Origin of the sequence: Tsukamurella sp. DT100, from assembly GCF_049844855.1 — a bacterium.
Classification (GTDB): Bacteria; Actinomycetota; Actinomycetes; order Mycobacteriales; family Mycobacteriaceae; genus Tsukamurella.
Genome location: NZ_JBNCLV010000004.1, coordinates 380666 through 489393 on the forward strand (window position 1 = coordinate 380666; position 108728 = coordinate 489393).

The following is a 108728-nucleotide window of genomic DNA, read 5'->3' on the forward strand; positions in this document are numbered from 1 at the left end:
GCCGCCTCGACGCCCTTCGCCCGCAGCGCCGCGACCTCCGCCTCGACGTCGTCGCACATCAGGTACAGCTCCAGCTTCGGCGGGCCGTCGGTGGGATGGACGGCGATCTCCGACGCGGGCAGCGGCAGGATCAGCCAGCCCTGGCCGGCGTCGACTCCCTCGACACCGAGGACGTCGCGCAGGAAGGCGCGGTCGGCGTCCGCGTCGGCGGAGTAGTGGATGATGTGCGCCCCGTTGATCATCCGCCCACGGTAGCGCCGAATCTTCGGTGCGTGTCGGCGACGACACGCCGATGTCCGATCGCAGAATCGCACCGAGGAAGCGGGCGACTACCTGGCATCGACGTCAGCGCGCGGCGAGCTACTCCTCGATCACGCGGAAGACGTAGGTCGTCCTGCCCAGGGTGAGCTCGTCACCGTCGGACAGGGGGAGCTGGCCGGCGACGCGACGTTCCCCGACGTAGGTGCCGTTGGAGGACTGCAGGTCGCGGACGGCGAAGCCGCTGACGGAGCCGGTGATGACGGCGTGCTCGCGGGAGACCTTGGTGTCGTCGATGCTGATGTCGTTGTCGGGGAGGCGGCCGAGGCGGACCTCGCCGCGCACCGGGTACTCGGTCCCGTCCTCGGCGGTGAGCGTGCCGCGCGGGCCGGCGCCGTCGATGGTCACGTCGGTCTCGGTCTTCTCGAAGGCGCGCCCGTCCCCCGGCTGCGCGGCGGGCCGCGCGACAGTGAAGGCCAGCTGCTCCTGGCGCAGCACCTTGCCCTCCAGCTCGACGAGCGCCGGCGTCGGATCCGCGCCCAGCTCGTCGGCGAGGGTGCGGCGCAGGTCGCGGGCGGCCTCCAGGGCGTCGGCCTGGCGACCCGTGACGTACAGCGCGGTGATGAGCTGGCCCCACAGCGGCTCCTGCAGCGGGTGCTCGGAGACGAGGCGGCGCAGCTCGCCGATGACCGACGCGGCCCGGCCGGCGGCGATCTCCGCGTCGTACATCGCGGACTGCACGGCGGCGCGCTCCTCGGCCATGCCGATCGCGAAGTTGTCGGCGAACTGCAGGCCCCGCAGGTCGGCGACCGCATCGCCGCGGAACTCCGAGAGCGCGGAGGCGAAGGCCAGCGACGCCCGGTCGTAGCGGCCGGCGGCGGCGAGCTCGGCGCCGCGGCGCCGCGCCGAGTCGAAACGGCCGATGTCGGACTGCTCCGGCTCGAGGTCGAGGCGGTACGTCGAGCCGGAGGTGACCAGCAGGCCGTCGAGGCCCGAACCGGCCCCCGGACCGCGGAGCGCCTTGCGCAGCCCGCTGACGAAGACCTGGAGGCTGGCGCGGGCGGAGGCCGGCGGGTTGCCATCCCACACCTGCTCGCTCAGGGAGTCGACGGTGACGGCGCGGCCGCGATTCATCACGAGCAGCGCGAGCACCGAACGCGGCTTCACGCCCGACACCTCGTTCGGCGCGCCGTCCACGGAGAGCGAAACCTGGCCCAACACGCGGATATCCAAAGACGCCATGCGCAAATAGTAGTCACGGCCCGTCAATCGCCCCGCGGTAGACCGCAAGATCCGCGCAAAACGGACATGCCCGGAGGATTCTGAGAGCGTGCTGAATGAACATCTGGTGAACGCTCGCCGGACGAACACGAACCTGCAGGTCAGAAGGATGTCGGGCCCGTCTCACCCGTTTGGTGGAACGGGCCTCTCGGCCTCACTATTTTCACCATGAACAGCGAACTCATCATCCTGCTGTTGGTGATCGTGACGGCCCTCGCCTTCGACTTCACCAACGGCTTCCATGACACGGGAAATGCGATGGCCACATCCATCGCGACCGGCGCCCTGAAGCCAAAGACGGCCGTCAGCCTCTCGGCGATCCTCAACCTGGTGGGCGCCTTCCTGTCCGTCGAGGTCGCTCTCACCGTGACCAACGCGGTGATCAAGATCCAGAACAAGGACGGCTCGCCGAAGCCCGAGCTCATCGAGAACGGCGGCCGCGCGCTGCTGATCATCGTGCTCGCCGGCCTCATCGGCGGCATCATCTGGAACCTGCTGACCTGGCTGCTCGGCCTGCCCAGCTCCAGCTCGCACGCGCTGTTCGGCGGCATGATCGGCGCCGCGATCGCCGCCCTCGGCGTCAGTGGCGTGGTCTGGAACGGCACCGCCAAGCTCGACGGTGTCATCGGCAAGGTCGTCCTGCCGGCTCTGTTCGCCCCCGTCGTCGCGGGCGTCGTCGCCGCGGTCGGCACGTACCTGGTGTTCAAGATCGTCGCCGGCGTCGCGGAGCGGTTCACCGAGGAGGGCTTCCGCTGGGGCCAGATCGGTACCGCCTCGCTCGTCTCGCTGGCGCACGGCACCAACGACGCGCAGAAGACCATGGGCGTCATCACCCTCGCGCTCATCGGCTACAGCCAGGGCAACCCCGGCAGCAGCGACAGCCTCCTGTTCTGGGACGACACGCACGGCGTCCCGCTGTGGGTGAAGTTCTCCGCCGCCGCCGCGATCGCCCTGGGCACCTTCCTCGGCGGCTGGCGCATCATCCGCACCCTCGGCAAGGGCCTGATCGAGATCAGCTCCCCGCAGGGCATGGCGGCCGAGGCCTCGTCGGCCACGATCATCCTCGTGTCGAGCCACCTCGGCTTCGCCCTCTCGACCACGCACGTCGCCACGGGCTCGATCCTCGGCTCGGGTGTCGGCAAGCCGGGCGCGACGGTCCGCTGGAACGTCGCGCTCCGCATGGTCGCCGCCTGGGTGATCACGCTGCCCGCCGCCGCCCTCGTCGGCGCGGTGATGTACTTCGTGGCCGCGAAGATCCCGACCCTGGCCGGTCCGATCGTCGCCTTCGCCATCCTCTGCGTGCTGTCGGGCTACATGTACTGGCGCGCCCAGCAGCAGAAGGTCGACTCCAACAACGTCAACGCCGAGTGGGACGACGAGACCAACGCGGTCGCGCCCACCGAGGCCAAGGTCTAAGGGGACCAGAGCATGCATACGATTTCCCTCGCCCTCGACGCGGTGTGGAAGGTCCTCCTCGTGGGCCTCATCCTCGGCGCCGGTCTGCCCGCCCTCTTCGCTGTGGGTGTCCGCGGTCTCGCGATCGGCAACGGCCACGAGCGGGAGGACGGCAGCGTCCACAAGCCCAATCCGATGGGCAACGCGCTCGCCGCGATCGCCTTCCTCATCGTCATCGTCGCGGTCGTGCTCGGCGTCTCGATGATCGTGGCCTCGGGCTTCAAGTACGAGCTCACGTTCGACAACATCTACCCGTGGTTCGAGAAGAAGAAGTAGGGGCGACCGCATGACCACCGAGAACTCCCAGGACAGCGTCCTCCAGCAGGTCCTCGACTGGCTCCGCGCCGGTTACCCTGAGGGCGTGCCGCCGAAGGACTACTTCCCGCTGCTCGCGCTGCTCACCAAGCAGCTGTCGGAGACCGAGGTCGACGCGGTGATCGGCCGCATCCTGGCCCAGCGCCCCGACGAGGTCCACAAGGACGAGATCGAGGCCGCGATCACCAAGGTGACGCAGGCCGAGCCCAGCGACGAGGACCTGCGCCACGTCGCGAGCAAGCTGGCCGCCGGCGGCTGGCCGCTCACCGGTTTCGCCAGCTGAAACACGTTCTCTTCGCTGTCGCTCACCCGAGCCGCGAGCGGCCCCCTATTCTGGAGTTCAGATAGGGGGCCGTTCCCGTATCGGTATCCGTATCGGCAGCACAACCGCGCCCCAGGGCGCACCCTCGCACCGGAGGTGGGGTCTTCATGAGTTCGAGTCAGAGTCCGGGCTTCCTGGCCAGGATCGTCGACTGGCTGCGCGCCGGCTATCCCGACGGCGTGCCCAACACCGACTACCAGCCGCTCCTCGCGCTGCTCGACCGGCAGCTCACCAAGGAGGAGCTGCGCGAGGTCACGCGCGAGCTGATCGACGACGCGCACCTCACCCCCGACGGCGTCGAACCCATCACGCGCGTCGACGCCGGCGTCGCCATCAGCGGGCACACGCACGAGATGCCGCTCGAGAAGGACATCACCCGCGTCCGCGAGCGCCTCGAGCGCAAGGGCTGGCCCTTCGACGACGCCCCGCTCAACCCCGACGGCTGCCCCAAATCGCACGGCGAGTGAACCTCGAGCCGCTGCGGATCGACACCGTCGAATCCGCCCTGCCGCAGCTGACCGCCCTGCTGGAGGGCACGGCGCCCGCCTGGCTGCCCGTGCCCGCGCACGATCCCCGCGAGGCCGAGCGGCTCACCGGGGCGCTCGCCGCCGGCGCCCCGATCGACGAGCGCGCGGCCCTCGTGGTCGCGACGTCCGGCACGACGGGCACGCCCAAGGGCGCCATGCTCACCCGCGAGGCCCTCGCCGCGAGCGCCGCGGGCACGCACGCGCGGCTCGGCGGGCCCGGGCAGTGGCTGCTCGCGATGCCGCCGCACCACGTCGCGGGCGTGCAGGTGATGCTGCGCTCCCTCGCCGCGGGCCACGCGCCCGCCCAGCTCGACGTGCGCGCGGGCTTCGACCCCGCCGCCCTCGCCGGCGCCCACGCCACGATGACGGCGGACCGTCGGTACGTCTCCCTGGTCCCGACCCAGCTGGTCAAGGTCCTCGCCGACCCCGCCGCGACGGAGGCCCTGACCCGGTTCGACGGGGTGCTCATCGGCGGCGCCGCCTGCCCCGTCCCGGTCCGCGAGGCGGCGCTCGCCGCCGGCATCCGGATGGTCCGCACGTACGGGATGAGCGAGACGGCCGGGGGCTGCGTGTACGACGGTGCGCCCCTGCCGGGCGTCGAGATCCGCCTGGACGGCCCGGAATCGCGCGTCGTGCTCGGCGGCCCGACGGTGGCCCTCGGCTACCGGAACCTGCCCGAGCACCCCGCCTTCGCCGATCCCGGCTGGTTCCGCACGGACGACGCCGGGACGCTCACGGACGGCGTCCTCGCCGTCACGGGCCGGCTCGACGAGGCCATCTCCACCGGCGGCCTGACGGTCCTCCCCCAGGTCGTCGAGGCCGTCCTGGCGCGGGTGCCCGGCGTCGCCGAGGTCGCCGTCTTCGCGCAGCCCGATCCGCGGCTCGGCCAGCGGGTGGCCGCGGCGGTCGTGCCGGGACCGGGCGCGGAGGTCACCGTCGAGCTGCTGCGCGCGGCCGTCGAGGCCGAGCTGGACCGGACCGCGGCGCCGCGGGCGCTGTACCTCGTCGACGAGCTGCCCCGTCGCGGGCCGGGCAAGGTCGACCGGCGCGCGCTCGTCGACCGATTCTCGAAATACTGAGAGAATTTCAAAACTCTCGGTATATGGTCTGCGCATGATCCTTCGGCGCGCCCTCCGGCGACTGGCAGCGATATCGGCGACCCTCGCGCTCGGCGCGGGCCTGGCGGCTGGCGCGGCCCAGGGCGCACCGTCGACGACGTGGATGTGCCGGCCCGGCACCGCGAACCCGTGCACCCTCCCCACCGACACCACCGACCTCGGCACGGGAAAGACCACCCCGGCCCGGAAGGTGACCGACGCCGAGAAGGCGGTCGACTGCTTCTACGTCTATCCGACGGTGACGAACCAGGTCGCGCTCACCGCGAACCCGGTGCGCATGCCCGAGGTCGACTCGATCGCCCGGTTCCAGGCGGCGCGGTTCGGGTCGATGTGCCGCGTCTTCGCGCCGGTCTACCCGCAGATCACCCTCACGGGCCTCGCACCCACGATGTTGATGCACCTGAAGCCGGTCGTCGACACCGCGTACGAGTCCGTGCGGACGGCCTGGCGCGAGTACCTGGCGCGCGACAACGGCGGCCGCGGCGTGGTCCTCATCGGGCATTCGCAGGGAACGATGATGCTGCGCAAGCTGATCCGCGAGGAGATCGACGGCAACGCCGCCGTCCGGAACCGCCTCGTCGGCGCCTTCCTCATGGGCGGCAACGTGACCACCGCCGAGGGCCGCACCACCGGCGGCGACTTCCAGAACATCCCGTTGTGCACCCGCCGCGGCGAGTTCGGTTGCGCGGTCGCCTACTCCACGGACACCGCCGCGCCCGTGATCTCGATGTTCGGCAACACCGACCTCGACCTCCTCTCCCAGACGATGGAACTCCCGGTCGGCGCGGGCAAGCACATCGCCTGCACCGACCCCGGCCCACTCTCCGGCGACTGGAGCCCCGTCGGCGTGACGGTGCCGAGCGAGCGCTACGCCTTCGGGATCATCTCCGTGCTCATGGACTACACGACCTTCCCCGAGGCGCTGCCCACGTCGGCCAGCACCTGGACGGTGAGCAGGAGCCGCGGCGTGGGGAGCTGCTCGGAGGTCAACCGGCACAGCATGTACCGGATCCGGCTGACGGTGCCGCAGCCGCTCAACGAGCTGCTGCTGATGGGCACGCACCTGTTGGACGTGAACTTCGGCCTCGACCGGCTGGTCTCGATCGCGGCGCAGCAGTCGGCCGCGTGGCGCGCCCGGTGAGCGCGGGTTGACGGACGTCACAAATATTCATGGTTGAAGGAATCTCGGGTAAGGTTACCGCCGAGTAAGATAGCTCCGCAGTAACAGCCCGGATCGGAGAACCGTGAAGCAGAACATCGCAGCGCAGACCCCGCTGCTCAACCCCCGCGACGTCGACTTCCTGCTCTACGAGTGGTTGAACGCGGAGGAGCTGACCAAGCGCGACGCCTTCGCGGAGCACTCGAAGGAGACCTTCGACGCCGCGCTCGACCTAGCCGCCGACATCGCCGTGCAGAAGCTGTCCAACCACTACAAGGACGCGGACGCCAACGAGCCGACGATCCAGCCCGACGGCACCGCGAAGACGCTGCCCGCGACCAAGGCCGGGATCGATGCGATCAACGAGGCCGGCTTCACGTTCGCCGAGCTGCCCGCCGAGGAGGGTGGCATCGGCCTCCCCTCGCTGATCAGCAAGGCCGCGTTCGCGTGGATGCAGGCCGCGAACGTCTCCACCACCGTCTACTCGGGCCTGACCCTGGGCAACGGCAACGTGATCCGCTCCTTCGGCACCGACGAGCAGAAGCGGCTCTACCTCGAGCCCATGATCGAGGGCCGGTTCACCGGCACCATGTGCCTCTCGGAGCCCGACGCCGGTTCCGCGCTCGCCGACATCAGCGCCAAGGCCGAGCCCCGCGAGGACGGCAGCTACGCCATCACCGGCACCAAGATGTGGATCACCGGCGGCGACCACGAGATGACCGAGAACATCGTGCACCTCGTGCTCGCGAAGGTCCCCGGCGCGCCGGACGGCGTCAAGGGCATCTCGCTGTTCATCGTGCCGAAGTACCTTGTCAACGACGACGCGTCCGTCGGCGACCGCAACGCCGTGAACCTGGTGAGCCTGAACCACAAGATGGGCAACAAGGGCACCACCAACTGCCTGCTCTCGCTCGACGGGGCCACCGGCTACCTGGTGGGCACGGAGAACCGCGGCCTGGTGCAGATGTTCCAGATGATGAACGAGGCGCGCGTCGCCGTCGGGCTGGCGTCCTCGTCGATCGGTTACACCGGTTACCTGCAGTCGCTCGAGTACGCCAAGACCCGCGTCCAGGGCCGGCCCGTGACCGCCCCGACGGGGCCGCAGGTCCCGATCATCGAGCACCCCGACGTGCGCCGCATGCTGCTCGCGCAGAAGAGCTACGTCGAGGGCGGGCTGGCGCTCGCGCTGTTCGGGGCGCGCCTCGTCGACGACGAGAACACCGGGCAGACGGAGGAGGAGCGGAAGGCCGCCGGGCAGCTGCTCGACTTCCTCACCCCGATCATCAAGAGCTGGCCCAGCGAGTGGGCCACGAAGGCCAACGACTACGCCATCCAGATCCACGGCGGCTACGGCTACACGCGCGAGTTCAACGTCGAGCAGCTGTACCGGGACAACCGGCTCAACGCGATCCACGAGGGCGCCAAGGCCATCCACGGCCTCGACCTGCTCGGCCGCAAGGTGCCGCAGCACGGCGGCGCCGCCTTCGGCGCGCTGCTGGGCCGGTTCGAGGCGACGGCCGCCCGCGCCGACAAGGTCGAGGAGCTGGCGCCGCACGCGGCCGCGCTGCGGGCCGCCGCGCAGCGCGCGGTCGAGGTCACCATGGCGCTCGGCGGCACGGGCGACCCCGCGCTGTCGCTGGCGAACGCGACCTCCTACCTCGACGGCCTCGGGCACGTCGTGGTGGCGTGGCTGTGGCTGGACCAGGCGCTCGCGACGTACGCCGAGGACGGCACGGCCAAGGACGAGGCCTTCTACCGCGGCAAGCGGGCGGCCACGCAGTACTTCTTCGTGTACGAGCTGCCCAAGGCGTACACCGAGTTCGACCTGCTGGCGAAGCTCGACCGCACGACGCTCGACCTGGACACCTCGGTCCTGTAGCGACTGCATAGGCTGGGCGCATGGCAACCGCAGCGCAGTGGCTCGAAGGGGCCCGCCCCCGCACGCTCCCGAACGCGATCGCCCCGGTGATCGCGGGTACGGGGGCGGCGGGCTTCCTCGGCGAGGCGGTCTGGTGGAAGGCGCTCCTCGCGCTGGTGGTGTCGCTGTCGCTGATCCTGGGCGTGAACTTCGCCAACGACTACTCCGACGGCATCCGCGGCACCGACGACGAGCGCGTCGGCCCGCTGCGGCTCGTCGGGTCCGGGCTGGCCTCCCCCGCCGCGGTGAAGCGCGCGGCGTTCGCGTGCTTCGGCGTCGGCGGGGTCGCCGGCGTGGTGCTGTCGCTGACCTCGGCGCCCTGGCTGATCCTCGTGGGCCTGGCCTGCGTGGCCGGGGCGTGGTTCTACACCGGCGGGAAGAAGCCCTACGGCTACCTCGGCTTCGGCGAGATCGCGGTGTTCGTGTTCTTCGGCCTGGTCGCGGTACTGGGCACGGAGTTCGTGCAGGCCGGGCGGGTGGATGCGTCCGGTGTGCTCGCCGCGTGCGCGGTGGGCTCGTACAGCTCGGCGGTGCTCGTCGCCAACAACCTGCGCGACATCCCCACCGACCGCGAGTCCGGCAAGATCACCCTCGCCGTCCGCCTCGGCGACTCCCGCACCCGCGTCCTGTTCTCGGTCCTCGTCGCCGTCCCGACGGTGCTGGGCCTCGCCCTCGCCGCCGTCGCCACCCCGTGGGCACTCCTCTCCCTCGCCTCCGCTCCGCTCGCCGTCCGCGCCGCGCTGCCCGTGACCCGCGGCGGCCAGGGCCCCGCGCTCATTCCCGCGCTCGCCCAGACCGGCCTGGCGATGCTCGTCTGGTCCATCGGCGCCGCGGTCGGGCTGTTCCTGGGCGCGTGAGCCGCACGCCCGACTGCGCGCCCGGCTCACCCTCGTCCGACCGCCGGCACCTCCCCGAGGCGGGCCGGTAGTCGATCCGGAGCGCCATGCGCGCCACGCATGGGTTGGATACGTGCAGTTCAGAGGCATGTTTTTCAGTCCCGGGTCATGCGTGGCACGCATGACCTGACGTCCCTGACGTCCCGCCTCGCGACCGTCGCGCCCGCCCGCGCCGTTCCGTCGACCGGGCTCGGGCGAGAGAAACTCGTCAGTGACCGGCGGTACCGTCCCGGCATGTCGGACATCGAACGGTTGCGGGTGGTGGCGACAGTGGCCCGCACGCACAGCATCAGCGAGGCGGCCCGGGTGCACGGCGTCGCACAGTCCACGGTCACGCGGTCGGTCGCGGTCGCGGAGGAGCTCGTGGGCTTCCCGCTGTTCCGGCGCACCGCGGAGGGCGCGCAAACGACCACTGGCGCGCGGTCGGCCATCACCCTGATCGAGCGCATCGTGAGCGGCTTCGACGAGCTCCGCGCGCTCGGCGACGACCGCCCCGCGTCGCTCCGCCTGGCCCACCGCGCGGACCTCCCGATCCCCACCCGCCTCGAGGACACGATCATCCTGTGGAACCGCGAGAACACTCCCACCGTCGACCCGGTGATCCTGGACGATCCGGTGGCGGCGGTCCACGCAGGCGAGGCCGCGTTCGCCGTGGTCCGCAACAGCGGCTCTCTGCTACCGGACCTCGAGACGGTGATGGTGCGGGTCACCCGCCTCGAGCGGATCGAGCTGCTGCACCTGCCGGACCCGCCCGCCGAGGCGGAGCCCTTCCTCCTGCGCGTCTGACCGCGCGGCGCGACCCGCGCGGCCCGCGCCCCGGCCATGCGTCCGACGCATGCCCCGCCTCAGAAAAACAGCCTCTGAACTGCGAAGATCGTAGCCATGCGTGGCACGCATGGCTTCCCGGACCGACTACACGGCCCGTCCGCGCCGCCCGGGACCCGCCATCCCGGGCCTACTCCCGCCAGGACCCGTCGGTGAGGAAGCGCTCGACGGTGAGCGTGGGCGGGATGAGATCGAAGCCCCGCGACTGCACCCAGGCGTCGTCGAAGTAGGTGTCGAGGTAGCGGTCACCGTCGTCGGCGAGGAGGGTGACGACGCTGCCGGACCGGCCGGCCTGCAGCATCTCGGCGATCACCCCGAAGGCGCCCCAGAGGTTCGTGCCGGTGGAACCGCCCACGCGGCGGCCGAGCATCGACGAGGCGATCCGCGCCGCGGCGATCGAGCCGGCGTCGGGCACGCCCACCATGCGATCGACGATCTCCGGGATGAACGAGGGTTCCACGCGCGGGCGGCCGATGCCCTCGATGCGGGAGGACTGCCCCGTCTGCACCGTGCAGTCGCCGGCGACGTAGCCGGGCAGGAAGCTGGAGTTCTCCGGGTCCACGACGCAGAGGCGGGTCGCGTGCCGGCGGTAGCGGATGTAGCGGCCGATGGTCGCCGACGTGCCGCCGGTGCCCGCGCCGACCACGATCCACGCCGGCTCCGGGTGATCCTCGAGGGAGAGCTGCGAGAAGATCGACTCGGCGATGTTGTTGTTGCCCCGCCAGTCCGTCGCGCACTCGGCGTGGGTGAACTGGTCCATGTAGTGCCCGCCGCGCTCGTGCGCGAGCCGCGCGGCCTCGGTGTACACCTCGTCGGCGCGGTCCACGAAGTGGCACGTGCCGCCCTCGCGCTCGATCAGCGCCACCTTCGCCGGCGACGTCGACTTCGTCATCACGGCGATGAACGGCAGGCCCAGCAGCTTCGCGAAGTACGCCTCGGACACCGCCGTCGAGCCCGACGAGGCCTCGATCACCGTCGTGCCCTCGCGCACCCACCCGTTGCACAGGGAGTACAGGAACAGGGATCGGGCCAGACGGTGCTTCAGGCTGCCCGTGATGTGCGTGGTCTCGTCCTTGAGGTACAGGTCGATCCCCGCGCCCCGCGCCCACTCCTCCAGCGGGAAGCGCAGCAGGTGGGTGTCGGCGCTGCGGCGCGCGTCGGCCTCGATCAGCCGGACGGCGTTGTCGACCCAGGACCGGTCCGCGGACCGGTCGTGAACGACGGTCGTCACTCGTCCACGCCCTGCAGCCGCCGCCGGAAGTCGTCGCGATTCTCCTTGCGCGCCTCGTCGATCACGGCGGCGCTCTCGTTCACCCGGGTACGCAGCTTCTTGCCGAGCACCATCGACAGCGGCAGGGACACCACGAGCGCGAACAGGAACACGGGAACGGGCGGCACCTCGTCGAGGAACAGCATGCCGAGCCCGTAGAGCACCGCGAAGACGACGACGACGAGCCCCAGGCGGAACAGCGTATAGAAAAAGATGTCGCGTGCCAGCGCCCGCTTGGCCGTACCCGTATCGGTCATGACCAAGAGCTTACTCCCCGTCCGAAATACGACTTTACCAATTCTTGGCACTCGGATAGAGGTTCGAGTACTCGGGCAAATCGCTGCATACTGGGCATCATGACCACGGCACACCCGAACCTCGCCCAGCGCGCAGCGGACCCCCGGGCCGCTGCTCCCCGTCAGCCCGAGCGACTCATGACCCCAGGCCAGGTGGCCGCGCTGTTCAACGTGAACCCCAAAACGGTCACCCGATGGGCCGGTGCGGGCCTTCTCGGCTCCGTCCGCACGCCCGGCGGGCACCGTCGCTTCCGCGCATCGGAAGTCTTTGCTCTGTTGAACCAAAACACCACGGCGTAGCCCCCGCACACGACGAAGGGCGCCGCTCCACCGAGATCCTCGGCGGGGCGGCGCCCTTGTCGTACGCGGGTACCCGGCGCGGACTCAGCCGGCGTAGGAGTGCAGGCTGCCCGTCGCGAAGTAGTTGATGATGAACAGGTTGAAGACGATCACGGCGAAGCCGAGGATGTTCAGGTAGGGCGCGGCCTTGCGCCACACCGACGTCGCCCGCGCGTGCAGGTACGCCGCGTAGAGGACCCACGCGATGAACGAGGTGGTCTCCTTCGGGTCCCACCCCCACGGTCGGCCCCACGCCGCCTCGGCCCAGACAGCGCCGCAGATCACGCCCGCGCTGAACAGCGGGAAGGCGACGATCACGGTGCCGTACGCCACGCGGTCGAGCACCTGCGTGGACGGGATGGCCTGCAGCAGCCGGCCGCCGACGCCGGAGGTGACGGAGACGGAACCGTCGGGCAGCTCGTACCGGCGGCGGATCAGGTACAGCAGGCTGGCGACGCCGGAGACCAGGAAGATGCCGGCGCCGATCGACACGATCGAGACGTGGATCGCGAGCCAGTACGACTTCAGCGAGGGCACCACGGGGCCGGCGGTCGTGTACAGCACGCCCTCCGCGACGAACATGAAGATCAGGATCGGGACCAGCACGAAGCCGAGGATCGGACGGGCCTCGGGCTTGCGCAGCAGCACCAGCGAGGCCAGGACCGCGCCCGCGCACATGATGGACATGAACTCGTACATGTTGCCCCAGGGCATGCGGCCCGTGGCGACGCCGCGCAGCACGATCGAGGAGACGTGCACGAGCAGGCCCGCGACCACCAGGGCGTAGCCCATCCGGCCGATCCGCTCGGACTTCGTGCGACGCGGACCGTCGTCGACGACCCGCCCGGGGGTGGAGTCGGTGGCGATCGGGCCGCCGCCCGCGGCGACGAGTTCGCGCTCGCGGTCGCGCGCGGCCGTCGCGTCCACGCGCGACGTGGCGAGCTCGATGACCATCAGGACCAGCGCGAGCGCGTAGATCCCGGTCGCGCTGGTGAACAGCACGTCGGCGAAGTTCGCCAGGTCGACGTTCGTCTCGGTTCCCATGGTCACGCCACTTTCTCACCGTCGGGACCGACCAGGCGGTCGGCCAGTGCTTCGAAGTCCTCGGTCCATCCGGCCTCGTCGGTGCGGGCCAGTCCGGCGATCTCCATCACGGTACCGCCGCCCTCGCGCGGGGTCAGCCGCACGAACACCCGCCGGCGCCGCACGGTGAGCGAGACGATGAGCCCGCCCAGCATCCCGATCGCGAAGACCAGCGTCCAGTTCTGCGCCGGGTTGTGGCTGACCTGCAGGGCCGCGAAGTTCGTGACCCCGTCGAACCGCACCTGGGTGCCGTCCTCGATCGTGGTCGACTGCCCGACGGTCAGGTTCACGCGCGCCTTCTTCGACAGCCGGCCGGAGTCGATCTGATCGCGGCTGAGCGAGAAGATGTTCTGCGGCTTGCCGGTGTCGAGGCCGGTGTCGCCCTGGTAGATGTCGATCGCGACGGCCGGATCGTTCGGCGCGGGGAACCGCGAGGTGAGCAGCGTCCCGTCGAGCTGCTTGGTGGGGGCGAGCAGCCCCTCGATCCCGATCTGCTTGGTGCGCCGCTCGTCCTCGGTGGGGTACAGCGCGGCCGGCGGGTCGAAGCGCAGGGCGCCGGAGGAGAGGAAGTTGATCTTGTCCTGCGGCGCGAACTGCATGGTCTGCGTGCGGACGGCGCCGTTCGGGTAGGTCACGGTGAAGGTGCCGGCGTAGCCGTGGCCCAGCATGTAGACCCGCACGCCGTCCATCCGGAGCGGCTTGTTCACCTCGATGTCGTACTTCTTCCAGGTTTCGGTCTGCAGCGCCTCGCCGTCCTGGTAGGAGGCGATCGTGCGGAACATGTCGGGCTGCGCGTTCGGCAGGAAGGTGGCCTGCACCTCGTCGGCCTTGAGGCAGAAGGGCGCGAGCCCGGTCCCGTCGACGAGGTTGCCGGCGCGGAAGTTGTCGTAGTTCGACGAGGTGTTGCAGAAGCCGTCGTCGCCCGCGATCACGATGCGCGAGCCCTCGTAGGAGAACTGCTGGCCGACGCCGATCGCGATGAGGATGCCCACCAGCGAGATGTGGAAGACCAGGTTGCCGGCCTCGCGGAGGTAGCCCTTCTCGGCGGAGACGGTGACGGTGCCCTCGGCCTCGTTCGCACCGCCGGGGCGGGAGATCTTGCGCCAGCCGCGCAGGCCGGCGAGCACCGTCTGCGCGGCGGCCTCCGGGTCCTGGTCGCTCTCGCGGGTGGTGTGTCGCGGCAGCCGGGACAGGTTGCGCGGCGTCGCGACGGGCGGGGTGCGCAGGGCGCGGAAGTGCTCGAAGCAGCGCGGCACGATGCAGCCGACGAGCGAGACGAACAGCAGCGCGTAGATCGACGTGAACCACACCGACTTGAAGACGCCGAAGAACTGCAGCTTGTCCATGATCTCGCCGAGCGTCCCGTGGTCGTCGATCCACTTCGCGGTGGCGGCGGAGTCGACGTCGCGCTGGGGCAGCAGCGCGCCGGGCATGGCGGCGACGGCCAGCAGGAACAGCAGGACCAGCGCGGTCTTCATCGACGTGAGCGAGCGCCACGTGTTGCGGACCGCGGCGAGGGCGCGGCGGGGCGGGGACTGCTTGACGGGGGTACTCATCAGATCGGCATCACTGTGTTCGAGACGAAGAGGCGGCGGACGAGGTCGATGAACTCGGCCCAGTAGCCGGTGACCAGCGCGACGCCGACGGCGATCATCAGCACGCCGCCGAAGATCTGGATGCGGCGCGAGTTGCGGCGCAGCCACCCGACGGCGCGGACGGCCACCGTCGACCCGAGGGCCAGGACGATGAAGGGCAGGCCGAGCCCCGCGCAGTAGGCCACGATGAGGATCGCGCCGCGGGCGGGCTCGGCGTCGGTGCCGACGACGATGGACAGGATCCCCGCCAGCGTCGGGCCGATGCACGGCGTCCAGCCGAGCGCGAAGACGCCGCCGAGCAGCGGCGCGCCCGCGAGGGTGGTCCACTGCCGCGGCGCGAACCGGACGTCGCGCTCGAGCATCGGGACCAGGCCGATGAAGGCGAGGCCCATGACGATGGTGACGACGCCGCCGATCCGCATCAGGGTGTCGGCGTTGAGCCGGATCGACGTGGCGAGCCCGAAGACCGACATCGTCATCAGCAGGAAGACGGCGGTGAAGCCGGCGACGAACAGGATCGCGGCGCCCATGACGCGCCACCGGCCCGCCCGCACGCCCGCCTTCGCCTCGTCGACGGTGGCGGCCGGGGCCTCGGCCCCGACGAGCCCGGCCAGGTACGACAGGTAGCCCGGCACGAGCGGGACGATGCACGGCGAGGCGAACGAGACGAGCCCCGCGAGCAGGCACGCGCCGAGCGCGAGCAGCAGCGGGCCCGAGACGGCCGCGGTGGCGAAGGCCTCTCCCATCAGCCCTCCCCCAGCACCTTCTCGATGGTGTCCGTGAGTTCCTTCTCGCCGACGGTGGTCAGGTAGGACGCCGCCACGCGGTGCTGCCGGTCGAGGACGAAGGTCATCGGCACGACGGTGGTCGGGTACTGCTCGCCGATGGCCAGCAGCGTCTTGCCGGGCGGGTCGTAGATCGACGGGTAGGTCAGGCCCTGCGAGCCGATGAAGTCGCGGGCGGCGTCGTCGCCAGCGGTCTCGCGCACGTTGATGCCGAGGAACTGCACGCCCTTGTCCTTGGTGGCGACGAAGGTGCGCTCGAGCTCGGGCGATTCGAGGCGGCACGGGGCGCACCAGCTGCCCCAGACGTTGATGACGACGACCTTGCCGGCGTAGTCGGAGAGCTTGATCGTGGTGTTCGGGTCGGTCACGCTGCGCCCGGACAGGTTCTCGACGGTGCTGCGCTGCCCGGGCTCGTAGAACTGCCGGACCTTGCCGCCGGGGGCGATCACGCCGCCCTTGGCGGCCTGGTCGGAGAGCTGGACGCAGCCGGACGCGCCGAAGGCGACCGCGCCGGCGACCACGAGGGCGGCGGCGCGGCGGGCGAGCCTCACGCGCCGCGCACCAGCGGGTCGGTGGCGCCCGCCGGCTCGGAGTACACGATGTCGACGAGCTCGTCGCCGTCGTAGACGAGGCTGGTGAGCGAGGCGAGGGAGCACTGCCGGTTGCGCGGGTCGTGCCAGAGGCGCTTGCCCTCGAGGTGGCGGCGCAGGGTCACGACGGGCAGCTGGTGGCTCACGAGGACGGCCTCGTGGCCGCGGGCCCGGTCGCGCGCGATGTCGACGACGCCGACCATGCGGTGCGCAATCTGCAGGTACGGCTCGCCCCACGACGGGGTGAAGGGATCGCGCAGCTTGGCCCAGTGCTTGGGCTGGCGCAGGGCACCGTCGCCGACGGCCACCTTGAGGCCCTCGAACTGGTTACCCGCCTCGATGAGCTCGTCGTCGGTGATGATCGGCAGCCCGTGCGACGCGGCGATGGGGGTCGCGGTCTCCTGGGCGCGCTGCAGCGGCGAGGCGAATACGGCGGTGATGTCGTGGTCGGCGAGCGCGTCGGCCACCGTCTGCGCCTGCGCCCGGCCCTTCTCGGACAGGCAGAACCCGGGGAGGCGGCCGTAGAGGATGCCGTCGGGGTTGTGCACCTCGCCGTGCCGCATGACGTGCACGATCGTCTGGGTCATCTGGGTCTCCTACTGCGTCGCCGCGGCGGCGGCGCGGGCGGCGGCGGGCAGCGCCGCCTCGATGGATGCGAAATCGTCGTCGCTGAGCGCGGCGGAGACGAACCACGCCTCGAAGGCGCTGGGCGGCGGGTAGATCCCCTGCTCGAGCAGGGCGTGGAAGAAGGGCGCGAAGCGGAAGGTCTCGGCGCCCTTGGCCTGGGCGTAGTCCTTGACGGGCCCGTCGGTGAAGAAGACGGAGACGAGGTTGCCCGCGTACTGGACGTGGTGCCGCACGCCCTCCGCGGTGAGCGCGTCGCCGATGAGCCCGCCGAGGCGGATCGAGTTGGCGTTGAGCTTGGCGTACACCTCGTCGGTGGCGTGCTGCAGCGTCGCGAGGCCCGCGGCCACGGCGACGGGGTTCCCGGACAGCGTGCCGGCCTGGTAGACGGGGCCGAGCGGCGCGAGGTGGCCCATCACGTCGGCGGAGCCGCCGAAGGCCGCGGCGGGCAGCCCGCCCGACATGACCTTGCCGAAGGTGAACAGGTCGGCGTCCACGGGATCGAGGCCGTACCAGCCGGCCTTGCTCACGCGGAAGCCCGTCATGACCTCGTCGAGGATGAGGAGGGCACCGTCGGCCCTGGTGATCTCGCGCAGGGCCTCGTTGAAGCCCGGCTGCGGCGGGACGGCGCCCATGTTGCCGGCGGCGGCCTCGGTGATGACGGCGGCGATCTGCCCGGGGTACTGCGCGAAGGCCTCGCGCACGGCGGCGAGGTCGTTGTAGGGCAGGACGACGGTGTCGGCCGCCTGCGCGCCCGTCACGCCAGGGCTGGTGGGAAGGCCGAGCGTGGCGACGCCGGAGCCGGCGTCGGCGAGCAGCGCGTCGACGTGGCCGTGGTAGCAGCCGGCGAACTTGATGATCTTGGCGCGGCCGGTGACGCCGCGGGCCAGGCGCACGGCGCTCATGGTGGCCTCGGTGCCGGAGTTGACCAGGCGCACCCGCTCGACGGGGGCGACGCGGGCGATGATCTCCTCGGCCAGCGCGATCTCGGCCTCGGTGGGAGCGCCGAAGCTCAGGCCGGTGGTGGCGGCGCGCTGCACGGCGTCGACGACGGCGGGGTACGCGTGGCCCAGGATCATCGGTCCCCAGCTGGAGACGAGGTCGACGTAGCGGTTGCCGTCGGCGTCCACGAGCTGCGAACCGGAGGCCGAGACGATGAACCGCGGGGTGCCGCCGACGGCCGAGAAGGCGCGCACCGGGGAGTTCACCCCGCCGGGGATGGAGCGGGCCGCGCGCTCGAAGAGGGCCGCGCTGGCCGGGGCCGCTGTGTCGCTACCGGGGGCGATGGGGGAACTCACGACCTCCAGTGTCCCAAACGAGCGCAACTCGTCAACTACAGGGTGTAGGAGTTCAGCGGAAACCGCCCCGTTGGGCCGCCCGAAAGGCGATACCACTTCGATACCACCGCGCGTATCGTCGGGGTATGGCCATGACCCTCCGCCTCACCGACGACGACGACGCCGCCCTCACCGCACTCGCCGCGGCGGAGGGGGTGAGCAAGCAGGAAGCGGCTCTCCGCGCGATCCGCGAGAAGTCCGCGCGCCTGGACCGCGACTCCGAGGTCCGCCGCCTCACGCGGGACGCGGTCGCGCGCTACGGCCCGCTGCTCGACCGGCTCGCGCAGTGACGGCCCACCTCGACCTGGAGCTCCTGCTCACCATCATCGACCAGGCCGGATTGCCCGGCGTTCGGGATCACGGCCTCCTGGAATCGGCGGCGCTGCGCCCGCAGACGTCCGTGTTCGGCGACGACGCGTATCCGACGCTCGACGAGCAGGCGGCGGCGCTCCTCGAGTCGATCGTCCGCAACCACCCGCTCATCGACGGGAACAAGCGGCTCGGCTGGCTCGCGACGGTCGTCTTCTACGGCCTCAACGGCGTGACGCTGGACGCCCCGGAGGACCCCGCCTACGACCTCGTCATCGGCATCGCCGAGGGCCGTATCGACTACCACGCCAGTGCCCGCCTGCTGGCGTCATGGACCACGTCGTAGTCGGGACGCGATTTCCTCGCCGTTCGCCGCGGAACGGCCGGTCGACCTACAGGACCCGCTGCGTGTCGGCGTAGATCCCGTCGCCGAAGGAACGCACCGAGACCATGCCGCCGAACCGGTCGCGGTACTCGCGCGACCACAGCGGCTGCGGCCCCTGTCCCCACACGGCCAGCGTGCGCGGCAGGGACCCCGTCGCGACGGCGACGCGCGTCCCGTCGGTACCGACGGCGACGCCCTGGTCCTTGGGGCCGAACCGGAATCGCGGGCCGGGTTCGCCGGTATAGGCGTCGAAGGTCTCGTTCGCCGCCGCCGGGTCGGCGCAGGACCCGGCGTCCTGCACGGGCAGGCTCACGATCACCTTCGTGCCGACGCCCTGCACCCCCTCGGCCCGCCCGCACCGGTCCGCGGCATCGGGCAGCGCACGGCTCCACAGCTGGGCGCCGTCGTTCGGGCTGAACGCGGCGACCTCCGGCCGGTCCGCGTGGATGAGGACGGGAACCGATGGAACCCGTCCGTTGCTGGTGGCCAGCAGGGCGGTGCTACTCATCGCCCTCCAGCCCTCGGGCGCAGCGGCCACCGTGCGGCCCCGCGAGTCGTAGATCTCGGCCCGACGGCCGTCATCGAGCACGAGTCCGCCGGCGTACCCCGCGACGGTCGGCCGCGCCACGTCGAACGTCCGGCTCAGTACCTTGCGCCCGTCGTCGAGCGCGTACGCCTCGACGGTCGTCCGCCCGGAATCCGAAGCGCTGCGGGTGGCCACGACGCCGGCCCCGGGGAGGAGTTGGACCCCGCGCACCGTGGCGTCCCAGACGGTGCCGCCGTCGGCGCCGAGCACGCGCACCCGCGTCCCGGCCTCCGACCCTGCGGGGAGTCCGACCACGAGGTAGGTGTCGTCGGTGGCGTCGACCACCGAGCTCCCCGGTATCCCGTCGGCGACCGGGGTCAGGTCGCCGGTCTCGAGGTCGATCACCGCGAACCGTCCTGCCAGGTCCTGCTCGGCGCAGAGCGCCGTCCGTCCGTTGCCCGCGACCGCGCAGCTGTCCACGTCGAAGCCGATTTCGACGACGTGCCGCGCGACGCCCGTGGTCGCGTCGACCACGTCGACCACCTGCTTGAACGCGGTGCGGGGCTCTCCCGGATCGACGAACCTGGCCATCAGGACATGCCGCGCGTCGCCGGCGATCGGTCCTCGCAGCCGCTGGTCCGGGCCCGGGTTCGGCGGTGTGTAACTCCACTTCGGTGCGGCCGGAGCGGCGGCCAGCGAGACGGTCTCGGCGGTCGCGGACACGGGCGGCACCGGCTGCCGTGGTTCCTCCGCCGGAGGGCGGGAGCACGCCGTCAGCCCGACGGCCACGACGAGCGGCACGACGACCGCCCCCAGCCTCGCTCGCCGTCGTACGGATCGTCTCGGTCGCAGCATCGTCGGACCCCTCGCCCTCGATCTCCCCTGCCGACATCATGCCTGCGTGCGCGGCGCGCCGCGGGACTTCTATAGTGGAACAGGTTCCACTTCCGGGGCCGCGCCGCGCACGGTAGGAGTAGAGCCATGGAACGACTCAGCGGACTGGACGCCTCCTTCCTGTATCTGGAGTCCCGGTCCCAGCTCATGCACGTGAGCGGGCTCCTCGAGCTGGACCCCGCCACCGTCGAGGGCGGCTACCGGTTCGAGGACCTGCGCAGCGAGCTCGCGCGGCGGATCACGGCCATGCCCGCGTTCCGGCGCAAGCTGCACGACTCCGTCGCCAACCTGGACCATCCCGTGTGGGTGGAGGACGAGTCCTTCGACATCGAGGCGCACGTGCACCGCATCGCGGTCCCCGCGCCGGGCGGCGAACAGGAGCTCGCGGACCTGTGCGCGCACATCGCCGGCCAGGCGCTGGACCGCAGCAAGCCGCTGTGGGAGATGTGGGTCATCGAGGGCCTGGCCGACGGCCGGATCGCGATCATGATGCGCATGCACCACGCGGGCGTCGACGGGGTGACCGGCGCCGGCCTCATGGCCCAGCTGTGCTCACTGACCCCCGAACCGCCCGCGCTCGACCCGGCGATGGTGGACAAGTCGACGGGCGGGGCGCCGCTGCTCGCCCTCGCCGCCGACGGGGCGAAGAACGTCTTGCTCCGCCCGCTGTCGCTGGTCTCGCTGCTGCCGCGCACCGTCCCGGTCCCGGTGCGCTGGTGGACCCGCTCGCGCCGCGGCGCCGCCATGCCTGCCCCGTTCAGCGCGCCGCGCACCTCGCTCAACAGCTCGATCACCGGCCACCGCGCGATCGCCTTCGCCTCCGTGCCGCTGGCCGACGTGAAGAAGATCAAGGACCACTTCGGCGTCAAGGTCAACGACGTCGTGCTGGCGGCCTGCTCGGGCGCGATGCGCGAGTTCCTGCACGACCGCGGCGAGCTTCCCGAGCAGCCGCTGGTCGCGATGATCCCGGTCTCCGTGCACGAGGCGGAGATCGGCGCGACGCTCACCGAGGGCACCAACAAGGTCACCGGCATGTTCACCCGGATGACCACGGACGTCGACACCCCTGTCGCGCGACTGGAGGCGATCCGCGAGCGGGTCGCGACGAGCAAGGAGCACCACGGCGAGCTGGACGACAACCTGCTCCGCTCCTGGGCGCAGTTCGCGCCGGCGTCGATCATGCAGCTCGGCGCCCGGCTCTACGGCGACAACAACCTGCCCGAGCTGCACCCCGTGATCTACAACCTGGTGATCTCCAACGTGCCGGGCCCCGACATCCCCCTGTACTTCCTGGGCGCGCGGATCCACTCGATGTACCCGCTGGGCCCGGTCTTCCACGGCGCGGGCCTCAACGTGACGGTCTTCTCGCAGGAGGGCACACTGAACATCGGTGTGATCGCCTGCAAGAAGCAGGTGCCCGACCCGTGGCCGATCGTCCGCGCCTTCGAACGCGACATGGCGGCGCTGGTCGCGGCCGTCGACGCGGCGGGCACCGAGGAAGGCTGACCATGACCGACGGCCCGCGGGTGCGTATCGACAGCGGAGAGATCTCCGGCCGCGACCAGCGGACGGTGCACGCCTACCGCGGCATCCCCTACGCGCAGCCGCCCGTCGGGCCGCTGCGTTACCGGGCGCCGCAGCCCCTCGAGCCGTGGGACGGGGTCCGCGCGGCGACGGAGTTCAGCGCCGCCGCGCCGCAGAACAAGAAGTACACGCTGGTCGGCTTCCGCGAGTACCAGCCCACCAGCGAGGACTCCCTCACGCTCAACGTGGTCGCCCCCGCGCGGGAGGCCACGACGCCGCGCCCGGTGATGGTCTTCATCCACGGCGGCGCCTACCTCATGGGCAGCTCGGCGACGCCGCTGTACTACGGCAACTCGCTGGTCGAGCGGGGCGACGTCGTCTTCGTCTCGATCAACTACCGCCTGGGCGCCCTCGGCTACCTCGACCTGACGGACTTCTCCACCGACGAGCGCCCGATCGACGGCAACCTCGGCCTGCGCGACCAGGTCGCGGCGCTGGAATGGGTGCACCGCAACATCGCGGCCTTCGGCGGCGACCCCGACAACGTCACGATCTTCGGCGAGAGCGCCGGCGGCAACGCCGTCACCACGCTGCTCGCGACGCCCGCGGCGCGCGGGCTGTTCCACCGCGCCATCGCGCAGAGCTCGGCCCCCGAGCTCACCGTCGACGCGGTCACCGCCCGCGGCTGGGGCAAGCGCTTCGTGGAGATCGTCGGCGGGCCCGAGCAGATCGACACCGCCACCTCCGAGGAGCTGGGCCGCGCCGGCAACCGCCTCATGGGCGAGCTCAACCGGGAGCAGCTGGGCGTGGTGCCCTTCGGCCCCACGGTCGACGGTGACTACCTCCCGGAGGATCCGGAGGTCGCCATCGCGGCCGGACGGGGCGCGCAGGTGCCGCTCATCATCGGCACCAACCGCACCGAGGCCACGCTGTTCACGAAGATGCCCGGCATGGGCAAGCCGTCGGCCGAGCGGGCCGCGCACACCGTCGGCGGCGCGCCGGAGGCCTTCGCCGGGCTGGCCGCCGCGTACCCGGGCTTCCCCGACGTCGCGTCGCTGAACCGGATCATCGGCGACTTCATGTTCTGGGCGCCGTCGCTGCGGATCGCGCAGGCGCACGCCAAGCACGCGCCGACGTACTTCTACCGCTACGACTTCTCCCCGAAGACGCTGGACCTGCTGGGCTACGGCGCGACGCACGCCTCCGAGCTGATGGCCGTCTTCGGCGTCTACCACGGCACGACGGGGTGGGTCCTCGGCGCGCTCGGCGACCGCCGCATCGCGATGCGCGTCTCCGACGGCATGCAGCGCGACTGGATCACGTTCGCGCGCACCGGCCGTCCCGCCGGCGAGTGGCCGACGTACAACGGCACCTCCCGCGCGACGCTGGTGATCGACGACCGCAACCGCGTCGTCTACGACCCCTCCCCCGAGATCCGTCGCGCCTGGGACGCTTTCGAGGCCGCCCGCCGCTGAGCGGTGCCCCGACGGCGCCGGCGCCGCGCGCCCGGCGGCGCGTTCACCGGGTGCTCATGTCGGCGACGTGCCCACGACACCCCGAGCGGGCACGGTGCAGGCATGCCCTCACCTTTCGTTTCCCGTCGTATCTTCCTCCTCGGCACCGCGGGCGCGGCGGCGCTCGCGGGCGCCGGCTGCGCACCGGGCGGCGATCCCGCCGCGAGCTCCTCGCCCAGCGCCACGCCGCGCGGCGACCTCTTCGCGCTCGGCGTCGCCTCGGGCGATCCCACGCCCGACGGTGCCGTGCTCTGGACCCGGCTCGCCCGCGACCCGCTGGCCGACGACGGCATGGGCGGGATCCCGGCGCGCACCTTCCCCGTGCAGTGGGAGGTGGCCGAGGACGAGCGGTTCTCGAAGGTCGTGCAGCGCGGCGACGCGACGGCGGCGCCCGAGGCGGGGCACAGCGTGCACGTCGAGCTGGCGGGCCTGCGCCCCGGGCGGGAGTACTTCTACCGCTTCCGCGCCGAGGGCGCGCTGTCGCAGACCGGGCGCACGCACACCACGCCGGAGCCCGGCGCGATGACGCCGCTGGCGATGGCCTTCGCCAGCTGCTCGCAGTACGAGCACGGCTACTTCACGGCGTACCGGCACCTCGCCGAGGAGCGCCCGCAGCTGATCCTGCATCTCGGCGACTACCAGTACGAGTACGCGGCCGGCGGCTACGAGCTCAAGACCGGGAACGTGCGCGACCATCGCGGCCCGGAGACCGTCACGCTGGCGAACTACCGACAGCGGTACGCGCAGTACAAGTCCGATCCGGACCTGCAGCTCGCGCACGCCGCCGCGCCGTGGGTGGCCGTGTGGGACGACCACGAGGTCGACAACAACTGGGCCGGCGAGGTCTACGAGAAGCCCGAGAAGCCGCAGCCCGACTTCCTGGAGCGGCGCCGCGCGGCGTTCCAGGCGTACTACGAGAACATGCCGCTGCGCCGCGCGCAGGTGCCGAACGGGCTGTCGCTGCGCCTGTACCGGCGCGTGCAGTGGGGCGACCTCGCCACCTTCCACATGCTGGACACCCGGCAGTACCGCGACGATCAGGTGGGGAACGACAAGGTGCCCGCCACCGACCCGGAGAACCGGAATCCCGCCCGCAGCCTCACCGGCGCGGAGCAGGAGCGCTGGCTGCTCGACGGGCTGCACGCCTCGCAGGCCCGCTGGGACGTGCTGGGGCAGCAGGTGATGTTCGCACCGATCGACTACGACCCCACCGAGGCCGCCGGCTACAACCCGGACGCGTGGGACGGCTACGTCGGTTCGCGCGACCGGGTGATGGACGGCTGGCAGGCGGCGGGCACCCGCAATCCCGTGGTGCTCACCGGCGACGTGCACACCCACTACGCCAACGACATCCGGCGCGGCGACGCCGTCGTGGCCTCCGAGCTGACGGCCACGTCGATCACCAGCGGCGGCGACGGCTCCGCGGAGCACAGCGAGAAGGAGCAGGCGCAGCTGCGCGACAACCCGCACATCCGGCTGCTGCGCAACCAGCGCGGCTACATCAGCACCCGGATCACGCCCGAGACCATCCGGGCGGATTACCGTGTGCTGCCGTACGTCTCGAAGCCCGGGGCGCCGGTGGAGACCGCGGCGTCGTTCGACATCCGCGACGGGGTACGCGGCCTGCAGCAGGTCTGACGCGGCCGGCGTCAGGCGCCCAGCAGCGCGATGACCGCCGCGGCCCGCGTCTCGGGGATCAGCGCGAACGACAACAGAAGCGCGGTGTCGGCGACGTCGCCGTCGGTCAGGGCGTGCTCGGCGAGGGTCGACACGCGGTAGCGGTGCCGGGCCAGCGTCGCCCGCGCCGCGGCGAGCGCCGCCGCGGAGCCCATATCCACGGTGAGGTGCAGCCCGGCATCGGCGCCGAGGACGAGCGCGTCCGGCAGGTGCTCGGCGAGCGCCCGCCGGACGGCGGCACGCCGCGCCCCGTAGGTGCGGGCCGCCCGCGCTACGTGGGCGTCCCAGGCGCCGGAGTCGAGGAAGTGGGCCAGCATCGAGGCCGCGGCGCCGTCGACGCCCGCGCTCGATCCGTGCCCCGCGTGCGGCAGCCCGCGCAGCGATTCGGGGACAGCGGCCCACGCGAGCCGCAGCTGCGGGGTCAGCGCCTTCGAGGCGGTGCCGAGGTAGACGACGTGGTCGGGCGCCAGGGTCTGCAGCGCGGGCAGCGGCGCCACGTCGTAGGAGAACTCGCCGTCGTAGTCGTCCTCGACGATCACGCTCCCCGTCGCCCGCGCCCAGTCCACGAGGTCGAGCCGCCGTGCCATCGAGAGCCGCACGCCGGTCGGGTACTGGTGCGCCGGCGTGGTGTAGACGAGGCACCGCCGGCGCGGCAGCCGATCGACGACCAGTCCGTCCGCGTCGACGGGCACGCCCACGACCTCGCCGCCCGTGGCGCGGAAGGCGTCGAAGGCCCGCCGGTAGCCGGGCGTCTCCACCGCGATCGGAGTGCCGAGTTCACCGGCGATCGCGGTCAGGGCCGGGTTCACGCCCGGGAACAGGCGCAGATCGCCGGGCGCGGCCCGCACCGCGCGTCGGCGCCGCAGGTGCACGGCGAGGGCGTCCTGAAGCGCCGCGACGTGCGGCGCCGCCGACGTCGTGGGCTGGAGCGCGGTCGCGTGCCGCCACGACCGCCGCCACCGCCGCTCGTCGATGAGGGACACGTCGGGCACGCCCGGCACCAGGCTCGTATCCCAGGTCTCCGACGGTGCCTCCTCCGCGCGCCGCGGCGCGGGCGCGGCGTGCATCGCGTGCGCGAACCGGTCGGTGCCCGGGGCTATCCGGGTGCCGCTGCCGGGGACCGTGGCCGTGACGCCCATGGCGGCGAGGGTGTCGTAGGCGGCGATCACCGTGTTCCGGGCGACGCCCAGCCCGGCGGCGAGGGCCCGCGAGGAAGGCAGCAGGTCGCCGGGGTGCAGGGCGCCGCGGTCGAGGCCGTCGATGACCACGTCGACGATCGCGCTGCCCGAGAGCGCGCCTCCGTGCGCGAGCGCGGACCAGAAGTCGGGGAGGGACGCGGGCGGGCGGGGCATCGCTCTAGAATACTGGTTCACTAGATCTCCTGATTCTGGATCTTCTGCAGCGCCGGTATCCGCCCCAGGATGGACGCATGGACAAGCTCACCCGGTACCCCCAGCGCGGCGGCGACCGCCGCCTCCTCGACGAGATCCTGGACGACGGCGTGGTCGCCGTGCTGTCGACGGTGGCCGACGGCCAGCCGTGGTCCGTGCCGATCGCCTACGCCCGCCTCGGCGACCGGATCGTGCTCCACGGCTCGACGGGGGCCGGCGCGCTGCGACACGTCGCCGCGGGCGCCCCTGCGACGCTGACGGTGACCCACGTCGACGCGCTGATCGTGGCCGACACGGCCTTCGACCACTCGATGAACTACCGCTCGGCGGTGCTGCGCGGCGCGCTCACGTCGGAGGCGGTCGACGGCGCGGAGCTGCTCGAGGCGTTCACCGACAAGCTGCTCCCCGGGCGCAGCGCGGAGCTACGCGCGAACACCCGCAAGGAACTCGCCGCGACCACCGTGCTCACCTTCCCGATCACCGCCGACAACTGGATCGCCAAGGCGCGCACCGGCGGAGCCTCGTCGAGCGAGGGCGGCTGGTCCGGCGTGCTGCCGCTGCGGAAGGGCTATGCGCGCGTCGAGCCGACGCCCGGCCAGGAGCTCCCGGTGCCCGCTTCGGTGCGGGCGGCGCTCGAGGCGAGCGAGGACGGGGCCCGCTGCGCGCCGGTCTCGTGATTCCCCTCTCGGAACCGACACGAATCGCCCGCGCTGGGTACGGTTGAGGCCATGAGTGCTCCGACCTCGCCGGCATCGTCGCCCGAACTGACCGCAGCGCTGCGCGCCATCCTGGACGGCCGGTGGGCCGCCACGAGGGACGTGGTGCGCGAGCAGATCCAGGACGGGAACGTGGTCCCGCAGGCCGGGCTGAGCCTCGACGAGTACCGCGAGCTCATGCTCGGCCAGATGAAGGCGATGGTGCCGCTGGGCTTCCCGGCCGACGGCTTCAAGACCGAGCACGGCGGCACGGGCGACGTGGGCGCCGCGGTCACCGCGATCGAGACCCTCGGCTACGGCGACCTCTCGCTCATGGTCAAGGCGGGCGTGCAGTGGGGCCTGTTCGGCGGCGCCGTGGAGAACCTGGGCACCGACTACCACCACGACACGTACGTCAAGGGCCTCATCGACCTCGACGTGCTGGGCTGTTTCGCGATGACCGAGACCGGGCACGGCTCCAACGTGCAGGAGCTGGAGACCACCGCCACGTACCTGCCGGAGACGGGCGAGTTCGAGATCCACTCCCCCACCTCCAGCGCCCGCAAGGACTACATCGGCGGCGCCGGGAAGCACGCGCGCTGGGCCTCCGTCTTCGCGCAGCTCATCACCGGCGGCCCGGGCGAGGAGCCCACCGGCCGCGGCGTGCACTGCTTCGTGGTGCCGATCCGCGACGAGAACGGCGACGACCTCCCCGGCGTCACCACCTCCGACTGCGGCTACAAGGGCGGCCTCCCCGGCGTGGACAACGGCCGCATCGTCTTCGACCGCGTGCGCATCCCCCGGCGCGAGCTGCTGAACCGGTATGCGGACGTCGCGGAGGACGGAACCTATTCCAGCCCTATCGAATCCGATAACAAGCGCTTCTTCACGATGCTCGGCACCCTGATCCGGGGCCGCGTCACCGTGGGCGCCGCGGCGGGCGCCGCCGGGCGGCTCGGCATCACCCTCGCCACCAAGTACGCGCTGGTGCGCCGCCAGTTCGACGCGCCCGGCGGCGACAACGAGCTGCTGCTCCTCGACTACCGCACGCACCAGCGCCGGCTGCTGCCGCTGGTCGCGCGGGCCTACGCCTTCGCCATCGCGCAGAACGAGCTCACGGCGGAACTGCACGAGCTGCAGACCGGCGACCCCGACGCGGTGGACCCCGCCTACGCCCGCGAGATCGAGGGCAAGGCCGCCGCGATCAAGGCGGGCCACACCCGCCTCGCGTCGGACGCGATCAGCGCGGCCCGCGAGGCCTGCGGCGGCGCCGGCTACCTCTCGGAGAACCGGCTTCCGTTGCTGCGCGGCGACATCGACGTGTTCACCACCTTCGAGGGCGACAACCTCGTGCTCACCCAGCTGGTCGCCAAGGAACAGCTCACCGCCTACGCCGGCGACGTGCAGGGCCTCGACGCGGTGGGCTGGGTGCGCTTCGTGGCGAACATGGCCAAGGACGTCGTGCTGGAGAAGACCGCCGCCCGCCAGGTGGTGCAGACGCTGCTCGACGACTCGGACGAGGACACCGAGGAGAGCGAGCTCACCCACCCGGGCACCCAGCTGCGGCTGCTGCGCAACCGCGAGGACCACCTGCTGCGCACTGCCGCCGCCCGCATGCGGCGCGCGAAGGAGCCCGACGAGGACCCGCTCGAGGTCTTCACCGAGACGCAGGACCACCTGATCAAGGTGGGCGACGCGCACATCGAGCGGATCGTGCTGGAGGCCTTCGTCGACGCGATCACCGACGTCCAGGACCGCGAGACCCGCGACGCGCTCAAGCTGATGCGCAACCTGTACGTGTACTCGCTGCTTGAGCGCGACCTGGGTTGGTACCTCATGCACCGGCACATCTCGGTGGAGCGCGCCAAGGCGATCCGCCGCGGTGTGAACGAGCTGTGCGGCAAGGCCCGCCCGCTCGCCGAGTCGCTGGTCGACGCCTTCGGCATCCCCGCCGCCGCGCTCGCCGTGCCGATGCTCGACCCCGCCAACAGCGTCGCCGTCCGCTAGCCGGCCGTCCCTCGGGGCCGCGGCGAGTCCGTCGCACCGCGCTCGCCCGGCCCCGCGGCGTCGTACTGTGACGCCATGGCCTCGCAGTCCTACGCCGATCTGCGCCGCGCGCTCGATGACCCGCGCACCGATCCGCGGCTGGTGTTCCACCACGCCCGCGAGCTGTCGGGGGCGTTCGTCCGGAACGAGCACCTGCTCGGGCTGCTCCCGCCCGACGCGCCGCAGGTCATGATCGCCGGCTTCGAGCGAGCGGGCGCCGCGGGCGTGGGCGACGCCTACCTCGAGCTCGCGGCGCTGTACGTCACGGGCGGGACCTGGCAGTCGCCGCTCCTCCCCCAGGACGACGACCGCGCCATCGACCTCTACCGGCGCGCCGTGGCCGGCGGCGTCGACGAGGCCCCCTTCCTGCTCTCGCGCGCGATCTACCGGGCGGACCGCGCCGAGCTCGCGCACGACGCCTGGCGCAGGGCCAAGGCCTTCCAGGTGACCCACGCGGACCGCCTCGACGCCCTCGTCCACGCGGCCTACCTGCTGCAGGCCGGGTTCGGCGTGCCCGAGAACCAGGACGCCGCCGGGGACTTCTTCGCGGAGGCCGCCGGGCGGGGCAGCGCCGACGGTGCCTTCGAGCTCTCGCTCCGCGCGCACCAGGGGCTCGGTGTGCCGCAGGACGACCAGGAGGGGCTGCGCTGGACCCGCCGCGCCGCCGAGCTGGGCAGCGCGCGGGCTTCCTACAACCTCGGCGCCGCGTACGCCACCGGCCGGTACGGCCTCGTCCGCGACGCCGAGGAGTCGCTGCGCTGGTATCTCCATGCGGCGGAACAGGACCACGGCCTGGCGGCCTTCACCGCCGGCGTCATGCTGCTCACCGGCGACGGCGGCCTCCGGCCCGACCCGCAGCGCGCCGCCCGCCTGCTCGGCGACGCCGACCACCTGCTGGGGGACGGCGTCGTCGAGATGCGACTGGGCGCGATGGGGCTCGAGCGCCCGCGGCCCTGACCTACAGCGGCAGCAGGATGTCCTTCACCCGCGGGTCGGTGCGCAGGAACTCCTGCACCGCGGGATCCTTGAACGCGGCGACGAGGTTCTTGATGTTCTCGGTGTCCTTCCACCGCGTGCCGATGGTCAGCTGGCCGGCGAACTCGTCGGGGGCGGGCGGCGCGAAGATCTCCTTCTCGATGCTCACCCCCGCGGCGAGGTAGTACTCGGTGTAGCCGACGGCGGCGTCGAGGTCGGGAAGTGCGCGGGTCTGCGCGGCGAAGTCGAGCAGGGTGAACTGCAGGTTCTTCGGGTTCGTCGCGATGTCCTTGACGGTGGCCTGCCACTTGTTGACATCCGGCTTGAGGGTGATGAGCCCCGCGCGCTCGAGGAACCACAACCCCTGGGCCTCGTTGGCCGGGTCGGAGTACAGCGAGACCTTCGCGTTCTGCGGCAGCTGCTGCGGGTCGGTGTACTTGTCGGAGAACAGCCCGAAGCCCCACCGGAAGACGGGCGTCGCGGCCTCCTCGCGGAAGTCCGGGTTCGCCTGCAGGACCTGCCCGAGCCACAGCTTGTGCTGGTAGACGGTGGCCGCCACCTCGCCCTCGCTGACGGCGCGGTTGATCGTCGTGGAATCGGCGAGTCCCTTGAAGGCGACAGTGATCCCGTGCCGCGGGGCGACGTCCTTGGCGATGAACTCGATGAGCGCCTGCTCCGCGGCGTTGCCCTCGGTGGTCGCCACGAGCAGGGTCGCGCCGGCGGTCTCGTTCGCGGTCTTCGCGTCGGAGCCGCCGAAGGCGCGCCAGCCCACGAAGCCGGCCACCACGAGCACCACCAGGACGACGACGCCGATGATGAGGGGCCGGCGCGAGCCGCGGGTGGTGAAGCCGTGGTCGTCGTCGGCGGGAGCCGCTGCCGGGGTGGGGGTTTCGGTGTCGCTCATGCGAGGGCCTTTCGGAGGACGGCCTGTTCGGGGGTGAGGTGGCGCACGAGCGCGTCGCCGACGAGCTGGATCGTGGTGACCACGACGATGAGGACCACGATGGTCGCGATCATGACGCCGTGGTCGAAGCGCTGGTAGCCGTACGTCACGGCGACGTACCCGAGGCCGCCCGCGCCGATGGTGCCGGCGATCGTCGAGTACTCGATCATGGCGATGGTGTTGATGGTGAGGCCGCCGACGATGCCCGGCAGCGCCTCGGGGATCTGTGCGCCCCAGATGATCTGGGCGTTCGAGCCGCCGGAGGCCTTGGCGACGGTTACCACGTCGGGCGGCAGCGCCCGCAGGCTGTTCTCGACGATGCGGGCGAAGAAGGCGATGCCCGCGATCGACATCGGCACCACGGCGGCGGCGATGCCGATGTTGGTGCCGGTGAGGAACCGCGTGAACGGGATGATCGCGGTCATCAGCACGAGGAAGGGCAGCGACCGACCGATGCTGATGACCCACGTGAGCGGTTGGTGCAGAGCGGGTCTCGCGAGCAGGCCGCCCGGCGCGAGGTTGTGCACCAGGGCGCCGAGCGGCACGCCCACGACGAGCACGATCACCATGACGAGCCCGACCATGATCACCGTGTCGCGGAGCGCGGGCAGCACCAGGTCGGGGATGTCGCTGAGCGGCACCGTGATCCCGGAGGCGAGGTAGGTCATGCCGCCACCGCCTCGCGCGCGCCCGCGTCGGTGCGCAGCCCCAGGGCGCGCGCCGAATCCAGGACGCGGGACAGGTCACCGTCGTCGATCCCGACGGTGACCGTTCCGACGGTGACGCCACCGACGGCCTGCACGGACGCCGAGAGCAGCGCGACCGCGGCCCCGGTCTCGAGGGTGACGCGGCTGAGCCAGTCGGCCGGCACCGTCGTGTCGTAGGTCAGGCGCACCGTCGTCTGGCCCGACGGTGCCGTCGCCGCGGGCCCGGCGGACCGCAGGGCCCCGCCGAGCACCGATCCGGGGTCGGTGAGCAGGTCGACGAGGGCGCCCTGTTCGGCGAGGACCCCGTGGTCGAGGCGCGCGGCGCTGTCGGCAACGCGGACGATGGTGTCCATCTCGTGCGTGATGAGCACGACGGCGAGGTTCAGCTCGTCGCGCACGTCGCGGAGCAGGTCGAGGTACTGCGCCGTGGCCTCCGGGTCGAGGCCCGACGTGGCCTCGTCGGAGAGGAGCACCTTGGGTCGCAGCGCGAGCGCTCGGGCGATCCCGACGCGCTGGCGCTGGCCGCCGGAGAGCTGGTGCGGGTAGTGGCCGGCCTTGTCCGCCAGCCCCACCCGGTCGAGCAGCTCGGCGACGCGCGCCCGCGTCTCCCCCTTGGTGACGCCCAGGTACTCCAGCGGCAGCGCGACGTTCTCGGCCGCGGTGCGGCGGCGGAGCAGGCTGGACGCCTGGAAGACGGTGCCGATCCGGCGGCGAGCCGCCCGCAGCTGCCCCTCCGGCAGCGCCGTCAGGTCCTGCCCGCCGATCACGACGGTGCCGCTCGTCGGCCGCTCCAGCAGGTTCAGGCACTGCGCGAGCGTCGACTTGCCGGCGCCGCTGGGGCCGACGACGGCGAAGATCTCGCCCGCGGCCACGGTGAAGCCCACATCGCGCAGCACGGGCGTCGCCGCCGCGCCGGTCCCGTAGGTCTTGGTGAGGTTCCGCACCTCGATCATCTGTCCTCCTCGGGTGTGAGGAGAACAGTGCGGCACGCGGCCCGGCGAGAGAACGGTTGCGGTCACCCTGATTCGGGACCGCCCCGACTCAGGAGTCGGACGCGGGGTAGATCATCTCGGCCGGCGCGCGGGACGTGCGCTTGGCCAGCGGGTAGTAGATCGCCGCGGTGCCGAGCAGCCCGACGATCCACGAGATGTCCGCCCCGCCGAGCATGTCCGTGACGGGCCCCGTGTACATCTTCTGCGCGAGGAACGGGATCTGGATGACGATGCCCGCGGCGTACGCGAACAGCGCCGCCCACTGCCACGATCCGTACCGGCCGGCCGGGTCGTAGAGCGCGGGGATGTCGATGCGCTCCTTGGAGATCACGTAGTAGTCGATCAGGTTGATGGCGCTCCACGGGGTGAACACCATGAGCAGCACCAGCACGAAGTTCTTGAAGTTCTCCAGGAAGTCGGCGCTCGCGGCGATCGCGATGATCACCGAGACGGCGACGAAGCCGACGATGTACAACGTGCGGGCGAGCGAGGAGATCCGCGAGCCGCCGCCGAACGCGGTGACGGTGGTGAGCACCGACATGAAGCCGCCGTAGGCGTTGAGGACGTTGACCGTCAGCTTGCCCACCACGATCACGAGGTAGACGACGGCGGCCGCGGCGGCGGGTCCGGCGAGATCCCCGAGGAAGCCGACCTGGTTGCTCAGGAAGGCCTTCGAGGCGCAGGCCGCGACGAGGGCGCCGAAGGTCATCGAGATCTGCGAGCCGATCACGCTGCCCGCGAACGTCGCCCAGAAGGTGGTGCGCTCCGGCGTCGACCGCGGCAGGTAGCGCGAGTAGTCCGCGACGTACGGGCCGAAGGTGAGCTGCCATCCGGCGCCGAGGGAGATCGCGAGCAGGAAGGTGACGATGTCGAAGCCCTTGACGCCCACCACGGCGCCCACGTCGTACGCGGAGAACAGGCGCACCATCAGGTACCCGATGCCGACGATCCCGACCACCGTGGCGATCCGGCCGACGATGTGGATCAGCCGGTAGCCGACCACCGCGACGACCGCGGTCAGGGCGCCGAAGATCACGATCCCGACGGCGGGCTCGTCGACCCCGATCAGGCGGTTGATCGCCTGCCCGGAGAGCACCGTCCCCGTGGCCGCGAAGCCGAGGTACATGAGGATCACCAGTACCAGCGGCACCGCGGCGCCCTTCACCCCGAACTGCGCGCGGCTGGAGATCATCTGCGGCAGGCCCAGCCGCGGGCCCTGTGCCGCGTGCAGCGCCATGACGGCGCCGCCGAGCACGTTGCCGATCAGCACGCCGATGATCGCCCAGAGCGCGTCGGCGCCGAAGACGACGGCGAGGGCACCGTCGACGATGGCGGTGATCTGCAGGTTCGCGCCGAACCACAGTGTGAACTGGCTGCGGGGCGTGCCGTGCCGCTCGGAGTCCGGCACCACGTCGATGGTGCGGCGCTCCCGCAGCGGCGCCTTCGCATTCGTCGTCGACATCTCGGTGGTCCTTCGTTCGGGAGCGGGGAACTGCCGTGCGGCAGTGACGAGGATCACCCCGGTCGAACGTATCGTGCTGTCTATACAAATGTTTGTCAAGCCGCTTGCAGCTGCGAACGAGCAGGTCACGGACGTTGTCACCCGAAAGAGAACGTGCGGTTCAGCCGCCGCGGAGCTCCCGGACCAGGGCGAGGGCGGCGGCACCGTCGGGCAACTCGTCCATGCCCGCGGTGAGGGCGATCCCGAGGCACGCGCCGCTGATCACGCGGTCGGCGTACTCGATCGGATCGCCCCACGGCAGGAAGGGTTTGGCGACGAGCAGCGAGGCGACGCCGTGCACGACGGTGAGCATGCGCAGCGCGATGGGCTGCGGATCGCCGGGCGGGTAGTACCCCTCCTCCTGCAGGTCGCGCACGTTCTGCTCGAGGTGCGCGAACGCCGCGGTGGTCAGGACGACGTCCACGTCCGAGGCGTCGTCCGACGGGGTCATCGCCGCCAGCCGGTACAGCTCGGGCGTGGCGAGGGCGAAGCGCACGTAGGCGAGGCCCTGCGCCCGCGCCGCGTCGAGCGGGGTCGGGGCGCCGGCCTCGGCCTCGCTGAGCGCGTCGTCGAGTTGCCCGAGGTACCGCGCGACGACGGCGGTGAGCAGCGCGTCCTTGTCGGGGTAGTGCAGGTAGATCGACGGCGACGTGACGCCGGCGCGCTGCGCCACCGCGCGGATCGAGACCGCCTCGGCGCTGCCCGTCTCGATGAGCAGATCCGTGGCGGCGTCGAGGATCTCGGCGGCGAGCCGCTCCCCGTCGCCGCGCTTGTTGCGCCGCCGTCGTCCCTGCTCCATGGTGCTTACGATTCTCGCAGACCGACGCGGTCGTACAGCCGCTTCATCGGAGCCGGCGCCCACCAGTTCCACACGCCCGCCACGCGCATGAACGCGGGCACGAGCAGCATGCGGATCAGGGTGGCGTCCAGCAGCACCGCGATCATCATGCCCACGCCGAACATCTTCATGAAGGAGACGCCGGCGAAACCGATGGCGGCGAAGACGATCGCCATGAGCAGCGCGGCGGCGGTCACCACCCGGCCGGTGCGGGTGATGCCCATCGCCACGGCCTCGTCGTTCGCGGCGTGGTCCTTCGTCTCCGAGTGGTCCCAGAACTCCTTGATGCGGGAGAGCAGGAAGACCTCGTAGTCCATCGAGAGCCCGAAGGCGATGCAGAACATGAGCACCGGCATGTTCGCGATGATCGCTCCGGTCACCGTCGTGTCGAGCCCGCCGAGCCAGCCCCACTGGAAGATCGCGACCAGCGCGCCGAACACCGCCGACAGCGAGATCACGTTCATCACCAGCGCTTTGAGCGGCAGCACGAGGGAGCCGGTCAACAGGAACAGCAGGATGAAGGTGGTCACCGCGATCACGGCGAGGACCGTCGGGAGGGTGTCGAGGATCGACTGCACCGAGTCGCGGTTGAGCTGCGCGGAGCCGCCGAAGGTCGGGGGCGCGGGAGCCTGCACCTCGTGCAGCCGGTCGAGCTGATCGGACGCGGCCTGCGACAGCGGGTCGAGTTTCGACGAGACCAGCAGCAGCGCCGTGCCGTTCGCGGCCCGGGCGGTCGGGTCTCCATCGGCCACGCGTTGCCCGCCGAGGTACGTGCCCGACGGGGCCACCACCGCGCCGGTGTCCGGGACCTGCGAGAGGCGCACGGCGTAGTCGGCCACGGCACCGTCGTCGACGGTGCTGGTGAGGACGACGCTGACCTGCCCCGAGGCGTCCTCGGCGAAGTCGGAACGGATGGTGTCGCCCACCTGGTGCGAGCTCGACGACGACGGCAGGACGCGGTCGTCGGGGAAGCCGAAATGGATGCTGAGGAAGGGGGTTCCGAGGATCAGCAGGAGCGCGACGAGGGCGAGTCCGATGGGCACGGCGCGGCGCAGGACCGCGCGGGTCAGCCGGTAGAAGAGGCTGTCCTGCGGCGCGGGTTCCGCGCGGCGGCGGCCGATCCTCAGCGCGTCCACGCGGTCGCCGAGCACCGTGAGGATCGCGGGCGTGAGGATCAGCGTGGCGAGGGCCGCGAAGACCACCACCGCGACGCCGGCGTAGGCGAAGGAGCGCAGGAAGTACATGGGGAAGATCGCCATCGCGGCGAGCGAGAGCCCGACGATGACCGCGGAGAAGAGCACGGTGCGGCCGGCGGTGTTCATGGTGCGGCGCAGGGCTTCCGCGCGGTCGCTGCCCGCGGCCACCTCCTCGCGGTAGCGGGAGATCACCAGCAGCGTGTAGTCGATCGCGAGCGCGAGCCCCATCGCGGTGGTGAGGTTGAGCGCGAAGATCGAGACGTCCGTGAACGTGGTGAAGGCGCGCAGGATGCCGGTGGTCGCGATGATCGCGGCGATGCCGATGAGCACGGGGATCGCCGCGGCGACCAGCCCGCCGAAGACCCACACCAGCACGAGGAAGGTGATGGGGATGGCGACGGCCTCGGCGAGCAGCAGGTCGCGCGAGGACTGGTCGTTGATCTGCGCGTAGCTGTAGGCCTGGCCGCCGGGGGTCATGGTGACCGATGGGGGCGGCTGCGGCAGGTCGCCGACGATGGACTTCGCGTTGAGCGGGGCCTGGGACTCGCCGCCCGCGATGGCGGCGACGATGAGCGCCGTGCGCTTGTCCTCGCCGAGCAGCATCGGCGTGGGCGTGCTGAAGCCGTCGACCACGCTCTCGACGCGGCCGTCGGCCTTGAGTCGGTCGACCAGGCCGCGGCCGTAAGCGCCCGCGGCGGCCTCCTGGCCCTCGGGGATCGAGACGGCGAGCACCAGCGGCAGCCCGCCGCGGTGGAAGTCGTCGGCCATGCGGTCGTAGGTCTGCATCGCCTCGGCCTGCGGGTCGACATAACCGCCGGCCTGCAGTTTGTCGGCGACACCGACGCCCGCGAGCCCGAGCCCCGCCAGCAGGATCACGGCCAGCAGCAGCACGGCCTTCGCGCGGCGCGCGACGAAGCGGGTGAGTGCGTCGATCATCGTGCGTCCCCTTCTAGTTGTATTAACGACGTTAAGTTAACAGTGTTAATACATCGCGTGTCAACCACCCACGGTCGGAAGCGCGAACCCGTCCACCTCGAGGCCGATCGCAAATCTCGAGATCCCATGGACTCGACTCCGGGCATGTGGCACTATCTCGTCAACCAAATACTTACCGACCGTTCGGTTGATTAACCATTCTCCCGTCCACAGCACCGTCGACCTCGAGGAACACCTATGACCACCATGACGGCCGACGACCCCGTCGCCTACCGCAGAGAACAGAAGAAGATCCTCGCCGGCACCCTGGTCGGCACGTCCATCGAGTGGTACGACTTCTTCATCTACGCCCAGGCCGCCGGGCTCGTGCTCAGCCCGCTCTTCCTCAAGCCGCTCAACGAGGAGAACCCCGGCCTGGCGCAGATCATCTCGTTCGCCACCGTGGGGATCTCGTTCCTCTTCCGACCGGTCGGCGCCATCGTCGCGGGCCACCTGGGCGACCGGATCGGGCGCAAGAAGGTCCTCGTGCTCACGCTCGTCCTCATGGGCGTGGCGACGGCCCTCATCGGCCTGCTCCCGACCTACGCGTCGATCGGGATCGCGGCCCCGATCCTGCTGATCACGCTGCGCATCGTGCAGGGCTTCGCGGCGGGCGGCGAGTGGGGCGGCGCGGCCCTGATGGCCGTCGAACACGCACCGACCCACCGGCGCGCCTTCTTCGGCTCGTTCCCGCAGATCGGCGTTCCGATCGGCCTCATCCTCGCCACCAGCGTGCTGTTCGCCCTCCAGAAGATCCTCGGCCGGGACGCTTTCCTCGAGTGGGGCTGGCGCATCCCGTTCCTGGCGTCGGTGCTGCTCATCGTCGTGGGCTGGATCATCCGCCGCACCGTCGAGGAGTCCCCCGTCTTCCACCACATGCAGGAGACCAAGAAGGGCTCCGCCGCCCCACTGCGCCAGCTGTTCCGGTCGAACAGCAAAGAGGTCATCGTCGCCGCCCTCAGCTTCATCTCGGTCAACTGCGCCGGATACCTGCTGATCGCCTTCTTCATCTCGTACATGAGCAAGTCACTCAAGGTCGGCCTCGACGGGGTGCTGATCACCACCACCCTCGCGGCCTTCGGATGGTTGGCGTTCGCCCTCGTGGGAGGCCTCCTCGCCGACCGGATCGGGCGCGTCCGCACCTTCCAGATCGGCTACTCGATCATCCTGCTGTGGTGCATCCCGATGTGGTTCCTCATGGACACCAAGTCCCTGGGCTGGTACTTCGTCGCCGCGTTCGTGCTCTCGATCGGCCTCGGCCTGGCCTACGGACCGCAGGCGGCGCTGTACTCGGAGCTCTTCCCGGCCGCGGTCCGGTACTCGGGCGTCTCGATCGCCTACGCCATCGGCGCGGTGCTCGGCGGCGCCTTCGCCCCGACCATCTCCGAGTGGATCCTGCGGACCACCGGCGAGTCCTGGCACATCGGGATCTACGTCGGCATCGTCACGATCATCTCGCTGATCGCGGTGAGCTCGATCAAGGACAAGCGGGGCGTGGACCTGAACTCCTAGCCCGGAGCTCCTCAGACCCCGCCGAGGCGGTTCTCGCCGAGGGAGTGCACGAACCGCGGGCCGAGGAGTGCCAGCTCCCGCGCGTAGGTCTCGGACCAGCCGCCGAAGGGCACGTGCGCGAGGTACTCGTTGCGGAAGCGCTCGTCCTCGGAGACCTCGGTGACGCAGAAGTCGGGGATCGCGAGGTCGACGACGGGTCCGCCGCGCTCCACCTCCGCCATCACGAGCGGCGCGTTGGCGCCGAGGAAGTCGTCGACGATCCAGCCGTCCTCGCCGAGCCACATGGAGTAGCGGACCTTGGCGACGACGTGCTCGGCGCGGCGCACGATCTGCCCGGCGACGAGGGCGTCGAGTTCGCGCTCGGCCTCGTACCGGGTGCCGCTCACGGCGGGCCCCTTGGCCGTCATGGTTCCGGTGGTCACGCCCTCGAGGGCGTCGACCAGCGCGCCGGGATCGTCGGTCAGTTCCGACGGTGCGGGGCCCTGCACGCGGACCCGGACGGCGTAGCCGTCGGCGGCGAACAGGTAGGCCTGCACGATGAGGGTCGGCGTGGGGTCGAGGGCAGCGGCCTCGGGGACCTCGCGAACGAAGAACTTGCGCTCGAACTCGAAGTCCCCGAAACCCTGCTCAGACATGCCCCCACCGTAGCCGGTCGGGGCGGCGATCCGCGCGAAGCGGGACCGCTCAGACCAGCGTGTAGCCGGCCTCCTTGACCGCGGCCTCGACGGTGTCGCGCGTCAGCTCGGCGTCGCTGGCGACGGTGACCGCGCCGGTCTCGACGTTCACCTCGACGCCGGTGACGCCGCCGATCTCCGAGATCTCCTCGCGCACCGAGGACGCGCAGTGCCCGCAGGTCATGCCGGTCACGGTGTAGGTGGTCTCCACTGCCATATCTCGCTCCTTCAACACTGGCGCGATCGCGGATCGTCGCGCACCGTCGACTATACCCCCTAGGGGTATTGGGTCGCCATCGCGGCCGTGCAGAACCGCTCGATCGGCCCGCCCTCGGCGGGACCGGCGAGCTGCAACTGCCCGAGCCACACCGCGATCCTGCCCGAGTCCGGGTAGAAGTAGAACGCCGTGCCCGATCCGCCGACCCAGCCGTAGCGCCCCGGCACGCTCCACGGGCGGGCTCGATCGACGTCCACCGCGCCGCCGTAGCCCCAGGCGGCACCGTCGAGGAAGACGTTGCCCGGCTGGGGCGGCACCTGCACCGACGTCATCGCGGCGACGGACTCCGGCCTCAGGACGCGCACCCCGTCGGACTCCCCTGCGCCGCGCACCATCCGGCCGAAGCGGAGCAGGTCGTCGACGGTGGAGAGCAGGCCGCCGCCACCGGATTCGAAGACCGGCTCGGCGAGGAAGGCGCCGTCGGCGGGGTCGACGATCGCGAGCCCCTCCGGCGTCGACATCACGGCGTCGCCGAGCCGCGGCCGCATCGCCTCGGTCGCGCGGAAGGCGGTGTCGGCCATACCCAGCGGGTCCAGCACGGCGTCGCGCAGCACCTCGCCGAGCGTGCCGCCGGCGGCGCGGGCGAGCAGCACGCCGAGGAGGTCGGCGCCCGTGTTGTACGTCCACCCCTCCCCCGGCTGGTGCGCCAGTGGCAGGCGCGCGGCGGCGGCGAGCCACTCGTCGGGCGGCGGGGTGGCGAGCGGGTCGGCGGGGCCCTGGCGCAGGGTGCCGAACAGCTCCTGCATCAGGGGCGCCCCGAAGTCGGAGACCATGCCGAGGCCGCCGGTGAACGAGAGCAGGTGCCGCACGGTGATGGGGCGGACCGCGGGGACGGTGTCGCCGAGCGGGCCGCTCGGGTCGCGGAGGACGCGGGGTTCGGCGAGCTCGGGGAGCCGGCGCGCCACCGGGTCGTCGAGCCCGATCACGCCCCGTTCCACCTGCACCAACGCCGCTGCCGCGAGGATCGGCTTGCTCAGGGAGGCGATGCGGAAGACGGTGTCGCGGGTCATCGGGACGCCCGGCGCGCGCTCGCCCCGGGCGGCGACCTCCAGGCCCGCCGGGTCGTCGAAGGCCGCCACCGCGCCGGGCAGCGGGCCGCTCGCGATCTCCCGCTCGATCAGTTCCTGCAGCACGGCGCCTCCTGGATCGGGTACGTACCCTCACAAGCATGCCCATCCCCGAGTACGTGCGCAGCATCCGCGAGAAGATCGGCACTGACCTGCTCTGGCTGCCCGGCGTCGCCGCGGTGGTCGTCAACGGGTCCGGCGAGGTGCTGCTGGGCCGCCGCGCCGACACCGGCGAGTGGGCCTCGATCGCGGGAATCCTCGAGCCCGGTGAGCAGCCCGCCGAGGCGATCATCCGCGAGATCCGCGAGGAGGCCGGCGTCGACGCCGAGGTGCTGGACCTGCTCGCGGTCCGCACCGACGAGCCGGTCCGCTACCCGAACGGCGATGTGGCGCAGTACCTCACGCTGCTGTTCCTGTGCCGCTACGTCGCCGGCGAGGCGCACGTCGCCGACGACGAGTCGCTCGAGATCGCGTGGTTCCACCCCGACGCGCTGCCGTCGATGTCGGTGCGGCAGACCGAGCGGGTGCGCCGCGGCCTCGCCGCCCTGCGCGGCGACACTCGCCCGGCCTGGCAGTGACTCAGACGACGTACAGCGGGAGGCGGAGGGCGCCGGGAGCGGTGGCGGGCACGACCGGGTGCCGCGGCGCGACCGGCGCGATGCGGCGGTAGGGCTCGCCCTGCGGGGCGCGCTGATCGGCCTCGCCCTTGTTCGGCCACAGCGCCGCGGCCCGCTCGGCCTGCGCGGTGATCGTCAGCGACGGGTTCACGCCGAGGTTCGCGGACACCGCGGAACCGTCGACCACGCTGAGCGTCGGGTAGCCGTGGACGCGGTGATAGGCGTCGATGACGCCGGTGGACGGGTCCGCCCCGATCGCGCAGCCGCCCAGGAAGTGCGCGGTCATGGGGATGTTGAAGACCTCGCCCCAGGTGCCCGCAGGCGCGCCGCCGATCTTGTCGGCGATGCGCCTGGTCGCCTCGTTGCCCAGCGGGATCCAGGTGGGGTTCGGCTCGCCGTGGCCCTGCCGCGACGACATCTTCCGGCCGAACAGGCCGCGCTTGGTGAACGTGGTGATCGAGTTGTCGAGGTTCTGCATGACCAGCGCGATGATGGTCCGCTCGCTCCAGCCGCCCACGAACAGCACGCGGAGGAAGGCCAGCGGATGCCGCACGACGGTGCCGAGGAACTTCAGCCAGCGCGGAACGCGGCCGCCACCGTCGGTCATCAGCGTCTGCAGCATGCCCATCGCGTTGGAGCCCTTGCCGTAGCGCACCGGTTCGACGTGGGTGTCGCTGCTCGGGTGGAAGGAGCTGGTGATCGCGACGCCGCGGGTGAGGTCGAGCTCCTTGTCGACGGTCATCCGGACCGCGGAGAGGATGGACTCGGAGTTGGTGCGGGTGAGCACGCCGACCCGGTCGGAGAGCTCGGGCAGCGAGCCCTTGTCGCGCAGCCGGTGCAGGAGCTGCTGCGTGCCCCACGTGCCGGCGGCGAAGACCACGTGCCGCGCGGTGTAGGTGCGGCGGCGCTTGCGGACCTTCGCGCCGGAGCGGACCGTCGTGACCGCCCAGCTACCGTCGACCAGCCGGGTCACGTCGGTCACCGTCGTCAGCGGGTGCACCTCCGCTCCCGCGCGCTCGGCGAGCCCGAGGTAGTTCTTGACCAGCGTGTTCTTCGCGCCGTGGCGGCAGCCGGTCATGCATTCGCCGCACTCGATGCAGCCGGTGCGGTCGGGTCCGGCGCCGCCGAAGAAGGGGTCGGGCACCGTCTTCCCGGGCTCGCCGAAGTACACGCCGACGGGGGTCTGGATGAACGTCTCGCCCGCGCCCATGTCGTCGGCGACCTGCTTGACGATCTCGTCGGCCGGCGTCATATGCGGGTTCTGCACGACGCCCAGCATGCGGCGGCCCTGGTCGTAGTAAGGCGAGAGCTCGTCGAACCAGTCGGTGATGCCGGCCCACTGCTCGTCGGCGAAGAAGGAGGCGGGCGGCTTGTACAGCGTGTTCGCGTAGTTCAGCGAGCCGCCGCCCACGCCCGCCCCGGCCAGGATCAGGCAGTCGCGCAGCATGTGGATGCGCTGGATGCCGTACAGGCCGAGCGCCGGCATCCAGACGAATTTGCGGAGGTCCCAGCTGGTCTTCGCGAAGTCCTGGTCGGCGAATCGCCGACCGGCCTCGAGGACGCCCACGCGGTAGCCCTTCTCGGTGAGGCGGAGGGCGGTGACGGACCCGCCGAAGCCGGATCCGATCACCAGGACGTCGTAATCGGTACCGGACTTCGACGGCTTCTGCGGTGCGGCTGAGCTGGACATGGCGTCTCCTTCGGTCCTCCTCGACGGGGCGGTCGCCGAGGTGACATGAATCACTGTCATGTTCCATCTGATTACACTTATGCCGGTTCTGTCAACCATGCGGACAATCGTCGGCAACATGTACGCTGGGTGCATGAGCGCTCCCGCGAGCTTCCAGACCGAGGTCAAGCAGCTGCTGCGCGACCGCGCGCTCGATGCGGCCCGCGCGCTGGTCGTCGACCAGGGCTGGGACGCCGTGAACATGTCGCTCATCGCCAAGCGCGTGGGCGTGAGCCGCACCGCGCTGTACAAGGAGCTCGGCGCCAAACAGGACCTGGCCACGGCGCTGGTCCAGCGCGATGCGGACCGTTACCTCGACGCGGTGACGGCCGCGATCACGACCGCCGAGACGACCGTCGCGGGCCTCGGCGCGGGGGCCCGGGCCGCGCTCGTGCACGGAGCCGACAACACACTGCTCAAGTCGATCCTGGCCGGCGTCCCCGGCGCGGGCGCGGAGCTGCTGCCGCTGCTCACCACCGACCCGGAGCCGGTGCTCGGGCGGGCCATCGGCGCGGTGCGCGCGGCGCTCGACGCCCGGCCGGACGGTGCCGCCGTCGACGATGCGACGGTCGAGGTGTTCGTGCGGCTCACCGTGAGCCACCTGCTGGCGCCGCGCGGCACCGTCGACGAGGCGGCGGCGCAGATCGAGCGCACGGCCGCCGCCCTCATCGGCTGAGGATCAGCTCCCGGACCGGGCGGCGAGCAGCGGCTCGAGGGCCGCGCGCAGCGCGTAGTCGTTGCGCGCCCACGCCTGGACGGTCGAGCCGTCGGCGAGCTGGATGCCCATGCCGTAGCGGCGCCGCGGCACGGTGCTCAGCCGCCCCATGGCGCGCGCCGAGGACCACGCCGGGAAGTCCTCCGGCTTGGCCTTGCGCGGGTGGTCGGGGGACTTCCCCGGCAGGATCCGCGCGATGTCGGCGACGGGGATCGTCTCCTCGCCGCAGCGCAGTTCCTCGGGGGTGATCGCCATCGAGACGTGGGTGCGCCCCGCGGTCACCTGCAGCCACACGAAGCCCTGCGTGGCGAGGCCCAGCAGCAGCCAGATCCACCACTCCGAGGTGCGGCCGGCGAGCAGCCACTGGGTGAGGATCATCGCCACCGTCGCCAGGGGCACGATCAGCAGCCAGACGCGCGACAGCCCCCGCTCGGCGTAGAGCGGGGACGCGGGCGCGGTCACCGGCGGGCCGCCGTGGAGCCCGGCTTGAAGTACTCGAGCGCGTCGCGGCTGTTGGCCGCGATCATGGCCCCCACCACGGCGATCGCCGCGAGGATGGCCGGGACGGCGACCGCGGCGTTCCCGGAGAAGAACGCGAGCACGCCCTGCACCAGGACGAACGCGGCGACGAACTGGAGCACGAGCCGCGCCCAGCTCTGCCCGCGCCACAGGAAGTAGACCAGGCCCGCCGCCACGGCGACGCCGACGACCACCATGACGATGGCGAGCACGAAGGTCGTGGTGTCGTACTGCTCGAAGGTCTTGTACTGCTCGCGGGAGGTGCGGGCGATGATGCCGTCGCCCTCGCGCATCCGGTCGAACTGCTCGCGCAGCTCGTCGGAGCCGCGGGTCGAGATCGCCTGCGCGACGCGGGAGATCGCCGAGGCGATGATGACGAAGACCCACAGCTGCACGGAGAGCTTCACGTCGTCGGGCCGCGGCCCGCGCTGAGGCTTCGGCACGGGCGGCGGCGCCGGCCACGTGGGCGGCTGCGGGCCGGGACCGGGCCAGACGGGGCCCTGGTGGTGGAACTGTCCGGTCACCAGGTGCCCCTGTTCAGCCATCCCGCGGCCTCGGTGGCCCAGTAGGTCAACACGATGTCGGCGCCGGCGCGGCGGATCGACAGCAGCGACTCGCGGATCGCGGCGTCGCGGTCGATCCAGCCGTTCTGGGCGGCGGCGGTGATCATCGCGTACTCCCCCGAGATCTGGTACGCCCCCACCGGAACCGGCGACGCGGCGGCCACGTCGGCGAGCACGTCGAGGTAGCTCATGGCGGGCTTGACCATCACGATGTCGGCGCCCTCGGCGAGGTCCAGCTCGAGCTCGCGCAGCGCCTCGCGACGGTTCGCCGAATCCTGCTGGTACGTCCGCCGATCGCCCTGCAGCGACGAGCCGACAGCCTCGCGGAACGGGCCGTAGAACGGCGACGCGTACTTCGCGGTGTACGCGAACAGCGAGACGTCCTGGTGCCCAGCGGCATCCAGCGCGGAACGCAGCACCCCGATCTGGCCGTCCATCATCCCCGACGGTCCCAGCATGTGCGCCCCGGCGTCGGCCTGCGCGACGCCCATGAGGGCGTACCGCTCCAGGGTGGCGTCGTTGTCGACGCGCCCGGCACCGTCGAGCACGCCGCAGTGCCCGTGCGAGGTGAACTCGTCCAAGCAGGTGTCGGCCATGATCACGATGTCGTCGCCCAGGTCGTCCCGCAGGGCCCGGAGGCCGCGGTTGAGCACCCCGTCGGGGTTCCACGACGCGCTGCCCTCGGCGTCCTTGTCGGCGTCGTCGGGGACGCCGAACAGCATCATCCCGCCGACGCCCTCGCGCACGGCCTCCTCGGCCGCGGCGCGCAGCGAATCGGGCGTGTGCTGGACGACGCCCGGCATCGACGAGATCGGCAGCGGCGCGTCGATCCCGTCGCGCACGAACATCGGCAGCACGAGCTGCCGCGGCTCCACCGACACCTCGGCGACGAGCCGCCGGACGGCGGGCGTGGTGCGCAGCCGACGCGGCCGCACGTGGGGAAAGGTCATGCCTCCCAGCCTACGTAAGCGCTACGACCGCGAGCGGCGCGGCTTCTTCCGCGGCGGGGGCAGGGCGCCCTCCGCGCGGAGCCGGGACGCGTGCGCAGCCAGGGCCTCGACGAGGTCCTCGACCGACGCGGTCTCGGGCTGCACGTCCACCCGCAGGCCGAACTCGATCGCGGTCTCGGCCGTCTTCGGGCCGATGCACGCGACGATGGTGCGGGCGTGCGGCTTGCCGGCGATGCCGACCAGGTTGCGCACCGTCGAGCTGGAGGTGAAGCAGACCGCGTCGAAGTCGCCGGACTTGATCATCTCGCGGGTCGAGGCGGGCGGCGGCGCGGCGCGCACCGTGCGGTACGCGGTCACGTCGTCGATCTCCCAGCCCCGGTCGCGCAGGCCCTCGGCGAGGGTCTCGGTGGCGATGTCGGCGCGCGGCAGCAGGACCCGGTTGACCGGGTCGAAGACGTCGTCGAAGGGCGGGAAGACCTCGAGCATGCCCAGGCTGGACTGCTCGCCCGTCGGGATCAGCTCGGGCTCGATGCCGAAGGCGCGGACCTTGGCGGCCGTCTGCTCACCGACGCAGGCGATCTTCACGCCGGAGAAGGCGCGGGCGTCCAGGCCGAACTCGATGAACTTCTCCCACACGGCGCGCACGGCGTTCGTCGAGGTGAAGACCACCCACTGGTAGCGGCCGTCGACGAGGCCCTTGACCGCGCGCTCCATCTGCGCGGGGCTGCGCGGCGGCTCGACGGCGATGGTCGGGACCTCCATCGGGATGGACCCGTGGGCGCGCAGCCGGTTCGACATCTCGGCGGCCTGGTCCTTGGTGCGGGGCACGAGCACGGTCCAGCCGTACAGCGCGCGCGACTCCCACCAGGAGAGCTTGTTGCGCTGGCCCACGACCTTGCCGACGGTGACCACGAGCGGGCCGGGCAGGCCGGCGCCGGCCTCGTTCAGCGTGGCGAGGGTGGCCTCGACGGTCTTCTGCTTGCAGGTGGAGCCCTGCGCGGTGACGGCGACCGGGGTCTGCGGCGCGAGGCCGTTCTCGACCAGCGCGGACGCGGTGTCGGCGAGGTGCTCGGCGGTCGCGCTCAGCACCAGGGGCGACGGGGCCGCGGCCAGCGCCGCCCAGTCGACCTCGCCGCGCACGTCGGCCTCGGTGTGCGCCGAGCCGAGCGCCATGCCGGCGTAGGTGGGGACGGCCGTCGCGGGCGCGAGGCCCGGGACGATCTCGAAGGCGATCTGGGTGCGGGCGACGGCGTTGACCTCGGCCAGCACCGCGTCCGAGGACAGCGGGTCGCCGGCGACGAGGCGCACGACGTCCTCGCCGTGGCGGGCCTGCGCCAGCAGGGTCTTGGCGACCTCGGCGGGCTCGCCCAGTGCGGGCGCGACGGTGGCGGGGTTGCGCACGGCGGGCTCGCCCTTGCGGCCCTTCGCGGCGGTCGTGTCGGCGGCGTCGTCACCGGTCTCGACGGGCTCGGCCGGCAGCGCGGTGCCCACCATGTCGAGCACGGTCTGCGGAACGTCGGGGTCGGTGTAGACCGTCCGGGCGCCCGCGATACTCTGCTCTGCACGCAGGGTCAGCAGTCCCGGATCGCCCGGGCCGGATCCCACGAAGGTGATGCGGCCCGGTGCCACCGCCCGGCCCCGGGCGGGCTTGTTCGTCTTCGCGGCGACGCGGGTGGACACCGTGTCGGTGTCGGCTGCCGTGTCGGCCTTCGCGGACTGTGCAGTGCGGCTCATGTATCGGCTCCCAGTAGTTGCGGGTGCTACGCGAGCAGGTCGCGTGCGCCCAGGTCGAGCAGCTCCCGTGCCAGCGCGATGCCCAGCGCGCCGGCTTCGCCCACCGGACCGACCACAGAGGCGCGGACCGAGTCGGAGCCGTCCGCCGCGAGCGCGATGCCACGCAGCGACAGCTCCTCGAAGATCCGACCGTCGTCGTCGAGGGACTCGACGACTTCCGCGATCGCACCGACGGGCGCGGTACACCCGGCCTCCAACTCGGCGAGGAGGGCACGCTCGGCGGTGACCGCCGCACGCGTGACCGGATCGTCCAGGCCGGAGAGCACGGAATGCAGTTCCGCATCGTCGCGTCGGCACTCCACCGCGAGTGCGCCCTGAGCAGGCGCCGGCAGCATCTGCACCGGATCCAGCGCCTCCGTCACCTCGTTGTGGCGACCGATCCGCTTGAGTCCGGCGAGGGCGACCACGATCGCGTCGAGTTCGCCGTCCGCTACTTTGCGTAACCGAGAGTCAAGGTTGCCTCGTAGGGGGCGGATTTCCAAACCCAGACCCAGTGCGGTAAGCTGGCTGGCTCGTCGCGGGCTGGAGGTGCCGATCACGGACCCCGCCGGCAGCTCCCCCAGCACCAGGCCGTCGCGCGCCACGAGGGCGTCGCGCGAGTCCTCACGGGGCGGCACGGCGGGCATCGAGAGCCGGTCGTCGGGCGCGGTCGGCAGGTCCTTGTAGGAGTGCACGGCCACGTCGACCTCGCGGTTCGCGAGCGCGTCGCGCAGCGCGGAGGTGAAGACGCCGACGCCGATCTTCTCGACCGGCTCGGAGCTCAGGTCGCCCGGCGTCTGCACGATGACGAGCTCGGCGGGGTGCCCGGCGGCGATCAGGGCGTCGCGCACGGTGCCGGCCTGCGTGGTCGCCAGCAGCGAGCCGCGCGTGCCGATGCGGATGGGCTGCGGAACGGTGGGGTCAGACACTTCGGTCGTCGGATCCTTCGGTCGCGGAGACGGCGCCCGTGGCGCCCGGCTTGAGTTCGAAGAGCTCGCGCAGCGCCTCCGCGTAGGAGTCGCCGCCCGGGGTGGCGGCCAGTTGCTTGACGCGCACCGTCGGGGCGTGCAGGAGCTTGTCGACGACGCGGCGCACCGTCTGCGCCACCTCGTCCCGGTCCGTGCCCTCCAGGCTCGGGAGGCGCGAATCCAGCCGCAGCAGTTCGGCTTCCACCACCTCGGCGGCGCGCCGGCGCAGGGCCGTCACCGTCGGGGTGACCTCCGCCGAGCGCTGCGCGGAGAGGTACTCGGCGAGCTCGTCGGAGACGATGCCGCGGGCCTTCTCGGCGTCCTCCTCCGCGGCCTGCGTGCCCGGCTCGCGGGAGAGGGCGTCGATGTCGATGACGGCCACGCCTGGCAGCCCGGCGACGGCCGGGTCGACGTCCCGGGGCAGGCCCAGGTCGCACACCACGAGATCGGTGTCGACGGTGCGCTGCGCCAGGGCGGAGTGCACGTCGGCGAGGCTCACGACGCTGCCGACGGCGCCGGTGCAGGCGATGAGCACGTCGGCGTCGGCGAGGGCGACCACGAGGTCGTCCATGCCCACACCGCGGGCGGCGGTCACGCCACCGTCGAGGGCCGCCTGCGCGAGGCGATCAGCCTTGTCCGGGGTGCGGTTGGCGACGGTCACGTCCACGGCGCCGGCGCGGGCCAGGTGGGCGACGCCCAGGCCCCCCATGGCGCCCGCGCCCACGACGACGGCGCGCTGCAGCGAGCCGCCCTGCGCGCCGAGGATGGCCTGCGCGCGGTCGAGGGCGACGGAGACGACGGAAGCGCCGGCCTTGTCGATGCCGGTGTCGGTGTGCACGCGCTTGCCGACGTGCAGGGCGCGCTGCGCGAGGTCGTGGACCACGCGGCCGGCGACCTGGTGCTCGTCGGAGGCGGCGTACGCGCCGCGGATCTGGCCGAGGATCTGCTGCTCGCCGACGACCATCGAGTCGAGGCCGCTCGCGACGGAGAAGAGGTGCTGGACGGCGGCCTCGGAGTAGCGCACGAAGGCGTGCTTGCTGAGCTCGTTGATGGTGAGGCCGGAGCGGGCGCTCAGGACGTCGGATACGGCTTCCAGCGCGGGGTGGAAGGCCTCGACGACGGCGTAGATCTCGACGCGATTGCAGGTGGTGACGACCATGACCTCGTCGATGTGGGGCGACTCCATGAGCTGCGCCAACACCTTGGGACGATCGGTCTCGGTGATCGCCAGTTTCTCGAGGACCGACACCGGCGCGCTGCGGTGCGACGCGCCGAACAGCAGAACCGACACCCTCGCTGCTCCTTCGAAGATCTTGACGGGTGAACTACAGTCCGTAGTTTCCCGTTAAGGCACGGTACCCCGCATCCCCTGAAATGGGAAAACGCGCACAGCCTCACCTCACCCGTGCAGGTGACGGCAGGTCACCCGCGAGGGTCGTTCAGCCCAGGATATCCGCCCGCAGCTGCGGAATGTCCGCTTCCCAGTAGCTGTGCTGTTCGCCGTCGAGCAGGACCACCGGCAGCATGTCGCCGTACTCTCCGCGGTACTCGGTGTTGCCGGGCGCGTCGACGTCCAGTTGCCGGTAGTCGACGGGGCGGTCGGCGGCGCGGAGTTCGACGACGAGCGCGGTGAGCTCGTCGTGGGCGCGGGCGCACATCCCGCATCCCTCCCTGGTGAGCAACGTGATCACGGACATGTGCCGAGTGTCCCACCCCGAGCGCGGCGCGCGCCGCTAAGGTTGAGGGGAGATCACGCACGTGGGATCACGCGAGTGGGGAGGTGCCCTTGTCCGACCAGGCCAGCGCCGACGAACAACGGCAGAGCGCGGCGGGCGAGGCGAGCGCCGACGCCGCCCATTCGCTGCTGCTCGAGAAGGAGGGCCGCGAGGACGGCCAGGTGCCGCCGGACCTCACCGCGGCCGCCTTCTTCGACGTCGACAACACGATGGTGCAGGGCGCCTCGATCGTGCACTTCGCCCGCGGCCTCGCCGCGCGCAACTACTTCTCCTACTCCGACCTGGCCTCGGCCGTGTGGGCGCAGGCCAAGTTCCGGCTCACGGGCAAGGAGAACAGCGAGGACGTGGCCGCCGGGCGCGAGAAGGCGCTGTCCTTCATCGCCGGCCGCTCCACCGAAGAGCTCAAGGCCGTCGGCGAGGAGATCTACGACGAGATCATCGCCGACAAGATCTGGCCCGGCACCCGCGCGCTGGCGCAGATGCACCTCGACGCCGGCCAGCAGGTGTGGCTGGTGACGGCCACCCCCGTCGAGCTGGCGCAGACCATCGCCGACCGGCTCGGCCTCACCGGCGCCCTCGGCACCGTCGCGGAGTCGCAGGACGGGGTGTTCACCGGCAAGCTCGTCGGCGACATCCTGCACGGCCTGGGCAAGGCGCACGCCGTCCGGTCGCTGGCGATCCGCGAGGGCCTGAACCTCAAGCGCTGCACCGCCTACAGCGACTCCCACAACGACGTGCCGATGCTCTCCCTGGTGGGCACCGCCGTCGCCATCAACCCCGACTCCGACCTGCGCGACGTCGCGCGCGTGCGGGGCTGGGAGATCCGCGACTACCGCACCGGCCGCAAGGCCGCCAAGATCGGCGTCCCCACCGCCATCGGTGTGGGCGTCGCCGTCGGCGGCGCCGCCGCGCTGATCAAGCACTTCAGCGACGACTGATCCCTCGAGTTCGACGGTGCCTCCCCTGGCCGTCGACCGCCGCACCGGGGCGGACCGCGGTCCACAGTTCGGTTCTGCTTCTTCATAGCGTTGCAACGTTATGAAGAGTCAGGACCGATAGCGGGAGGCTCCGTCGAGCAGCAGACCGAAGGGCCCGAGTGCATCGTGCAGCTTGTTCCGGAGGCGGTCCGGCTCCTTGCAGTCATCCCAGTCCCAATGCGTCGGGTACAGCTTCCGGCCCATCAGCAGAGTGTCGCGCTGGATCCGCTCCTCCGACGTGAAGCCCTTCTTCTGCTTCCCCTTGCCGTCGAACTCGCCGACCACGCGCTCCGCCCACAGGAAATCGACGCGCGCCTCGAGAGCACCCGCCTCGTTGAAGAACTCCCGCTGCAACTCGGGGCGTGGGATCTCGGGCCACTTGAGCATCAGCGCGCGACTGCGGGACTCGCCGACCGACTCCGACAGCGGCGACGCCTCCTCCACCGCTGCGAGCAGATTCGCCATACCTCGCCGTCGACCGAGCCTGCCGATCGCCGCCTGCAGTTCGTCCCGAGTGACGCCCATCCGCAGGGCCGCATCCAGCGCGCACACCGCACGCACGAAGTCGCCCGCCAGCGCGAGATCGAGCGCCGTCCGCGCGATCGACGTGACCGTCACCCCGTCGACCACGACGACGTCCTCCGCGTCGAGTCGCCGGACATGCAGTCTGCGCCGCCCCCGCTTCGTTCCACCTCGCACACCATCGCACGTGAAATCGACTGTCTGCCAATCGGAATTGAGAACCATCATTCCGAGAACCACAGCCGCTGCCGCATGGCTCAGCACCACCGACTCCCCTGACCGCTGCGCCGCGGCCAGCGCGCTGATCCGCAGTTCCTCCCAGGGCGGCAACCTCGCACCCAGGTGATAGGAACCACGCCATACCCGAGTCATCTGGTTCTTCTGTCGCCACGCGCGGATCTGCCGATCCGTCGCACCCACGGCGAGCAACTCGTCGCGATGCCGGAACTCGACCGGCTTGTCCTCCGTCATGTACACCCCCGTCGGCGCCCCCACGCCGTTCGATGCATTCTCGCTCACGCACGGGATTCCCGTCGCCGTTCGCGACGTCACGCCCTCCCGCTATCGGTCCTGCTTCTTCATAACGTTGCAACGTTATGAAGAAGCAGAATCGATCTGTGGACCGCGGTCCGCGCCGGGAGGGGCGGCACCGTCGGACCTAGAAGTCCTGGAAGATGTTCTTCCGGCGCGCGAGGATGCGGTAGAGCGACTGCTGGATGGTCTCGCGGACGTTGTCGGTGAGCTCGAAGACCACCATGGGATCGTCGGCGTCGGCCTCGGTGAAGCGGTCCGTGGCGATGGGCTCGCCGAACTCGATGTGCCACTTCGACGGCAGCGGCACCATGCCCAGCGGGCCGAGCCACGGGAAGAGCGGCGTGATCGGCGCGTAGGGCAGGCCCAGCAGCCGCGCGACGGGCTTGACGTCGGCGAGCATCGGGTACGTCTCCTCGGCGCCCACGATCGACACCGGGATGATCGGGACCTGCGCGCGGATCGCGGCGGTCACGAAGCCGCCGCGGCCGAAGCGCTGCAGCTTGTACCGGTCGCGGTAGAGCTTGCCGATGCCCTTGAAGCCCTCGGGCCACACGGCGACGAGCTCGCCGCGGGTGAGCAGGGCCTCGGCGTCCGCGTTGCAGGCGACGGTGGCGCCCATCTTGCGGGCGACCTCGCCGATGACCGGGTACTCGAAGGCCAGGTCGGCGGCGAGCAGGCGCAGGTGCCGCTGGTCGGGGTGGTTGTCGTGCACCGCGACGGCCGACATCAGCCCGTCGAGCGGGATCACGCCGGAGTGGTTCGCCACGAGCAGGGCGCCGCCCTCGCGGGGCAGGTTGTCGGCGCCGGTGGTGTCCACGCGGAACCACCTGTCGTAGACGGGCCGCAGCGCCGGCAGGAAGAGCGCGTCGGTCAGGTGCGGATCGAAGCCGAAGGGATCGATGTCGTAGTCGCCGGTGAGCCGCTCGCGGACGAAGGCGGCACCGTCGACCACCGATTCCGCGGCGCGCTCGCGCCAGCCCGGCCCCGGCTCGCCCGGCTGCGCGGCGGCGATGTAGTCGGGGTTGAGGGCGTGCACCGTGGCCTCGCGACGCGGCGCCGACGGTGCCGGGGTGCCGGTGAGCGCGGACGGGTGCCGCTGCTGCGCGCGCTCGCGCCCCTCGGTGCGAGCGGTGTCGATGGACACGGGCAGCTGCAGCACCTTCGCGTGCTGTGAGCCTGAAGCGTTGGTCATGTGTCTACCGTCCAGCCGTGCCGTACTCGGAGTCGATTCCCGCGAACCGTCGTGCCAGCGAGGCGACCCGCTGCTCGACGCTCAGAAAAGAATCCACACCGATTGTAGGTTCTGTGCGCCCGTGGCGTGCGGCGTCTTCCATCGCCTGCCGCGTGGTGAAGCGCGGCTCGAAGCCGAGTTCCCTGCGCATGCGCGTCGTGTCGAAGGCGTTGCCGAAGCTGAGGTAGGCGAGCTGCACCTTGTCCGTGTGGCCGCGGCCGCGGCCCCGGATCGCGGCGACGGCGGGCCCGAAGGCGGGCTTGACCACCGGCAGCGGGACCCGGCCGGACAGCCGGATGGCCTGCGACATGGAGATCGCACCGTCGCCGGCGATGTTGTACGTGCCCGGCTTCCCGGCCACCACGGCGTGCTCCAGCGCGCCCAGGGCGTCGTCCTGATGCAGCAGCTGCAGACGGGCGTCGCGGCCGATGATCGACGGCACGAGGGGCCGCTCGAAGAGCGAGCCGAGCAGGGTCTCGATGTTGGGTCCGAGGATGGGCGCGAGGCGCAGCACCGTGAGGTCGATGTCCGTGCGGCGGCGGGCCATGCTGCGGGCGTAGGCCTCGGCGTCGAGCAGGTCGCGCGGGTGGCCGCTGGCCGCGGCGCCGCCGACCAGGTCCTCGGTGATCAGCGCGGGGTTGCGCGACCGGGAGCCGTAGACCTGCGTCGCCGAGCGCATGATCACGCGCTTGACCGTCTCCGACTTCTGGCACGCGGCGAAGACCCGCATGGAGCCGAAGACGATCGCGTCCTTGGTGGACCCGGACGGGAAGTGGTTGTCGGTGACCGAGGTGGAGCAGTGCACCACCGTGTCGACCTCGTTGGTCGCCATGATCTTGCCGAAGATGTGGCTGCGGTAGTCGACGCGGATGAACTCCGCGGGCTCCATCCGCCGGTGCATCGCCTTGGTCGGCGGCACGGCGTCGACACCGATCACGCGCTCGATGTCGGGACGCTGCGCGAGCCGGCGCACGAGGTAGCCGCCCACGAACGTGGACGCGCCCGTCACCATGACGACGCGCGGCGCAGTGACGACCGACTCACTCATTACTGAAGGGTAACCGGAAACACGAAAGCCCGCCCATATCCTGGGCGGGCTCTCATGAAAGTGTGACCAGAAGGCCTACTTGCCGAGCTTCCTACGCTGCACCCGAGTGCGGCGGAGCAGCTTGCGGTGCTTCTTCTTCGACATGCGCTTGCGGCGCTTCTTGATCACTGAACCCATGGGTTCCTCACGTCTCTCTATCGAATTGCCATGTTCGGTGCGCGGCGGCCGGGTACGAGTGAGCCCCCGCGTCCACGCAGCAGGCTTCTACTTTACCCGTCGCGGCGGCCCAGGCGAAATCCGCCCGTGCCCACCGCTCCTGCCGACACTCTGCGACGGGGCTTTAGCCCGCGTCGAAGAACGAGGTCTGCAGGTAGTCGTGGACGGCCTTCTCGTGGACCCGGAACGACCGGCCCACGCGCACCGCGGGGAGCTCCCCGTTGTGCACCAGGCGGTAGACCGTCATCTTCGACACCCGCATGAGGGTGGCGACCTCGGCCACCGTCAGGAACGACGAGCCGGCTGCCTGGGGAGCCTGGGCTCCGGCACCGATCTCAGCGGGCTTGGTGTTCTTGTTTGCAGACGCCATGTAATCCCTAACCTCCGGCACATGTCGCGCCGCCGGCTTCCCCTCCGGCGGACCTGACACGCACGTGCTTCGAGCAGCTTAGCGGTACCAATGGGAATAATGCGACGGGAGTGAGCTAACCGAACCTTCTAGGCGAGACGCCCGAGCTCGGCCGATCGCTCCGCGCAGGCCCGCGTCGCCGCGTAAAACGCAGGTCGGAGGCCATTTTTCTCCAGCTCGCGGATCGCGGCGGCCGTCGTACCGCCCGGAGAAGTCACCGCCGCCCGGAGCTCGACGGGCGACGTGGAAGTCTCAACCATTAGTGCACCCGCGCCCGCGATCGTGTGCGTCGCGAGGGTCGTCGCCTGGTCCCGGGTGAGCCCCAGATCCACGCCCGCGTCGATCATCGCCTCCGCCACGAGGAAGGCGTACGCGGGTCCGGAGCCGGACAGCGCGGTGAGCGCGTCGAGCTTCGCCTCGGGCACGACGAGGGTCTTCCCCACCGCCTCCATGACCTCGCGCACCAGCGTCACGTGCGCCTCCGTCGCCTCGCGGCCGCCGGAGATCCCGCTCATCGACCTGCCGACGAGCATCGCCGTGTTGGGCATGACCCGCACGACGGGGGTCCCGGCGGGAAGAGCCGCCTCGTAGACGGTCGTCGGGACGCCCGCGGCCACCGAGGCCACGACGGCGCCGGGGCGCAGCGCGGAGGCCACGTCGGGCAGGATCGCGGTCACCACGTCGGGCTTGACGGCGATCACCACGAGGTCCGCCCCGTCGACCGCCTCTGCGACGGTGGTCACCGTCGACACCCCGTAGCGCTCGGTGAGCTCGCCGCCGCGGCCCGCGTGGGGCTCGGCGACCGTGAGTGCCGCGGGCGCGTGCCCGGCGGCGATGAGGCCACCCAGCAGGGCCTCGCCGATCCGCCCGCCGCCGATCAGCGCGATACGACCATCCATGTCAGTTCTCCTCTTCCGGGACGTCAGTTCTTCTCGGGCTCGGGGGTCCGGGGACCGCGGGGCATCATCGCCAGCTGGCGGGACGTCGCGACGACGTGCCCGGACTCGTCGACCAGCACGTGGTCCTCCTCGAACCACCGCTGCCCGACGACGGGCGCGGACGCCCGGAACCGCAGCCAGCCGTTCACGGGCTCGCGCCGGACGGACGCGGTCAGCGTGATGGTGGGCGCCCAGCCGATGCCGCCGAGGTTGGCGACCACGGGCAGCGAGATGTCGGTGGCGAGCAGCGCGAACAGGCCCGAGAGGGGTTCCTCGCGCAGCCGCACCCAGCCGCGGGTCTCGGCGGGGCCGGTGCGGCCCTCGATCACCGGCAGGGTCGAGGCGTCGTAGTGCACCTCGGCGACGCGGCCGACCTTGAAGATCTTGGCGGCGGGGTGCTCGGGGTCCCAGGCCAGCGCGTGGGCGGGCGGGGTCGGCGGCATCGCGTCGATCGGGAGGGGCTCGGCGTAGCGCTCGTCGCCCTCGTCGCGCTGCGCGAGGGTCACGGCCGCCTGCACGTAGACGCGGTCACCCTGGACGGCCTCGACGTTCACGAACGAGGTGGTGCGGCCGCGCTTGCGCACGTCGGTCCGCAGCTCGACGTGCCCCGGGTCGGGCGCGCCGAGGTACTCGGCGGAGATCACCACGGGCGTGACCTCGGGGTCTCCCCCGTCGTCGAGGTAGGCGGCCTGCGCCGCCGAGGCGATGACGGCGAGCAGCGCCCCGCCGTGCACCTTGTTGCCCACCGACCAGGTGGGATCGATGTCGGCGGTGTACCCGCCGGGGGCCTTCGCGACGGAGACGAGGTCCGCGAACAAAGCCATCTGTGCGCTCTCCTTACCGGGGTACCCGTGCGGGTACCCGACGTCAGGCTGCCGGATCGGCGCGCAGGTGCTCCCGCGCGAATTCCAGCGCCTCCGTGAGCATCGCACGGCGCTCCTCGGGGGTCTTCGCCGAGCCCGTCGCGATCTCGAGGATCACGTGCCCGTCGAAGCCGGACGCGGCGAGCCGGCGGCACACCTCGGCGGCCGGCTGGGTGCCGTGACCGGGCACGAGGTGCTCGTCGACGGCCGCGCCGAGGCCGTCGGTGAGGTGCAGGTGCCGCAGCCCGTCGCCCATCCGGTCCATCAGCTCGAGGGCGTCGACGCCCGCGGTGGCGGTGTGCGAGAGGTCCAGGGTGTAGTTCGCGTAGCCGACGTCCGTCGGGTCGATCGACGGGGCGAAGGCCGAGACCGCGGTGCCGGGGTGACCGCGGCGCTTGAGGCGCTCGACGGATTCGCCGCGGCGCCCGAAGAAGGCGTCGAGCCGCATCGGGAACATGTTCTCCACCGCGACGGCCACGTCGCTGTCGTCCTCGAGCTCGCTGACGAGGTCGACGAAGTTCTCGGCGTAGCGCCGCTGCCACCGGAACGGCGGATGCACGACGACGGTGCTCGCACCCAGGTCCTCCGCGGCCGTCACCGCGCGGCCGAGCTTCGCCATCGGATCGGGGCCCCACACGCGCTGGCTGATGAGCAGGCAGGGCGCGTGGACCGACAGCACGGGCACGTCGTAACGCATGGACAGCCCGGCGACGTTGGCGATGTCCTGGCTGGCGCCCTCGTGCCACACCATGAGCTCGACACCGTCGTAGCCCGTCTCGGCGGCGTACCGGAAGGCGTCCTCGAGCTTCTCGGGATAGACCGAGGCCGTCGACAGTCCGACCGGTATCCCGCTCACGTCGCCGAGCGTACTCAGTTGGAGCCGAGCGCCATCAGCAGCGGGCCGAAGGTGATCACCAGGCCCACGAACAGGGCGAGCCCCAGGGTGAGGTAATCGGTGGTCTTGCGCAGGTAGTGCGTGAAGGTCACGATGCCGATGATCACGATGAACGCGAGCACGACGGTCAGCGCGATGGTGGGCCAGCCGCCGCCCCAGTTCCACAGCTTGAAGAAGCCATAGAACAGGCCGGCGCCGGCCGCGAGGCCGAGCACCACCTCGGCGGCGAGCGCGGCCCAACCGCGGCCCTTGCCCGTCGCGGCGTCCTTCTCGTCGGCGTCCGCGTCCTCGTCGCCCGGCTTCGCGAGGAAGTCCGGGGTCTCCTCGGCGCGCGCGTCGTCGATCTGCTGAGCGCTGAGCGCCGCGGTGTCGGGCGCGACGGGCGCATCCAGGTCCACGTCCGGGGTCGGCACGGCGACGGGCTTCACGTCGACGGTGTCGTCGGCCTCGACCTCGGCGAACCGGGACTGGCGCTCGCGGACCTGCGCGGTGTTGAAGTCGGCGGTCGCCATGATCGGGGCCTCGGCCTGATCCCAGCGCGACCACGCGTAGTCGCGGCCGTCCTCCGCCCGGGGGGCGTCGGCCTGCGGGGCGTCGGCCGGCGCGGCATCGGCAGCCGGCGCACCGTCGGCCAGCGCGGCAGCGGGTTCCGCGGCCTGCTCGGCCACAGGCTCGGCGGCGGGCTCCTGCACGGGCTCCTGCGGCGCCTCGGCCGCCCGGGAGCCACGGCCCCAGCGGAGCAGCCCACCGCGCCGGCCCTCGGGCTGCGCAGGCGTCTCGTCCACCGCCGGCGCCTCGGGCTCCTGCGGCGCGCTCTCCTGCGGTGCAGGAGTTTCGACGGGGCCGGGGGCAGCCACGGCGGCGGCGAGGAAGGAGGAGGTGATCGGCTCATCGTCGTCCTGGTCGGCCTGCTCCGCCGGGGCGGCCTGGTCGGCCTGCTCCGCCGGGGCGGCCTGGGCGGCCGGCTCGGGCGCGGCGGGCTCGGGCTCGACGACCTCGGGCGTCACGACCTCGGGCTCGTACGCGGCCTGCTGCGCAGGAGCGGCCGGTGCGGGCTGAACCGCCTGCGCGGCGGGTGCCTCGGGCACGGCCGACACCTCGGGCTGCTCGGCCGGCGCCTCGGTGCCCGGGGCGGGCTGGTCGTCGCGGATGACGGGGATCTCACCGGTCAGCTCGGCGACGGTGATCGAGTTCTCGCCGCCGCGGTGGCGTCGGCGGCGTCCGCCCGCGGGTGCGGGTGGAGTGCCGCCCTCCCTGGCGAGCAGCTCCGCCAGCGAAATCCTTCGCTCCTCGCTCATGCACGTCACCGTCCTGTGGCTCGTCGGCCTCGTGGGCCCCGCGCGTGCCGGAAAGTTCACACCCGCCACTCACGCCCTGTGTGGTCTCAGAAGATTCTACTTGTACACCGTCGCGCAACCGTGGCGGCACACGCGGCGGTCCGTTATGTTACTTCGCGCCTTTAATGGGCTTTACCGCTGCTCTCCGGGGTGAAGCCCGCCTGGGTGTCCAGATAGCGCAGGATCACGCCCTCGCGCAGCGCCCACGGGCAGATGTCGAGCTCCTCGACCTTCATCGCCCGCATCGCGGCCTCGGCGACCAGCGCGCCGGCCACGATCTGGCCCGCGCGGTCGGAGCTCAGCCCGTCCAGCTCGCGGCGGTCGGACTCCGTCATCCGGCTGATGAAGGCGATCAGCTGGCTCAGCCCGCGCGCCGTGAGCGTGCGCTTGACGCGCGGCCCGGCGGAGGAGGGCGCCGCACCCGTCAGGCGGGCGAGGGTGCGCATCGTCTTCGACGTGCCCGCCACCAGGTCGGGCGTGCCGACGGCCTGCAGTCGCGCGGCGGCGGGGGCGATCTCGGCGTCGAGCCAGTCGCGGAGCATGGCGACGCGGCGACGCCCGGGCGGATCGTCGGGCAGCCACTCGCGGGTGATCCTGCCCGCGCCCAGCGGCAGCGAGAGCGCGACGTCCGGCTCCTCGTCGACGCCGTTGCTCATCTCGAGCGAGCCGCCGCCGATGTCGATGTTGAGCACGCGACCCACGCTCCAGCCGTACCAGCGGCGCACCGCCAGCGCGGTGAGGCGGGACTCGTCGGCGCCGGAGAGCACCTCGACGTCGACGCCCGTGGCCTGCTTGACGTGCGCGAGGACGGTGTCGGTGTTGCTGGCGTCGCGGACCGCGGAGGTCGCGAAGGCCATCACCTCGGAGCAGCCGGAGCTGCGCGCGATCTTCGTGAACTCCTCGACGGATGCGACGAGCGCATCCTCGCCGGCCTGGCTGAGCCGGCCGCTCGGCTCGATCTTCTCGGCGAGCCGCAACGTGGCCTTGGTCGAGCTCATCGGCGTCGGGTGCGCGCCCCAGTGGGCGTCGACCACGAGCAGGTGCACCGTATTGGACCCGATGTCGAGGACTCCCAATCTCACCCCGTCAATCTAGACCCGACTACGGTGGCCCCTGTGACCGACCTTCCGATGCCCGGCCTGCGGCGTCCCGTCCCGGAAGTCCCCCTGGACTTCCCGCGCGAGTGGCTGGAGTTCACCGACCCCGCGGACCCGAGCCATCTGATCGCGGCGGATCTGACCTGGCTGCTCTCCCACTGGACGTGCGTCTTCGGCACCGAGTCGTGCCACGGGATCGAGCCGGGCCGGGAGACGGACGGCTGCTGCAGCCACGGGGCCTTCCTCTCCGACAACGACGACAAGAAGCGCCTGAAGAAGGCCGTCGCGAAGCTGACGGACGACGACTGGCAGTTCCGCAGCAAGGGATTGGGCAAGAAGGGCTACCTCGAGGAGGACGACCTCGACGACGAGCCCGCGCTGCGCACGCGCCGGTACGAGGGCGCGTGCATCTTCCTCAACCGGCCGGGCTTCCCCGGCGGCGAAGGCTGCGCCCTGCACGCGATGGCCCTGCGGACCGGGGTGGAGCCGCTCACCGTCAAGCCCGACGTCTGCTGGCAGCTGCCGGTCCGGCGCACCCAGGAGTGGGTCGAGCGGCCCGACGGCGAGCAGATCCTGCGCACGACGATCGGCGAGTACGACCGACGGGGTTGGGGCGCAGGCGGACTCGACCTGCAGTGGTACTGCTCCGGCTCCCCCGAGGCGCACGTCGGCGCGCAGCAGGTGTGGCAGAGCTACGCCCCCGAACTGACCGAGCTACTGGGCGAGGAGGCGTACGCCGCGCTGGCCCGCGAGTGCGAGGCGCGCCAGGGCAAGCTGGTCGCCGTGCACCCCGCCACCGCCGCGGCGACGGAGCGGCAGAACTTCGACATGAAGTACGTGGAGCTCTAGGCGATCTCGTCCAGGCCGTGCAGGTTCTTGGCGGTCGGGCTGGTGTCGACGGTGCCGGGGTCCGGATAGGTGCCCAGCACCCGGTCGGAGGTGCCCGCGGTGGTGACCGAGAACCAGTAGTGCTCGTTCTTGAAGTGGTGCAGACGGTGACTGCGCCAGACCGCCTTGTAGGCGCGGCCGCGCGGCTTGTAGTCGGTGTGGACGAGGTAGTGGGTCCACTCGTAGCCGAGCAGGAAGACCGCCTCGACCAGCATGAAGGTGAGCGTCGCGTGCACCGGGGCGCCGATCAGGGCGCCCACGCCGAGCGGCGCGGCGACACCCAGGCCGACGATCACCCAGGGCAGCGCGCGGGTGGGGATGAACACGAGATCCACGTCGCGGGGCGCGGCGTGGTGCCGGCGATGGTCGCGCGCGAGCAGCGTGTCCACCGTGATCGGCCCGACGGTGCGCGGCCGCCAGTGCAGCACGAAGACGTGGATCACCCACTCCAGGAACGGGAACAGGGCCGCGAAGACGAGCGGCGCCCACAGGTCGGCGAGCCCTCCCCCGCCGACGGCGATGCGCGCTGCGACGGTGCCGGCCAGGAAGGCCAGGATCATCCACGGCGTGGGATGGCGCAGGAACTCGCGGCCGGCGTCGCCGAGTGAGAATCCGCGGCGGGCCGCGCGATCGGTCGTGGTCATGACTGCTCCATCCGGTCGAGGAATCCACCGAGCACGCCAGTGGCGCCGCCGAGGACGGCCAGCGCGGCCGTGCGGGCGGCGGTGGCGTCGCCGTCGAGGACGGCGGCGGTGAGCGCGCGGTAAAGATCCGCGGGCTCCGCGGCCGCGACGGCGTCGGCGAGCACGCCGAGCAGCGGCTCGTAGACGCGCCGCATGCCGTTGAAGATGAGGGTCATCGCGATCGAGTCGGCACCCCGCACGAGGTGCTCCCAATAGGCGAGGGCTGCGGCCTGCTGCTCCGCGCCGGAGCCGGCGCCCTCGATCGCGGCGAGCGCCGCGGTCAGCGGGCCGGCAAGCGCGTCGGCCGAGCGGGCGGCCGCCTTCTCGGCGATCCACGGCCCGAGGTACTCGCGGACCTCGAGGACGCTGCGGACCACGGACGGGTCGACGACGGCACCGTCGGGCGCGGCGACGAGCAGGTGCGGCAGCAGGTCCAGCCCGCCCGTGCGGGTGATGTCGTTGACGACGGCACCGTCGCCCTGCCGGACCTCGACGTGGCCCGACGTGGCGAGGCGGGCGATGGCCTCGCGGACGACGGGGCGAGAGACGCCGAGGACCTCCGCGAGCTTGCGCTCGCTGGGCAGCCGCGAGCCGACCGGCGCGGCACCACTGACCAGCTGGTTCAGCAGCTGCTCGTGCACCTCGTCGGCGGCGGACCGCTTCGTGACCGGGCTCAGTTCCATGCCGGAACCGTAGCGCCACCCGGTCCGGTGGTCAAGTGGTATTACCAGTGAATCGAAGGACCGTCGCGGAACGCGACGGTGATGCCGGGGCTAGGGCTCGAGCTTGTAGCCGAGGCCCCGGACGGTGACCAGGTGCTTCGGGTTGGCCGGGTCCGCCTCGATCTTGCTGCGCAGGCGCTTGACGTGCACGTCGAGCGTCTTGGTGTCGCCCACGTAGTCCGCGCCCCAGACGCGGTCGATGAGCTGCCCGCGAGTGAGCACGCGGCCGCTGTTGCGCAGCAGGTACTCGAGCAGGTCGAACTCCTTGAGCGGCAGGGTCACCGCGTCTCCCCCGACGGTCACGACGTGCCGCTCGACGTCCATCCGGACGGGACCGCCCTCGAGCACCCCGTCGTCGAGGCCGTCCGCGGCGGCGGTGTCGGCGCCGCGGCGCAGCACCGCGCGGATGCGGGCGATGAGCTCCCGTGCGGAGTAGGGCTTGGTGACGTAGTCGTCGGCGCCCAGCTCCAGGCCCACGACCTTGTCGATCTCGCTGTCGCGCGCGGTCACCATGATGACCGGCACGGACGAGCGGGCGCGCAGCTGCTTGCACACGTCGGTGCCGCTCATGCCGGGCAGCATCAGGTCGAGCAGGACGATGTCGGCGCCCGCGGAGTCGAAGTGCCGCAGTGCCTCGACCCCGTCGCCCACGACGGTGGTCTCGAACCCCTCCTTGCGGAGCAGGAACGCGAGAGGGTCGGCCAGCGATTCCTCGTCCTCGACGATCAGTACGTGTGTCACCGCAGTACATCCTCACTGTGGTCATCGCGCTCTGCAGGGTCCGGCCCGGACTCGACCGACGCCGGCAGCACCAGCGTGAAGGTCGAACCCATGCCCGGTTTGCTCCAGAGCCTAATGGTGCCGCCGTGGTTCGCGGCGACGTGTTTGACGATCGCGAGACCGAGTCCGGTCCCGCCCGTCATCCGGGACCGCGCCTTGTCGACGCGGAAGAAGCGCTCGAAGACGCGCTCCTGGTCTTCGGGGGCGATGCCGATGCCCCGGTCGGTGACCGCGATCTCGACCGACGCGGCACCGTCGGGCCCGGCGGCGGGCCGCAGGCGGCGGCTGATCGAGACCTGGGTGTTCTGCGGCGAGTAGGCGATCGCGTTGGAGATGAGGTTCGACAGCGCCGTCAGCAGCAGGGTGTCGTCGCCGCGGATCTCCAGGCCGGAGGGCTCGTCGACGATGAGCGAGATGTTGTTGGCCTCCGCGGAGACCTGGGCGCGGGCCACGGCCTCACCGACCACGTCGTCGACCTCCACGCTGCCGAGGTCGGGCAACTTCTCCGCGCCCTGCAGGCGGGAGAGCGCGATCAGCTCGTTGACCATGTTGCCCATGCGGGTGGACTCGACGAGCACGCGGGAGCCGAAGTGCCGCACCGCCTCCGGGTCGTCGTCGGATTCGAGCAGCGCCTCGGCGAGCAGGCCGATCGCGCCGACGGGGGTCTTGAGCTCGTGCGAGACGTTCGCCACGAAGTCGCGGCGGGTTGCCTCCATGCGCTGGTTCTCGGTGTCGTCGTCGGCGTAGACGACGGCGTACCGCTCGTCGGGTTCGGTCCCGACGATGAGGTCCACCCGGCAGCGCACCGCGATGCTCGCCCGGTCGGACCGGCGGGACACCGTCAGTTCGACGGTGCGCGGCGCCCCCGTCTCGAGCACCAGGGAGGCGGCCTGCCACACGCGATCGTCGAGGAGCTGCTCGCGGACGAGGGAGAACTCCTCGGCGCGCGGATTGCAGGCGATGACGTCGCGGAAGCGATCGACGACCAGCAGGCCGGTGGGCGACTCGCGGAGCACCGCGCGCTGCAACTCCGCGACCGTCATGCGGGTCGGACCGACGGGTTCGGCGGTGACCACCCGCTGCCGGACGCGCCGCGCGAGCCATCCGATGAGGGCGCCCGCCAGGGCGGACACCACACAGAGGGCCACAGTCACGCGGTCAGTGTACCCAGGTTCTCCGGCGATTCTTCACATCGGGAACGACTGGTGAACAACGGGTTACCGGTCGGCGGCCACCTCGACAACGGAGGCGTACTCGGGGTGCTTCGTCACGTAGTTCGCGACGTAGGAGCACACCGCGCGGGCCCTCTTGGCCGAGGCGACGACGTCGTCGAGCGCAGCTTTGGTGAGCACCGCCGCATAGCCGTTGCCGCCGTACTCGGCGTCGACCACGGTGTGGGTGAGCAGGCGCACGTCCACCTCGTCCACGTAGTCGAGGTAGCCCGCCTGCTCGCCGTCGACGGTGAGCACGTAGCGCTCCTGTTCCGGGGAATGGGTCACAGTCACGTCAGCCATGTGATCCAACCTATCCCCTTCGCGGCCCCGGAGCCTGAGGAGAAACTTAGGGGGCGGTACCGATTCGCTCGGTACCGCCCCCGTCGTCGATCGTGGGACTACTTGGCGCCCTGGTTGGCGACCGCGGCGGCGCCCGCGGCGGCGGCCTCGGGGTCCAGGTAGGTGCCGCCCGGGTTGGCGACGGAGCCGTCCTCGTTGAACGAGTAGGTCAGCGGGATGCCGGTGGGGATGTTCAGCGCCGCGATATCGGCGTCGGAGATCCCGTCGAGGTGCTTGACCAGCGCGCGCAGCGAGTTGCCGTGCGCGGCCACGAGCACCGTCTTCCCCTCGGCGACCTGCGGCTCGATGACGGCCTGGTAGTAGGGGATGAAGCGCTTGACCACGTCGAGCAGGCACTCGGTGAGCGGCACCTGCGGCAGGTGCGCGTACCGCGGGTCGGCGGTCTGGCTGTACTGGTCGTCCGCGTCGATCGCGGGCGGCGGGGTGTCGTAGCTGCGGCGCCACAGCATGAACTGCTCGTCGCCGTACTTGTCCTTGGTCTCGGCCTTGTTCAGGCCCTGCAGCGCGCCGTAGTGCCGCTCGTTGAGGCGCCAGTCGCGGACCACGGGGATCCAGTGCCGGTCGGCCGCGTTCAGCGCGATGTTCGCGGTGGTGATCGCGCGACGCAGCAGCGAGGTGTAGAGGATGTCGGGCAGCAGGCCGGCCTCCTTGAGCAGCTCGCCGCCGCGGGCGGCCTCGCCGCGCCCCTTCTCGGTCAGCGCCACGTCGACCCAGCCGGTGAACTGGTTGGACGCGTTCCACTCGCTCTCGCCGTGACGGAGCAGGATCAGGGTGCCGTAGGTCATGCGCCGTAGTTTAACGCCCGCCGGATCGGCCCACGCAGGTCCGCGAGGCTCTCGGCCTCGGCCTTCGCGGGCCCCAGCGACCGGGCGCCGTACAGCCGGTCGAAGAGCAGGCCCTCGAGCAGGCTGACCAAGTCGGCCGCCGCCCGGTCGGGGTCGACGGTGCCGAGCGCCGCGAACAGGCCCGTCGCGAGCGGCACCGAGAACAGGCAGGTGGCGAGGTCCGCCTCGAGCCCCTCGGCCTGCGCGTCCGGTGCCAGCGCGTAGCGGGCGAGCGAATCGCGCCGACGGTCCGTGAGCAGGTGGTGCAGCTGGCGCGCCGTCACGTCCGCCGCGGTGTCCCGGTCGACGGTGCGCGGCACGTCGGCGTCGAAGGCCGCCCGCGACCGCTGCCGGAGATGCTCGATCGCGGTGCGCAGCAGATCGGAGCGGGTGCGGCAGTAGTACGACGTCGATCCCTTCGGCAGCCCCAGCCGCTTGTCGACGGCGCCGTGCGTCACCGCCCGGTTGCCGCCCTCTGCCGCGAGGTCCAGCGCCGCCTCACCGATCGCGGTCCGCCGCTCGTCCACGGTTGCCCTCCATCCACTCGATCCTCTATAACAATAGAGCACTCTACTTTTATAGAGGGAGACGACATGGACGACCTGATCGGCACCGTCGACGACACCGCGCGCTGGGTCGCGCACCACCGGGCCATCGAATCGGCGCGCCCCGACGCGCTGTTCCACGACCCGTTCGCCGCGCGGCTCGCGGGCGCCGAGGGCGCGGCGATCGCGGAGGGCGCCGCCCCGGCCGCGGGCGGCGGCGACGGCTGGTACCTCACCGCCCGGACGGTGCTGGTCGACGAGGCGGTGGCCGCGTCGATCGCCGACGGCTGCGACACCGTCGTCAACCTGGGCGCGGGCCTCGACGCACGGCCGTACCGCCTCGACCTGCCCGCCGACCTCGAGTGGCTCGAGGTCGACCTCCCCGCGATCCTCGACCACAAGGCCGCGATCCTCGCGGCGGAGATGCCGCGATGCCGGCTGCGCCGGGTGCCGCTGGACCTGGCCTGCGACGGCCTCGCGGACCTCCTGGCCGGGCTCGCCGGCCGTCGGATCCTGGTCCTGTCCGAGGGGCTGGTCATGTACCTCTCCCCCGACGATGCCGACACCCTCGCCGACGCCCTGCTCGCCGCACCCGTGGACCACTGGTGCCTCGATCTCGGCTCTGCGGGTGTGGGATCGGTGATGGCGGAAAGGAACCGGGGCATCCTGCGGCACGCGCCGTGGCGCTTCCTCCTCGCGGACGGAGTCGCTCACTTCGAGGACCGAGGCTGGGCGGCCGACCGGATCGACTCGTTGTTCGTCGCCGCGGTGGAGCTAGGACGCCTGGACTCGCCGGAGGCGCACCGTCTGGCCGCGGGACCGCAACCGGACCCGCGCGCCCCTGGCGACGCACCATGGAGCGGCGTCGTGACGCTCTCCCCGGCTCGCTAGCGCGCGGTGTGCTTCTCCGCCCGCATTCGCTCGACCATGTGCGGGTAGTGCAGCTCGAACGCGGGGCGCTCGGAGCGGATGCGCGGCAGCTCGGTGAAGTTGTGCCGCGGCGGCGGGCAGCTGGTGGCCCACTCGAGGCTGTTGCCGAAGCCCCACGGGTCGTCGACCGTGACGACCTCGCCGTAGCGGTAGCTCGTGAAGACGTTCCACACGAAGGGCAGGACCGAGGCGCCCAGGATGAACGCGCCGACCGTCGAGATCTGGTTCAGCGTGGTGAAGCCGTCCGTGTCGAGGTAGTCGGCGTAGCGGCGCGGCATGCCCTCGGCGCCCAGCCAGTGCTGGACCAGGAAGGTGGTGTGGAAGCCGATGAAGGTGAGCCAGAAGTGCCAGCGGGCCAGTCGCTCGTTCAGCAGGCGTCCGGTGGCCTTGGGGAACCAGAAGTAGATGCCCGCGAACGCCGCGAAGACGATGGTGCCGAACAGCGTGTAGTGGAAGTGGGCGACCACGAAGTAGGTGTCTGAGACGTGGAAGTCGAGCGGCGGGGAGGCGAGGAGCACGCCGGTGAGGCCGCCGAAGAGGAAGGTCACGAGGAAGCCGATCGAGAACAGCATCGGCGACTCGAAGGTCATGTTCCCCTTCCACATCGTGCCGATCCAGTTGAAGAACTTCACGCCCGTCGGCACCGCGATCAGGAACGTCATGAAGCTGAAGAAGGGCAGCAATACCGCGCCGGTGGCGTACATGTGGTGCGCCCACACCGCCATCGAGATCGCCGCGATCGCGAGTGTCGCCATCACGAGGCCGCTGTAGCCGAAGATCGGCTTGCGGGTGAACACCGGGAAGATCTCGGAGACGATGCCGAAGAACGGCAGGGCCAGCACGTACACCTCCGGGTGACCGAAGAACCAGAACAGGTGCTGCCACAGGACCGCTCCGCCGTTCGCGGGGTCGAAGAGGTGGGCACCGAACTGCCGGTCCACCTCCAGCCCGACCAGTGCGGACGCCAACAACGGGAAGACCATCAGCGCGAGCACGCTCACCACGAACATGTTCCACGTGAAGATCGGCATCCGGAACATCGTCATCCCGGGCGCCCGCAGACAGAGGACTGTCGTGACCATGTTCACCGACGCGAGGATCGTCCCGAGCCCACCGACCGTGAGCCCCATCAACCACAGGTCGCCGCCGACGCCCGGGCTGTGCGCGGCATCGGAGAGCGGGGTGTACGCGGTCCAACCGAAGTCGGCCGCGCCGCCGGGGACCATGAAGCCCGCGGACGCGGTGAGGCCGCCGAACAGGTACAACCAGTAGCCGACGGCGTTGAGCCGGGGGAACGCGACATCGGGCGCGCCGATCTGCAGGGGCACGAGGTAGTTGGCGAAGCCGAACGCGATCGGGGTCGCGTAGAGCAGCAGCATCACGGTGCCGTGCATGGTGAACAGCTGATTGAACTGCTCCGTGGAGAGGAACTGCAGGCCGGGCTCCGCGAGCTCGCCCCGCATGACCAGGGCCATGAGGCCGCCCACGAAGAAGAACAGCATCGAGGTGACGATGTACATGACGCCGATCGTCTTGTGATCCGTGGTGACGACGACGTCGCGGATCCAGCCGCCGGCGGGCCTGCCGCGCGCGGGTTCGGGGCGCACGGCGCGAAGCCGCCGCTCGGGTGCCACGTCCGTGGCGGTCGTCTCGGTTCCACCGTCCATGGATCGATCGTCGGCCGCGGGAGCCCCCCGCGGCAGTGGCGGACGTCCCGACCGATGTCCCGGCGGCTCAGGACCAGGTGCGGCCGAAGCCGCGGGCGCTGACCCGTTCCGCCAGGACCTCCACGACCTCGTACTTGCCGTCGTCGATGAAGGGACGCAAGGAGAGCGCGTCCGTGACGGACAGGGCCGACGAGTCCATGCGCACGCGTGCGGGCCCGCGCACGATGACGCTCCAGGCCTGGTCCCCGCCGACCTCGTCCACCTCGAAGGCCACCTCGCGCGCCACGACGGCCGAAGCGAGCTTGCTGCCCGGCCCGGTCCGGAACAGGACGTTGCAGCCCTCGCCGAGCACGTAATTCACGGGGAAGATCTCGGCATCTCCCCCGAGCGCGATCACGATGCGCCCGACGTCCTTGCGGCGCAGCAGCTCGATCGCCTCCGCACGATCGAGGACGGTGGTGCCGGCGGTGAAACGTTCCATGACTCGCTCCTGGGGTCGGGGCGGGCGGGTGCCCGCCGTCCCAACCTCACCCCGTCCGGCGGCGCGCCACCAGGGACCTTCGTCCGGCCGCACGTCCCGGGACCGCCGGGAGCGGAGGCCTCGCCTACTGCGAGTCCCGCCAGCGCAGCAGGGCTTCGATGATGGTGTAGTCGAAGCCGGGCGCGGAGAGCTCGGCGGTGAACTGCGTGGCCCCCTCGGCGACGAGCTGGTCGGCGAAGGCGAGGGCCTCGTCGGGGCCCGTGCCGCGCGGGATGGCGATGTTGTGCGCGATCTCCTTCGGGTCGCGGCCGATCTTCGCGCACGCCTCGGCGAGCACGGCCGACTTGTGCCGGTACGTCTCCAGGTCCACGAAGTAGTGCCACACCGACGCGTACTGCGCCACCAGCGGCAGCGTCTTCTTCTCGCCGCCGCCGCCGATGAGGATCGGGATGTCGCGCGTCGGAGCGGGATTGAGCTTGGCCCACCGCTCGGTGATCCGCGGCAGCGCGGCGCCGAGGTCGTCAAGGCGCGAACCGGCGGTGCCGAACTCGTAGCCGTACTCGTCGTAGTCGCGCTGGAACCAGCCGGAGCCGATGCCCAGGATCAGACGCCCCTTCGAGATGTGGTCGACGGTGCGCGCCATGTCGGCGAGCAGGTCGGGGTTGCGGTAGCTGTTGCAGGTGACCAGCGCGCCGATCTCGATCCGCGAGGTCTGCTCCGCCCAGGCGGCGAGCATCGTCCAGCACTCGAGGTGCGTGCCGTCGGGGTCGCCGGAGAGCGGGAAGAAGTGGTCCCAGTTGTAGACGACGTCGACTCCCAGGTCCTCGAGCTTGGCGACGGCGTCGCGGAGCTGCTGGTACTCGGTGAAGTGCTGGGGCTGAAGTTGGACTCCGATGCGCATGGCATCGACGCTACTCAGCGCTCCGCGGACGCGCTGGCCGAACCGGGAAGGACCGCGACGACCAGGACGAACGCCGCGGCGATGCCCACCCCGACCGCGGCGGCGATGCCCGCCCAGCCGGCGGCGGCGAAGGCCAGCCCCGCCGCCGCGCCGACGACCGACGAGCCCGCGTAGTAGCAGAACAGATACCCCGACGAGGCCTCCGCGCGATGCTCCGTCGCGAGCAGCCCGACCCAGCCGCTCGCGACGCTGTGCGCCGCGAAGAAGCCGGCGGTGAAGACGACCATCCCCGCGAGCACGGCGGGCGTCGAATCCGGCAGCGTGAGCACCAGACCCGCGCCCATCGTCGCGATCGAGGTCAGGAGCACCCGGCGGCGGCCGATCCGGTCCGCGAGCCGGCCCGCCGCACCCGAGGAGACGGTGCCAGCGAGGTAGATGAGGAAGACCAGCCCGACGACGCCGGGCGCGAATGCGAAGGGCGCGGCCAGGAGCCGGAATCCGAGGAAGTTGTAGACGCTGACGAAGCCGCCCATCAGCAGGAAGGCGAGCACGAACAGCGTCGCGAGCTCCGGCCGGCGGAGGTGGCCGAGCATGCCGCGCACCGTCGTTCCCACCGAGACCGGCTTCGGCACGTGGAACCGCGACGCCGGCAGGGTGCGGATCATCACCACCGTGAGCACCGCCGCGGCGACGGCGAAGAGCTCCATGGCGCCGCGCCAGGCCATGACGTCGAGCCCCACCGCCGTGACGACGCGTCCGAGCAGCCCGCCGATCGTCGTGCCCGCGACGTAGCGGCCCATCGCCCCGCCGAGGTCGCGCCCGTCCACCTCCTCGGCCAAGTAGGCCATGGCGACGGCGGGCACGCCGGCGAGTGCGATCCCCTGCAGCGCACGGAGTCCCAGCAGCATCGGGAGCGTCGGGGCGAGCGGGATCAGGAGGCCCAGTATTACGGCCGCGACGGCCGACACCGTCATCACGCGGGTCCGGCCGAAGCGCTCGGACAGCGCGCTGACGGGGATGATCGCGAGCGCGAGCAGCCCGGTGGTGACGGAGACCGCGAGCGCGGAGACGGCCGGCGCCGAACCGAAGACCCTCGTCAGCTCGGGCAGCACGGCCTGGGTCGAGTACATCGAGCCGAAGGTCGTCAGGCCCGCCACGAACAGCGCCAGGGTGGTCCGACGGTACGCGGGGGTCCCGGCACGGAGCGGCGCGGTCTCGGCGGTCTCGACGGTGGCGGTCATGGGGCTCACCCTGCCCCCGCGGTTCCGATGTGTGAAATGCATGGATATGTAGATCCTGATAGAAAGAACGCATGACCCCAGCTGGTAGGCCTGTTTCGAGCGCGTCGGACGACCTCGCGCGGTTCATCACACTCGCCGAGACCCAGCACATGACCGACGCCGCGGCGGCGCTGCGGATCACCCAGCCCACGCTCTCACGCACCCTGGCGCGCCTGGAGGCGGACATCGGGGCGCCCCTGTTCGACCGGCGGCACGGGCGCCTCGTCCTCAACGCGAGCGGCGAGATCTACCTCGACCACGCGCGCCGCGCGCACGCCGAGCTGGAGGCGGCGCGGGCCCAGATCGCCGACCTCCGCAGCCCCTCGCAGGGCACGATCCGGCTCTCCTTCCTGCACTCCTTCGGCGTGGCACTGGTGCCGCGGCTCGTCTCCGGCTTCCGGGAGCTGGAGCCGCGGGTGACCTTCGAGCTGTCGCAGTTCGCCGCCGGGACGGTCACCGAGCGGGTGCTCGCCGACGAGGCCGACCTCGCGATCGTCTCGCCGCGGCCCGCCACCAGCGCCGTCGCCTTCGGACTGCTCGCGGTGCAGCGCCTGGCGCTGGCCGTGCCGGCCGGCCACCCGCTGGCGGAGCGCCCGTCCGTGCACCTGTCCGAGGCCGCCGACGCGGACTTCATCACGATGCACCCCGAGTTCGGCCTGCGCCGCATCCTCGAAGAGCGCTGCGCCGCCGCCGGATTCCGGCCGCGGATCGCCTTCGAATCCTCCGAGTCCTTCACCGTCGCCGGCCTGGTCGCGGCCGGCCTCGGGGTGGCGCTGCTGCCCGTCGACGAGGACCCGCTGTGGCCACCCGGTCTGGTGCTGGTGCCCATGTCCGGGCCCGCGCCGACCCGCGAGGTGGGACTCATCTGGCGGCCCGACACGGCCCTACCGCGCGCGGTGCGCGCCTTCCGCGACTACGCGCTCGACTCCTGATCCCGGGTCGCCACGACGAAGATCCGACGGAAGGGCAGCACCGTCCCGAAATCCTTGGGCGGGTAGGCGGTGTTCAGCTCCGCCTTGTACCGGGCGACGAAGTCCGCGCGCTCGGCACCGTCGAGCCGCGCGAGCACCGGGCGCGCGCCGGTGCCGGAGATCCACTCGAAGACGGCGTCGGGGCCCTGCAGCACGTGTTGGTAGGTCGTCTCCCAGGCGTCGACCGCCCAGCCTGGGCGCTGCAGCGCCGCAAGATATTCGGCGGGATCGCGCACGTCGATGCGGCGGAAGTCGGTGATGCCGTACTCCGCCGCCAGGCGCCACAGGAGGGCGTGCGAGGGCGCGTCCTGGTTGCCGGGTACCTGGAAGGCGAAGGCGCGGGCGGCACCGTCGGCGGTGGCGGGCAGCAGGTCGATGTGCCGATCGACCCACTGGTACATGGCGTTCGAGACGATCACGTCGGGGCGCTCGCCGTCGGGGCGCCAGGCGGCGGCGTCCCCGACCGCGAAGGTCGCACGCGGATCGGCGACGTCGGCGCGGGCGCGCTCGATCATCTCCTCGCTGGAGTCGACGCCGTGGATCGCAGCGTCCGGCCAGCGGGCGCGCAGCGGCGCGACGTCGTTGCCCGGGCCGCAGCCGAGGTCGACGACGGTGCGTGCGTCACCGGGGATGCGGGCGAGCAGGTCGAGGAACGGGCGAGTGCGCTCGTCGCCGTAGCGGAGGTACTGGGATGGATCCCACCGATGAGAAGTCATACAATCATCCAATCAATTGGAGTGGAGAGGTGGACTGTGACTGATACCGCGACGAACGATCCGCACGTGCTGAGCATCGACCACGTGGACCTGGTCCGCACCGGTCGCAACCTCCTCGACGACGTCTCCCTCACCGTACGCCGGGGCGAGCACTGGGTCCTGCTGGGCGCGAACGGCGCCGGGAAGTCGACGCTGCTCGGCCTGTGCGGCGCGGTCACCCACCCGACCCGCGGCACCGTCGACGTGCTCGGCAAGCGCCTCGGGCGGGTGGACATGCGCGAGCTGCGCACGCACATCGGGCACGTCAACCCGCGCCACCGCCTGGACCAGCCGCTGACGGTGCGCGACGTCGTGATCACCGGCGTGACGAACACGCCCGAGTTCCCGCCGCGCTGGGCGCCGACCGACGCGCAGCGCACCCGCGCGGAGGAGCTCGTCGAGACGCTCGGGATGGCGCGGCACGTGGAATCGCGCTGGCCCACCCTCTCCCAGGGCGAGCGGGGGCGGGCGCTGATCGCGCGCGCGCTCATGGGCGAGCCCGATCTCCTCCTGCTGGACGAGCCGGCGACGGGGCTCGACCTCGCCGCCCGCGAGCGCCTCCTGACCACGGTCGACGGTGCGCGGCGCGCCCACCCCGAGCTCGCGTCGATCCTGGTGACCCACCACCTGGAGGAGATCCCCGTGACCACCACGCACGCGGTTCTGATCCGCGACGGCCGGATCACCGCGGCGGGCGCCGTCGACGACGTCCTGACCACCGACGCGATCAGCCACGCCTTCGACCACCCGATCACCATCGCGCGCCAGGATGGGCGCTGGACAGCCCGGTCGTAGCGCGCCGTTCGTTCGATTCGCGTTCGATATCGTTATCGATTCGTGATCTGGTGATCGATTTTCGGCGCTAGACTGGGGGCATCCTTCCACGGAGGTGCCGGATGTACAGCGACGACGAGTACGAGCCGTTCGAACACTGCGTGTGGCTGGAGGTCGCCCAGGAGGAGATCGCCGCCCGTGCGCTCGCCGATGCGATCGCCGATGCGCTCGCCGCCGAATACGAACAGCAGGACGCGATCGAGGCGGATGTCAGTGGTCCGCGCTTGACTGGGGACGTCCCCCTCGATCCCGTCAGGAGTTCTTCATGCCCTTCATGGCACCCCCGGCCGATTCCGAGCGAGCCGGGCTCCGTGGCTTCCTCACGCAGCAGCTCGACGGTCTGCGGCACACCGCGTTCGGTCTCACGGAGGCGCAGATCCGGCTCTCGCCCGCCCGCAGCACGCTCACCGTAGGCGGGCTGCTCAAGCACGTCACACTCACGGTCAACGCCTGGTCCGCGCGCGCCGAGGCCGCGCCGGAGCTGTTCTCCGATCCCCGGCTGGACGCCATGGCCGAGGGCGATGACTTCCGGCTCGGGGAGGGCGAGACGCTCGCGACCCTGCTCGCCGCCCACGACGCCGCCACCGCACGCGTCCTCGCCGTCGCAGACACCGCGAATCTCGACGCCGTCGCTCCCGCGCGCCCGGCGCCGTGGTTCCCCGACGGCTTCGAGGGGTGGACGGTGCGCTGGATCCTGCTCCACGTCATCGAGGAGGTGGCCCGCCACTCCGGCCACGCCGACATCCTCCGCGAGGAGATCGACGGCGCCACCGGATACCCACTCATCGCCGCGGCCGAGGGCATGGGCGACCTGGGCTTCGTCCGGCCCTGGACACCTGAGCGCGACTGACACAGCACCGACGGATCCGGGCGCCTGCGAAACGGTGTTGACTTCGAGTGCGCTCGAAGGCTTAGCGTTGCTCACGTGGTCGCACACACGGAAGAACTCGCATCCATCGTCCGCTCGCGCGGGCCGCTGCCGAGCGCGGCGGAGATCCTCGCCGGGCCGGCCCAGGAGGGGCCGCTCACCGTCGCCGAGATGGCGGAGCTGGTGGGCGTCTCGGGCCACACGCTGCGCTACTACGAGCGGGTCGGCCTGGTCACGGTCGACCGGGACGGCGCCGGGCACCGTCGCTACGGGCCGCAGGCGATCGCGCGGGTCATCTTCCTGACCCGGCTCCGCCTGTCCGGCATGCCGATCGCCGACATCACGGAGTACGTCCACCTCGTGGACGGCGGCGACGCCACGATCCCCGCCCGCCTCGCACTCCTCACGGCGCACCGTGCCCGCACGGCCGCGCAGATCGAGGAGCTGCAGTACTCGCTCGCGGTCATCGACTACAAGATCGCCACCTACGGCGGCGGGCTCGGCGACTGCGTCGCCGGCGCACCGGCCACCACTCCCGACACCGCGGCGGCCGGCACCGTCGCAGCCCACGAACTCGACCTGAAGGACTGACATGCTCCCCACTCGCACCCTCGGCGACCTGCGCGTCTCCGCCCTCGGCCTCGGCTGCATGGGCATGAGCCACGCCTACGGATCGGCCGATCCCGACGAGGCTCGCGCCACCCTCGAGGCCGCGCTCGCCGCCGGCGTGACGCTCTACGACACGGCCGACATGTACGGCAACGGCGCCAACGAGGAGTTCCTCGCCCCCTTCGTTCAGGCGCACCGCGACGAGATCGTGCTCGCCACCAAGTTCGGCTTCGTCAACGACGAGAACGCAAGGCCGATCGGCCTCGACGGCCGCCCGGAGCGGGTGGCCGGGTGCGTCGACGGCTCGCTGCGCCGCCTCGGCGTCGACGTGATCGACCTCTACTACCTGCACCGCGTCGATCCGCAGGTGCCCGTCGAGGAGACCGTGGGCGCGATGGCCGAGCAGGTGGCGGCGGGCAAGGTCCGCGCGCTGGGGCTGTCCGAGGCGACCGCCGAGGACATCCGCAAGGCCGCCTCCGTGCACCCGATCGCCGCGCTGCAGTCGGAGTACTCGATCTTCACCCGCGACGTCGAGGACGGTCCGCTGCAGGCCGCCCGCGAGGTGGGCGCCGGCCTGGTGCCCTTCAGCCCGCTCGGGCGGGGCCTACTCACGGCCGACCGCAAAGCCGTCGCCGCGGCGCTGGGCGGCGACGACTTCCGCCAGTCGATCCCGCGCTGGCAGGGCGAGAACCTCGAGGCGAACCTACGGCTCGTGGACCGGATCGACGCCATCGCCGCCGACCTCACCGCCTCCGGTGCCGGGGCCGACGGTGCGCCGGTGACCGCCGCGCAGGTCGCGCTCGCGTGGGTGCTGGCGCAGGGCGAGGACGTCGTGCCGATCCCGGGAACTACGCGGCGCAAGCACCTCGGCGACAACCTCGGCGCCGCCGCCGTCGCGCTCACCGCGGACCAGCTCGCCGAGCTGACCGCTCTGTCGGCCGTGGGCAGCCGCCTCCCGCAGCGCACGCTGCAGCAGCGCTGATACTCCGGCGGTCGGCCCGCGCCGCCGCAGTGCGGGCCAACCGCCGGGCAAGGCGACACCGAGGGGTCGCGGGAATCGTGGAGTTCGGCAAGAAGATCCGTGCTGACCTCCAGGAGAATCGATGCATCCCCATCCGACGAAGGCCGGGGGCCCGACGGGCCGGATCCGGCTCCACTGCCGGCGGGGCCGACGCGGGTTCTGGCAGCGGTTCGACCTCGTGAACCGCATCGCCGACTTCCTCTGGACCCGCGACCCGACGGATCTCATCGACCTGGGCGGCAACGGTCCCGACGTCTGGGCCACCGTGGACGGGCTGGTCGAGCAGTGGCCGCTGGCGACGATGTGGAGAACGAACACGCTGACGGTGGAGGCGGGCGATCGATTGCTGCGCGTCGCATGCAACACGGACACGGTCACCTTCACCTGGCAGTACCTGCCCGTGCGCGTGCTCCCCGGCCAGACAGTGGACGTCTACTACGCCGCGCCTCCGGCCAAGAACAGGCCCGCCTCGCTCGGATTCGTGCCGGCCTGACGCGGGGCATCCCGGTGCCGTCGGACCTCACGCGCGCGGAGGAGGTACTCGGCGTACCCGCTGAGATGTGTTCCCCAGCGGCGCGACCTCCGCGGAATCACAGGGGTGCGCCGCTGGGCGGCACAGGTCAGCGGATGCCCGGAGTGGCGGCCCGATCCGGCGCCGTCCAGCGGGCGAAGGCGGCCAGCGCCGCGGAGGCGACGAGCACGCCACCGGCGGTGAGGAACGCCGCGTCGTAGCCGTCGCCGAGCATCGGCGCGACGACGAGCGGGCCCACGATCTGGCCGATGCCGTACCCCGCGGTGAGCACGGCGGCCGACCGGGGAATGCCGATCCGCGCGCCCGCCTCCATCGACAGTTGCACTGCGCCGATGAAGGTGCCGCCGAACAGGACCGCCGAGACGGCGGCCGCCGCGGGACCGTGGACCAGCGCGGGCAGCACCGCGGAGACCACCTGCAGCAGCAGCGCGATCACCAGCAGCGATTCCGCGGAACGGTACCGCCGCAGCCGCGCCCAGATCAGCGGCGACACGGCGGCCGCGAGGCCGACGATCACCCACGCCGCGGGCCCCTCCCAGGGCCGCCCGCCGACGGCCACGGCGGCGACGAGGAAGGTGCCGAGCACGATGTAGCCGAGCCCCTCGAGGAAGTAGCTGATCCCGAGCGCCCACCCGGCCACACCGGGCCGGGGCGCGGGGGCACCGTCGGGCCGTGCGACGGGGCCGGACGCGCCCGGCGGGAGCCGCCACGCGAACAGCCCGAACAGCGCGGTCGCCACCGCGGCCACCCACCACAGGACCTGCCAGCCGACGACCTCCCCCAGCGCGACGACCACCACGCCCGACGCGGCGATCCCGACACCGACGCCGCAGAAGGCGACGCCCGCCGCGGCGGTCCCGGCCACCGCGCCGGCGCAGTAGACGAAGACGACGGCGCTGGCGAGCCCGGCGATCAGCCGCACGCCGGACCACAGCGGCACGCTCACGGCCAGCACCATCGCCACCTCGCTGGCGACCAGCGCGAGCAGCGAGGCCCGCAGCAGTCCCCGGCTGCGGGCCAGCCGCGGTTGGACCGCCAGCGCCAGGGCGCCGAGGAAGTATCCGAGGTAGTTGAACGTGGCGACGACCGCGGTGGAGCCGGGCGAGATGCCGGTCTGCTCCTGCATGAGCGGCAGGATCGGCGTGTAGACGAACCGCCCGAGCCCCATCGCCGCCGCGAGTCCGGCGAGGGCGCCGAAGCCGAGCTGCCGCGTATTCACTACGCCATTCTAACGAGCAGGGTTCTCCTGCTTCGCGGGCAGGAGGAGCGCGAGGGCGAAGGCCGCCGCGACGAGGCCCGCGCTCACCAGCAGCGCGGAGCGGTAGCCGGGGAGGACGGCGCCGTCGCCGTTCACGGCGGCGGAGACGGTGACCAGGATCGCGAGCCCGAGCGCACCGCCCACCTGACGGAAGGTGTTGAGCGCACCCGAGACCATGCCCGCGGCCGCCGGTGCCACCGCGGCGGTCGCCACAGCCGGCAGCGGCAGGAAGACCATGCCGATGCCGACCGAGGTGACCAGCGACGGGATGAGCACGGCGGTGAGGAAGCCGCCGTCCGCGGGGAGCGGCGCGAAGAGCAGGAAGCCGACGGTCGCCAGCGCCGTGCCGATCGCCACCACCCGGCGGGCGCCGATCCGGGGCACGAGGCGCGACGCGATCTGCACCGCGACCACGATGCCGAAGGAGAAGGGCAGGAACATCAGTCCGGTCTTGGTCGCCGAATAGCCCAGGCCCATCTGCAGATACAGCGACACGAAGTAGAACGCGCCGAACTGGCCCGCGACCACGAAGGCGAACACCAGGCACGGGACCAGCACGTCGCGCCGGGCGAGCACGTGGAAGTCCAGCAGCGGCACCGTCGTTCGGCGCTCGACGGCCACGAAGGCCGCGAGCAGCACCGCGGCGACGACGAACCAGCCCAGCGTGCGCGCGCTGCCCCAGCCGTTGTCGGTGGCCGCCACGATGCCGTAGGCGAGCACCGTCAGGCCCGCGGTGGCGAGCACGCCGCCGGCCCAGTCCGTCCGACGGTCCGCCCCCTCCACCGGCCCGGGAGCGGCGTACGAGAGGGCGAGGCCGAGCGCGGACACCACAGCGCCGCAGGCGATGACGGTGCGCCAGCCGAAGGCGTCGGTGAGGACGCCGGAGAGCACCACACCCACGGCGCCGCCGACCGACGCGCCGATCGCGATGGCGGCGAAGCCCTTCGCGCGCTGCGCGGGCTCGCGGAAGGTGAGCGCCACGGAGGTGATCGCGGCGGGCGCGATCGCGGCGGCGCCGACGCCCTGCAGCACCCGCACCGCGATCACCTGCCAGGGCTCGTGACACAGGTAGGCCGCCAAGGAGGCGACGGTGAACAGCGCGAAGCCGAACCGGAGCAGCGCCCGCGGGCCGAACCGGTCGGAGAGCCGGCCGGCCAGGAGGAGCAGCCCGCCGAAGACGATCGCGTACGCGTTGACCACCCACGACAGGCCCTGTGGGGTGAAGTGCACGTCGTCCCGGATCGCCCGGAGCGCGACGTTGGTGACGGAGGCGTCGAAGGCGACGAGGAACTGGGAGAGCGCGGCGAGGTGGAGCGCCGCCCGCACCGGAGTTTTTTGTGTATCACGTAACATAAATTGGAAGGGTAGCCTCAGTCATGAGCACCCACAAGCCCTCTCCGCCAGAATGTGGGCATGCGCCAGATCACGCCGCGCCGCGGCCGCCCGCCCAGCATCACGCGGGAGAAGATCGTCGAGCGGGCCCTCGTCGTGCTCGACGAGGCCGGCGTCGACGGGCTCACCATGAAGGCGCTCGCCGGCGACCTGGGCGTGACCACCATGGCTCTGTACCGCCACGTGGACGACAAGGAGAACCTGCTCGCCCTGGCGCTCGACGCGATCGCGGAGCCCTTCGCGGCGATCACCTTCCCCGACGAACCGCACGCCTGCATCCGGATGGCGATGACGACGCTCTACGAGTCGCTCACGGCGCACCCCTGGGTGCCGGAGGCGCTCATCCGGCCGCAGCGGATCGGCCGCGGCGCGCTCCTCCTCACCGATGCCGTGATGGGCGCGGCGTACGAGCTCACGGGCGACCGCGCGGCCGCGCTCGCCGCCTACCGCGCGCTGTGGAGCCTCACCCTGGGCAGCGTGCTCTCGCACCTGCGGCAGCGCGCGGAGGGGACGCCGCTCACCCACGAGCGCATGGACGAGATCGTCGGGACGATGCCGCGGGACACCGTGCCGAACCTGCGCGCGAGCGCGGAACTGGATGCGAAGCCCGCCACCGTCGACGACTTCGCCGTGACCCTCGCGGCGCTGATGGCGGGCCTGTTCGGGCCCGAGGGGTCCTGAGTTCCTAGAAGGGCTGGTTCGCCGGCTTGTTGGCCAGCACGTGCACGTAGTAGTCCTTCAGCCGCAGCCGCGACGCGGCGGCCTCGTCGATGACGACGGTGACGTGCGGGTGGAACTGGAGCACCGACGCGGGGTTGATCGCGGCGACGGGCCCCTCGACGGTGGCGGCGATCGCCTCGGCCTTGCCCTCGCCCGTGGCGAGCAGCAGCAGGTGCTCCGCCTCGGAGATGGTGCCGAGCCCCTGCGTGAGCACGTGGATCGGCACCTCGTCGATGGAGGCGAAGAACCGCGCGTTGTCCTCGCGGGTCTGCGTGGTGAGGGTCTTGATCCGGGTGCGCGAGGCCAGCGACGAGACCGGCTCGTTGAAGCCGATGTGCCCGTCGGTGCCGATGCCCAGCAGCTGCACGTCGACGCCGCCCGCGGCCTTGATCGCGTCCTCGTAGCGCTTCGCCTCGGCGGCGATGTCGGCGGCCGTGCCGTCCGGGCCCTCGACCTTGGCGTCGGGGATGTCGACGTGCGAGGTGAACTCCTTGCGGATCACCTCGCGGTAGCTCTCGGGGTGCCCCTTCGGCAGCCCGACGTACTCGTCGAGGTTGAAGGAGACGCAGTCCTTGAAGCTCAGCCCCTCGTCGCGGTGGCGTCGGATGAGCTCCTGATACGTGGCGAGCGGCGTGGAACCGGTGGCCAGCCCCAGCACCGCGGGGCCGCGGCGCACGTGCTCGGCCACGATGTCGGCGGCGGTGACGGCGACGTCGGCGGGAGTCGGACGGATCACGATTTCCATGCGGCCATCCTAAGGCGCGTGACCGCGGGATACCCGCAGATCAGCCAAACTGGTCATAACCAAATTTCAGGCGTCGCGAGCACGCCCCCGCAGGCCCCCGATGAGCAGCACCAGGCCCGGCCCGCCGACCAGCAGGGCGAAGCCGAAGGCGCCGAAGATCCCGCCGAGCAGGCGCGTCATGTCGGGGCGCTTGCCGAGCGCGACCTCCGTGTAGCCGGGGGTCGGCGGGCAGCTCGCCGTGACCGCACCGGTGCCCGTGTCGAAGACGCGCAGCACCATCCGGTTCTCCACCGTGACGCCCCCGGAGACCTCGCGCAGCGGGATCGGCGCACCGTCGGGCCCGGTCAGCACGCACGACGGTGCGCCCTCCTTGGTCCGCGTGGCCGCCAGCACCGCGTACTCGGCGCCGGCCGGGAGCGAGGCGGCGTGCGGCGCACCGTCGAGGGGGACGGTCTGCGCGTCGAGCCGGAACTGCGGCAGGGTGAGGGTGAGGACGAGGAGGATCGGCACGACGACCGCCGCGAGGATCATCGCGGCGCCGGCCCGGAGCTTCGCGGTCGGACTCACGCCTTCGACCTCCGGACCGCGGTGACGAGGACGCAGAGGAACCCGGAGAGCCCGAGAACGCCGCCGAGCGCGAGCGCGCCGAAGATCGCCCCGATCATCGGGCCGAAGCGCGGGTACTTCCCGACCTCCACGTTCTGCCTCACCCCCTCGGGGGATTCACAGGTCACGACCACCGTGCCCGATCCGGTGTCGAAGCGGCGCAGCACCTTCCATCCACCGACCGTGGTGGTGCCGGCGAGCGGACGCAGCTCCACCTCGGCGCCCGCGCCGTCGACGGCGGTGCACGCCGGGTCGCGCTGGCTCAGGTACTCCGAATTGGCCGTGTAGATCGCGTAGTCCGCGTTCGCGGGGAGAACGACACCGTGCGGCGCCCCGTCCGCGGGAACGGACCGGCGGTCGAGGTCCCACGCGGGGATGACGACCGTCAGCGCGATGCCCAACGGCCCCACGACCGCGGCGACGAGCAGGGCGATGCCGACCCAGATCCCGGCTCGGCCGGGACGCGGCCGGGCGGGCCCCGCCGCGGGGCCCGGCGCCGGCCCCCCGGGGCCCGGACCGGAGGGCGGAAAGCCCGGATTGGGGTAGTTCATGGCTCCACATTAATGCACGTCACAGTGCCCCCGGCGGGGGTGACGCTCGCCGCATCCGGTTGCTTGAGTTGTATTCTGCAACTACCGTCGTGCGGCATGACAGACATGCTCCGAAAGACCCGCGCCGGGGCCCCGTCGGACGGGATCCTCATCGCCGTCCTGTGCCTCGGCGGACTCCTCGCCTCCCTCATGCAGTCGCTGGTGGTGCCGCTCGTCGGCCAGCTGCCGCACCTGCTGAACACCTCCGCCGACAACGCCGCGTGGGTCATCACCTCGACGCTGCTGGCCTCGTCGGTCGCGATGCCGATCGCCGGCCGTCTCGGCGACATGTACGGCAAGCGCCTCATCCTGCTCACCAGCCTGCTGAGCCTCATCGCGGGCTCGCTGATCTGCGCGCTCTCGCACACGCTGCTGCTCACCGTCGTGGGCCGCTCGTTCCAGGGCTTCGCGATGGGCCTGGTGCCCGTGGGCATCTCGCTCATGCGCGACGAGCTGCACGCGAAGAAGATCCCCGGCGCCGTCGCGCTCATGTCGGCGATGCTCGGCGTGGGCGGCGCGATCGGTATCCCGTTCGGCGCCTACATCTCCGAGCACTTCGACTACCACACGCTGTTCTGGTTCTCGCTCGCGCTGGGCGTCATCACGCTCGGCCTGGTGTACGTGGTGGTCCCGGAATCGCCGAACCTCAACCCCGGCAAGTTCGACGTGGTCGGCACCGTCGGCCTCAGCGTCGGCCTGGTCTCCGTCCTGCTCTCGATCACCAAGGGGCAGAGCTGGGGCTGGACCTCGGCGGCCACGATCGGCTGCGCCGTCGGCGGCGTGCTCGTGCTGCTGGCGTGGGGCTGGTGGGAGCTGCGCACCCGCGAATCCCTGGTGGACCTGCGGATCTCGGCGCGCCGCCCGATCCTGCTCACCAACCTCGCCTCGATCATGGTCGGCTTCGCGATGTTCTCGCTCATGCTGACGATGCCGCAGCTGCTGCAGATCCCGGAGGCCAGCGGCTACGGCCTGGGCCTGACCATGCTCAACGCAGGCCTGTGGATGGTGCCCGGCGGCCTGGTGATGATGGCTCTGTCCCCCGTCTCCGCGCTGCTCACCAAGCGGATCGGCGCGCGCCTGACGCTCGCGATCGGCGCCGCCATGTCGGCCGTCGGCTACTTCGCGCTCCTCGGCCTGACCGACGCGACCTGGAAGATGTCGCTCGGCTCGATGATCGTCTTCGGCGGTGTGGGCGTGGCCTATTCGGCGATGCCCGCGCTCATCATGGGCAACGTCCCGGAGACCGAGTCCGCCGCCGCGAACGGCCTGAACTCGCTCATGCGCTCCATGGGCACCGCGGTCGCCTCGGCCGTGATGGCGACGGTGCTCACCCGCACCACCATCACCCTGGGCGCCGGCACGCCGCGCGCCGTCGAGCTGCCCGCGGAATCCGCGTTCACCAGTTCCTTCGTGATCGCCGGCATCGTCGCCGCGGTCGCGGCCGTTGTCGCGCTGGCGATCCCGCGCACGCGCACCGTCGCCGAGGGTGCCGACGAGGTCAGCGCTCCGGAAGCTCCGGAAAGTCTGGCAGCAGGTGCTCGAAGGGCTTGAGGTTCCACAGCGGTTCGCCGCGGGAGACGCGCCAGTCGAACTCGCGGCGGATCGCGGTGGAGAAGCCCATCTCCAGCAGGATGTTGAAGTCGCCGTCGGCGGCCTCGAGCACCTGCCCGAGGATCCGGTCCAGCTCGTCCTCGGTGAGCTCGGCGAACTTGCCGGTGAGGTAGATGTCGCCGGCCTTGTCGAGCGTGTACGCCACCCCGTACAGGCGCCGGTTGCGCTGCAGCAGATAGCGGTACACGCCCTCGAAGTTCTCATCGACGTGCCGGCAGACGAAGGCCTCCACCCGCGCGCCGTGCGTGCCCAGCGTGAGCAGGGTGGTGGTCTTCAGCTTCTTCTCGCCGGGCAACTCGATGACGAAGTGGGCGGCGTCCGTGCCCGTCTCCTCCTTGCGCGTGAACTCCAGTTCGCGCTCGGCGAGCGCCGCCTCGACCTGTTCGGGCGTCATCGTGGTCATACCCGCGCTCCTGTTCTGCGTCGCCGGCGGCGCACCGTCTGCGCCGCCTCGCTCCGCGCCTGCATCGACTTCCCGTAGCTCTCCAGGAGGCCGTCGGCCGTGCGCGCCCAGGAGAACTGCCGGGCGTGGGCGGCGGCACCGTCGGAAAGCCGTTGCCGCAGCGTGGGATCCGCGGTGACCTCGTCGAGCACGGCGGTCCACACCTGGGGCTCGTGGCCGTCGACGAGGCGGCCCGAGACGCCGTCGGCGACGGCGACCGGCAGGCCGCCGACCTTCGCGGCCACGACGGGCGTGCCGCACGCCTGCGCCTCGACGGCGACGAGGCCGAAGGACTCGGAGTAGCTGGGCACGACGACCACGTCGGAGGCGCGGTAGACCTCGGCGAGCCCGGCGGGCGGGCGCGGCGGGCCGAACGTGACCGCGTGCTCGATGCCGAGCTCGCGGACCAGCGCGATCAGCGCGTCCGGACGCTCAAGCCCGGTGCCGGACGGTCCGCCGATCACCAGCACTCGGATGCGGCGCTCGGGGTGCGCGTGGATCAGCGGCGCGGCGGCGCGGAGAAGCAGGTCGGGCGCCTTGTGCGGCTGGATGCGGCCGACGAAGGTGAGCACCAGCTCGTCGGGCGCGATGCCGAGCTCGGCGCGCGCGGCGGCCCCGTCGCCGGGGGTGTAGGTGTTCAGGTCGGCGCCCGGGTACACCACGTCGATGCGGCCGGGCGGCACGTCGTGGATCCGCGCGAGCTGGCCGGCCTCGACCTCGGTGTTGACGATGAGCCGGTCGGCCTCGTCGGAGACCTGCTGTTCGCCGATGAGCCGGGCCTGGGGCTCCGCGGTGTCGCCGACCGCGAGGGCGTCGTTCTTCACCGCGGCGAGGGTGTGCGCGGTGTGCACCAGCGGCACGCCCCAGCGGTCGCGCGCGAGCCAGCCGACCTGGCCGGAGAGCCAGTAGTGCGAGTGGATCAGGTCGAAGTAGCCGGGCTCCTCGCGGGCCTCGGCGCGCTGCACGCCCGCGGCGAAGGCGCACAGCTGCGCGGGCAGGTCCGTCTTGTCCAGGCCCTCGAAGGGCCCCGCGACGATGTTGCGCACGCGGATGCCGGGCGCGGCCTCGACGATCGGCTGGTCGGCCGAGGCGGTGGCGCGGGTGAAGATCTCGACCTCGATGCCGCGCTTCGCGAGCTCGAGGGCGGTCTGCCAGATGTAGACGTTCATCCCGCCGGCGTCGCCCGTCCCGGGCTGGGCCAGCGGCGACGTGTGCACCGACAGCACCGCGATCCGGCGCGGCACGGGGGCCGCGGACTTCCCAGTAGGCACGTCGTCCAGCTTAACCCCGGCCGATCAGGGCGCCAGTTCGAGGAGTTCGCGGGCGCTGCGAGCGGGGTCGACCACGAAGGGGGCGTGCCCGCCGCCGTCCCACCAGGACAGGGTCGCGTTCGGCAGGATCCGGGCGTGGTGCTCCGCGGTCGACGGTGCCACCACCTCGTCGTCGCGGCCGTGCTGCACCAGGACCGGGAAGGTCCAGGCCGCGAGGTCGGCGTCGTGGTCGACGGTGCGCCGGAACAGCCCGCCGCGCACGGCCGGAGGCGTGGACAGCGCGATGCCGAACTGCTGCTGGGCGACGGGGCCGAGCGCGTCCTGGTCGAAGCCGTGCGGCAGCATCCGCAGCTTCGCCAGGGCGGTGATGGCCTTGCCGGGGTGCGCGGACAGCGCTGCCGGGAGGGCGGCGTTCATGGAGTCGCCGGTGACGCCGCCGGGGAACGGGCCGGTCTCCTTCGAGCCGCCGATGGACGTGATGGCGCCGATGAGCCCGACGGCCGTGACCCCGTCCGTGCCGTGGGTGGCGAGGTGGTCCGCGATGACGAGGCCGCCGTAGGACCAGCCGACGAGGATCACGTCGGTCAGGCCCAGGTCGCGGCGGATCACCGCGAGGTCGTCGGCGAAGCGCTCCGTGGAGTACGGGTGGTCGGAGTCCGGGACCGAGCTGCGCCCGTGGCCGCGATTGTCCACGGCGACCACGCGGTGCCCGGCGGCGGTGAGCTCACCGATGAACGGCGCGCCCCACGAGTCCGAGCTCGCCGACCAGCCGTGGACCAGCAGGAACGTCGGCTTCGCCGGGTCCGCCCCGTCCGCGTAGTCGGCGTAGAAGATCTCCGTGCCGTCGTACGAGACGGCCAATCCCACTGATCGAGTCACGGCTCCGACACTAGCTGGCACGCCCCGTGGACCGTCTCGAGTCCGGTGCGGCCGCCGTCCGAGGGCCATTACGCCCGCGCGGGGACGCGGGCCGTGCGGCACTCGATTCGGCAGCTATGAAAACGTGACCGCTGGTGCCAATCCGGACATTGCGGCATGCCTGAATCGTCACCAGCGGTCACGTTTTCATAGTCGCCGGACTGCACCCCACTACCGGCCGGACGCACGACGTCACGCCGCGCCACCTCATCGCGGAATTAATCGGACCACGGTCCGGTTGATGGTAGTGTCAGCGTCACCAGCCAATCGAGGAGGACGACATGCCCGCCGTCACCGCAGACACCCTGACCCTGCCCCGCATCGCCGCGGCGGCACCGTCGGACACCGAACGCCCCGTCCGGAAGATCACGACCGGCCCCCGCGGCCACGAGGGCGAGGGCTTCCCCGTCGTCCGCGCCTTCGCCGGCGTGCACCCGCGCGACCTGGACCCGTTCATCCACATGGACCAGATGGGCGAGGTCGAGTACGAGCCCGGCGAGCCCAAGGGCACGAACTGGCACCCGCACCGCGGCTTCGAGACCGTGACCTACATGATCGACGGCCTGTTCCAGCACCAGGACAGCCACGGCGGCGGCGGACTCATCCAGGACGGCGCCACCCAGTGGATGACCGCGGGCTCCGGCATCCTGCACATCGAGACCCCGCCGGCCGAGCTGGTCGAGTCGGGCGGCACCTTCCACGGCATCCAGTTGTGGGTGAACCTCCCCAAGTCGGAGAAGTTCACGACGCCCGCCTACCAGAACCTCGAGGGCGGCCAGACCACGCTCGTCACCACGCAGGACGGCGGCGCGCTGATCCGCGTCGTCGCGGGCGAGGTCGACGGGCACGCCGGCCCCGGCTCCACCCGCACGCCGATCAACTTCGTGCACGCGACCATCGCGCCCGGCGCCGAGGCCTCGCTGCCGTGGAACCGCGACTTCAACGCGCTGGTCTACGTGCTGAGCGGCAAGGGCACCGTCGGGCCGGTGGGGCACCCGATCCACCAGGGCCAACTCGCGCAGCTCGGCCCCGGCGACCGGATCACCGTGGCCGCCGACGAGTCGCAGGACTCGCACCGGCCCGCGATGGAGGTGCTGATCCTGGGCGGCCGCCCGATCCGCGAGACGGTCGCGCAGTACGGCCCGTTCGTGATGAACACCAAGGCCGAGCTGATCCAGGCGCTCGAGGACTACAACGCCGGCAAGTTCGGCGTGATCCCGCCCGACGCGCTCATGCCGCACGTCGTGCGCTGACCGGACCGAGGCTCGGCCGGCGTCAGGGGTAGGGCAGCGAGGTCGCGTTCCGCGCGGTGAGCTGGACCAGCATCATGCTGATCTCGTCGGACTGCCCCTTGGCCATGGCAGTGGCGCGCTGGCGGACCGCCGGCGCGTCACCGCCGCGTTGCGCGTACCCCGCCATGTCGACGCCGCCCTGGTGGTGGCGGAGCATCAGCTGCAGGAACCGAATCTCCTGTTGCACACCCGACGCGGTGGTCAGCGCCGTGAGCTCCTCGCTCGTCGCCATCCCGGGCATGGCGTGCTGCATCGTCGGCGCGGCCGACGCCGAGCTCGACGTCGCGGCGGGCATCGCGTGGCCGCCGTGCGCCCCGCCCCCGCTCGCGCCCGTCGACGGTGCCGAGGATTCGTCCGTCATCCAGGCCATCGGGTTCGGGTTCTGCAGCGGCTCCCCCAGCACCTCGAGCCAGCCCATGACGCCGATCTCCCTGCTCTGCGAGAGCTGGATCTGCGTCGCGATGCCCCGCACGTCCGCGCTGAGGTCGGGCCCCAGCAACTCGACGATCTGCAGCGCCTGCTGGTGGTGCGCGATCATGTCCTGCGCGAAGCCGATGTCGGCGGCGCTGAGCAGCTGCGGACCGCCCGGCTGCTGCTCGGGCTCCGCCGGCTGGGCGCCCCTCCCGATCAGGACGCCGATCGCGACCGCCAGGGCGATCGCCAGCACTGCGGCGGCCGCGCGCACGGACCGCCGTTCCGTGAATCCCGTCATCGTGGCGAGTACACCTTCGGGTCGATGCGCAGCCGCAGGAAGCCGTTGTCCATGCAGCTGACCATGAGTTCGTTGCCGCGGAACTCCGGCGGCGACATGCACCAGTCGGCCGAAAGATCCGCGCCCAGGAGCCTGCTCTGGTCGTTGATGATCCCGTTGACCGGGGCCTGCCCCTGCAGGATCGACCGCGCGATCGACAGCGTGCCCATGATCGGCGGCGCGATGATCGAGCCGAGCAGGGCGTGCGTCGAGTTCGGCAACTGCAGGTTCTTCCCCGTCTGCGCCGGCGGATTGAAGTAGGCGATCTCGCGGATCCGGTCGGGATCGCGGATGTCGAAGACGCGGATCCCGGACTGGATCCAGCCGCACGCCATGGCCGTCGGCTGCTCCGGCCGGTCGACGGTGCAGTAGTGCGCGTCGTAGCCGAAGACGCCGTTCGACGTGGCACTGGACGCCCACTTGGTCGCGTTCTTCGGCAGGTTGATCTCGAGCTTGATCTGATTGCGGAGCTTGAGGTCCTTGAGATCGGTGAGAGCGAGCAGTTTCACGCCGCCCGATCCGGCCTCGTCGACCACGTAGACGTGGGGCTTGCCGCCGTAGGTGACGTAGATGCTGTGCTGCGTGATGTTCCCGTCGAGCCAGAACTTGCGACCCACGTGCGGCACCGGCGCGGTCACGACCGTGCGCGGCTTGCGGTCCTGGATCGCCGAGACGTCGATGACGGTGATGCCGGCGAGCGTGGAGGCGTACAGCTGCCGACCGTCGGGCGAGAAGCCGATGCCGTGCCCCTCGATCCCCGTGATGCCCGACCAGACGACCATCGGATTGGCGGGGTCGGTGATGTCGACGGCGCTGAGATGCCCCGCGATCGGCCCGGACGCCCAATACGTCCGCCCGTCGGGCGAGAAGTCGCCCTCGTGGGTGGTGATCGGGATCGGCATCGCCAGGTTCGAACCGGGGCCCGGGTTGAGCAGCCGCGGCCGGGCGCAGTCTGTCGCGACGTCGTAGATCGCGATGTAGCCGAATCCCGTCAGAAACGGGACGGAGGTGCCGATCAGGAGTCCGCGTTTCGCGTTGACCTTGAGCGACTCCCACGTCCCGGTGACCATGCCGAGCTCGTTGAGGACCGCCGTCTGCTTCGGGTTCTTCGGGTCGGAGTTGTCGATGACCCGCACGCCGGGGCCGCGGCCGCCGGCGAAGTTCGTCGGGAAGGTCGTGGAGATGTACGAGCAGTTCTTGTAGCTCGGGCTGACGATGCCAGCACCGTCGCCCTGGTACTGGCCGACGAGGTCGATGTTGCAGTTGTAGCCCTTGGTGCTGCGCCGGTTCTTGCGGTCCTCGAGCGGGACGTCGCCCTGGATCCCCGTTTCGACGCGGTCGCCCTCGCGGCAGTCCGCACGCGGGACCGCCTTCTCCCATCGGCCGGTCGCGGGGAAGTACGACGGGTCGGCCTGCGCCACGCCCGGCGCGCCCGCCACCCCCACGGCCACGAGCAGGCCGGCCAGCAGGCAACGCAGCAGGGCCGAGGCCCTCACACCGGTGGTCCTCATGCATCCTCCGCATTCCCGCAGGTCCCGGGCGATCCGGCGCGGGATGCGAATCGCATTCACACCCCTACACGGGTTGGTCCTGCAGGCATCCTAGGGAACGGTGATTAACTTTTCCGCTGAAACCGGAAAATGCCGAGCACGTCACTGCGCGTCAGGCGATCCGGGCACGCAGCACCGGCAGCGCCAACTCCGCCCACGCGACGTTCTCCCGCTCGAAGGACAGCCCGCGCAGCAGTGTGAGATACGGGCCGCCGAGGTGCACGTCGGCGAGGAGCTCGGCGCGGCCGCGGTCGCCGAGCCAGGTGCGCTCGATCCGCTCGTAATAGGCGAGCTTGGCCGCGGCGGCGTCGCGGAGCGCGGACACGGCGTCGCACACCGCGGCCGGATCACCCACCTCGACGGCCTGTACCTGCACCATCAGCTCGTCGCGGATCGCCGTCGCCCGCGGGGCCTCCGCCGTGAAGGCGGCGAGCTCCGCGCAGCCGGCGTCGGTGAGCCGGAAGACACGCTTGTTCGGTCGCTTCTCCTGCTCGACGGTCCGCGCGACGATCACCCCGTCGGACTCCATGCGCTCGAGCTCCCGGTAGAGCTGCTGCGGCGTAGCCACCCAGAAGTTGGCGCGGGCACCGTCGAACTCCTTGGAGAGGTCGTACCCGGAGGCCTCCCCCAACACCAGCAGGGTCGAGGAGATCGCGTGCCGCAGCGCCATGCCTTCCATTCTAGTCAATCAATTGCCTATACTCGCGGGTACCTACTCAACAAATTTACTAGGAGATCCCATGCGTGAGTTCCGTGCCGCCGTCGAGGCCCGCGACGGCGGGGCCTTCGACGGCCTCCTCGCCGACGACGTGACCTTCACCAGCCCCGTCGCCTTCAAGCCCTACGAGGGCCGGCACATCACCGCGGCGATCCTGCGCGGCGTGCTGCGCGTCTTCGAGGACTTCCGCTACGTCCGCGAGATCAACGACGGCGACGACCACGCGCTCGTCTTCGAGGCCGCGGTCGACGGCAAGAAGATCACCGGCTGCGACTTCATCCACGTCAACGCCGAGGGCAAGATCGACGACTTCATGGTGATGGTCCGCCCGCTCTCCGCCGCGCAGGCCCTCTCCGCCGCCATGGGCGCGCAGTTCGGCGCCATCGCCGAGGAGGCCGCCGCCACCGCGCAGGCCGAGGCCGCCGGAACCGCCGGGGCCTGACCGCACCGGACGCGCTGATACATGCGCATCCGCCTATTCGACAGTGCAACCACGTCGCCGCTACTCTAAATGACAACGATTCCCATTGCTGTCAGAGGAGCTCGACCGTGCGCAACCGCCTTCGTCTCACCCGGGTCGCCGGCGCCGTCGCCGTCGCGGCCCTCGCGCTCACCGCGTGCGGGACGTCCTCCTCGGACGCCGGCGACGGCAAGCCCGCCGTGGTGGCGTCGACCGACGTCTACGGCGCGGTCGCGCAGGCCGTCGCGGGCGGCGACGCCACGGTGACCTCGCTGTTCGCGAACCCGACGGGCGACCCGCACGAGTTCGAGCCCTCCGCGCAGGACACCCTCAAGGTCAAGAAGGCCGCGGTGCTCGTCTACAACGGCGGCCACTACGACGCCTACATCGAGCAGGCCGCCGAGGGCGCCGCCGCCGCGAAGGTCGACGCGGTCTCGCTGCAGGACCCGAAGAGCGAGAACGAGCACGTCTTCTACGACCTGCCCACCATGCAGAAGGTCGCGACCGCCGTCGCGAAGGCGCTGGCCGAGAAGGACGCCGCGCACCGCGAGGGCTACGAGAGCCGTGCCGCGGCCTTCTCCACGAAGCTCGACACCGTCATCGGCCAGGCCCGCGCCATCGGCCACGCCAACCCGGGCGCCAAGATCGCGGCGACCGAGCCCGTCGCCGGCTACCTGCTCGCGCTCGCGGGCCTGACCGACGCCGCGCCCGCCCGCTACACCGCGGCCATCGAGTCGGGCACCGACCCGGCGCCCGCCGACATCGCCGCCGCGAACGCGCTGGTCAGCGGCAAGCAGGTCCGCGCCGTCGTGCTCAACGCGCAGACCGAGAGCCCCGTGACCGCCGCGCTGGCGAAGACCGCCGAGACCGCGGGCGTGCCCGTCGTCAGGGTCACCGAGTCGCTGCCCGCGGGCGTCGACGACTACATCGCGTGGCAGGCGAGCAACGTCAAGGCGCTGTCCGACGCGCTCGCGCCGCGCCCGTGAGCGCACCGTCGGACCCGGTGATCCGCCTGCGGGACGCCGGGCTGCGCTACGGGGACCGCACCCTCTGGGACGGTCTCGACCTCGACATCGCGCCCGGCGAGTTCGTCGCCGTGCTCGGCCCGAACGGCGCCGGCAAGACCTCGCTGCTGCGCATCCTGCTCGGCCAGAGCCACCTCTCCGCCGGATCGGTCGAGGTGAACGGCCGGATCGGTTACATCCCGCAGCAGCGCGCGCTCGACGGCGCCGTGCCCCTGCGCGGGCGCGACCTCGTGGGCCTGGGCTTCGACGGTGCCGCCTGGGGTCTCGGCCTGCGCAACCGCGGCGCCCGACGGTCCGCCGTCGACGAGGCGCTCCGGCAGGTCGACGCCGAGGCCTTCGCCGAGGCGCCCATCGGCTCGCTCTCCGGCGGCGAGCAGCAGCGGCTGCGGGTGGCGCAGGCCCTCGCCTCGGACCCGACGATCCTGCTCTGCGACGAGCCCCTGCTCTCCCTCGACCCGGGTAACCAGCAGCTGGCCGTCTCGCTCATCGAGCGCCGCCGCCGCGAGCACGACACCGCCGTGCTGTTCGTGACGCACGAGATCAACCCGGTGCTCCCCTACTGCGACCGCGTCCTCTACCTGGTGGACGGGCGGTTCGAGGTGGGGCCGACCGCCGAGGTGATGACCTCCGAGCGGCTGACCCGGCTGTACCGCACCCCCGTCGACGTGCTGCACGTGCGCGATCGGCTGGTCGTGGTGGGAGGGGATCACTGATGGACCGGCTCGAGAACCTGACGAACTTCTCCCTCACCTGGGAGCTGCTGCAGCAGCCCTTCGTGCAGCAGGCGCTGCTCGCCGCGGCGCTGCTCGGCGTGCTGGCCGGGGTGATGGGCCCGCTCATCGTCTCGCGGCAGATGGCCTTCAGCGTGCACGGCACCTCCGAGCTGTCGCTCACCGGCGCCGCCTTCGCCCTGCTCATGGGCTGGAGCGTGGGTTCGGGCGCGCTGCTCGGCGCACTCGTCGCGGGCCTGCTGTTCGGCCTGCTCGGCGTCTACGCGCGTGAGCGGGACTCGGTGATCGGCGTGATCATGGCCTTCGGCCTGGGCCTGTCGGTGCTGTTCCTGGCGCTGCACGAGGGCCGGCAGGGCACCGCGTTCGCGCTGCTCACCGGGCAGATCGTGGCCGTCGGGATGAGCGGGGTGACGCTCATGGCGATCACCACCGTCGTGGTGCTGCTGATCCTCGCGTTCATCTACCGGCCGCTGCTGTTCCTCTCGACCGACCCCGACGTGGCCGCCGCGCACGGCGTCCCCGTCAAGACGCTGTCCGTGGTCTTCGCGATGCTCGTGGGTGCCGCCGCCGCACAGGGCGTGCAGATCGTCGGGGCGCTGCTGGTGATGAGCCTGCTCATCACGCCGGCCGCCGCGGCCGCACGGGTCACCAGCTCGCCCGGCAAGGCGACGGTGCTCTCGCTGATCTTCGCACTGGTCTCCGCCGTCGGCGGCATCATCCTGTCGCTGGCCCCCGCGCTGCCGGTGTCGGTGTTCGTCACGTCGATCTCGTTCCTGATCTACCTGGTCTGCCGCCTGCTCGGGCAGCGCGGCCGTCGCGGCACCGTCGCGCCCGTCGACGCGCCCGCGCACGACTGCCAGCACGCGCTACCGTCGAGGTCGTGAGAATCGACCTCAACGCCGACTGCGGCGAGTCCTTCGGCGCCTGGCGCCTCGGCGACGACGCCGCTCTGCTCGACGTGGTGACCTCGGCCAACGTCGCGTGCGGCTTCCACGCCGGCGACCCCACGACGCTGCGGGAGACCTGCGCCGCGGCGGTGGCCAAGGGCGTGGCGACCGGCGCCCAGGTGGGCTACGCGGACCTGCGCGGCTTCGGCCGCCGGGCCATGGACGTTCCCGCCGCCGACCTCACCGCCGACGTGATCTACCAGATCGGCGCCCTGCAGGCGATCGCGCGGAGCGTCGGCGGCACCGTCGACTACGTCAAGCCGCACGGCGCGCTGTACAACCGGATCGTCGCCGATTCCGTGCAGGCGGAGGCCGTCGTGGAGGGCGTGCTCGCGGCCGCGCCCGAGCTCCCGGTCCTCGGCCTCCCCGGCTCCGCCTTCCTCCGCATCGCCGCCGAGCGCGGGCTGCGCACCGTGCGGGAGGCCTTCGCCGACCGCGCCTACCTGGCCGACGGTGCGCTCGTCCCCCGCTCGCGGGAGGGCTCGGTGCTGCACGACCCAGACGAGATCGCCGCGCGCGTGCTGCGCATGGTCGGCGACGGCACCGTCGAAGCGATCGACGGCTCCGAGGTGCAACTCACGCCGGATTCCGTGTGCGTGCACGGCGACAACCCGTCGGCCGTCGCCGTCGCGCGACGCCTGCGCACCGTGCTCGACGGTGCCGGCGTGACGATCGCGCGGTTCGCCTAGCGCCTCAGTCCGCGAACCGCTTCGGCGCGGTGGCGACGAGGCGGACACAGTGGTCGACGAGCCGCTCCCGCGTGACGTCGAGCCGCCCGGCGATGAACTCGGTGAACAGCGTGGTCAGCGCGCCGACGAGACCCATCGCGACGAGACGCCGGGTCGTTCCGTCCACGGAGGAGGGCAGCGCGCCCGCGACCACGTCGAAGAATCCCGGCATGCTGCCGAGGCCCCGCTCGGCGAGCGAGGGCTCGCGGTAGGGGCCGAGCAGGAGCACCCGCCCGACGTCCGGCCTGTCGACGACGAACTCGACGAAGGTGGTGACCGAGCCCTCGGCGACCGTGACCGGGGACACGGCCTCGCCGTCCGGTGCAGCGGCGTAGGCATCGCGGACGCCGCGGACCAGCGCGTCCTGTGCGCGGCCGCTGACGTCGTCGTAGACGGCGTGCGCGAAGCCGTCGCGCGTGCCGAATGCCTCGTAGAAGTAGCGCTCGGTGATCCCGGTGGAGCGGCACACGGCGCGGACACCGAGCGCCCCTGCCTCCGGGCCGCCGAGGAGCGCGATGCCGGCGTCGAGCATCTGTCGGCGCCGGCTCTCCTGCCGCTCCTCGAGTGAGGTCATTCGTTCAGGCTAACGCAGATGATCTTTACTGACGACGCTGTCGCGCGAACTCGGCCAGGACGACGCCCGCGGCGACCGAGGCGTTGAGCGACTCGACCGAAGACGCGATCGGGATCGACAGGATCGAATCGCAGTTCTCGCGCACCAGGCGCGAGAGGCCCTTGCCCTCGGAGCCGACGACCACGACCACGCCGGTGTCGGCGCGGTAGTCGTCGAGGTCCACGTCGCCGCCCGCGTCGAGCCCGACGACCTGCAGGCCTGCGGCCGCGTAATCGGCGAGCGCACGGTTGAGGTTGGGCGCCTGCGCGACGGGCAGCCGGGCCGCCGCGCCCGCGGAGGTGCGCCAGGTGACGGCGGTGACGGCCGCGGACCGTCGACCCGGGATGACCACGCCGTGCCCGCCGAACGCGGCCGTCGAGCGGATGACGGCGCCCAGGTTGCGGGGGTCGGTGATGTTGTCGAGCGCGACGATGAGCGGCGCCTCGCCGCGGTCCTTCGCCCGGGCGAGGAGGTCCTCCGGGTGCGCGTACTGGTACGGCGGAACCTGCAGGGCGACGCCCTGGTGCAGGCCGTTGTCGCTGAGCCGGTCCAGCTCGCCCTTCTGCACCTCGAGGATCGCGATGCCCGTGTCGGCCGCGATCTGCACGGACTCGGTGAGCCGCTCGTCGTTCTGCGAGCCGATCGCGACGTACAGCGCCGACGCGGGGACGCCCGCGCGGAGGCACTCGACGACGGGGTTGCGGCCGAGGACGTACTCGGGGCCGTCGTCGGCGGCGCGGCCGGCGACCTTCGGACGGCGCTGCGGCGTGGTGGACGCCTTCGCCGCGGCCCGCGCCTTCTTGTGCGCGGGGTGGTACGGGCGGTCCTTGGCGGCCGGCGTCGCGCCGCGCCCCTCGAGCCCGCGGCGACGGACGCCGCCGGAGCCCTGGACCTGCCCCTTCTTGGTGCCCGCCTTGCGGACCGCGCCGCGGCGCTGCGAATTGCCTGCCATCAGTCCGTCTCCTACTTGTTCGTCTTCAGGGTCCAGGCGGAGCCGTCGGCACCGTCGGTCACCTCGATACCCGCGGCGTGCAGCCGGTCGCGCGACGCGTCTGCCTCCGCCCAGTTCTTCTCCGCCCGGGCGGCGGCGCGCCGCTCGAGCTCGGCCTGCACCAGCACGCCGAGGGCGTCCATGGCGTGGCCGTCGCCGGCGTTCTCCGTGACCCAGTGCGGGTCCAGCGGATCGACGCCGAGGATCGCCGTCATGGCCCGCACCGCGCCCGCGAGCCGCCGCGCCTCGTCGAGGTTCCCCGACTCGAGCGCCGCGTTCCCGGCCCGCACGGTGCCGTGGACCTCCGCCAGTGCCGACGGTACGCCCAGATCGTCGTCGAGCGCGGCGGCGAAACCGTCGGTCCACTCGCCGACGGTCACCTCCCCCGCCCGTTCGACGGTGCGCCGCACGAACGCCTCGATCCGGCCGTAGGCCGTGACCGCCTCGTCCAGCGCGCCCGCCGAGTACTCCTGCATCGACCGGTAGTGCGCCGAGCCGAGGTAGTAGCGCAGCTCGACGGCGCGGTACTGCGTGAGCAGGTTGGGGATCGAGACGACGTTGCCGAGCGACTTGCTCATCTTCTCGCCCGACATGGTGACCCAGCCGTTGTGCAGCCAGTAGTTCGCGAACGGATCGCCCGCGCCGTGCGCCTGCGCGATCTCGTTCTCGTGGTGCGGGAAGACGAGGTCCATGCCGCCGCAGTGGATGTCGAACTGCGCGCCCAGGTAGCTCGTCGCCATGGCGGAGCACTCGAGGTGCCAGCCCGGCCGGCCGTCGCCCCACGGGGAGGGCCAGCTGGGCTCGCCCGGCTTCGCGGCCTTCCACAGCGTGAAGTCCAGCGGGTCGCGCTTGCCCTCGGCGAGGGTCTCGCCCTGCTGCACGTCGTCGACCTTCTGCCGGCTGAGCTCGCCGTAGGTCGGGAGGCTGCGGACGGAGAAGTACACGTCGTTGCCCGTGCCCGACGGCGCGGCGTAGGCGTGGCCGCGCTCGATCATCCGTTCCATGTACGTGACCATCTGGGTGATGAACCCGGTGGCCCGCGGCTCCGCCGACGGGGGCAGCACGCCCAGGGCGTCGTAGGCGCGGGTGAACTCGCGCTCGTGCGTCGCGGCCCACTCCCACCAGGGCCGACCGGCCTCGGCTGCCTTGCGCAGGATCTTGTCGTCGATGTCGGTCACGTTCCGCACGAAGGCCACGTCGAGGCCCTTCGCGATCAGCCAGCGACGCAGCACGTCGAAGGCCACGCCGCTGCGGATGTGGCCGATGTGGGGAACGCCCTGGACCGTCGCGCCGCAGAGGTAGATGCCCGCCTTGCCGTCCACGAGGGGCACGAAGTCACGGACCTCGCGGGTCAGGGAGTCGTAAAGGCGCAGCGTCACGTCGACTGATTCTACGGGTCGCGGCGCGCGCGCCTCGCAGGTCAGGGGCTTCGACGGTGCGCGCCCGAAAAGGTAGGATCATTCGGTGGCCGATCGCGACGTCTCCGAGGTGACCCGCGGCACCGCCATGGGCATCGCCGCCTACCTGCTGTGGGGCCTGTTCCCGCTGTACTTCGACGCGCTCAAGCCCACCGGGCCGTGGGAGATCCTGGCGCACCGGATCCTGTGGACGCTGGTGCTGTGCGGCGCCGCGCTGCTGATCCTGCGCGACCTCGGCTGGATCCGGCCGGTGCTGCGCCAGCCGCGGCTGCTGGCCGGGGTGACGATCGCCGCGCTGCTCATCTCCACCAACTGGATCGTCTACATCGTGGCGGTCACGTCGGGCCACACGTCGGATGCGGCGCTCGGCTACTTCCTGAATCCGCTGGTCACGGTGGCGCTCGGCGTGGTCGTGCTGCGCGAGCGGCTGCGGCCGCTGCAGTGGGTCGCGGTCGGCATCGGCGTCCTGGCGTTCGTCTACCTCGCAGTGGTGGCCGGGACCTTCCCCGTGACCGCGCTGGCGCTGGCGTTCTCGTTCGGCCTCTACGGACTGGTGAAGAACAAAGTCGGCGTGCACCTGAACGCGCTGCAAGGGCTGACGCTGGAGACGGCGATCCTCGCGCCGATCGCCGCGGCGGTGCTGGTGGGCATCGCCATGTGGGGCGGCGGGCTCGACTTCGCGCGCCACGGCGCCAGCCACGCCGCGCTGCTCGCCTTCGCGGGCGTCGCCACCGCGGTGCCGCTGCTGCTCTTCGCCGCGGCCGCGCGCCGGATCCCGCTCGTGACCGTCGGGTTGATCCAGTTCGCGACGCCGATCATGCAGCTGCTGTGCGCGGTGCTGTTCCTGGGCGAGCACGTCTCCCCCGAGCGCTGGATCGGCTTCGGCATCGTCTGGATCGCGCTGCTCCTGCTCACGGTCGACACCGTGGTGACGCTGCGTCGCGCGCGGGCCGGCCGGCTCGCGGCGTAGCTCGACGGCTGCACCCCCTGCGGTTCGTGTGTAGCTCTGCGCAGCCATGCGCGTGACGCATACCCCCGCAGCGCGGTCAGATCGACGCGGGCGGGACCGTGATGGCGTTCAGCGGGGGACCGAACGCCCGCGGGGGTCAGCCGGTCCCCCAGCGCAAGCACGGCTTCTGGTGGGGGTTCGAACGTGGGGTCCGCAGATCGGCGCCGGGCGGGGGGCGACAGCCGACGGGGCCACACACCGGGGCCACCACGCGGCGCGAGTGACATAGCGGGTCGCAACACGGTGTGTCGCGCCCGCCGGACGGAGGGGCATGCGTGCCGCGCATGGCAGGTCGCAGCAATAGGCCTCTGACCTGTACATATTCAAGCCATGCGCGCGACGCATAGCTTCTGCGATCGATACACGACCCGCCCGGCGGGCGCCCGTGACGTGCCGTCCCGAGTCAGCCTGCGGAGTAGACCAGGGCCGTCGCCATGGCGGCGACGCCCTCGCCGCGGCCGGTGAGGCCGAGGCCGTCGGTCGTGGTGGCGGAGACGGAGACCGGGGCGCCGAGCAGCCCGCTCAGCACCTGCTGCGCTTCGTCCCGTCGCGGCCCGACCTTGGGCCGGTTCCCGATCAGCTGCACCGCGGCGTTCCCCACGACGAAGCCGGCATCGGACAGCAGCGACCGCACGTGCGTGAGCATCTGAGCGCCCGTGATCCCGACGTTGTCGGAGCGCCCGACGCCGAAGACGGTGCCCAGGTCGCCGAGACCGCCGGCGGAGAGCAGGGCGTCGCACAGGGCGTGCACGGCGACGTCACCGTCGGAGTGACCGGAGCAGCCGTCACCGTCGAAGAGGAGACCGAGCATCCAGCACTCGCGACCCGGCTCGAACGGATGGACGTCGGTGCCGATGCCGACGCGGGGAATGATCATCTCTGCTCCTGCGCAAGGACTTCCGCGACCCGCAGGTCGAAGGCGGTGGTGATCTTCAGGGCGAGCGGGTCGCCCGGAACGGTGACGACGGTGCCGCCCGCCCGCTCGACGAGGCCCGCGTCGTCGGTGGCGAGCTCGCCGGGCGCGGCGTCGTAGGCCGCGCGCAGCGCCGCGGCGCTGAACCCCTGGGGCGTCTGCACGGCGCGCAGGTCGGCCCGGTCGACGGTGGCCTCGACGGCACCGTCGGGCCCGACCCGCTTGATGGTGTCGGCGACGGGCAACACGGGGATCACGGCGGAGGCTCCGGCGCGCAGCGCGGCGACCACCCGCTCGATCATCGGGCCGGGCGTCAGCGGCCGGGCCGCGTCGTGCACCAGGACCAGGTCGGCCGATCCCGCGGCGGCGAGGCCCGCGCGGACGGAGTCGGTGCGCTCCGCCCCGCCCACGACGACGCGTGCCCGCGGCACCAGCTCCCGGGCCCGCTCGATCATGTCCGGCGGCACCATCACGACCACCTCGTCGACGGCCCCGGACGCCAAAAGACCGTCCACTGCCCTTTCGAGCAGTGAACGGTCTTTCAGAGTCACGAAGGCCTTGGGGATGTTCAGCCCCAGGCGTGTCCCCTGCCCAGCGGCGGGGACCAGCGCGACGACGGTCAGGAGGCCGCCGCCAGCGCCTCGTCCAGACGGGACTCGGCGTTGCCGTCGTCCGTCGCCTCGGCGAGCGCGAGCTCACCCACGAGGATCTGGCGGGCCTTCGTCAGCATGCGCTTCTCGCCGGCCGACAGGCCACGATCCTGCTCCCGACGCCACAGGTCGCGAACGACCTCGGCCACCTTGTTCACATCGCCCGACGCGAGCTTCTCGAGGTTCGCCTTGTACCGGCGCGACCAGTTCGTCGGCTCCTCGGTGTGCGGCGCGCGCAGCACCTGGAAGACCTTGTCCAGGCCCTCCTGGCCGACCACGTCACGAACGCCGACGACCTCGGCGTTCTCAGCGGGAACCTTGACCGTCAGATCACCCTGTGCGACCTTGAGCACGAGGTACTCGCGCTCACGTCCACCGATGGTCTTGATCTCGATAGCTTCGATCAGTGCGGCACCGTGATGGGGGTAGACAACGGTGTCTCCGACCTTGAAAATCATCTGATCCTTGCCCCTTTCGATATGACCAGGATAACACGGGGCGAATTCGGGCTGCGAGGCAACGTCGCAGGTCAGGACTCGTCCTGGGCTTGACAAACGAAGCCGTGGATGTTCTCCGCAGGTTCCGGCAACCGGCGGAGTGCACGACGGCGCGTAGTACTCGCGCCCTACTTGCCGCCCGGCGGCACGGGCCGACCCGCCTTCTACTACGCTGCGTGGTGACATACTCAGCACCGTCCGCACGCGGGTGTCGCCGCGCACGGGGAGGAAACTGGAGGAACCGTGTCCGCACGCACCGTCTCGACCCGCCGCACCGCCACCACCGTCGCGGGCGCCCTGCTCGCCGCCGGCGCCCTGCTCTCGGTGTCCGCCTGCGGCGCGGGCCAGATCTCGCAGACCGCGAACCAGGTGGCCGCGATCAACGGCGCCAACCAGACCTTCGTGGATCAGAAGATCACCCTCAGCGACGTGCACGTCCTGTACCCGGTGTCGGGCAGCCAGGGCAAGCTCGCCTTCGTGCTGACCAACCTGAACGCGCACCAGGGCGACAAGCTCAAGGGCATCTCGGACGAGAAGGGTCGCTTCGCCACCATCGGCGGCGACACCACCCTCGCGCCCAACGGCTCGCTGTACGGCACCGCCCCCGCGGGCAGTGACACGAAGGCCGCCGGCATCACCCGCCTCACGGTCTCCGTCCCCGTCGACGCGAACTGGCGTCCGGGCCTGACCAACAAGCTCTGGTTCCACCTCGAGAAGGCCGGCTCGCTGCCGATCGACGTCCCGATCGACGCCGGCGCCGCCCCCGCCTCCGCCGCTGGCATCACCCCCACCGAGGGTGGCGAGCACGGTGCGGGCGAGGGCACCGGCGGCCACTAGGCCCCTCGGTACTTCATGGCACGAGCCAAGGTGCAGTACACCTGCACCGAGTGCGGCCACACCGTGGCCAAGTGGGTCGGCCGCTGTCCGTCGTGCGGCGCCTGGTCCACGATGGAGGAGGGCGCGCCCGCCCCCGCCGCGGGCTCCGGCCCGGCGGCCAACGTCGGGCTGACGCTCCCGAAGACCCCCGCGGTCCCGATCACGAAGATCGACCCGAACTCGACGCGCGCGCTGCCCGTCGGCATCGGCGAGCTCGACCGGGTGCTCGGCGGCGGCATCGTCCCCGGCTCCGTGATCCTTCTCGCGGGCGAGCCCGGCGTCGGCAAGTCGACGCTGCTGCTCGAGGTCGTGCACCGCTGGGCCACCACGGGCCGCGGTAAGTCCCTGTACGTCACGGGCGAGGAGTCCGCGGGCCAGGTGCGGCTGCGCGCCGAGCGCACCGGCGCCCTCTCGGATCAGCTGTACCTCGCCGCGGAGTCCGATCTGGGCACGGTGCTCGGCCACGTCGAGCAGATCGCCCCCACCCTCATGGTGGTCGACTCGGTGCAGACCCTCTCGGCGTCCGGCGTCGACGGGGTGCACGGCGGCGTCACGCAGGTCCGCGCGATCACGACGACGCTCACGTCGCTCGCGAAGGCCTCCGGCATCGCGGTGATCCTCGTCGGCCACGTCACCAAGGACGGCGCCGTCGCCGGTCCCCGCTCGCTGGAGCACCTCGTGGACGTGGTGCTCAGCTTCGAGGGCGACAAGCACTCCACGCTGCGCATGGTGCGCGGCATCAAGAACCGCTTCGGCGCCTCCGACGAGGTGGGCTGCTTCGAGCAGCGCGAGTCCGGCATCGTCGAGGTCACGGACCCGTCGGGCCTGTTCCTGCACCACCGCGACCAGGCCGCGGCCGGGACCGCGGTCACCGTCGGCCTCGACGGCAAGCGGCCCATGCTGGGCGAGCTCCAGGCGCTCGTGACGCCCACTCCCCTGCCCTCGCCGCGGCGGGCCGTCTCCGGCCTGGACTCGGCCCGGGTGGCGATGATCCTGGCCGTGCTGACCAAGCACGGCGGCATCGAGAACCTGCCGCAGAAGGACGTCTACGCCGCGACGGTCGGCGGCATGAAGATCACCGAGCCGGCGGCCGACCTCGCGCTGGCGCTGGCCGTCGCGTCCGGCGCGGTCGAGAAGGCGCTGCGCCCGAACACCGTCGTGCTGGGCGAGGTGGGACTGGCCGGCGAGGTGCGGCGCGTGACCGGCCTGGAGCGGCGCCTCGCGGAGGCCGCCCGCCTCGGCTTCACCCACGCCATCGTGCCGCCCTCGCCCGACGGGCAGAAGCTCAAGGTCGACGGCATCCACATCGGCGAGGCGGCGACGCTGGCCGACGCCCTCCGTCTGGGCTCCCTGGCGCCGAGCGGCAAGAAGGAGCGCTAACCTACCGCTATGGACCTCGAAGCCGCGTTCGGCGGGAACGCGTCGCTCCGCGACACCGTGATCCGGGTGGCCCCGGGCACCGGGCTGCGCGACGGGATCGAGCGGATCCTCCGCGGCCGCACGGGCGCGCTCATCGTGCTGGGCTACGACGACGCGGTCGAGGGCATCTGCGACGGCGGCTTCCACCTGGACGTCGAGTTCGCGCCCACCCGCCTGCGGGAGCTGGCGAAGATGGACGGCGCGGTGGTGCTCTCCACCGACGGTGGCCGGATCGTGCGGGCGAACGTGCAGCTCGTGCCGGATCCCGCGATCCCCACGCAGGAGTCGGGCACGCGGCACCGCTCGGCCGAGCGTGCCGCGATCCAGACCGGTTACCCGGTGATCTCGGTGAGCGCGTCGATGTCGATCGTGCACGCCTACGTCGGCGGGGTGCGGCACCTCGTCGACGACGCGGCGCCCATCCTCTCCCGCGCCAACCTCGCGATCGCCACGCTGGAGCGCTACGCCCACCGCCTCGACGAGGTGCTCACGCAGCTCTCCCGCGCGGAGATCGAGGACGTGGTGACCGTCCACGAGGTCGCGCTCGTCGTGCAGCGACTGGAGCTGGTGCGACGCCTGGCCGTCGAGATCGAGCAGCACGTGCTGGAGCTCGGCACCTCGGGCCGGCAGATCGCGCTGCAGCTGGAAGACCTTTTGGGCGAGTCGATCTCGCTCCGCGAGCCCGTACTCCGCGACTACCTCGGCGACGGCGACTCCGTGGACGCCGCCGTCGCGCGCATCGACACGCTCAGCGATGCGGACCTGCTCGCCGCCACCACCATCGCTGCGGCCCTGGGCTTCTCGGGCACCGTCGAGGCGCAGGACGAGCCGGTCTCGCCGCGCGGGCACCGCCTGCTCGGCTCGATCCCGCGGCTGCGCCCCTCGCAGGTCGAGGCGCTGGTCGCCGCGTTCGGCTCGCTGCAGACGCTGCTCGCCGCCTCCGCCGCGGACCTGCAGGCCGTCCCCGGTATCGGGTCCGACGGTGCGCGGCAGGCCCGGGAAGGCCTCTCCCGCCTCGCCGAGGCCTCGGTCGAGCGCTTCTGAGCCGCGGTTCCTGCTGACCCGCTCCGGGTTCCGCGCGGCTAGTTGCCGGTGCCCGTTCCCGCGTCGGCGCCGGCCTCCGGCGTGGGTGCCGCCCGGACGATGTTGAAGGTGACCGGCGCGCTGCGCTTGGCGCCGAGCTGCGCGACCACCTGGTAGGCGCCGGGCGCGACGGGGACGCGCTGCGCCTGGCAACCGGGCGCCGAGGTGGTGCCGGCCCACTGCAGCTTGTAGCGCAACTGCTGGCCGGGCTGCAGCACCTCGTTCTTGATCCCGGGCTGGAAGGTGCAGTCGAAGTTGGTCCACAGCTGCTTGCTGCCGTCGAGGGTGAGCACGATCAGCTGCTGCTGGCCGGAGCCGATGTCGCGCGAGCAGGCGACCGGGCCGGCGTTCGTCACGGTCGCCTCGAAGGTCGGCTGCTCGCCGAGCGCGTACGTCGGCTTGTCGGCGCCGACCACCACGGAGATGTTCGCGTCGGGGCAGGGGCCGCCGGCGACGACCGCGCCGGGCGTCGGAACGCCGCCGCCCGAGGAGCTGGCGGAGGCCGAAGCGGAACCCGAAGCCGGTGCGCCGGACTGGGGCGCGCCCGAGCCGCCGGCCCCGCCCGAGCCGCCGCCGTTGTTGTTCCCGGCGGAGGAGTCGGCACCGTCGGGCGCCTGCGACGGGGGCAGGTCGGACGTGGTGACCGGCGTCGACGAGGTCGCCGCCGCGTTCTGCGACGAGTCCTTGCCGCCACCGACGAAGACGATCAGGAGCACCACGACGAGCACCGCGAACAGCGCCAAGACGGCGGCCAGCACGCGGCGGCGCCAGTAGATCTCGGGCGGCAGGGGTCCGTTGGGCTCAAGCACGCCTCAACCGTAACGTTTCCCCGACCTCACGCCGCTGACCTGCGGCGGCGTGTCACGAATCGGTACGGATCACTCCGGCCGGACGGCCTGGAAGGGCGACGTGGCCGCCTCGCCGATGTCGCCGACGGAGCCGCGCAGGTGCACCTTGCCCTCGGCGAGCTCGTAGGTGAGGCCGACGATCGCGACCCGGCCCTCCTCGACGCCCTTGGCGATGATCCGCGAACGCTCGATCAGCAGCCAGCTGGTCTCCATGACGTGCTGCGCGGTGATGTCGTTGACGTCCGACAGGCCCTCGCGGCGGCCGGCGAGCACCGACGGGGTCAGCCGCTCGACGATGTCGCGGATGTAGCCGGGCGGCATGGTGCCGGTGTCGATCGAGTTCACGGTGGCCGCGACCGCGCCGCAGCTGTCGTGCCCGAGGATCGCGATGAGCGGCACCTTGAGCACCTCGATGGCGTACTCGATCGAGCCGAGGACGGCGGCGTCGATGATGTGGCCGGCGGTGCGGACCACGAACATGTCGCCGAGGCCCTGGTCGAAGATCACCTCGGCGGCGACGCGGGAGTCGCCGCAGCCGAACAGCACCGCGGTGGGCTGCTGTCCGCTCGCGAGTTCCGCCACGCGGCTGGCGCCCTGGTTCGGGTGCGCCGGCGCGCCTTCGACGAAGCGCTGGTTGCCTTCACGGAGGGCGCGCCAGGCGCCGGGAGGAGTCGAGGTGGGCATGGGTCCATAATGCACTTCGTGACGTCGACGCGAGACACCGGAGCGGATTCTGTCCCGGATTTCACACCGGTGCTGGGATGGTTCGACGCCGCGGAGCGCGACCTCCCGTGGCGGGCCCCGGACGTCGGGGCGTGGGCGATCCTGGTCAGCGAGGTGATGCTGCAGCAGACCCCCGTGGTGCGGGTCGAGCCCGTATGGCGCGCGTGGATGGAGCGGTGGCCCACCCCTGCCGATCTCGCCGCCGCCACCGGCGCCGACGCCGTGCGCGCCTGGGGCAAGCTCGGCTACCCGCGCCGGGCGATGCGGCTGCACGCGTGCGCGCAGGCCCTCGTCGAGCGGTTCGACGGTGCCGTCCCCGCCGACGTCGACGAGCTGCTGTCGCTGCCCGGCGTGGGCGACTACACCGCCCGCGCGGTGGCGTGCTTCGCCTTCGGCCAGGACGTGCCGGTCGTCGACATCAACGTGCGGCGGGTCCTCGCCCGCGCCGCGGACGGCGACTCGGACGCGGCGGCACCGTCGGCCAAGCGCGACCTGGCGGCGGCGACGGCGGCCCTGGACACCGTGCCCGCGGACCGCCGGACGCGACTCTCGGCCGGGCTCATGGAGCTGGGTGCGCTGGTCTGCACCGCGCGGTCGCCGCGCTGCGGCGAGTGCCCCGTCCACGGCGACTGCGCGTGGCTCGCGGCCGGGGCGCCGGCGGGCACCGTCGCGCCGCGGAAGGTGCAGAAGTACGAGGGCACCGACCGACAGGCGCGCGGGAGGCTCCTCGACGTGCTCCGCGGGGCCGACGGTGCCGTCCCCCGCGCCGCGCTCGACCTGGCGTGGGAGCGCGATCCGGCGCAGCGCGACCGCGCGCTGGACTCGCTGCTGGTGGACGGGCTGATCGAGCAGACGGGGGACGGACGCTTCGCGCTCGCCGGCGAGGGGTGACGGATGTTTTTATTCACAGCTGTAGGAATTGGTGATAGATTCGAGCCATGAAGCTCTCAGACGGCCCGCTGCGCGTCACCGACCAGGGATTCTTCGGTCCGGACTCGCCCACGTGGAAGGTGTGGGCCTCGCCCACTGCACTCATCGGTTTCCAGCGCTCGGTGGTGCTGGAACACTTCGACCCGAACCTCACCGCCGCGGTCGCGGACTCGGCGGGGATCTACACCGACCCGTTCGGCCGGCTCGACCGGACGCTCGCCTACTTCCTCCTCGTCGCCACCGCGGATTCCAAGACCGCGATCGAGGCCTCCGAGCACCTCATGGACGTGCACCGCAAGGCCACCGGCATCGAGCCGATCACCGGCAAGCGGTACAGCGCCAACAACCCGGCCTCGCAGCTGTGGATCCACGTGACCGGCTGGCACTCGGTGCTCAAGTGCTACGAGATGTACGGTCCCGGGCCGCTCACCGCCGACGAGGAGGCGCGGTACTGGCGCGACTGCGTCGTCGCCGCGGAGCTGCAGACCTGCGACCCGGCCGACGTGCCCACCTCGCGCGACGAGGTGCGGGAGTACTTCGCGCGCGTCCGGCCGACGCTCGCGCTCACCGAGCGCGCCCGCACCGGCATGCACTACCTGCTGCGCCCGCGGGATCGCGGCGCGCGCCTGCGGATGGGCGGCGCGCTCATCGCTCCCGCCACGATCGCGACCCTGCCGGCCTGGATGCGCGAGATGGGCGGCTTCGATCAGCCCGGCGTCGTCGACGTCGCCTATCCGCTCGCCGTGCGCCTCGCGGTCCGCGCCGCCTCGGCCCAGCACGCCGCGGGCACCGTCCGGCTGGGCGGGCTGGTGGCGCCCATGACGGGCGGGATCCTGCGCCGCCACTTCGCCCAGAGCGACGAGCCCGCGGGCATCGTCACGCCCGCGCAGGCGCGGGAGCGGTACGGCCGTGGGGCACGCGCGGCGACCGCCTCGTAGGCTGGCCGCCATGACCACCTATGTAGTGACCGGCGCGAACGGCGGCCTCGGCGAGGTCGTGACGCGCAGTCTCGCCGCCACCGGCGGCCGCGTCGTGATGGCGTGCCGCGACGTCGCGGGCGCCCAGCGCATCGCCGACGGCATCGACGGCGACGTGACCGTCGAGCAGCTCGACCTCGCGGACCTGGACTCGGTGCGCGCCTTCGCCGACCGCACCGCCGAGGTCGACGTGCTCGTCAACAACGCCGGCCTGATGAACATCCCGCTGCGCCGCACGAAGCAGGGCTTCGAGATGCAGTTCGGCGTGAACCACCTCGGGCACTTCGCCCTCACCGGCCTGCTGCTCGACCGGCTGACGGACCGCGTGGTCGCGGTCTCGTCGGTGGCGCACCGGCAGAACTACCGCTGGCGCATGGACGACCCGAACTACGAGAACCGGAAGTACCTGCGCACCGAGGCGTACGGGCAGAGCAAGCTCGCGAACATGATGTTCGCGCGCGAGCTGCAGCGCCGGTTCGAGGCCGCGGGTTCCGAGAAGAAGGCGTACTACGTGCACCCCGGGGTCTCGCCGACCGGGCTGTTCGCCCGCACGGACACCCCGCTGGATCTCGTGATGAAGCCCGCCGTCGCGATGCTGGCGAACCCGCCGGCGAAGGCCGCGCAGTCGCTGATCCTGGCCGCGACCGATCCCGACCTCGACCCGCACCCGTGGTGGGGGCCGACGCAGCTCTTCCAGTCCCGCGGCCCGGTGGGCAAGTGCTCCAGCACCGCGGTCTCGAAGGATCAGGCCAAGTGGGCCGAGTTGTGGGCCGTCTCCGAGAAGCTCACGGGCGTCACCTACGCCGTGTGAGGACGCGGGCGGTCACATGGCATGGACATGCGACCGCCCGCGTCACCGGACGTCGATGAACTGCGGCCCTCCGCCGCAGGACGGTCGGCCGTTCGGGCTCCC

Annotated in this window: 116 protein-coding genes (2 of these 116 running past the window's edge); 45 read left to right on the top strand and 71 right to left on the bottom strand. The window is 71.7% G+C overall.

Annotated features, from left to right (window positions below; translation table 11 throughout):
- Both ACLQ3K_RS12130 and ACLQ3K_RS12135 read right to left on the bottom strand, forming a co-directional pair.
- Nucleotides 1–242, bottom strand: partial view of a VOC family protein gene (locus ACLQ3K_RS12130; RefSeq protein WP_425999574.1) — the 5' portion only. The gene continues 103 nt to the left of window position 1, outside the view; 242 of the gene's 345 nt are visible here — the first part of the coding sequence; its start codon is at nt 240–242; its stop codon lies off the left edge, out of view.
- A 118-nt stretch (nt 243–360) separates the two neighbouring features.
- Entirely contained in the window at nt 361–1500 is a 1140-nt protein-coding gene (locus ACLQ3K_RS12135; RefSeq protein ID WP_425999576.1) for a BTAD domain-containing putative transcriptional regulator, read from the bottom strand.
- A gap of 207 nt (nt 1501–1707) precedes the next feature.
- Between ACLQ3K_RS12135 and ACLQ3K_RS12140 the strand changes: the two genes are divergently transcribed.
- From ACLQ3K_RS12140 to ACLQ3K_RS12180, 9 genes are all read left to right on the top strand, one after another.
- Nucleotides 1708–2955 carry an anion permease gene (locus ACLQ3K_RS12140; protein WP_425999578.1) on the top strand — a complete coding sequence of 416 codons (1248 nt, stop codon included), beginning with the start codon at nt 1708–1710 and terminating at the stop codon, nt 2953–2955.
- A 12-nt stretch (nt 2956–2967) separates the two neighbouring features.
- Nucleotides 2968–3270: a hypothetical protein gene (locus ACLQ3K_RS12145; protein WP_224647578.1), complete on the top strand. Its 303-nt coding sequence runs from the start codon at nt 2968–2970 to the stop codon at nt 3268–3270.
- 10 nt (nt 3271–3280) lie between these two features.
- Entirely contained in the window at nt 3281–3592 is a 312-nt protein-coding gene (locus tag ACLQ3K_RS12150; protein ID WP_224647577.1) for a DUF3349 domain-containing protein, read from the top strand.
- 146 nt (nt 3593–3738) lie between these two features.
- A complete protein-coding gene (locus tag ACLQ3K_RS12155; protein WP_425999580.1) occupies nt 3739–4098 on the top strand; it encodes a DUF3349 domain-containing protein in 360 nt (119 codons plus the stop codon).
- On the top strand, nt 4095–5237 hold the full coding sequence (menE, locus tag ACLQ3K_RS12160; RefSeq protein ID WP_425999582.1) for an o-succinylbenzoate--CoA ligase: 1143 nt from the start codon (nt 4095–4097) through the stop codon (nt 5235–5237). The genes ACLQ3K_RS12155 and menE overlap by 4 nt, the downstream gene beginning before the upstream one ends.
- A gap of 34 nt (nt 5238–5271) precedes the next feature.
- Nucleotides 5272–6417 carry a DUF3089 domain-containing protein gene (locus ACLQ3K_RS12165; RefSeq protein ID WP_425999584.1) on the top strand — a complete coding sequence of 382 codons (1146 nt, stop codon included), beginning with the start codon at nt 5272–5274 and terminating at the stop codon, nt 6415–6417.
- Nucleotides 6418–6520: 103 nt separating this feature from the next.
- Nucleotides 6521–8314, top strand: a complete 1794-nt coding sequence (locus ACLQ3K_RS12170; protein ID WP_425999586.1) for an acyl-CoA dehydrogenase — start codon at nt 6521–6523, stop codon at nt 8312–8314.
- Between the two features lie 20 nt (nt 8315–8334).
- Entirely contained in the window at nt 8335–9210 is an 876-nt protein-coding gene (locus ACLQ3K_RS12175) for a 1,4-dihydroxy-2-naphthoate polyprenyltransferase (RefSeq protein ID WP_425999588.1), read from the top strand.
- 273 nt (nt 9211–9483) lie between these two features.
- Nucleotides 9484–10035, top strand: coding sequence for a LysR family transcriptional regulator (locus tag ACLQ3K_RS12180; RefSeq protein WP_425999590.1), 552 nt, complete (start codon nt 9484–9486; stop codon nt 10033–10035).
- A gap of 169 nt (nt 10036–10204) precedes the next feature.
- Here ACLQ3K_RS12180 and ACLQ3K_RS12185 read toward each other — a convergent pair whose 3' ends face one another.
- Both ACLQ3K_RS12185 and ACLQ3K_RS12190 read right to left on the bottom strand, forming a co-directional pair.
- Nucleotides 10205–11305, bottom strand: coding sequence for a PLP-dependent cysteine synthase family protein (locus ACLQ3K_RS12185; RefSeq protein WP_425999592.1), 1101 nt, complete (start codon nt 11303–11305; stop codon nt 10205–10207).
- Entirely contained in the window at nt 11302–11601 is a 300-nt protein-coding gene (locus ACLQ3K_RS12190) for a DUF4229 domain-containing protein (RefSeq protein WP_336669864.1), read from the bottom strand. Before ACLQ3K_RS12190 ends, ACLQ3K_RS12185 begins: the two co-directional genes overlap by 4 nt.
- 177 nt (nt 11602–11778) lie before the next feature.
- Between ACLQ3K_RS12190 and ACLQ3K_RS12195 the strand changes: the two genes are divergently transcribed.
- Nucleotides 11779–11940 (top strand): BldC family transcriptional regulator, encoded by a 162-nt coding sequence (locus ACLQ3K_RS12195; protein WP_074850913.1) that lies wholly within the window; start codon nt 11779–11781, stop codon nt 11938–11940.
- Nucleotides 11941–12024: 84 nt separating this feature from the next.
- On the opposite strand, the gene ccsB is transcribed toward ACLQ3K_RS12195, so the two are convergent.
- The 6 genes from ccsB to hemL are packed head-to-tail and all read right to left on the bottom strand — an operon-like array spanning nt 12025 to nt 17954.
- On the bottom strand, nt 12025–13023 hold the full coding sequence (ccsB, locus tag ACLQ3K_RS12200) for a c-type cytochrome biogenesis protein CcsB (protein ID WP_224647610.1): 999 nt from the start codon (nt 13021–13023) through the stop codon (nt 12025–12027).
- Nucleotides 13024–13025: 2 nt separating this feature from the next.
- Complete coding sequence (resB, locus tag ACLQ3K_RS12205) at nt 13026–14618, bottom strand: cytochrome c biogenesis protein ResB (protein ID WP_224647568.1); 1593 nt, start codon at nt 14616–14618, stop codon at nt 13026–13028.
- Nucleotides 14618–15403: a cytochrome c biogenesis CcdA family protein gene (locus ACLQ3K_RS12210; protein WP_336669863.1), complete on the bottom strand. Its 786-nt coding sequence runs from the start codon at nt 15401–15403 to the stop codon at nt 14618–14620. Before ACLQ3K_RS12210 ends, resB begins: the two co-directional genes overlap by 1 nt.
- Nucleotides 15403–15993, bottom strand: a complete 591-nt coding sequence (locus tag ACLQ3K_RS12215; RefSeq protein ID WP_224647566.1) for a TlpA disulfide reductase family protein — start codon at nt 15991–15993, stop codon at nt 15403–15405. The genes ACLQ3K_RS12210 and ACLQ3K_RS12215 overlap by 1 nt, the downstream gene beginning before the upstream one ends.
- Complete coding sequence (locus ACLQ3K_RS12220; protein ID WP_425999595.1) at nt 15990–16619, bottom strand: histidine phosphatase family protein; 630 nt, start codon at nt 16617–16619, stop codon at nt 15990–15992. Before ACLQ3K_RS12220 ends, ACLQ3K_RS12215 begins: the two co-directional genes overlap by 4 nt.
- 9 nt (nt 16620–16628) lie before the next feature.
- Entirely contained in the window at nt 16629–17954 is a 1326-nt protein-coding gene (gene hemL / locus ACLQ3K_RS12225) for a glutamate-1-semialdehyde 2,1-aminomutase (RefSeq protein ID WP_336669861.1), read from the bottom strand.
- Nucleotides 17955–18079: 125 nt separating this feature from the next.
- Here hemL and ACLQ3K_RS12230 point away from each other — a divergent pair, with 125 nt between their 5' ends.
- Entirely contained in the window at nt 18080–18283 is a 204-nt protein-coding gene (locus ACLQ3K_RS12230) for a CopG family transcriptional regulator (RefSeq protein WP_336669860.1), read from the top strand.
- A complete protein-coding gene (locus tag ACLQ3K_RS12235) occupies nt 18280–18648 on the top strand; it encodes a type II toxin-antitoxin system death-on-curing family toxin (RefSeq protein WP_336669859.1) in 369 nt (122 codons plus the stop codon). Before ACLQ3K_RS12230 ends, ACLQ3K_RS12235 begins: the two co-directional genes overlap by 4 nt.
- A gap of 46 nt (nt 18649–18694) precedes the next feature.
- Here the strand turns inward: ACLQ3K_RS12235 and ACLQ3K_RS12240 are convergent, their stop codons facing one another.
- Entirely contained in the window at nt 18695–20014 is a 1320-nt protein-coding gene (locus ACLQ3K_RS12240) for a hypothetical protein (RefSeq protein ID WP_336669858.1), read from the bottom strand.
- Nucleotides 20015–20194: 180 nt separating this feature from the next.
- Between ACLQ3K_RS12240 and ACLQ3K_RS12245 the strand changes: the two genes are divergently transcribed.
- The 3 genes from ACLQ3K_RS12245 (at nt 20195) to ACLQ3K_RS12255 (ending at nt 24783) form a co-directional block, all read left to right on the top strand.
- Nucleotides 20195–21613, top strand: coding sequence for a WS/DGAT/MGAT family O-acyltransferase (locus ACLQ3K_RS12245; RefSeq protein ID WP_224647556.1), 1419 nt, complete (start codon nt 20195–20197; stop codon nt 21611–21613).
- A 2-nt stretch (nt 21614–21615) separates the two neighbouring features.
- Complete coding sequence (locus ACLQ3K_RS12250; protein WP_425999599.1) at nt 21616–23106, top strand: carboxylesterase/lipase family protein; 1491 nt, start codon at nt 21616–21618, stop codon at nt 23104–23106.
- A 102-nt stretch (nt 23107–23208) separates the two neighbouring features.
- Nucleotides 23209–24783, top strand: a complete 1575-nt coding sequence (locus ACLQ3K_RS12255; protein ID WP_336669856.1) for an alkaline phosphatase D family protein — start codon at nt 23209–23211, stop codon at nt 24781–24783.
- A gap of 11 nt (nt 24784–24794) precedes the next feature.
- Here ACLQ3K_RS12255 and ACLQ3K_RS12260 read toward each other — a convergent pair whose 3' ends face one another.
- Nucleotides 24795–26174, bottom strand: coding sequence for a PLP-dependent aminotransferase family protein (locus tag ACLQ3K_RS12260; RefSeq protein ID WP_425999602.1), 1380 nt, complete (start codon nt 26172–26174; stop codon nt 24795–24797).
- Between the two features lie 77 nt (nt 26175–26251).
- On the opposite strand from ACLQ3K_RS12260, the gene ACLQ3K_RS12265 reads away from it, so the two are divergent.
- The 3 genes from ACLQ3K_RS12265 to ACLQ3K_RS12275 all read left to right on the top strand — a co-directional run bounded on the left by ACLQ3K_RS12265 (nt 26252) and on the right by ACLQ3K_RS12275 (nt 29911).
- Nucleotides 26252–26890 (top strand): pyridoxamine 5'-phosphate oxidase family protein, encoded by a 639-nt coding sequence (locus ACLQ3K_RS12265; protein WP_425999604.1) that lies wholly within the window; start codon nt 26252–26254, stop codon nt 26888–26890.
- Between the two features lie 51 nt (nt 26891–26941).
- A complete protein-coding gene (locus ACLQ3K_RS12270) occupies nt 26942–28915 on the top strand; it encodes an acyl-CoA dehydrogenase (RefSeq protein WP_336669853.1) in 1974 nt (657 codons plus the stop codon).
- A 75-nt stretch (nt 28916–28990) separates the two neighbouring features.
- Nucleotides 28991–29911 carry a tetratricopeptide repeat protein gene (locus ACLQ3K_RS12275; RefSeq protein ID WP_336669852.1) on the top strand — a complete coding sequence of 307 codons (921 nt, stop codon included), beginning with the start codon at nt 28991–28993 and terminating at the stop codon, nt 29909–29911.
- Nucleotide 29912: 1 nt separating this feature from the next.
- On the opposite strand, the gene ACLQ3K_RS12280 is transcribed toward ACLQ3K_RS12275, so the two are convergent.
- The 6 genes from ACLQ3K_RS12280 to ACLQ3K_RS12305 form a co-directional block, all read right to left on the bottom strand.
- Complete coding sequence (locus ACLQ3K_RS12280; protein ID WP_336669851.1) at nt 29913–30833, bottom strand: MetQ/NlpA family ABC transporter substrate-binding protein; 921 nt, start codon at nt 30831–30833, stop codon at nt 29913–29915.
- Nucleotides 30830–31540, bottom strand: a complete 711-nt coding sequence (locus ACLQ3K_RS12285; RefSeq protein WP_425999607.1) for a methionine ABC transporter permease — start codon at nt 31538–31540, stop codon at nt 30830–30832. Before ACLQ3K_RS12285 ends, ACLQ3K_RS12280 begins: the two co-directional genes overlap by 4 nt.
- On the bottom strand, nt 31537–32532 hold the full coding sequence (locus ACLQ3K_RS12290) for a methionine ABC transporter ATP-binding protein (RefSeq protein WP_336669849.1): 996 nt from the start codon (nt 32530–32532) through the stop codon (nt 31537–31539). Before ACLQ3K_RS12290 ends, ACLQ3K_RS12285 begins: the two co-directional genes overlap by 4 nt.
- 88 nt (nt 32533–32620) lie before the next feature.
- Nucleotides 32621–34033: a cytosine permease gene (locus ACLQ3K_RS12295; RefSeq protein WP_336669848.1), complete on the bottom strand. Its 1413-nt coding sequence runs from the start codon at nt 34031–34033 to the stop codon at nt 32621–32623.
- Between the two features lie 160 nt (nt 34034–34193).
- Complete coding sequence (locus tag ACLQ3K_RS12300; RefSeq protein WP_336669847.1) at nt 34194–34871, bottom strand: TetR/AcrR family transcriptional regulator; 678 nt, start codon at nt 34869–34871, stop codon at nt 34194–34196.
- Between the two features lie 5 nt (nt 34872–34876).
- Nucleotides 34877–37042 (bottom strand): MMPL family transporter, encoded by a 2166-nt coding sequence (locus ACLQ3K_RS12305; RefSeq protein WP_425999610.1) that lies wholly within the window; start codon nt 37040–37042, stop codon nt 34877–34879.
- Nucleotides 37043–37279: 237 nt separating this feature from the next.
- Between ACLQ3K_RS12305 and ACLQ3K_RS12310 the strand changes: the two genes are divergently transcribed.
- Nucleotides 37280–38593 carry an MFS transporter gene (locus tag ACLQ3K_RS12310; protein ID WP_336669845.1) on the top strand — a complete coding sequence of 438 codons (1314 nt, stop codon included), beginning with the start codon at nt 37280–37282 and terminating at the stop codon, nt 38591–38593.
- 11 nt (nt 38594–38604) lie between these two features.
- On the opposite strand, the gene ACLQ3K_RS12315 is transcribed toward ACLQ3K_RS12310, so the two are convergent.
- The 3 genes from ACLQ3K_RS12315 to ACLQ3K_RS12325 are packed head-to-tail and all read right to left on the bottom strand — an operon-like array spanning nt 38605 to nt 40677.
- Nucleotides 38605–39228, bottom strand: a complete 624-nt coding sequence (locus tag ACLQ3K_RS12315; protein ID WP_224647529.1) for a hypothetical protein — start codon at nt 39226–39228, stop codon at nt 38605–38607.
- 49 nt (nt 39229–39277) lie between these two features.
- Complete coding sequence (locus tag ACLQ3K_RS12320) at nt 39278–39484, bottom strand: heavy metal-associated domain-containing protein (protein WP_336669844.1); 207 nt, start codon at nt 39482–39484, stop codon at nt 39278–39280.
- Between the two features lie 59 nt (nt 39485–39543).
- Nucleotides 39544–40677: a serine hydrolase domain-containing protein gene (locus ACLQ3K_RS12325; RefSeq protein ID WP_425999613.1), complete on the bottom strand. Its 1134-nt coding sequence runs from the start codon at nt 40675–40677 to the stop codon at nt 39544–39546.
- 35 nt (nt 40678–40712) lie between these two features.
- Between ACLQ3K_RS12325 and ACLQ3K_RS12330 the strand changes: the two genes are divergently transcribed.
- Nucleotides 40713–41189 (top strand): NUDIX domain-containing protein, encoded by a 477-nt coding sequence (locus ACLQ3K_RS12330; protein WP_336669842.1) that lies wholly within the window; start codon nt 40713–40715, stop codon nt 41187–41189.
- 1 nt (nt 41190) lies between these two features.
- Here the strand turns inward: ACLQ3K_RS12330 and ACLQ3K_RS12335 are convergent, their stop codons facing one another.
- On the bottom strand, nt 41191–42918 hold the full coding sequence (locus tag ACLQ3K_RS12335; RefSeq protein ID WP_425999616.1) for a GMC oxidoreductase: 1728 nt from the start codon (nt 42916–42918) through the stop codon (nt 41191–41193).
- 133 nt (nt 42919–43051) lie between these two features.
- Here ACLQ3K_RS12335 and ACLQ3K_RS12340 point away from each other — a divergent pair, with 133 nt between their 5' ends.
- Entirely contained in the window at nt 43052–43633 is a 582-nt protein-coding gene (locus tag ACLQ3K_RS12340) for a TetR/AcrR family transcriptional regulator (RefSeq protein WP_336669840.1), read from the top strand.
- Between the two features lie 3 nt (nt 43634–43636).
- On the opposite strand, the gene ACLQ3K_RS12345 is transcribed toward ACLQ3K_RS12340, so the two are convergent.
- From ACLQ3K_RS12345 to ACLQ3K_RS12375, 7 genes are all read right to left on the bottom strand, one after another.
- Nucleotides 43637–44134 (bottom strand): DUF3093 family protein, encoded by a 498-nt coding sequence (locus ACLQ3K_RS12345; protein WP_224651922.1) that lies wholly within the window; start codon nt 44132–44134, stop codon nt 43637–43639.
- A complete protein-coding gene (locus ACLQ3K_RS12350) occupies nt 44131–44715 on the bottom strand; it encodes a hypothetical protein (RefSeq protein WP_224651920.1) in 585 nt (194 codons plus the stop codon). The genes ACLQ3K_RS12345 and ACLQ3K_RS12350 overlap by 4 nt, the downstream gene beginning before the upstream one ends.
- Nucleotides 44712–45704 carry a porphobilinogen synthase gene (hemB, locus tag ACLQ3K_RS12355; protein WP_425999618.1) on the bottom strand — a complete coding sequence of 331 codons (993 nt, stop codon included), beginning with the start codon at nt 45702–45704 and terminating at the stop codon, nt 44712–44714. Before hemB ends, ACLQ3K_RS12350 begins: the two co-directional genes overlap by 4 nt.
- Nucleotides 45705–45725: 21 nt before the next feature.
- Nucleotides 45726–47438 (bottom strand): uroporphyrinogen-III synthase, encoded by a 1713-nt coding sequence (locus tag ACLQ3K_RS12360; RefSeq protein WP_224651917.1) that lies wholly within the window; start codon nt 47436–47438, stop codon nt 45726–45728.
- A 26-nt stretch (nt 47439–47464) separates the two neighbouring features.
- Nucleotides 47465–48406, bottom strand: coding sequence for a hydroxymethylbilane synthase (gene hemC, locus ACLQ3K_RS12365; protein ID WP_224651915.1), 942 nt, complete (start codon nt 48404–48406; stop codon nt 47465–47467).
- Complete coding sequence (locus tag ACLQ3K_RS12370) at nt 48399–49736, bottom strand: glutamyl-tRNA reductase (protein WP_224651914.1); 1338 nt, start codon at nt 49734–49736, stop codon at nt 48399–48401. The genes hemC and ACLQ3K_RS12370 overlap by 8 nt, the downstream gene beginning before the upstream one ends.
- A 148-nt stretch (nt 49737–49884) precedes the next feature.
- Nucleotides 49885–50142, bottom strand: coding sequence for a glutaredoxin family protein (locus tag ACLQ3K_RS12375; RefSeq protein WP_425999622.1), 258 nt, complete (start codon nt 50140–50142; stop codon nt 49885–49887).
- An 83-nt stretch (nt 50143–50225) separates the two neighbouring features.
- Between ACLQ3K_RS12375 and ACLQ3K_RS12380 the strand changes: the two genes are divergently transcribed.
- Nucleotides 50226–51119 (top strand): HAD family hydrolase, encoded by an 894-nt coding sequence (locus tag ACLQ3K_RS12380; protein ID WP_374201378.1) that lies wholly within the window; start codon nt 50226–50228, stop codon nt 51117–51119.
- Nucleotides 51120–51227: 108 nt separating this feature from the next.
- Here the strand turns inward: ACLQ3K_RS12380 and ACLQ3K_RS12385 are convergent, their stop codons facing one another.
- The 10 genes from ACLQ3K_RS12385 to ACLQ3K_RS12430 all read right to left on the bottom strand — a co-directional run bounded on the left by ACLQ3K_RS12385 (nt 51228) and on the right by ACLQ3K_RS12430 (nt 60233).
- On the bottom strand, nt 51228–52151 hold the full coding sequence (locus ACLQ3K_RS12385) for a hypothetical protein (RefSeq protein WP_224651912.1): 924 nt from the start codon (nt 52149–52151) through the stop codon (nt 51228–51230).
- A 187-nt stretch (nt 52152–52338) separates the two neighbouring features.
- A complete protein-coding gene (locus tag ACLQ3K_RS12390) occupies nt 52339–53406 on the bottom strand; it encodes a lysophospholipid acyltransferase family protein (RefSeq protein ID WP_224651911.1) in 1068 nt (355 codons plus the stop codon).
- A 4-nt stretch (nt 53407–53410) separates the two neighbouring features.
- Nucleotides 53411–54493 carry an NAD-dependent epimerase/dehydratase family protein gene (locus ACLQ3K_RS12395; protein WP_224651910.1) on the bottom strand — a complete coding sequence of 361 codons (1083 nt, stop codon included), beginning with the start codon at nt 54491–54493 and terminating at the stop codon, nt 53411–53413.
- Nucleotides 54494–54568: 75 nt separating this feature from the next.
- Nucleotides 54569–54670, bottom strand: a complete 102-nt coding sequence (locus ACLQ3K_RS12400) for a 30S ribosomal protein bS22 (protein ID WP_003402602.1) — start codon at nt 54668–54670, stop codon at nt 54569–54571.
- Nucleotides 54671–54833: 163 nt separating this feature from the next.
- Entirely contained in the window at nt 54834–55079 is a 246-nt protein-coding gene (locus tag ACLQ3K_RS12405; RefSeq protein ID WP_068523814.1) for a helix-turn-helix domain-containing protein, read from the bottom strand.
- 128 nt (nt 55080–55207) lie between these two features.
- A complete protein-coding gene (gene proC / locus ACLQ3K_RS12410; protein WP_224651909.1) occupies nt 55208–56017 on the bottom strand; it encodes a pyrroline-5-carboxylate reductase in 810 nt (269 codons plus the stop codon).
- A 23-nt stretch (nt 56018–56040) separates the two neighbouring features.
- Nucleotides 56041–56880 carry a thioesterase family protein gene (locus tag ACLQ3K_RS12415; protein WP_425999632.1) on the bottom strand — a complete coding sequence of 280 codons (840 nt, stop codon included), beginning with the start codon at nt 56878–56880 and terminating at the stop codon, nt 56041–56043.
- A gap of 43 nt (nt 56881–56923) precedes the next feature.
- Nucleotides 56924–57775: a sugar phosphate isomerase/epimerase family protein gene (locus tag ACLQ3K_RS12420; protein ID WP_224646034.1), complete on the bottom strand. Its 852-nt coding sequence runs from the start codon at nt 57773–57775 to the stop codon at nt 56924–56926.
- 14 nt (nt 57776–57789) lie between these two features.
- Nucleotides 57790–59112: a hypothetical protein gene (locus ACLQ3K_RS12425; protein ID WP_425999634.1), complete on the bottom strand. Its 1323-nt coding sequence runs from the start codon at nt 59110–59112 to the stop codon at nt 57790–57792.
- 161 nt (nt 59113–59273) lie between these two features.
- Nucleotides 59274–60233, bottom strand: a complete 960-nt coding sequence (locus ACLQ3K_RS12430) for a Ppx/GppA phosphatase family protein (RefSeq protein ID WP_224646032.1) — start codon at nt 60231–60233, stop codon at nt 59274–59276.
- Nucleotides 60234–60281: 48 nt separating this feature from the next.
- On the opposite strand from ACLQ3K_RS12430, the gene ACLQ3K_RS12435 reads away from it, so the two are divergent.
- Nucleotides 60282–61097 (top strand): hypothetical protein, encoded by an 816-nt coding sequence (locus ACLQ3K_RS12435; RefSeq protein WP_425999820.1) that lies wholly within the window; start codon nt 60282–60284, stop codon nt 61095–61097.
- On the opposite strand, the gene ACLQ3K_RS12440 is transcribed toward ACLQ3K_RS12435, so the two are convergent.
- From ACLQ3K_RS12440 to ACLQ3K_RS12470, 7 genes are all read right to left on the bottom strand, one after another.
- Nucleotides 61094–61780 (bottom strand): sterol desaturase family protein, encoded by a 687-nt coding sequence (locus ACLQ3K_RS12440; RefSeq protein ID WP_224646031.1) that lies wholly within the window; start codon nt 61778–61780, stop codon nt 61094–61096. The two genes, ACLQ3K_RS12435 and ACLQ3K_RS12440, sit on opposite strands and share 4 nt — an antisense overlap.
- Entirely contained in the window at nt 61777–62502 is a 726-nt protein-coding gene (locus tag ACLQ3K_RS12445) for a FadR/GntR family transcriptional regulator (protein ID WP_224646030.1), read from the bottom strand. Before ACLQ3K_RS12445 ends, ACLQ3K_RS12440 begins: the two co-directional genes overlap by 4 nt.
- Before the next feature lie 90 nt (nt 62503–62592).
- Nucleotides 62593–63282, bottom strand: a complete 690-nt coding sequence (locus tag ACLQ3K_RS12450) for a response regulator transcription factor (protein ID WP_224646029.1) — start codon at nt 63280–63282, stop codon at nt 62593–62595.
- Nucleotides 63279–64475, bottom strand: coding sequence for a sensor histidine kinase (locus ACLQ3K_RS12455; RefSeq protein ID WP_224646028.1), 1197 nt, complete (start codon nt 64473–64475; stop codon nt 63279–63281). The genes ACLQ3K_RS12450 and ACLQ3K_RS12455 overlap by 4 nt, the downstream gene beginning before the upstream one ends.
- A 63-nt stretch (nt 64476–64538) precedes the next feature.
- The gene (locus tag ACLQ3K_RS12460; protein WP_224646027.1) at nt 64539–64835 is read right to left on the bottom strand and encodes a GNAT family N-acetyltransferase; all 297 of its coding nucleotides are present in this window, start codon (nt 64833–64835) and stop codon (nt 64539–64541) included.
- Between the two features lie 98 nt (nt 64836–64933).
- Entirely contained in the window at nt 64934–65680 is a 747-nt protein-coding gene (locus tag ACLQ3K_RS12465) for a phosphoglyceromutase (protein ID WP_224646026.1), read from the bottom strand.
- A complete protein-coding gene (locus tag ACLQ3K_RS12470; RefSeq protein ID WP_224646025.1) occupies nt 65677–66246 on the bottom strand; it encodes a TetR/AcrR family transcriptional regulator in 570 nt (189 codons plus the stop codon). Before ACLQ3K_RS12470 ends, ACLQ3K_RS12465 begins: the two co-directional genes overlap by 4 nt.
- A gap of 66 nt (nt 66247–66312) precedes the next feature.
- Here ACLQ3K_RS12470 and ACLQ3K_RS12475 point away from each other — a divergent pair, with 66 nt between their 5' ends.
- Nucleotides 66313–67155 carry a class I SAM-dependent methyltransferase gene (locus ACLQ3K_RS12475; protein ID WP_425999639.1) on the top strand — a complete coding sequence of 281 codons (843 nt, stop codon included), beginning with the start codon at nt 66313–66315 and terminating at the stop codon, nt 67153–67155.
- Here ACLQ3K_RS12475 and ctaD read toward each other — a convergent pair.
- The 4 genes from ctaD to ACLQ3K_RS12495 form a co-directional block, all read right to left on the bottom strand.
- Entirely contained in the window at nt 67152–68861 is a 1710-nt protein-coding gene (gene ctaD / locus ACLQ3K_RS12480) for an aa3-type cytochrome oxidase subunit I (protein WP_224646023.1), read from the bottom strand. The two genes, ACLQ3K_RS12475 and ctaD, sit on opposite strands and share 4 nt — an antisense overlap.
- Nucleotides 68862–68928: 67 nt before the next feature.
- Nucleotides 68929–69342: a pyridoxamine 5'-phosphate oxidase family protein gene (locus ACLQ3K_RS12485; protein ID WP_425999641.1), complete on the bottom strand. Its 414-nt coding sequence runs from the start codon at nt 69340–69342 to the stop codon at nt 68929–68931.
- 124 nt (nt 69343–69466) lie between these two features.
- Nucleotides 69467–70243 carry an LLM class F420-dependent oxidoreductase gene (locus tag ACLQ3K_RS12490; RefSeq protein WP_224646021.1) on the bottom strand — a complete coding sequence of 259 codons (777 nt, stop codon included), beginning with the start codon at nt 70241–70243 and terminating at the stop codon, nt 69467–69469.
- Between the two features lie 14 nt (nt 70244–70257).
- Complete coding sequence (locus ACLQ3K_RS12495; RefSeq protein ID WP_224646020.1) at nt 70258–71484, bottom strand: MFS transporter; 1227 nt, start codon at nt 71482–71484, stop codon at nt 70258–70260.
- A 71-nt stretch (nt 71485–71555) separates the two neighbouring features.
- On the opposite strand from ACLQ3K_RS12495, the gene ACLQ3K_RS12500 reads away from it, so the two are divergent.
- The gene (locus tag ACLQ3K_RS12500; RefSeq protein WP_425999644.1) at nt 71556–72455 is read left to right on the top strand and encodes a LysR family transcriptional regulator; all 900 of its coding nucleotides are present in this window, start codon (nt 71556–71558) and stop codon (nt 72453–72455) included.
- On the opposite strand, the gene ACLQ3K_RS12505 is transcribed toward ACLQ3K_RS12500, so the two are convergent.
- Complete coding sequence (locus tag ACLQ3K_RS12505; RefSeq protein WP_425999646.1) at nt 72437–73210, bottom strand: methyltransferase domain-containing protein; 774 nt, start codon at nt 73208–73210, stop codon at nt 72437–72439. The genes ACLQ3K_RS12500 and ACLQ3K_RS12505 overlap by 19 nt on opposite strands.
- A 36-nt stretch (nt 73211–73246) precedes the next feature.
- Here ACLQ3K_RS12505 and ACLQ3K_RS12510 point away from each other — a divergent pair, with 36 nt between their 5' ends.
- From ACLQ3K_RS12510 to ACLQ3K_RS12530, 5 genes are all read left to right on the top strand, one after another.
- Nucleotides 73247–74044 carry an ABC transporter ATP-binding protein gene (locus tag ACLQ3K_RS12510; protein WP_224646017.1) on the top strand — a complete coding sequence of 266 codons (798 nt, stop codon included), beginning with the start codon at nt 73247–73249 and terminating at the stop codon, nt 74042–74044.
- Between the two features lie 304 nt (nt 74045–74348).
- A complete protein-coding gene (locus ACLQ3K_RS12515; protein ID WP_224646016.1) occupies nt 74349–74933 on the top strand; it encodes a DinB family protein in 585 nt (194 codons plus the stop codon).
- A gap of 75 nt (nt 74934–75008) precedes the next feature.
- Nucleotides 75009–75542, top strand: coding sequence for a MerR family transcriptional regulator (locus tag ACLQ3K_RS12520; RefSeq protein WP_224646015.1), 534 nt, complete (start codon nt 75009–75011; stop codon nt 75540–75542).
- Between the two features lies 1 nt (nt 75543).
- Complete coding sequence (locus tag ACLQ3K_RS12525; protein ID WP_224646014.1) at nt 75544–76542, top strand: aldo/keto reductase; 999 nt, start codon at nt 75544–75546, stop codon at nt 76540–76542.
- Between the two features lie 121 nt (nt 76543–76663).
- Nucleotides 76664–77074, top strand: coding sequence for a hypothetical protein (locus ACLQ3K_RS12530; RefSeq protein WP_224646013.1), 411 nt, complete (start codon nt 76664–76666; stop codon nt 77072–77074).
- Nucleotides 77075–77201: 127 nt separating this feature from the next.
- On the opposite strand, the gene ACLQ3K_RS12535 is transcribed toward ACLQ3K_RS12530, so the two are convergent.
- Both ACLQ3K_RS12535 and ACLQ3K_RS12540 read right to left on the bottom strand, forming a co-directional pair.
- Nucleotides 77202–78332: a YbfB/YjiJ family MFS transporter gene (locus ACLQ3K_RS12535; protein ID WP_425999651.1), complete on the bottom strand. Its 1131-nt coding sequence runs from the start codon at nt 78330–78332 to the stop codon at nt 77202–77204.
- 9 nt (nt 78333–78341) lie between these two features.
- Nucleotides 78342–79724 (bottom strand): MFS transporter, encoded by a 1383-nt coding sequence (locus tag ACLQ3K_RS12540; RefSeq protein WP_425999653.1) that lies wholly within the window; start codon nt 79722–79724, stop codon nt 78342–78344.
- Nucleotides 79725–79784: 60 nt separating this feature from the next.
- On the opposite strand from ACLQ3K_RS12540, the gene ACLQ3K_RS12545 reads away from it, so the two are divergent.
- Nucleotides 79785–80444, top strand: coding sequence for a TetR/AcrR family transcriptional regulator (locus tag ACLQ3K_RS12545; protein WP_336669820.1), 660 nt, complete (start codon nt 79785–79787; stop codon nt 80442–80444).
- Nucleotides 80445–80448: 4 nt separating this feature from the next.
- On the opposite strand, the gene nagB is transcribed toward ACLQ3K_RS12545, so the two are convergent.
- The 3 genes from nagB to ACLQ3K_RS12560 form a co-directional block, all read right to left on the bottom strand.
- A complete protein-coding gene (gene nagB, locus ACLQ3K_RS12550; RefSeq protein WP_224646009.1) occupies nt 80449–81228 on the bottom strand; it encodes a glucosamine-6-phosphate deaminase in 780 nt (259 codons plus the stop codon).
- Between the two features lie 66 nt (nt 81229–81294).
- Nucleotides 81295–81795: a hypothetical protein gene (locus tag ACLQ3K_RS12555; protein WP_425999656.1), complete on the bottom strand. Its 501-nt coding sequence runs from the start codon at nt 81793–81795 to the stop codon at nt 81295–81297.
- Nucleotides 81792–82385 (bottom strand): hypothetical protein, encoded by a 594-nt coding sequence (locus ACLQ3K_RS12560; RefSeq protein WP_425999658.1) that lies wholly within the window; start codon nt 82383–82385, stop codon nt 81792–81794. The genes ACLQ3K_RS12555 and ACLQ3K_RS12560 overlap by 4 nt, the downstream gene beginning before the upstream one ends.
- Nucleotides 82386–82481: 96 nt before the next feature.
- On the opposite strand from ACLQ3K_RS12560, the gene ACLQ3K_RS12565 reads away from it, so the two are divergent.
- Entirely contained in the window at nt 82482–83975 is a 1494-nt protein-coding gene (locus ACLQ3K_RS12565; RefSeq protein ID WP_425999660.1) for an MFS transporter, read from the top strand.
- Here ACLQ3K_RS12565 and ACLQ3K_RS12570 read toward each other — a convergent pair.
- From ACLQ3K_RS12570 to ACLQ3K_RS12580, 3 genes are read right to left on the bottom strand one after another with little or no spacing between them, the layout of a single operon-like run.
- Complete coding sequence (locus tag ACLQ3K_RS12570) at nt 83923–84429, bottom strand: YbjN domain-containing protein (protein WP_374201283.1); 507 nt, start codon at nt 84427–84429, stop codon at nt 83923–83925. The two genes, ACLQ3K_RS12565 and ACLQ3K_RS12570, sit on opposite strands and share 53 nt — an antisense overlap.
- Before the next feature lie 5 nt (nt 84430–84434).
- A complete protein-coding gene (gene mshA, locus ACLQ3K_RS12575) occupies nt 84435–85748 on the bottom strand; it encodes a D-inositol-3-phosphate glycosyltransferase (protein ID WP_425999662.1) in 1314 nt (437 codons plus the stop codon).
- Nucleotides 85749–85772: 24 nt separating this feature from the next.
- Complete coding sequence (locus ACLQ3K_RS12580; protein ID WP_425999664.1) at nt 85773–86627, bottom strand: alpha/beta fold hydrolase; 855 nt, start codon at nt 86625–86627, stop codon at nt 85773–85775.
- Between the two features lie 320 nt (nt 86628–86947).
- Between ACLQ3K_RS12580 and ACLQ3K_RS12585 the strand changes: the two genes are divergently transcribed.
- Entirely contained in the window at nt 86948–87919 is a 972-nt protein-coding gene (locus tag ACLQ3K_RS12585; RefSeq protein ID WP_336669813.1) for a pirin family protein, read from the top strand.
- A 22-nt stretch (nt 87920–87941) separates the two neighbouring features.
- Here ACLQ3K_RS12585 and ACLQ3K_RS12590 read toward each other — a convergent pair whose 3' ends face one another.
- From ACLQ3K_RS12590 to ACLQ3K_RS12600, 3 genes are all read right to left on the bottom strand, one after another.
- Nucleotides 87942–88670: a DUF305 domain-containing protein gene (locus tag ACLQ3K_RS12590; RefSeq protein WP_425999667.1), complete on the bottom strand. Its 729-nt coding sequence runs from the start codon at nt 88668–88670 to the stop codon at nt 87942–87944.
- Nucleotides 88667–90220, bottom strand: a complete 1554-nt coding sequence (locus tag ACLQ3K_RS12595) for an LVIVD repeat-containing protein (RefSeq protein ID WP_425999669.1) — start codon at nt 90218–90220, stop codon at nt 88667–88669. The genes ACLQ3K_RS12590 and ACLQ3K_RS12595 overlap by 4 nt, the downstream gene beginning before the upstream one ends.
- A 151-nt stretch (nt 90221–90371) precedes the next feature.
- Nucleotides 90372–90929, bottom strand: a complete 558-nt coding sequence (locus ACLQ3K_RS12600; protein WP_425999671.1) for a PadR family transcriptional regulator — start codon at nt 90927–90929, stop codon at nt 90372–90374.
- Nucleotides 90930–90999: 70 nt separating this feature from the next.
- On the opposite strand from ACLQ3K_RS12600, the gene ACLQ3K_RS12605 reads away from it, so the two are divergent.
- The 5 genes from ACLQ3K_RS12605 (at nt 91000) to ACLQ3K_RS12625 (ending at nt 94829) form a co-directional block, all read left to right on the top strand.
- Nucleotides 91000–91419, top strand: a complete 420-nt coding sequence (locus ACLQ3K_RS12605) for a nuclear transport factor 2 family protein (RefSeq protein WP_425999673.1) — start codon at nt 91000–91002, stop codon at nt 91417–91419.
- A 107-nt stretch (nt 91420–91526) separates the two neighbouring features.
- Nucleotides 91527–92423, top strand: coding sequence for a metal ABC transporter solute-binding protein, Zn/Mn family (locus tag ACLQ3K_RS12610; protein ID WP_425999675.1), 897 nt, complete (start codon nt 91527–91529; stop codon nt 92421–92423).
- Nucleotides 92420–93175 (top strand): metal ABC transporter ATP-binding protein, encoded by a 756-nt coding sequence (locus tag ACLQ3K_RS12615; protein ID WP_425999677.1) that lies wholly within the window; start codon nt 92420–92422, stop codon nt 93173–93175. Before ACLQ3K_RS12610 ends, ACLQ3K_RS12615 begins: the two co-directional genes overlap by 4 nt.
- Nucleotides 93175–94077, top strand: a complete 903-nt coding sequence (locus ACLQ3K_RS12620) for a metal ABC transporter permease (RefSeq protein ID WP_425999679.1) — start codon at nt 93175–93177, stop codon at nt 94075–94077. The genes ACLQ3K_RS12615 and ACLQ3K_RS12620 overlap by 1 nt, the downstream gene beginning before the upstream one ends.
- The gene (locus tag ACLQ3K_RS12625) at nt 94074–94829 is read left to right on the top strand and encodes a LamB/YcsF family protein (protein WP_425999681.1); all 756 of its coding nucleotides are present in this window, start codon (nt 94074–94076) and stop codon (nt 94827–94829) included. The genes ACLQ3K_RS12620 and ACLQ3K_RS12625 overlap by 4 nt, the downstream gene beginning before the upstream one ends.
- Nucleotides 94830–94833: 4 nt before the next feature.
- Here ACLQ3K_RS12625 and ACLQ3K_RS12630 read toward each other — a convergent pair whose 3' ends face one another.
- The 3 genes from ACLQ3K_RS12630 to cysS are packed head-to-tail and all read right to left on the bottom strand — an operon-like array spanning nt 94834 to nt 97851.
- Nucleotides 94834–95442 (bottom strand): TetR/AcrR family transcriptional regulator, encoded by a 609-nt coding sequence (locus ACLQ3K_RS12630; RefSeq protein WP_224645993.1) that lies wholly within the window; start codon nt 95440–95442, stop codon nt 94834–94836.
- Between the two features lie 25 nt (nt 95443–95467).
- Complete coding sequence (gene rlmB / locus ACLQ3K_RS12635) at nt 95468–96433, bottom strand: 23S rRNA (guanosine(2251)-2'-O)-methyltransferase RlmB (RefSeq protein ID WP_425999683.1); 966 nt, start codon at nt 96431–96433, stop codon at nt 95468–95470.
- A gap of 11 nt (nt 96434–96444) precedes the next feature.
- Entirely contained in the window at nt 96445–97851 is a 1407-nt protein-coding gene (gene cysS, locus ACLQ3K_RS12640; RefSeq protein ID WP_224645991.1) for a cysteine--tRNA ligase, read from the bottom strand.
- An 85-nt stretch (nt 97852–97936) separates the two neighbouring features.
- Between cysS and rarD the strand changes: the two genes are divergently transcribed.
- Nucleotides 97937–98860: an EamA family transporter RarD gene (gene rarD, locus ACLQ3K_RS12645; RefSeq protein WP_425999685.1), complete on the top strand. Its 924-nt coding sequence runs from the start codon at nt 97937–97939 to the stop codon at nt 98858–98860.
- Between the two features lie 442 nt (nt 98861–99302).
- Here the strand turns inward: rarD and ispF are convergent, their stop codons facing one another.
- Genes ispF through ACLQ3K_RS12660 form a run of 3 tightly spaced genes read right to left on the bottom strand, consistent with a single transcriptional unit; the run spans nt 99303 to nt 100920 of the window.
- Nucleotides 99303–99770 carry a 2-C-methyl-D-erythritol 2,4-cyclodiphosphate synthase gene (gene ispF / locus ACLQ3K_RS12650; protein ID WP_425999823.1) on the bottom strand — a complete coding sequence of 156 codons (468 nt, stop codon included), beginning with the start codon at nt 99768–99770 and terminating at the stop codon, nt 99303–99305.
- Nucleotides 99771–99772: 2 nt separating this feature from the next.
- A complete protein-coding gene (gene ispD, locus ACLQ3K_RS12655) occupies nt 99773–100435 on the bottom strand; it encodes a 2-C-methyl-D-erythritol 4-phosphate cytidylyltransferase (protein WP_425999825.1) in 663 nt (220 codons plus the stop codon).
- Nucleotides 100432–100920 carry a CarD family transcriptional regulator gene (locus ACLQ3K_RS12660; RefSeq protein WP_068523712.1) on the bottom strand — a complete coding sequence of 163 codons (489 nt, stop codon included), beginning with the start codon at nt 100918–100920 and terminating at the stop codon, nt 100432–100434. Before ACLQ3K_RS12660 ends, ispD begins: the two co-directional genes overlap by 4 nt.
- Nucleotides 100921–101202: 282 nt before the next feature.
- Here ACLQ3K_RS12660 and ACLQ3K_RS12665 point away from each other — a divergent pair, with 282 nt between their 5' ends.
- From ACLQ3K_RS12665 to disA, 3 genes are read left to right on the top strand one after another with little or no spacing between them, the layout of a single operon-like run.
- A complete protein-coding gene (locus ACLQ3K_RS12665; protein ID WP_224645989.1) occupies nt 101203–101796 on the top strand; it encodes a hypothetical protein in 594 nt (197 codons plus the stop codon).
- 15 nt (nt 101797–101811) lie between these two features.
- Nucleotides 101812–103215: a DNA repair protein RadA gene (gene radA / locus ACLQ3K_RS12670; protein ID WP_425999688.1), complete on the top strand. Its 1404-nt coding sequence runs from the start codon at nt 101812–101814 to the stop codon at nt 103213–103215.
- Nucleotides 103216–103224: 9 nt separating this feature from the next.
- Nucleotides 103225–104298: a DNA integrity scanning diadenylate cyclase DisA gene (gene disA, locus ACLQ3K_RS12675; protein WP_425999690.1), complete on the top strand. Its 1074-nt coding sequence runs from the start codon at nt 103225–103227 to the stop codon at nt 104296–104298.
- A gap of 38 nt (nt 104299–104336) precedes the next feature.
- Here the strand turns inward: disA and ACLQ3K_RS12680 are convergent, their stop codons facing one another.
- Nucleotides 104337–105146 carry a hypothetical protein gene (locus ACLQ3K_RS12680; RefSeq protein WP_425999692.1) on the bottom strand — a complete coding sequence of 270 codons (810 nt, stop codon included), beginning with the start codon at nt 105144–105146 and terminating at the stop codon, nt 104337–104339.
- Nucleotides 105147–105215: 69 nt separating this feature from the next.
- On the bottom strand, nt 105216–105869 hold the full coding sequence (locus tag ACLQ3K_RS12685) for a carbonic anhydrase (protein WP_224645985.1): 654 nt from the start codon (nt 105867–105869) through the stop codon (nt 105216–105218).
- Nucleotides 105870–105878: 9 nt separating this feature from the next.
- On the opposite strand from ACLQ3K_RS12685, the gene ACLQ3K_RS12690 reads away from it, so the two are divergent.
- Genes ACLQ3K_RS12690 through ACLQ3K_RS12700 form a run of 3 tightly spaced genes read left to right on the top strand, consistent with a single transcriptional unit; the run spans nt 105879 to nt 108626 of the window.
- Nucleotides 105879–106799: an A/G-specific adenine glycosylase gene (locus tag ACLQ3K_RS12690; RefSeq protein ID WP_425999694.1), complete on the top strand. Its 921-nt coding sequence runs from the start codon at nt 105879–105881 to the stop codon at nt 106797–106799.
- A 47-nt stretch (nt 106800–106846) separates the two neighbouring features.
- Nucleotides 106847–107776 (top strand): oxygenase MpaB family protein, encoded by a 930-nt coding sequence (locus ACLQ3K_RS12695; protein ID WP_224645983.1) that lies wholly within the window; start codon nt 106847–106849, stop codon nt 107774–107776.
- A gap of 10 nt (nt 107777–107786) precedes the next feature.
- A complete protein-coding gene (locus tag ACLQ3K_RS12700) occupies nt 107787–108626 on the top strand; it encodes an SDR family NAD(P)-dependent oxidoreductase (protein ID WP_224645982.1) in 840 nt (279 codons plus the stop codon).
- Nucleotides 108627–108668: 42 nt separating this feature from the next.
- On the opposite strand, the gene ACLQ3K_RS12705 is transcribed toward ACLQ3K_RS12700, so the two are convergent.
- Nucleotides 108669–108728, bottom strand: the 3' portion of a protein-coding gene (locus tag ACLQ3K_RS12705; RefSeq protein WP_425999697.1) for a hypothetical protein. The gene runs 300 nt beyond the window's last position; 60 of the gene's 360 nt are visible here — the last part of the coding sequence; its start codon lies beyond the right edge, outside the window — the gene reads right to left on this strand; it ends in the stop codon at nt 108669–108671.

Coding starts and splice junctions, on each gene's coding strand:
- ACLQ3K_RS12135 (WP_425999576.1), bottom strand. CDS start 1,500: ATGGCGTCTTTGGATATCCGCGTGTTGGGCCAGGTTTCGCTCTCCGTG.
- ACLQ3K_RS12140 (WP_425999578.1), top strand. CDS start 1,708: ATGAACAGCGAACTCATCATCCTGCTGTTGGTGATCGTGACGGCCCTC.
- ACLQ3K_RS12145 (WP_224647578.1), top strand. CDS start 2,968: ATGCATACGATTTCCCTCGCCCTCGACGCGGTGTGGAAGGTCCTCCTC.
- ACLQ3K_RS12150 (WP_224647577.1), top strand. CDS start 3,281: ATGACCACCGAGAACTCCCAGGACAGCGTCCTCCAGCAGGTCCTCGAC.
- ACLQ3K_RS12155 (WP_425999580.1), top strand. CDS start 3,739: ATGAGTTCGAGTCAGAGTCCGGGCTTCCTGGCCAGGATCGTCGACTGG.
- ACLQ3K_RS12165 (WP_425999584.1), top strand. CDS start 5,272: ATGATCCTTCGGCGCGCCCTCCGGCGACTGGCAGCGATATCGGCGACC.
- ACLQ3K_RS12175 (WP_425999588.1), top strand. CDS start 8,335: ATGGCAACCGCAGCGCAGTGGCTCGAAGGGGCCCGCCCCCGCACGCTC.
- ACLQ3K_RS12180 (WP_425999590.1), top strand. CDS start 9,484: ATGTCGGACATCGAACGGTTGCGGGTGGTGGCGACAGTGGCCCGCACG.
- ACLQ3K_RS12190 (WP_336669864.1), bottom strand. CDS start 11,601: ATGACCGATACGGGTACGGCCAAGCGGGCGCTGGCACGCGACATCTTT.
- ACLQ3K_RS12195 (WP_074850913.1), top strand. CDS start 11,779: ATGACCCCAGGCCAGGTGGCCGCGCTGTTCAACGTGAACCCCAAAACG.
- ccsB (WP_224647610.1), bottom strand. CDS start 13,023: ATGGGAACCGAGACGAACGTCGACCTGGCGAACTTCGCCGACGTGCTG.
- resB (WP_224647568.1), bottom strand. CDS start 14,618: ATGAGTACCCCCGTCAAGCAGTCCCCGCCCCGCCGCGCCCTCGCCGCG.
- ACLQ3K_RS12210 (WP_336669863.1), bottom strand. CDS start 15,403: ATGGGAGAGGCCTTCGCCACCGCGGCCGTCTCGGGCCCGCTGCTGCTC.
- ACLQ3K_RS12220 (WP_425999595.1), bottom strand. CDS start 16,619: ATGACCCAGACGATCGTGCACGTCATGCGGCACGGCGAGGTGCACAAC.
- ACLQ3K_RS12230 (WP_336669860.1), top strand. CDS start 18,080: ATGGCCATGACCCTCCGCCTCACCGACGACGACGACGCCGCCCTCACC.
- ACLQ3K_RS12245 (WP_224647556.1), top strand. CDS start 20,195: ATGGAACGACTCAGCGGACTGGACGCCTCCTTCCTGTATCTGGAGTCC.
- ACLQ3K_RS12250 (WP_425999599.1), top strand. CDS start 21,616: ATGACCGACGGCCCGCGGGTGCGTATCGACAGCGGAGAGATCTCCGGC.
- ACLQ3K_RS12255 (WP_336669856.1), top strand. CDS start 23,209: ATGCCCTCACCTTTCGTTTCCCGTCGTATCTTCCTCCTCGGCACCGCG.
- ACLQ3K_RS12260 (WP_425999602.1), bottom strand. CDS start 26,174: ATGCCCCGCCCGCCCGCGTCCCTCCCCGACTTCTGGTCCGCGCTCGCG.
- ACLQ3K_RS12265 (WP_425999604.1), top strand. CDS start 26,252: ATGGACAAGCTCACCCGGTACCCCCAGCGCGGCGGCGACCGCCGCCTC.
- ACLQ3K_RS12270 (WP_336669853.1), top strand. CDS start 26,942: ATGAGTGCTCCGACCTCGCCGGCATCGTCGCCCGAACTGACCGCAGCG.
- ACLQ3K_RS12275 (WP_336669852.1), top strand. CDS start 28,991: ATGGCCTCGCAGTCCTACGCCGATCTGCGCCGCGCGCTCGATGACCCG.
- ACLQ3K_RS12280 (WP_336669851.1), bottom strand. CDS start 30,833: ATGAGCGACACCGAAACCCCCACCCCGGCAGCGGCTCCCGCCGACGAC.
- ACLQ3K_RS12285 (WP_425999607.1), bottom strand. CDS start 31,540: ATGACCTACCTCGCCTCCGGGATCACGGTGCCGCTCAGCGACATCCCC.
- ACLQ3K_RS12290 (WP_336669849.1), bottom strand. CDS start 32,532: ATGATCGAGGTGCGGAACCTCACCAAGACCTACGGGACCGGCGCGGCG.
- ACLQ3K_RS12295 (WP_336669848.1), bottom strand. CDS start 34,033: ATGTCGACGACGAATGCGAAGGCGCCGCTGCGGGAGCGCCGCACCATC.
- ACLQ3K_RS12300 (WP_336669847.1), bottom strand. CDS start 34,871: ATGGAGCAGGGACGACGGCGGCGCAACAAGCGCGGCGACGGGGAGCGG.
- ACLQ3K_RS12305 (WP_425999610.1), bottom strand. CDS start 37,042: ATGATCGACGCACTCACCCGCTTCGTCGCGCGCCGCGCGAAGGCCGTG.
- ACLQ3K_RS12310 (WP_336669845.1), top strand. CDS start 37,280: ATGACCACCATGACGGCCGACGACCCCGTCGCCTACCGCAGAGAACAG.
- ACLQ3K_RS12315 (WP_224647529.1), bottom strand. CDS start 39,228: ATGTCTGAGCAGGGTTTCGGGGACTTCGAGTTCGAGCGCAAGTTCTTC.
- ACLQ3K_RS12320 (WP_336669844.1), bottom strand. CDS start 39,484: ATGGCAGTGGAGACCACCTACACCGTGACCGGCATGACCTGCGGGCAC.
- ACLQ3K_RS12330 (WP_336669842.1), top strand. CDS start 40,713: ATGCCCATCCCCGAGTACGTGCGCAGCATCCGCGAGAAGATCGGCACT.
- ACLQ3K_RS12335 (WP_425999616.1), bottom strand. CDS start 42,918: ATGTCCAGCTCAGCCGCACCGCAGAAGCCGTCGAAGTCCGGTACCGAT.
- ACLQ3K_RS12340 (WP_336669840.1), top strand. CDS start 43,052: ATGAGCGCTCCCGCGAGCTTCCAGACCGAGGTCAAGCAGCTGCTGCGC.
- hemB (WP_425999618.1), bottom strand. CDS start 45,704: ATGACCTTTCCCCACGTGCGGCCGCGTCGGCTGCGCACCACGCCCGCC.
- ACLQ3K_RS12360 (WP_224651917.1), bottom strand. CDS start 47,438: ATGAGCCGCACTGCACAGTCCGCGAAGGCCGACACGGCAGCCGACACC.
- ACLQ3K_RS12375 (WP_425999622.1), bottom strand. CDS start 50,142: ATGTCCGTGATCACGTTGCTCACCAGGGAGGGATGCGGGATGTGCGCC.
- ACLQ3K_RS12385 (WP_224651912.1), bottom strand. CDS start 52,151: ATGACGGAGGACAAGCCGGTCGAGTTCCGGCATCGCGACGAGTTGCTC.
- ACLQ3K_RS12390 (WP_224651911.1), bottom strand. CDS start 53,406: ATGACCAACGCTTCAGGCTCACAGCACGCGAAGGTGCTGCAGCTGCCC.
- ACLQ3K_RS12395 (WP_224651910.1), bottom strand. CDS start 54,493: ATGAGTGAGTCGGTCGTCACTGCGCCGCGCGTCGTCATGGTGACGGGC.
- ACLQ3K_RS12400 (WP_003402602.1), bottom strand. CDS start 54,670: ATGGGTTCAGTGATCAAGAAGCGCCGCAAGCGCATGTCGAAGAAGAAG.
- ACLQ3K_RS12405 (WP_068523814.1), bottom strand. CDS start 55,079: ATGGCGTCTGCAAACAAGAACACCAAGCCCGCTGAGATCGGTGCCGGA.
- proC (WP_224651909.1), bottom strand. CDS start 56,017: ATGGATGGTCGTATCGCGCTGATCGGCGGCGGGCGGATCGGCGAGGCC.
- ACLQ3K_RS12415 (WP_425999632.1), bottom strand. CDS start 56,880: ATGGCTTTGTTCGCGGACCTCGTCTCCGTCGCGAAGGCCCCCGGCGGG.
- ACLQ3K_RS12425 (WP_425999634.1), bottom strand. CDS start 59,112: ATGAGCGAGGAGCGAAGGATTTCGCTGGCGGAGCTGCTCGCCAGGGAG.
- ACLQ3K_RS12435 (WP_425999820.1), top strand. CDS start 60,282: ATGCCCGGCCTGCGGCGTCCCGTCCCGGAAGTCCCCCTGGACTTCCCG.
- ACLQ3K_RS12440 (WP_224646031.1), bottom strand. CDS start 61,780: ATGACCACGACCGATCGCGCGGCCCGCCGCGGATTCTCACTCGGCGAC.
- ACLQ3K_RS12445 (WP_224646030.1), bottom strand. CDS start 62,502: ATGGAACTGAGCCCGGTCACGAAGCGGTCCGCCGCCGACGAGGTGCAC.
- ACLQ3K_RS12460 (WP_224646027.1), bottom strand. CDS start 64,835: ATGGCTGACGTGACTGTGACCCATTCCCCGGAACAGGAGCGCTACGTG.
- ACLQ3K_RS12465 (WP_224646026.1), bottom strand. CDS start 65,680: ATGACCTACGGCACCCTGATCCTGCTCCGTCACGGCGAGAGCGAGTGG.
- ACLQ3K_RS12475 (WP_425999639.1), top strand. CDS start 66,313: ATGGACGACCTGATCGGCACCGTCGACGACACCGCGCGCTGGGTCGCG.
- ctaD (WP_224646023.1), bottom strand. CDS start 68,861: ATGGACGGTGGAACCGAGACGACCGCCACGGACGTGGCACCCGAGCGG.
- ACLQ3K_RS12485 (WP_425999641.1), bottom strand. CDS start 69,342: ATGGAACGTTTCACCGCCGGCACCACCGTCCTCGATCGTGCGGAGGCG.
- ACLQ3K_RS12490 (WP_224646021.1), bottom strand. CDS start 70,243: ATGCGCATCGGAGTCCAACTTCAGCCCCAGCACTTCACCGAGTACCAG.
- ACLQ3K_RS12495 (WP_224646020.1), bottom strand. CDS start 71,484: ATGACCGCCACCGTCGAGACCGCCGAGACCGCGCCGCTCCGTGCCGGG.
- ACLQ3K_RS12500 (WP_425999644.1), top strand. CDS start 71,556: ATGACCCCAGCTGGTAGGCCTGTTTCGAGCGCGTCGGACGACCTCGCG.
- ACLQ3K_RS12505 (WP_425999646.1), bottom strand. CDS start 73,210: ATGACTTCTCATCGGTGGGATCCATCCCAGTACCTCCGCTACGGCGAC.
- ACLQ3K_RS12515 (WP_224646016.1), top strand. CDS start 74,349: ATGCCCTTCATGGCACCCCCGGCCGATTCCGAGCGAGCCGGGCTCCGT.
- ACLQ3K_RS12525 (WP_224646014.1), top strand. CDS start 75,544: ATGCTCCCCACTCGCACCCTCGGCGACCTGCGCGTCTCCGCCCTCGGC.
- ACLQ3K_RS12530 (WP_224646013.1), top strand. CDS start 76,664: ATGCATCCCCATCCGACGAAGGCCGGGGGCCCGACGGGCCGGATCCGG.
- ACLQ3K_RS12540 (WP_425999653.1), bottom strand. CDS start 79,724: ATGTTACGTGATACACAAAAAACTCCGGTGCGGGCGGCGCTCCACCTC.
- ACLQ3K_RS12545 (WP_336669820.1), top strand. CDS start 79,785: ATGCGCCAGATCACGCCGCGCCGCGGCCGCCCGCCCAGCATCACGCGG.
- nagB (WP_224646009.1), bottom strand. CDS start 81,228: ATGGAAATCGTGATCCGTCCGACTCCCGCCGACGTCGCCGTCACCGCC.
- ACLQ3K_RS12560 (WP_425999658.1), bottom strand. CDS start 82,385: ATGAACTACCCCAATCCGGGCTTTCCGCCCTCCGGTCCGGGCCCCGGG.
- ACLQ3K_RS12565 (WP_425999660.1), top strand. CDS start 82,482: ATGACAGACATGCTCCGAAAGACCCGCGCCGGGGCCCCGTCGGACGGG.
- ACLQ3K_RS12570 (WP_374201283.1), bottom strand. CDS start 84,429: ATGACGCCCGAACAGGTCGAGGCGGCGCTCGCCGAGCGCGAACTGGAG.
- ACLQ3K_RS12585 (WP_336669813.1), top strand. CDS start 86,948: ATGCCCGCCGTCACCGCAGACACCCTGACCCTGCCCCGCATCGCCGCG.
- ACLQ3K_RS12590 (WP_425999667.1), bottom strand. CDS start 88,670: ATGACGGGATTCACGGAACGGCGGTCCGTGCGCGCGGCCGCCGCAGTG.
- ACLQ3K_RS12595 (WP_425999669.1), bottom strand. CDS start 90,220: ATGAGGACCACCGGTGTGAGGGCCTCGGCCCTGCTGCGTTGCCTGCTG.
- ACLQ3K_RS12600 (WP_425999671.1), bottom strand. CDS start 90,929: ATGGCGCTGCGGCACGCGATCTCCTCGACCCTGCTGGTGTTGGGGGAG.
- ACLQ3K_RS12605 (WP_425999673.1), top strand. CDS start 91,000: ATGCGTGAGTTCCGTGCCGCCGTCGAGGCCCGCGACGGCGGGGCCTTC.
- ACLQ3K_RS12620 (WP_425999679.1), top strand. CDS start 93,175: ATGGACCGGCTCGAGAACCTGACGAACTTCTCCCTCACCTGGGAGCTG.
- ACLQ3K_RS12630 (WP_224645993.1), bottom strand. CDS start 95,442: ATGACCTCACTCGAGGAGCGGCAGGAGAGCCGGCGCCGACAGATGCTC.
- rlmB (WP_425999683.1), bottom strand. CDS start 96,433: ATGGCAGGCAATTCGCAGCGCCGCGGCGCGGTCCGCAAGGCGGGCACC.
- ACLQ3K_RS12660 (WP_068523712.1), bottom strand. CDS start 100,920: ATGATTTTCAAGGTCGGAGACACCGTTGTCTACCCCCATCACGGTGCC.
- radA (WP_425999688.1), top strand. CDS start 101,812: ATGGCACGAGCCAAGGTGCAGTACACCTGCACCGAGTGCGGCCACACC.
- disA (WP_425999690.1), top strand. CDS start 103,225: ATGGACCTCGAAGCCGCGTTCGGCGGGAACGCGTCGCTCCGCGACACC.
- ACLQ3K_RS12685 (WP_224645985.1), bottom strand. CDS start 105,869: ATGCCCACCTCGACTCCTCCCGGCGCCTGGCGCGCCCTCCGTGAAGGC.
- ACLQ3K_RS12690 (WP_425999694.1), top strand. CDS start 105,879: ATGCACTTCGTGACGTCGACGCGAGACACCGGAGCGGATTCTGTCCCG.
- ACLQ3K_RS12695 (WP_224645983.1), top strand. CDS start 106,847: ATGAAGCTCTCAGACGGCCCGCTGCGCGTCACCGACCAGGGATTCTTC.
- ACLQ3K_RS12700 (WP_224645982.1), top strand. CDS start 107,787: ATGACCACCTATGTAGTGACCGGCGCGAACGGCGGCCTCGGCGAGGTC.